The 115,343-nt window shown below is 54.6% G+C and carries 96 protein-coding genes and 1 pseudogene (2 of these 97 running past the window's edge); 52 read left to right on the forward strand and 45 right to left on the reverse strand.

The genetic code is table 11. The features are described 5' to 3' along the window. A protein-coding gene (adhP, locus tag ACUTQW_RS05250) for an alcohol dehydrogenase AdhP (protein WP_020439033.1) crosses the window boundary here: on the reverse strand, window positions 1-492 show its 5' portion. Its footprint begins 534 nt before the window's first position; only the first 492 of its 1,026 coding nucleotides appear in the window; it begins with the start codon at window positions 490-492; its stop codon lies off the left edge, out of view. 45 nt (window positions 493-537) lie between these two features. Further along, window positions 538-2,058, reverse strand: coding sequence for an acetaldehyde dehydrogenase ExaC (gene exaC / locus ACUTQW_RS05255; RefSeq protein WP_006325261.1), 1,521 nt, complete (start codon window positions 2,056-2,058; stop codon window positions 538-540). 276 nt (window positions 2,059-2,334) lie between these two features. Here exaC and ACUTQW_RS05260 point away from each other — a divergent pair, with 276 nt between their 5' ends. Continuing rightward, on the forward strand, window positions 2,335-4,140 hold the full coding sequence (locus ACUTQW_RS05260; RefSeq protein WP_006325265.1) for a sigma-54-dependent Fis family transcriptional regulator: 1,806 nt from the start codon (window positions 2,335-2,337) through the stop codon (window positions 4,138-4,140). A 30-nt stretch (window positions 4,141-4,170) separates the two neighbouring features. Here the strand turns inward: ACUTQW_RS05260 and ACUTQW_RS05265 are convergent, their stop codons facing one another. Further along, on the reverse strand, window positions 4,171-4,779 hold the full coding sequence (locus ACUTQW_RS05265) for a TetR/AcrR family transcriptional regulator (RefSeq protein ID WP_051170096.1): 609 nt from the start codon (window positions 4,777-4,779) through the stop codon (window positions 4,171-4,173). A gap of 58 nt (window positions 4,780-4,837) precedes the next feature. Here ACUTQW_RS05265 and ACUTQW_RS05270 point away from each other — a divergent pair, with 58 nt between their 5' ends. Continuing rightward, window positions 4,838-5,866, forward strand: a complete 1,029-nt coding sequence (locus ACUTQW_RS05270) for an MDR family NADP-dependent oxidoreductase (protein WP_020439037.1) — start codon at window positions 4,838-4,840, stop codon at window positions 5,864-5,866. 52 nt (window positions 5,867-5,918) lie between these two features. On the opposite strand, the gene ACUTQW_RS05275 is transcribed toward ACUTQW_RS05270, so the two are convergent. The 5 genes from ACUTQW_RS05275 to ACUTQW_RS05295 form a co-directional block, all read right to left on the reverse strand. Continuing rightward, complete coding sequence (locus ACUTQW_RS05275) at window positions 5,919-6,842, reverse strand: ABC transporter substrate-binding protein (protein WP_004944473.1); 924 nt, start codon at window positions 6,840-6,842, stop codon at window positions 5,919-5,921. A 129-nt stretch (window positions 6,843-6,971) separates the two neighbouring features. Next, window positions 6,972-9,071, reverse strand: a complete 2,100-nt coding sequence (locus tag ACUTQW_RS05280; RefSeq protein ID WP_020439038.1) for a putative bifunctional diguanylate cyclase/phosphodiesterase — start codon at window positions 9,069-9,071, stop codon at window positions 6,972-6,974. After that, complete coding sequence (locus ACUTQW_RS05285) at window positions 9,055-9,282, reverse strand: hypothetical protein (RefSeq protein WP_144080238.1); 228 nt, start codon at window positions 9,280-9,282, stop codon at window positions 9,055-9,057. Before ACUTQW_RS05285 ends, ACUTQW_RS05280 begins: the two co-directional genes overlap by 17 nt. 54 nt (window positions 9,283-9,336) lie before the next feature. Further along, entirely contained in the window at window positions 9,337-11,772 is a 2,436-nt protein-coding gene (locus ACUTQW_RS05290) for a glucose/quinate/shikimate family membrane-bound PQQ-dependent dehydrogenase (protein ID WP_006325288.1), read from the reverse strand. Between the two features lie 492 nt (window positions 11,773-12,264). Continuing rightward, complete coding sequence (locus tag ACUTQW_RS05295; protein ID WP_006325291.1) at window positions 12,265-13,164, reverse strand: AraC family transcriptional regulator; 900 nt, start codon at window positions 13,162-13,164, stop codon at window positions 12,265-12,267. Between the two features lie 161 nt (window positions 13,165-13,325). On the opposite strand from ACUTQW_RS05295, the gene ACUTQW_RS05300 reads away from it, so the two are divergent. Next, window positions 13,326-14,084 carry an SDR family NAD(P)-dependent oxidoreductase gene (locus tag ACUTQW_RS05300; RefSeq protein ID WP_006325292.1) on the forward strand — a complete coding sequence of 253 codons (759 nt, stop codon included), beginning with the start codon at window positions 13,326-13,328 and terminating at the stop codon, window positions 14,082-14,084. A 290-nt stretch (window positions 14,085-14,374) separates the two neighbouring features. Then, window positions 14,375-15,907, forward strand: coding sequence for an alpha/beta hydrolase (locus ACUTQW_RS05305; RefSeq protein ID WP_006325293.1), 1,533 nt, complete (start codon window positions 14,375-14,377; stop codon window positions 15,905-15,907). A 306-nt stretch (window positions 15,908-16,213) separates the two neighbouring features. On the opposite strand, the gene norR is transcribed toward ACUTQW_RS05305, so the two are convergent. Beyond that, window positions 16,214-17,734 (reverse strand): nitric oxide reductase transcriptional regulator NorR, encoded by a 1,521-nt coding sequence (norR, locus tag ACUTQW_RS05310; protein WP_037432896.1) that lies wholly within the window; start codon window positions 17,732-17,734, stop codon window positions 16,214-16,216. Window positions 17,735-17,896: 162 nt separating this feature from the next. Between norR and norV the strand changes: the two genes are divergently transcribed. Together norV and norW are read left to right on the forward strand one after the other, a co-directional pair. Next, a complete protein-coding gene (norV, locus tag ACUTQW_RS05315) occupies window positions 17,897-19,342 on the forward strand; it encodes an anaerobic nitric oxide reductase flavorubredoxin (protein WP_006325297.1) in 1,446 nt (481 codons plus the stop codon). Then, window positions 19,339-20,472 carry an NADH:flavorubredoxin reductase NorW gene (gene norW, locus ACUTQW_RS05320; protein WP_006325299.1) on the forward strand — a complete coding sequence of 378 codons (1,134 nt, stop codon included), beginning with the start codon at window positions 19,339-19,341 and terminating at the stop codon, window positions 20,470-20,472. The genes norV and norW overlap by 4 nt, the downstream gene beginning before the upstream one ends. 94 nt (window positions 20,473-20,566) lie before the next feature. Here norW and ACUTQW_RS05325 read toward each other — a convergent pair whose 3' ends face one another. Next, a complete protein-coding gene (locus tag ACUTQW_RS05325) occupies window positions 20,567-21,496 on the reverse strand; it encodes a LysR family transcriptional regulator (protein ID WP_006325301.1) in 930 nt (309 codons plus the stop codon). Between the two features lie 394 nt (window positions 21,497-21,890). On the opposite strand from ACUTQW_RS05325, the gene ACUTQW_RS05330 reads away from it, so the two are divergent. Both ACUTQW_RS05330 and ACUTQW_RS05335 read left to right on the forward strand, forming a co-directional pair. Next, window positions 21,891-22,607, forward strand: coding sequence for an AzlC family ABC transporter permease (locus ACUTQW_RS05330; protein ID WP_020439042.1), 717 nt, complete (start codon window positions 21,891-21,893; stop codon window positions 22,605-22,607). After that, window positions 22,604-22,900 carry an AzlD family protein gene (locus ACUTQW_RS05335; protein ID WP_037430946.1) on the forward strand — a complete coding sequence of 99 codons (297 nt, stop codon included), beginning with the start codon at window positions 22,604-22,606 and terminating at the stop codon, window positions 22,898-22,900. The genes ACUTQW_RS05330 and ACUTQW_RS05335 overlap by 4 nt, the downstream gene beginning before the upstream one ends. 101 nt (window positions 22,901-23,001) lie before the next feature. Here ACUTQW_RS05335 and ACUTQW_RS05340 read toward each other — a convergent pair whose 3' ends face one another. Together ACUTQW_RS05340 and ACUTQW_RS05345 are read right to left on the reverse strand one after the other, a co-directional pair. Further along, entirely contained in the window at window positions 23,002-24,474 is a 1,473-nt protein-coding gene (locus tag ACUTQW_RS05340; protein WP_004944506.1) for a pyridoxal phosphate-dependent decarboxylase family protein, read from the reverse strand. An 18-nt stretch (window positions 24,475-24,492) separates the two neighbouring features. After that, window positions 24,493-25,878 carry a diaminobutyrate--2-oxoglutarate transaminase gene (locus ACUTQW_RS05345; RefSeq protein WP_004944509.1) on the reverse strand — a complete coding sequence of 462 codons (1,386 nt, stop codon included), beginning with the start codon at window positions 25,876-25,878 and terminating at the stop codon, window positions 24,493-24,495. Between the two features lie 579 nt (window positions 25,879-26,457). Here ACUTQW_RS05345 and ACUTQW_RS05350 point away from each other — a divergent pair. The 4 genes from ACUTQW_RS05350 (at window position 26,458) to ACUTQW_RS05365 (ending at window position 29,193) form a co-directional block, all read left to right on the forward strand. After that, on the forward strand, window positions 26,458-28,107 hold the full coding sequence (locus ACUTQW_RS05350) for a hypothetical protein (RefSeq protein WP_231106890.1): 1,650 nt from the start codon (window positions 26,458-26,460) through the stop codon (window positions 28,105-28,107). Beyond that, complete coding sequence (locus ACUTQW_RS05355; RefSeq protein ID WP_004944514.1) at window positions 28,104-28,505, forward strand: hypothetical protein; 402 nt, start codon at window positions 28,104-28,106, stop codon at window positions 28,503-28,505. The genes ACUTQW_RS05350 and ACUTQW_RS05355 overlap by 4 nt, the downstream gene beginning before the upstream one ends. An 11-nt stretch (window positions 28,506-28,516) precedes the next feature. Beyond that, the gene (locus ACUTQW_RS05360) at window positions 28,517-28,921 is read left to right on the forward strand and encodes a fucose-binding lectin II (protein ID WP_006325317.1); all 405 of its coding nucleotides are present in this window, start codon (window positions 28,517-28,519) and stop codon (window positions 28,919-28,921) included. A gap of 104 nt (window positions 28,922-29,025) precedes the next feature. Then, window positions 29,026-29,193 (forward strand): hypothetical protein, encoded by a 168-nt coding sequence (locus tag ACUTQW_RS05365; RefSeq protein ID WP_006325319.1) that lies wholly within the window; start codon window positions 29,026-29,028, stop codon window positions 29,191-29,193. Window positions 29,194-29,379: 186 nt separating this feature from the next. On the opposite strand, the gene ACUTQW_RS05370 is transcribed toward ACUTQW_RS05365, so the two are convergent. Then, complete coding sequence (locus ACUTQW_RS05370) at window positions 29,380-29,646, reverse strand: hypothetical protein (protein WP_006325321.1); 267 nt, start codon at window positions 29,644-29,646, stop codon at window positions 29,380-29,382. A 375-nt stretch (window positions 29,647-30,021) separates the two neighbouring features. Between ACUTQW_RS05370 and ACUTQW_RS05375 the strand changes: the two genes are divergently transcribed. Further along, window positions 30,022-30,414, forward strand: coding sequence for a nuclear transport factor 2 family protein (locus tag ACUTQW_RS05375; protein WP_390900727.1), 393 nt, complete (start codon window positions 30,022-30,024; stop codon window positions 30,412-30,414). A 23-nt stretch (window positions 30,415-30,437) separates the two neighbouring features. On the opposite strand, the gene ACUTQW_RS05380 is transcribed toward ACUTQW_RS05375, so the two are convergent. Next, window positions 30,438-31,190, reverse strand: a complete 753-nt coding sequence (locus tag ACUTQW_RS05380) for a MipA/OmpV family protein (RefSeq protein ID WP_006325335.1) — start codon at window positions 31,188-31,190, stop codon at window positions 30,438-30,440. A 397-nt stretch (window positions 31,191-31,587) separates the two neighbouring features. Between ACUTQW_RS05380 and bamA the strand changes: the two genes are divergently transcribed. Together bamA and ACUTQW_RS05390 are read left to right on the forward strand one after the other, a co-directional pair. Next, window positions 31,588-34,005, forward strand: coding sequence for an outer membrane protein assembly factor BamA (bamA, locus tag ACUTQW_RS05385; protein WP_390900726.1), 2,418 nt, complete (start codon window positions 31,588-31,590; stop codon window positions 34,003-34,005). Window positions 34,006-34,328: 323 nt separating this feature from the next. After that, window positions 34,329-35,534, forward strand: a complete 1,206-nt coding sequence (locus ACUTQW_RS05390; RefSeq protein WP_004944527.1) for an aldose 1-epimerase family protein — start codon at window positions 34,329-34,331, stop codon at window positions 35,532-35,534. Window positions 35,535-35,609: 75 nt separating this feature from the next. Here the strand turns inward: ACUTQW_RS05390 and ACUTQW_RS05395 are convergent, their stop codons facing one another. Further along, window positions 35,610-36,563 carry a LacI family DNA-binding transcriptional regulator gene (locus ACUTQW_RS05395; protein WP_004944530.1) on the reverse strand — a complete coding sequence of 318 codons (954 nt, stop codon included), beginning with the start codon at window positions 36,561-36,563 and terminating at the stop codon, window positions 35,610-35,612. A 296-nt stretch (window positions 36,564-36,859) separates the two neighbouring features. On the opposite strand from ACUTQW_RS05395, the gene ACUTQW_RS05400 reads away from it, so the two are divergent. From ACUTQW_RS05400 to ACUTQW_RS05420, 5 genes are all read left to right on the forward strand, one after another. Continuing rightward, window positions 36,860-37,174 (forward strand): PTS sugar transporter subunit IIB, encoded by a 315-nt coding sequence (locus ACUTQW_RS05400; RefSeq protein ID WP_004944534.1) that lies wholly within the window; start codon window positions 36,860-36,862, stop codon window positions 37,172-37,174. Between the two features lie 12 nt (window positions 37,175-37,186). Next, window positions 37,187-38,515: a PTS cellobiose transporter subunit IIC gene (locus tag ACUTQW_RS05405; protein WP_006325348.1), complete on the forward strand. Its 1,329-nt coding sequence runs from the start codon at window positions 37,187-37,189 to the stop codon at window positions 38,513-38,515. A 21-nt stretch (window positions 38,516-38,536) separates the two neighbouring features. Beyond that, window positions 38,537-39,940 carry a glycoside hydrolase family 1 protein gene (locus tag ACUTQW_RS05410; protein ID WP_006325354.1) on the forward strand — a complete coding sequence of 468 codons (1,404 nt, stop codon included), beginning with the start codon at window positions 38,537-38,539 and terminating at the stop codon, window positions 39,938-39,940. Then, window positions 39,933-40,235 (forward strand): PTS lactose/cellobiose transporter subunit IIA, encoded by a 303-nt coding sequence (locus tag ACUTQW_RS05415; RefSeq protein WP_006325362.1) that lies wholly within the window; start codon window positions 39,933-39,935, stop codon window positions 40,233-40,235. The genes ACUTQW_RS05410 and ACUTQW_RS05415 overlap by 8 nt, the downstream gene beginning before the upstream one ends. Before the next feature lie 222 nt (window positions 40,236-40,457). Then, window positions 40,458-41,840, forward strand: a complete 1,383-nt coding sequence (locus tag ACUTQW_RS05420) for a carbohydrate porin (protein WP_006325364.1) — start codon at window positions 40,458-40,460, stop codon at window positions 41,838-41,840. A 49-nt stretch (window positions 41,841-41,889) separates the two neighbouring features. On the opposite strand, the gene ACUTQW_RS05425 is transcribed toward ACUTQW_RS05420, so the two are convergent. After that, window positions 41,890-42,480, reverse strand: a complete 591-nt coding sequence (locus ACUTQW_RS05425; protein ID WP_006325371.1) for a TetR/AcrR family transcriptional regulator — start codon at window positions 42,478-42,480, stop codon at window positions 41,890-41,892. 97 nt (window positions 42,481-42,577) lie between these two features. Here ACUTQW_RS05425 and ACUTQW_RS05430 point away from each other — a divergent pair, with 97 nt between their 5' ends. The 5 genes from ACUTQW_RS05430 to ACUTQW_RS05450 all read left to right on the forward strand — a co-directional run bounded on the left by ACUTQW_RS05430 (window position 42,578) and on the right by ACUTQW_RS05450 (window position 51,430). Then, the gene (locus ACUTQW_RS05430) at window positions 42,578-43,477 is read left to right on the forward strand and encodes an ABC transporter six-transmembrane domain-containing protein (protein WP_020439047.1); all 900 of its coding nucleotides are present in this window, start codon (window positions 42,578-42,580) and stop codon (window positions 43,475-43,477) included. An 81-nt stretch (window positions 43,478-43,558) separates the two neighbouring features. Then, entirely contained in the window at window positions 43,559-46,645 is a 3,087-nt protein-coding gene (locus tag ACUTQW_RS05435; protein ID WP_006325375.1) for a multidrug efflux RND transporter permease subunit, read from the forward strand. Window positions 46,646-46,792: 147 nt separating this feature from the next. Then, window positions 46,793-47,803: a substrate-binding domain-containing protein gene (locus ACUTQW_RS05440; RefSeq protein WP_020439048.1), complete on the forward strand. Its 1,011-nt coding sequence runs from the start codon at window positions 46,793-46,795 to the stop codon at window positions 47,801-47,803. Between the two features lie 153 nt (window positions 47,804-47,956). Beyond that, window positions 47,957-50,083: an alpha-galactosidase gene (locus ACUTQW_RS05445; protein ID WP_041417578.1), complete on the forward strand. Its 2,127-nt coding sequence runs from the start codon at window positions 47,957-47,959 to the stop codon at window positions 50,081-50,083. A gap of 87 nt (window positions 50,084-50,170) precedes the next feature. Beyond that, a complete protein-coding gene (locus ACUTQW_RS05450; RefSeq protein ID WP_037432909.1) occupies window positions 50,171-51,430 on the forward strand; it encodes an MFS transporter in 1,260 nt (419 codons plus the stop codon). Between the two features lie 86 nt (window positions 51,431-51,516). Here the strand turns inward: ACUTQW_RS05450 and ACUTQW_RS05455 are convergent, their stop codons facing one another. Together ACUTQW_RS05455 and aceE are read right to left on the reverse strand one after the other, a co-directional pair. Then, window positions 51,517-52,773, reverse strand: a complete 1,257-nt coding sequence (locus ACUTQW_RS05455; RefSeq protein WP_020439052.1) for a 2-oxo acid dehydrogenase subunit E2 — start codon at window positions 52,771-52,773, stop codon at window positions 51,517-51,519. 57 nt (window positions 52,774-52,830) lie between these two features. Further along, entirely contained in the window at window positions 52,831-55,485 is a 2,655-nt protein-coding gene (aceE, locus tag ACUTQW_RS05460) for a pyruvate dehydrogenase (acetyl-transferring), homodimeric type (protein ID WP_020439053.1), read from the reverse strand. A gap of 177 nt (window positions 55,486-55,662) precedes the next feature. Here aceE and ACUTQW_RS05465 point away from each other — a divergent pair, with 177 nt between their 5' ends. Continuing rightward, complete coding sequence (locus tag ACUTQW_RS05465; RefSeq protein ID WP_006325379.1) at window positions 55,663-56,109, forward strand: MarR family winged helix-turn-helix transcriptional regulator; 447 nt, start codon at window positions 55,663-55,665, stop codon at window positions 56,107-56,109. Here the strand turns inward: ACUTQW_RS05465 and ACUTQW_RS05470 are convergent. Continuing rightward, the gene (locus ACUTQW_RS05470) at window positions 56,033-57,193 is read right to left on the reverse strand and encodes an NAD(P)/FAD-dependent oxidoreductase (RefSeq protein WP_020439054.1); all 1,161 of its coding nucleotides are present in this window, start codon (window positions 57,191-57,193) and stop codon (window positions 56,033-56,035) included. The two genes, ACUTQW_RS05465 and ACUTQW_RS05470, sit on opposite strands and share 77 nt — an antisense overlap. 58 nt (window positions 57,194-57,251) lie before the next feature. Beyond that, the gene (locus tag ACUTQW_RS05475; RefSeq protein WP_004944553.1) at window positions 57,252-57,689 is read right to left on the reverse strand and encodes a winged helix-turn-helix transcriptional regulator; all 438 of its coding nucleotides are present in this window, start codon (window positions 57,687-57,689) and stop codon (window positions 57,252-57,254) included. A gap of 148 nt (window positions 57,690-57,837) precedes the next feature. Between ACUTQW_RS05475 and ACUTQW_RS05480 the strand changes: the two genes are divergently transcribed. From ACUTQW_RS05480 to ACUTQW_RS05490, 3 genes are read left to right on the forward strand one after another with little or no spacing between them, the layout of a single operon-like run. Further along, window positions 57,838-58,725: an SDR family NAD(P)-dependent oxidoreductase gene (locus ACUTQW_RS05480; protein ID WP_230554884.1), complete on the forward strand. Its 888-nt coding sequence runs from the start codon at window positions 57,838-57,840 to the stop codon at window positions 58,723-58,725. A 59-nt stretch (window positions 58,726-58,784) separates the two neighbouring features. Beyond that, on the forward strand, window positions 58,785-59,081 hold the full coding sequence (locus ACUTQW_RS05485; protein ID WP_004944558.1) for a YciI family protein: 297 nt from the start codon (window positions 58,785-58,787) through the stop codon (window positions 59,079-59,081). Window positions 59,082-59,101: 20 nt separating this feature from the next. After that, window positions 59,102-59,875: an SDR family NAD(P)-dependent oxidoreductase gene (locus tag ACUTQW_RS05490; RefSeq protein ID WP_006325381.1), complete on the forward strand. Its 774-nt coding sequence runs from the start codon at window positions 59,102-59,104 to the stop codon at window positions 59,873-59,875. A gap of 92 nt (window positions 59,876-59,967) precedes the next feature. Here ACUTQW_RS05490 and ACUTQW_RS05495 read toward each other — a convergent pair whose 3' ends face one another. Continuing rightward, a complete protein-coding gene (locus ACUTQW_RS05495) occupies window positions 59,968-60,390 on the reverse strand; it encodes a winged helix-turn-helix transcriptional regulator (protein WP_020439055.1) in 423 nt (140 codons plus the stop codon). 98 nt (window positions 60,391-60,488) lie between these two features. Here ACUTQW_RS05495 and ACUTQW_RS05500 point away from each other — a divergent pair, with 98 nt between their 5' ends. The 3 genes from ACUTQW_RS05500 (at window position 60,489) to ACUTQW_RS05510 (ending at window position 62,161) form a co-directional block, all read left to right on the forward strand. Next, window positions 60,489-61,340, forward strand: a complete 852-nt coding sequence (locus tag ACUTQW_RS05500; RefSeq protein ID WP_006325383.1) for an SDR family oxidoreductase — start codon at window positions 60,489-60,491, stop codon at window positions 61,338-61,340. Window positions 61,341-61,396: 56 nt separating this feature from the next. Next, the gene (locus ACUTQW_RS05505; protein WP_338009888.1) at window positions 61,397-61,573 is read left to right on the forward strand and encodes a nitroreductase family protein; all 177 of its coding nucleotides are present in this window, start codon (window positions 61,397-61,399) and stop codon (window positions 61,571-61,573) included. Between the two features lie 465 nt (window positions 61,574-62,038). After that, window positions 62,039-62,161 (forward strand): hypothetical protein, encoded by a 123-nt coding sequence (locus ACUTQW_RS05510; RefSeq protein WP_006325393.1) that lies wholly within the window; start codon window positions 62,039-62,041, stop codon window positions 62,159-62,161. Between the two features lie 351 nt (window positions 62,162-62,512). On the opposite strand, the gene ACUTQW_RS05515 is transcribed toward ACUTQW_RS05510, so the two are convergent. The 3 genes from ACUTQW_RS05515 to ACUTQW_RS05525 all read right to left on the reverse strand — a co-directional run bounded on the left by ACUTQW_RS05515 (window position 62,513) and on the right by ACUTQW_RS05525 (window position 65,391). Beyond that, window positions 62,513-63,121, reverse strand: a complete 609-nt coding sequence (locus ACUTQW_RS05515; protein ID WP_235196189.1) for a class I SAM-dependent DNA methyltransferase — start codon at window positions 63,119-63,121, stop codon at window positions 62,513-62,515. 182 nt (window positions 63,122-63,303) lie between these two features. Further along, window positions 63,304-64,257 carry a 2-hydroxyacid dehydrogenase gene (locus ACUTQW_RS05520; RefSeq protein ID WP_235196190.1) on the reverse strand — a complete coding sequence of 318 codons (954 nt, stop codon included), beginning with the start codon at window positions 64,255-64,257 and terminating at the stop codon, window positions 63,304-63,306. A 120-nt stretch (window positions 64,258-64,377) separates the two neighbouring features. Beyond that, the gene (locus tag ACUTQW_RS05525) at window positions 64,378-65,391 is read right to left on the reverse strand and encodes a LacI family DNA-binding transcriptional regulator (RefSeq protein ID WP_235196211.1); all 1,014 of its coding nucleotides are present in this window, start codon (window positions 65,389-65,391) and stop codon (window positions 64,378-64,380) included. A gap of 345 nt (window positions 65,392-65,736) precedes the next feature. Here ACUTQW_RS05525 and ACUTQW_RS05530 point away from each other — a divergent pair, with 345 nt between their 5' ends. From ACUTQW_RS05530 to ACUTQW_RS05540, 3 genes are all read left to right on the forward strand, one after another. Then, entirely contained in the window at window positions 65,737-66,660 is a 924-nt protein-coding gene (locus tag ACUTQW_RS05530) for a substrate-binding domain-containing protein (protein WP_064798828.1), read from the forward strand. Window positions 66,661-66,742: 82 nt separating this feature from the next. Then, window positions 66,743-67,921, forward strand: coding sequence for a Gfo/Idh/MocA family protein (locus ACUTQW_RS05535; RefSeq protein WP_006325413.1), 1,179 nt, complete (start codon window positions 66,743-66,745; stop codon window positions 67,919-67,921). A gap of 10 nt (window positions 67,922-67,931) precedes the next feature. After that, complete coding sequence (locus ACUTQW_RS05540) at window positions 67,932-68,873, forward strand: sugar phosphate isomerase/epimerase family protein (protein ID WP_006325414.1); 942 nt, start codon at window positions 67,932-67,934, stop codon at window positions 68,871-68,873. Window positions 68,874-68,998: 125 nt separating this feature from the next. On the opposite strand, the gene ACUTQW_RS05545 is transcribed toward ACUTQW_RS05540, so the two are convergent. Continuing rightward, window positions 68,999-69,895, reverse strand: coding sequence for a LysR family transcriptional regulator (locus ACUTQW_RS05545; RefSeq protein ID WP_235196191.1), 897 nt, complete (start codon window positions 69,893-69,895; stop codon window positions 68,999-69,001). Window positions 69,896-69,979: 84 nt separating this feature from the next. Between ACUTQW_RS05545 and ACUTQW_RS05550 the strand changes: the two genes are divergently transcribed. Next, the gene (locus tag ACUTQW_RS05550; protein ID WP_006325415.1) at window positions 69,980-70,765 is read left to right on the forward strand and encodes an NAD(P)H-dependent oxidoreductase; all 786 of its coding nucleotides are present in this window, start codon (window positions 69,980-69,982) and stop codon (window positions 70,763-70,765) included. A gap of 43 nt (window positions 70,766-70,808) precedes the next feature. On the opposite strand, the gene ACUTQW_RS05555 is transcribed toward ACUTQW_RS05550, so the two are convergent. Then, entirely contained in the window at window positions 70,809-71,363 is a 555-nt protein-coding gene (locus ACUTQW_RS05555) for an NAD(P)H-dependent oxidoreductase (RefSeq protein WP_037432925.1), read from the reverse strand. Between the two features lie 105 nt (window positions 71,364-71,468). Here ACUTQW_RS05555 and ACUTQW_RS05560 point away from each other — a divergent pair, with 105 nt between their 5' ends. Then, window positions 71,469-71,837, forward strand: coding sequence for a winged helix-turn-helix transcriptional regulator (locus tag ACUTQW_RS05560; RefSeq protein ID WP_004944639.1), 369 nt, complete (start codon window positions 71,469-71,471; stop codon window positions 71,835-71,837). Here the strand turns inward: ACUTQW_RS05560 and ACUTQW_RS05565 are convergent. From ACUTQW_RS05565 to ACUTQW_RS05580, 4 genes are all read right to left on the reverse strand, one after another. Further along, on the reverse strand, window positions 71,818-72,774 hold the full coding sequence (locus ACUTQW_RS05565; RefSeq protein WP_037433956.1) for a bifunctional helix-turn-helix transcriptional regulator/GNAT family N-acetyltransferase: 957 nt from the start codon (window positions 72,772-72,774) through the stop codon (window positions 71,818-71,820). The genes ACUTQW_RS05560 and ACUTQW_RS05565 overlap by 20 nt on opposite strands. A 71-nt stretch (window positions 72,775-72,845) precedes the next feature. Beyond that, window positions 72,846-74,036 carry an MFS transporter gene (locus ACUTQW_RS05570; protein ID WP_004944642.1) on the reverse strand — a complete coding sequence of 397 codons (1,191 nt, stop codon included), beginning with the start codon at window positions 74,034-74,036 and terminating at the stop codon, window positions 72,846-72,848. Window positions 74,037-74,128: 92 nt separating this feature from the next. Beyond that, the gene (locus ACUTQW_RS05575; RefSeq protein WP_020439062.1) at window positions 74,129-74,599 is read right to left on the reverse strand and encodes a cyclophilin-like fold protein; all 471 of its coding nucleotides are present in this window, start codon (window positions 74,597-74,599) and stop codon (window positions 74,129-74,131) included. Window positions 74,600-74,695: 96 nt separating this feature from the next. Further along, a complete protein-coding gene (locus ACUTQW_RS05580) occupies window positions 74,696-75,724 on the reverse strand; it encodes an alpha/beta hydrolase (RefSeq protein ID WP_235196192.1) in 1,029 nt (342 codons plus the stop codon). A gap of 306 nt (window positions 75,725-76,030) precedes the next feature. On the opposite strand from ACUTQW_RS05580, the gene ACUTQW_RS05585 reads away from it, so the two are divergent. Further along, window positions 76,031-76,927: a LysR family transcriptional regulator gene (locus ACUTQW_RS05585; RefSeq protein WP_006325422.1), complete on the forward strand. Its 897-nt coding sequence runs from the start codon at window positions 76,031-76,033 to the stop codon at window positions 76,925-76,927. Here ACUTQW_RS05585 and ACUTQW_RS05590 read toward each other — a convergent pair. From ACUTQW_RS05590 to ACUTQW_RS05600, 3 genes and pseudogenes are all read right to left on the reverse strand, one after another. Beyond that, a pseudogene (locus ACUTQW_RS05590) lies at window positions 76,902-77,006 on the reverse strand (MarR family transcriptional regulator); the annotation flags it as partial. The gene ACUTQW_RS05585 and the pseudogene ACUTQW_RS05590 overlap by 26 nt on opposite strands. Before the next feature lie 94 nt (window positions 77,007-77,100). Further along, entirely contained in the window at window positions 77,101-77,832 is a 732-nt protein-coding gene (locus ACUTQW_RS05595; RefSeq protein WP_037430967.1) for a hypothetical protein, read from the reverse strand. A 695-nt stretch (window positions 77,833-78,527) separates the two neighbouring features. Then, window positions 78,528-79,160 (reverse strand): helix-turn-helix transcriptional regulator, encoded by a 633-nt coding sequence (locus tag ACUTQW_RS05600; protein WP_037432930.1) that lies wholly within the window; start codon window positions 79,158-79,160, stop codon window positions 78,528-78,530. Between the two features lie 681 nt (window positions 79,161-79,841). Between ACUTQW_RS05600 and ACUTQW_RS05605 the strand changes: the two genes are divergently transcribed. Next, complete coding sequence (locus tag ACUTQW_RS05605; protein WP_006325427.1) at window positions 79,842-81,116, forward strand: Glu/Leu/Phe/Val family dehydrogenase; 1,275 nt, start codon at window positions 79,842-79,844, stop codon at window positions 81,114-81,116. A 190-nt stretch (window positions 81,117-81,306) separates the two neighbouring features. Here the strand turns inward: ACUTQW_RS05605 and ACUTQW_RS05610 are convergent, their stop codons facing one another. Beyond that, window positions 81,307-84,720 (reverse strand): hypothetical protein, encoded by a 3,414-nt coding sequence (locus ACUTQW_RS05610; RefSeq protein WP_004944652.1) that lies wholly within the window; start codon window positions 84,718-84,720, stop codon window positions 81,307-81,309. Between the two features lie 13 nt (window positions 84,721-84,733). After that, on the reverse strand, window positions 84,734-86,437 hold the full coding sequence (locus ACUTQW_RS05615; protein WP_235196194.1) for a hypothetical protein: 1,704 nt from the start codon (window positions 86,435-86,437) through the stop codon (window positions 84,734-84,736). A 731-nt stretch (window positions 86,438-87,168) separates the two neighbouring features. Here ACUTQW_RS05615 and ACUTQW_RS05620 point away from each other — a divergent pair. After that, window positions 87,169-87,738 (forward strand): DJ-1/PfpI family protein, encoded by a 570-nt coding sequence (locus ACUTQW_RS05620; protein WP_020439067.1) that lies wholly within the window; start codon window positions 87,169-87,171, stop codon window positions 87,736-87,738. Between the two features lie 329 nt (window positions 87,739-88,067). On the opposite strand, the gene ACUTQW_RS05625 is transcribed toward ACUTQW_RS05620, so the two are convergent. The 5 genes from ACUTQW_RS05625 to ACUTQW_RS05645 all read right to left on the reverse strand — a co-directional run bounded on the left by ACUTQW_RS05625 (window position 88,068) and on the right by ACUTQW_RS05645 (window position 96,040). After that, on the reverse strand, window positions 88,068-88,445 hold the full coding sequence (locus ACUTQW_RS05625) for a DUF1493 family protein (RefSeq protein ID WP_004944660.1): 378 nt from the start codon (window positions 88,443-88,445) through the stop codon (window positions 88,068-88,070). A gap of 181 nt (window positions 88,446-88,626) precedes the next feature. Further along, the gene (locus ACUTQW_RS05630) at window positions 88,627-90,081 is read right to left on the reverse strand and encodes an efflux transporter outer membrane subunit (RefSeq protein ID WP_006325430.1); all 1,455 of its coding nucleotides are present in this window, start codon (window positions 90,079-90,081) and stop codon (window positions 88,627-88,629) included. Between the two features lies 1 nt (window position 90,082). Further along, on the reverse strand, window positions 90,083-93,253 hold the full coding sequence (locus ACUTQW_RS05635) for an efflux RND transporter permease subunit (protein WP_006325431.1): 3,171 nt from the start codon (window positions 93,251-93,253) through the stop codon (window positions 90,083-90,085). Window positions 93,254-93,255: 2 nt separating this feature from the next. Then, window positions 93,256-94,410, reverse strand: a complete 1,155-nt coding sequence (locus tag ACUTQW_RS05640; protein WP_006325433.1) for an efflux RND transporter periplasmic adaptor subunit — start codon at window positions 94,408-94,410, stop codon at window positions 93,256-93,258. Window positions 94,411-94,525: 115 nt separating this feature from the next. Then, complete coding sequence (locus ACUTQW_RS05645; RefSeq protein WP_006325435.1) at window positions 94,526-96,040, reverse strand: MDR family MFS transporter; 1,515 nt, start codon at window positions 96,038-96,040, stop codon at window positions 94,526-94,528. Window positions 96,041-96,122: 82 nt separating this feature from the next. Between ACUTQW_RS05645 and ACUTQW_RS05650 the strand changes: the two genes are divergently transcribed. Beyond that, window positions 96,123-96,791 (forward strand): TetR/AcrR family transcriptional regulator, encoded by a 669-nt coding sequence (locus ACUTQW_RS05650; RefSeq protein WP_006325436.1) that lies wholly within the window; start codon window positions 96,123-96,125, stop codon window positions 96,789-96,791. A 154-nt stretch (window positions 96,792-96,945) separates the two neighbouring features. Then, entirely contained in the window at window positions 96,946-97,995 is a 1,050-nt protein-coding gene (locus ACUTQW_RS05655; RefSeq protein ID WP_004944676.1) for a type II asparaginase, read from the forward strand. 62 nt (window positions 97,996-98,057) lie between these two features. Here ACUTQW_RS05655 and ACUTQW_RS05660 read toward each other — a convergent pair whose 3' ends face one another. Further along, window positions 98,058-99,251 (reverse strand): benzoate/H(+) symporter BenE family transporter, encoded by a 1,194-nt coding sequence (locus ACUTQW_RS05660; RefSeq protein ID WP_445654816.1) that lies wholly within the window; start codon window positions 99,249-99,251, stop codon window positions 98,058-98,060. 298 nt (window positions 99,252-99,549) lie between these two features. Between ACUTQW_RS05660 and ACUTQW_RS05665 the strand changes: the two genes are divergently transcribed. After that, window positions 99,550-100,944 (forward strand): aminotransferase-like domain-containing protein, encoded by a 1,395-nt coding sequence (locus ACUTQW_RS05665; RefSeq protein ID WP_020439072.1) that lies wholly within the window; start codon window positions 99,550-99,552, stop codon window positions 100,942-100,944. Window positions 100,945-100,976: 32 nt separating this feature from the next. On the opposite strand, the gene ACUTQW_RS05670 is transcribed toward ACUTQW_RS05665, so the two are convergent. After that, window positions 100,977-101,546: a helix-turn-helix domain-containing protein gene (locus tag ACUTQW_RS05670; RefSeq protein ID WP_004944689.1), complete on the reverse strand. Its 570-nt coding sequence runs from the start codon at window positions 101,544-101,546 to the stop codon at window positions 100,977-100,979. A gap of 129 nt (window positions 101,547-101,675) precedes the next feature. On the opposite strand from ACUTQW_RS05670, the gene ACUTQW_RS05675 reads away from it, so the two are divergent. Continuing rightward, on the forward strand, window positions 101,676-102,581 hold the full coding sequence (locus ACUTQW_RS05675; protein WP_006325439.1) for a DMT family transporter: 906 nt from the start codon (window positions 101,676-101,678) through the stop codon (window positions 102,579-102,581). Between the two features lie 8 nt (window positions 102,582-102,589). Here ACUTQW_RS05675 and ACUTQW_RS05680 read toward each other — a convergent pair whose 3' ends face one another. Together ACUTQW_RS05680 and ACUTQW_RS05685 are read right to left on the reverse strand one after the other, a co-directional pair. Then, on the reverse strand, window positions 102,590-103,504 hold the full coding sequence (locus ACUTQW_RS05680; RefSeq protein ID WP_037430970.1) for a LysR family transcriptional regulator: 915 nt from the start codon (window positions 103,502-103,504) through the stop codon (window positions 102,590-102,592). A 72-nt stretch (window positions 103,505-103,576) separates the two neighbouring features. Beyond that, window positions 103,577-104,701: an ABC transporter substrate-binding protein gene (locus ACUTQW_RS05685; RefSeq protein WP_020439073.1), complete on the reverse strand. Its 1,125-nt coding sequence runs from the start codon at window positions 104,699-104,701 to the stop codon at window positions 103,577-103,579. A gap of 645 nt (window positions 104,702-105,346) precedes the next feature. On the opposite strand from ACUTQW_RS05685, the gene ACUTQW_RS05690 reads away from it, so the two are divergent. From ACUTQW_RS05690 to ACUTQW_RS05725, 8 genes are all read left to right on the forward strand, one after another. Beyond that, window positions 105,347-106,585 carry an SfnB family sulfur acquisition oxidoreductase gene (locus ACUTQW_RS05690; RefSeq protein ID WP_004944699.1) on the forward strand — a complete coding sequence of 413 codons (1,239 nt, stop codon included), beginning with the start codon at window positions 105,347-105,349 and terminating at the stop codon, window positions 106,583-106,585. 11 nt (window positions 106,586-106,596) lie between these two features. Continuing rightward, window positions 106,597-107,802, forward strand: a complete 1,206-nt coding sequence (locus tag ACUTQW_RS05695) for an SfnB family sulfur acquisition oxidoreductase (RefSeq protein ID WP_006325451.1) — start codon at window positions 106,597-106,599, stop codon at window positions 107,800-107,802. Further along, on the forward strand, window positions 107,802-109,247 hold the full coding sequence (locus tag ACUTQW_RS05700; RefSeq protein WP_445654817.1) for an LLM class flavin-dependent oxidoreductase: 1,446 nt from the start codon (window positions 107,802-107,804) through the stop codon (window positions 109,245-109,247). Before ACUTQW_RS05695 ends, ACUTQW_RS05700 begins: the two co-directional genes overlap by 1 nt. 32 nt (window positions 109,248-109,279) lie before the next feature. Continuing rightward, window positions 109,280-110,092 carry a MetQ/NlpA family ABC transporter substrate-binding protein gene (locus ACUTQW_RS05705; RefSeq protein WP_020439075.1) on the forward strand — a complete coding sequence of 271 codons (813 nt, stop codon included), beginning with the start codon at window positions 109,280-109,282 and terminating at the stop codon, window positions 110,090-110,092. A 3-nt stretch (window positions 110,093-110,095) separates the two neighbouring features. Beyond that, complete coding sequence (locus tag ACUTQW_RS05710; protein ID WP_020439076.1) at window positions 110,096-111,187, forward strand: methionine ABC transporter ATP-binding protein; 1,092 nt, start codon at window positions 110,096-110,098, stop codon at window positions 111,185-111,187. Next, window positions 111,171-111,824, forward strand: a complete 654-nt coding sequence (locus ACUTQW_RS05715) for a methionine ABC transporter permease (RefSeq protein WP_020453854.1) — start codon at window positions 111,171-111,173, stop codon at window positions 111,822-111,824. The genes ACUTQW_RS05710 and ACUTQW_RS05715 overlap by 17 nt, the downstream gene beginning before the upstream one ends. A 23-nt stretch (window positions 111,825-111,847) precedes the next feature. Next, complete coding sequence (locus tag ACUTQW_RS05720; RefSeq protein WP_062790669.1) at window positions 111,848-112,798, forward strand: sulfonate ABC transporter substrate-binding protein; 951 nt, start codon at window positions 111,848-111,850, stop codon at window positions 112,796-112,798. 339 nt (window positions 112,799-113,137) lie between these two features. Next, a complete protein-coding gene (locus tag ACUTQW_RS05725) occupies window positions 113,138-113,560 on the forward strand; it encodes an energy transducer TonB (RefSeq protein ID WP_020439079.1) in 423 nt (140 codons plus the stop codon). Between the two features lie 51 nt (window positions 113,561-113,611). On the opposite strand, the gene ACUTQW_RS05730 is transcribed toward ACUTQW_RS05725, so the two are convergent. Next, window positions 113,612-115,343, reverse strand: partial view of a family 2A encapsulin nanocompartment cargo protein cysteine desulfurase gene (locus ACUTQW_RS05730; RefSeq protein WP_020439080.1) — the 3' portion only. 98 nt of this gene lie beyond the right edge of the window; 1,732 of the gene's 1,830 nt are visible here — the last part of the coding sequence; its start codon lies off the right edge, out of view; it ends in the stop codon at window positions 113,612-113,614.

Raw genomic sequence — 115,343 nt, forward strand, 5'->3', positions numbered from 1 at the left:
ATTGGTCATTTTCAGACCCTTATAGACGGTGACGCCGGCGCAGAGGATCGGTGAGATAGACAGAAAATCGACGTTGTCGGGCAGAATACCCACGTAATTGGCATCGGCCAGGCAGTATTCGGCAAAGCTGCCGTTAACCGAATAGCCCGAGTTTTGCTGGGAATGGCACAGCGTTTCCCAACCGCCGAGACAGTGTTCACAGTGCCCGCAGGCAGAGTAAAGCCAGGGCACCCCTACGCGATCACCTTCTTTTACGTGGGTAACGCCGGCGCCCACCGCCACCACGTGACCGGAGCCTTCATGCCCAGGAATAAAAGGCGGGTTGGGTTTGATCGGCCAGTCGCCGTCGGCTGCGTGCAGGTCGGTATGGCACACCCCGGTGGCGGCAATTTTCACCAGGATTTTTCCGGGCGTGACCTCCGGGATCGGGACATCTTTAATCACCAACGGTTGTCCAAACGCAGTCACCACAGCAGCTTTCATCGTTTTCATTTTCAGACCTCGAGAAGTTGTAGGGTTGGAACAGGCAACATTCAGTTAAAACAGCCCTTGCGGTTTGGCGTCATAGCTCACCAACAGGTTTTTCACCTGCTGGTAATGCGACAGCGCCACTTTGTGCGTTTCACGGCCGACACCGGAGTTTTTATATCCCCCGAAGGCAGCGTGTGCCGGGTAGAGGTGATAGCAGTTGGTCCAGACGCGTCCGGCCTTGAGCGCGCGGCCCATGCGATAGGCGCGGTTGCTGTCACGGGTCCACAGGCCTGCGCCCAGCCCGAACTCGGTGTCGTTGGCCAGCGCCAGCGCTTCGGCTTCGTCTTTGAAGGTGGTGATGCCGATGACCGGCCCAAAGATCTCTTCACGGAAGAAGCGCATGCTGTTATTACCGGTGATGAGCGTTGGCTGGAGATAAAAACCTTGCTGCAACGTCTGTTCCTGGCTGGTGCGCTCGCCGCCGGCGATGATTTTCCCGCCTTCGTTTTTGGCGATTTCGATGTAAGAGAGGATCTTGTCGAACTGCTGTTGGGACGCCTGCGCGCCGATCATGGTGTCGGTGTCAAACGGGTCGCCCTGGCGAATAGTGGTGATGCGCGCCAGCACTTTCTCCATAAATTGCGGGTAGATTGACTCCTGGATCAGCGCGCGTGAAGGGCAGGTACAGACCTCACCCTGATTGAAGAAACCGAGGATCAGCCCCTCAACCGCCTTGTCGATAAACTCCGGTTCGGCCTGCATGATGTCTTCAAAGAAGATATTGGGCGATTTCCCGCCCAGCTCCACGGTGCTGGGAATGATATTCTCCGCCGCGCAGGCCAGGATATGCCTGCCCACCGGGGTTGAACCGGTAAAGGCGATTTTGTCGATGCGCTTGCTGGTCGCCAGCGCCTCGCCGGCCTCTTTGCCAAAGCCGTGAACCACGTTGAGCACGCCCGGCGGCAGCAGATCGCCAATCAACTCCAGAAGCACGCAAATGCTGAGCGGGGTCTGTTCTGCGGGTTTGAGCACCACGCAGTTACCGGCGGTCAGCGCCGGGGCCAGTTTCCAGGCCGCCATCAGCAGCGGGAAGTTCCACGGGATAATCTGCCCAACTACGCCCAGCGGCTCGTAAATATGATAGGCCAGGGTGTTTTGGTCAATCTCTGTAGCGGTGCCTTCCTGCGCGCGCAGGCAACCGGCGAAGTAGCGGAAATGATCGATCGCCAGCGGGATGTCCGCATTCAGCGTTTCGCGGATCGGCTTGCCGTTGTCCCAGCTTTCGGTCAGCGCCAGCATTTCCAATTGCGATTCCATGCGATCCGCGATGGCCAGCATCACGTTGGCGCGGTTTTGTGCACTGGTGTTTCCCCAGGCCTCAGCGGCGGCGTGCGCCGCATCCAGCGCCCGCTCAATATCCTGGGCGTCGGAGCGGGGGAACTCGGCGACAGTTTTCCCGGTTACCGGGGAGGTGTCGGTAAAGTAGTTACCGGAAACGGGTTCGACAAATTTGCCGCCAATGTAGTTGCCGTAGCGTTGTTTGAAAGAAACCAGCGAGCCAGGCAAACCGGGATGGACATATTTCATGTTAAACACCTCTCAAAGGAACACGGGCTGTAGGAGGGGTGCCAGGTTGTGGCACCGTGCCTAAACATAAGCATTGCCTATGCCACATTGTTCCATCTTGTCGGTGTTTGTTTTTTAACCTGTTTAATATCATTAAGTTAACAGCTATAAATATCTAGTGCCGGCAATAAAATCGGTGATTTATCATTCATTTCTATTATTTTTTGTGTCCCATGTCGCAACGCATGAGACACATTCATGATACAAAAATGCAACACTTTTGCGCGGGAGAAAGTCATGTTGCATAAAGAACGAACAGCCGTAACGGGGTTCGCCTCCGACCATGAAAGCAGGCCTCTCCCCAGCCCACTGTCAGAGTCCTGGCAGCGCAGCCAGCACTACGGGCTGAGCCGGGCCGACGACCACGTTCCTTTTGTTCGGCCCGCCGTGCTGAATGAAGTGCGCGGGCAAAACGGCTGGGTGGCGCAGCTGGCCCAGCCGCTGATCGCGCGTCTGGGTGGTGAAATCAACCGACAACCTTCCATCATTGTGGTGTCTGACGCCAGCGGGCTGGTGTTGGAGACCTGCGGCAATACTCATTTCTTGCGCAAAGCGTCGCGCATAGCGTTGGCACCGGGCAATCAGTGGGGGGAGCAAGAGCGCGGCACCAACGCGATCGGCACCGCGCTGGCGTTGGGAGGCTTGTGCGAGGTGAGCGGCGACGAGCATTTTCTTAATCAGAACGCGGGGCTTTATTGTTCCGCCGCACCGATTTTTCGGCCCGACGGGCAAATAGGCGGGGTGCTGGATATCTCAACGCCGGTGCAACGCCCGTACGGCGATGCCCGCTCACTGATTCTGCAGGCGGTGAGGCACATTGAACATCAATGGGTGAAGAGCACCGTCACGGATCAACACTGGACACTCAGCCTGCACAGCGATGCGCATACCCTCGGCACTGCGCACGAACTGATCCTGGTCTTCCGCGATGACGTTCTTACCGCCGCCAACCGGCTGGCGATGCAAGAATTTAACCTTTCACCGGCGTCCTTTGGGGCGCTGGATTTCGCCACGCTGTTCCCGGAGCTGTCGCGACAGACGCTGGATGCACCCTGTCAGACACGGGCGGCCAACCGTCGCCGTTATTACTCGCTGCTGGAGATGCCAGAGCGGCATTCGCATGTCGTCAGGCCCTTTGTTCAGCCTTTTGATCGGGACGGCGCAGACAAGCAGAAAGCGTTGCGGATCCTGAACGCCGGCCTCGCGTTGTGCATTACCGGGGAAACCGGCTGCGGCAAGGAGCACTTCAGCCGGCGGCTGTTCCAGGAAAGCAAATGGCGGGAGGGCAACTTCGTGGCGATCAACTGCGCGGCGCTGCCTGAAAACCTGATCGAATCCGAGCTGTTTGGTTATGCGCCCGGCGCCTTTACCGGCGCCAATCCCAAAGGCTACGCCGGCAAGATCAGGGAGGCCGACGGCGGGGTGCTGTTCCTGGATGAGATTGGCGATATGCCGCTGAGTCTGCAAACGCGGTTGCTGCGCGTACTGCAGGAAAAAACCGTCACGCCACTGGGCAGTCGCCATGCCTGTTCGGTAGATTTTACGCTGATCTGCGCTACCAACCGCAATCTGAACACCTTGGTGGCGGCGGGGGAATTCCGCGAGGATCTGCTGTACCGCATTCAGGAGTTCAGCCTGTGCATTTCACCGTTGCGGCAGCGGGCGCATGTCGATCGCTTCATTCTCAGCCTTTGGCATGAGCTGGGCGCCGATAAGCGCGGCATCAGGCTGGCGCCGGACGCGCTGGCCGCGTTGGCCCGCTATTCGTGGCCCGGCAATGTGCGGCAGCTGTTGAGTACGCTGAAGGTGCTGCTGGCGTTGGCGGATGACGACAACCTGATTGATCTTGAGGATCTGCCGGAGCAGTTCAACGCGTTGCCACCGCTTTGCGCGGAGGCCGACGCCGTTTCGCAAGCTGAGCCGGAGGTGTTCGCCGCCATCAGAAATGCCAACGGCAACATCAGCCAGGCGGCCAAGTCGCTGGGCGTATCGCGCAGCACGCTTTATCGCAAAATGGAGAAAAAACGCCTCAATGCAGATTGAATGAGCTTACACGAGAAAACCAAGGTGAAATTAGCCCTTCAAATAACAGGTCACCAACAAGATTAATTCACGTTTTAGGTCTGATGACGCTAATTGCCCACGCCGCGATGCATCATGCACGACGCCTTCAATTGCAGAAGCCAGCACTTGGCTGGCGACTCGTGCTCGTTCTGAACCCAACTGACTGGCAGTAAAGGTAGCGTAATACTCAGCATAGCGACGTTCAAAGTCATGATGTGCGTCACGCCCGGAGAGCGGCACTTCATCCAGCAAAACGCGGTGCAAACGCGGATTAATTAAATGCGCGGCGATTATGCCATCAATCATTCGTTCAACCGCCGCCATCAATGAGTCAGCCTGCGTAGCCTCGTTAGCGGTTTCAAAAACCAGCAATATCGACGCGAGGTGTTGTTTGCGTATCGCTTCTGCCAGAGCCAATTTATTGGGAAAATACTGGTAAAGCGAACCAATACTGACCCCGGCAATGCGAGCCACTTCATTGGTGTTAAATTTTGCCCATCCGTTTTCAGCCAATAAGCGAGTAGCAACATCCAGAATGATGCCGACCAAAAATCGTGAACGGCTTTGCTGCGGCATTTTACGCATGCTTCGTGCTGTATCTGGAACACGAGTATTCACGTGATGGCTCTCCGATTGATAATGCGAGTATTAACTCACATATCAACAGGGAAATAAAATGGTCTTTGCAATGCAGCACAACAGGAAAATCAATCTGCTTAAACGCTCTTCTGGCATGCCGGGGCCCGATAACTTTGAGATTATTGAGCATCCTGATATCGCCTGTGGCGAGAATGAGATATTGGTTCGCAATTGCTGGTTTCGGGTCTCAATATCTACCCGCCTGATGATGAGTGAAGAAGCCGAAAGTGTAAAAGGCATTCCGTTTCCACCCATCAACATTGGCGATACGCTGGCAGATGCGGCAATTGGCGAGATTGTGTCTGCGCCTGCTGCAAGTGGTTTGCAACCGGGCGAGTTCGTGCTTCATCCGTTTGGCTGGCGAGAATATACCGCTGTCGACATAGGTCTCTGCACTCGATTAGGCAACAAGCTGATTAATCCTGCCGCCTATCTGGGTCACGGCTGGACGGCATATGCGGCTTTGACGCGTGCGACGCAAGTTAAACCTGACGATGTGGTTTTTGTTTCGAGCGGAGCGGGCGCGATTGGCTCCATGGCGGGACAAATTGCCCGTAAGCTGGGTGCCAAACGAGTCATTGGCAGTACTGGAACGCCTGAAAAAGCTTCATGGATGAAGCGAAAATTGGGTTATGACGAGGTCATCATTCGCGGTGACGGCACTATCAGCGACCAATTGCACCGCTATGCGCCCGACGGCATTGACATATTTATTGATATTGTAGGCGGTGAGCAATTGGAAGCCGCGGTTTCTCACACTCGGGAAGGTGCGAGGATTGTCCTGCTTGGGGCGCTATCGGCCGAACTTGCAGATGCAAAGTCGACCAAATATGCTCCTGTGGAAATAGACGCTTTCGCTATTATCGTCAAGGGAATTACGATGCGCGGATACAGCGCTGACGAAAATCCGGAAGTATTTGCTGAATGGCTTTCCTGTCTATCGCAACCTTCATGGGCGGACATCGAATTTCCTGTGACCCGGTTTAAAGGACTGGAATCGGCACCGTTGGCACTGAAAGAGACGTGTTCCGGCAAGGCACGCGGTCTGGTACTCGTTGCGCTTTAAACAACATTTAAGGGCGCCGGCGGTAAGAACCGGCGCCTTGACAGCCGGAAGATTAATCCCCCAATCCCAGCGGATTGATTTCAGAATGTTCGATTTTTTCGTCGCTCTCCGCCCAGCGGTCCAACACTTTCAGGTAGCTGCCGTTGGCGATGGCACTGTTGAGCGAAGCCTGCACGGCATCAACCAGGCCGTTACCCTTTTTCAACGTCACGGCGATGTTGGCGCTGCGCGGCCAGCCGCCAGGCACTATGCCGACCAGCTTGGTTTTGCCGTTTAACTTGGCCTGATAGGCGCCGGCTACGTTCGGCCCGAAAGTCGCATCGGCCCGGCCGGATTGGATCGCCAGCGTCGAGGCCGCTTTATCGGTCACGTAGATCGGTTGGAGAGCGGGCAACCCTTTGGCCTGATTCTCTTTATCCCACGCCAGCAACACCGCCTCCTGATTGGTGCCGGAGTCGACGATGATCTTCTTGCCGGCGATATCCGGTGCGGATTTTATCGAGGTGATTTTACTGTCGGCCTTCACGTAGAAGCCCAGCGTATCCTGGCGATAAGTGGCAAAGTCGAATTTGGTTTTACGCTCATGGGTGACGGTGATGTTATAAATTGCCGCGTCGTATTTCCCTGAGGTCACCCCCAGCGGCCAGTCTTCCCAGGATGTCGGGACCAGTTTGAGTTTTAGCCCAAGCCCATCGGCGACCAACCGGGCAATATCCGACTCACTGCCAATCACCGTTTTATTGTCGCGGGCGTACAGCCCGAACGGTGGGCCGCTACCCAATATCGATACGGCGACGGTTAGCGTACCCGGCTCCACGAATTTAAATCCTGCCGGGATCTTGGCTACGGCCTCTGGGCTTTTAACCGTGTTTATCGGGGTTTCATTGGCGATCAGATCAATTCCCGGTGCGGCATTGGCGATGAAGGACATGCTCAGGAGTGCCGCCGCTGCGGTTAATTTAGCGCTATACATCATGATTATTACCTGCATTATTATGTTGTTGAGGCGGTCTGCTCACTATCCTCGAAGCCGCTAAATCTGTGAACGAACAAAATTAACTAACTAATTTTAGAAAAATCGGGTTGCAGTGAAATGATGTCCGCCTCAATCGTCGATTTCTTCGTTATAACGAACATTTTCCCGCAGCAGGTTGATCACCTTGGGTGCTTCAACGGCCTTGCTGAACAAAAAGCCCTGTCCGAAATAAAAACCGGCGTCGCACAACGTCTGGCGCTGTTGCTCGGTTTCAATCCCTTCGGCGATGATATCGATGGCCAATTTCTGCCCCAGAATGCCCATGCTTTCGACGATGCCCAATATGGCCGGCTCGTCGTTCATCCGGCGGATAAAATCGCAATCCAGTTTAATGCAGTCCAGCGGGTAGTTCATGATATGCGTAAAGGCCGAATGCCCGGTGCCAAAGTCGTCGAGCGCAATCCGAATGCCCATTTCCTTGAGCATTTGCAAGGCCCGCAACACATACTTCGAACCGTGTTTGTTGAACGCATGTTCGGTGACCTCCAGCTCGATAAGGTGGTGCGGGATGCGGAACATCAGCAATCGTTGCAGGAAGGTTTCGGCATAGTTGTCGCGTAAAAACTCGATAGGGGATGCGTTCAACGACACCGGCAAGACTTCTACCCCGGCATCGATCCAACGTGAGATGTCGGCAAAGACTTTCATCTGCATGGCTTCGCTGATTTTGCTCGCCAGCTCATAGTTACTGAAGGCTTCACTGACGGTATCCGGCAACTGCATACCGTTTACCGGACAATACCAGCGCAATAGCGCCTCAAAACCCACGATAGCGCCGTTGGCCAAATTGACTTTCGGTTGATAGCTGGGGCGAATGCGGTTATCACGCACAATCTGCCGTGCGTGGTTAAGCTGTGAGGCTCGCGCCTTTGCCTTCTCCATCATCTGCTGATTGAACATATAAATGCCGCCGCGGCCACCGTCTTTAAGTTCATACAGCGCGGTATCGGCGCACTTCATCAGTTCCGATGGGTCGCGGGCGTCCTGAGGATAAACGGCGCAACCTATGCTCATGCCGCAATGCAGCGCCTTACCGCCGTGGGTGATCGGCGATTCGAGCTGCAACAGAAAGTTATTGGCAATTTTGAAGATATCCTGCTCATCGTCCACGTCGCTGATGACCACCGCAAACTCATCGCCGCCGAGCCGGGAAACAAAAGAGTTAGGGTTCAGGTGCGCCGTGAGCCTTTTGGATAACACGCGCAACAGATGATCGCCTGCGGCATGCCCAAGGGTGTCGTTAACCAATTTAAAGTGGTCGAGATCCAACAGAATCAACCCGAGCAATTTATTGTTGCTCAGGGCGCGTTTCATTTCCTGTTTTAACTTTTTCTTGAATAACCGTCGGTTAGGCAGGCCGGTCAGTTCGTCATATTCACTGGCGATCAGCAAACGCTTCTCGGCTATTCTTTGCGAGGTCACATCGCGGGAAACGCACAATATATTTTGTATCCGGCCATTTTTATCGGTGACCGGGCTGAGGATATTATCCCAATGCTGCATCTTGCCATTTGGCGTGATGCTAAGGCCGGCGAATCTGGCATTGCGGCCATTCAACACTTTGCGCAGCGCTTTTCTGCCGCGCTTGCGTATTTCTACCGGCAGCAGCCCCAGCCACGACATGCCAAACTGTTTTTGGTTTTCATCCAGGCCAAGAGCAATGCAGCCGGCTTTGTTCATGTGCAGCAACGAACCGTCATTATTGATGATCTTGATGCAGTCGACGCTGGCATCGAGCATGTTTTGCTGCGCAGCCAAGGTCGCGGCGAGGATATGTTTTCCCAGCACTTGCTCGTGGATATCCACGCAGGTAAGAGACCAGCGCGGTTCTCCAGGCAGGGGATCTTTGGCGGCGTTGAACGACAGCAAAAACCAGCGGAACTCACCGCTGCAATGGCGCAGACGGCTTTCATTCACGAACGAGGCGGCGGTAGCCATTGCCTGCTGCCAAAGGCTGTGCACCGGCGCATAGTCAGCCGGGTGCAGGGCTTTCAGCCAGCCGCTATCCTCATTATCAAACGAGGCTCCGCCGGTATATTCGCGCCACCCTTTATTAAAGCGTCCGCCCAGGCTTTTACCCACGCCAATGAGATTCGGTAACCCGTCAAAAATTACATTAGCTATATCAACAGGATGATTGTCATCACTGCGATCAGGTAAAACGCTCATGTCTTGTTCCTTTATGAAAACCGCCTGAGATTCGCTCCAAAAGGAACTGTTTTAATAATATTCGTGCCTGCGGAAATATGCCAATAACCGGGCTTGGCGCGGTAAAAAGCCGATTGAAAGCATGAGATATAATGCCGGGTAAAACAGTAGGATTATTCTTGTAAAAGGAAGGGTGTTTTCTATGGATTAACGCTAATTTGCGATAATTCATAAAAAAATCCCCCATCATATGACGGGGGATTTTTGTTATTGCGAAGCTTGAACGTTACTTATCGAGCGCGTAAGCGATCACGTAGTCGCCACGGTCCGGTGATTGGCGTGCGCCGCCGGCGGAGATAAGAATGTACTGCTTACCGGTGGTCGGTGAGACGTAGCTCATCGGGGTGCCGCCGCTGCCGACCGGCAAACGCGCTTTCCACACTTCCTTACCGGTGGATGAATCAAATGCCCGCAGGTAGTAATCCTGGGTGCCGGCGATAAACACCAGGCCGCCCTGGGTTGCCAGCGTACCGCCCAGCGTTGGCATGCCTACCGGCATTGGGGCGCGCATTTTAATGCCGAATGGCCCGGTATCCTGCACGGTACCGGCCGGTACTTGCCACACCACTTTCTGGGTTTTCAGATCGATAGCGGACAGGGTGCCGAACGGCGGTTTCTGGCACGGAATGCCCAGCGGCGACATAAAGCGGTTCTTGTTGACGCCGTAAGGGGTGCCTTTTAACGGCACGGCGCCCATACCGGCGTTAACCGATTCGCCGCCGTTGCTGGCCGGCGCGTTGGGGTCGATTTTTTGCGGGATCATCTGCACCCACAGGCCCAAACGCATATCGTTGGCGAAGATGTAGTGGTTGTTCGGATCGGTAGACAATCCACCCCAGTTCATGCCGCCCAGCGAACCTGGGAAGCTGAGCGAGAGATCGGTGTCCGGCGCGGTGAACAGACCATCGTAACGCATCGATTTAAAGCTGATGCGGCACATCAACTGATCGAACGGCGTTGCGCCCCACATGTCGGATTCGGTCAACTTTTCAGCGCCAATCTGCGGCATGCCGACAGAGAAGGGCTGAGTCGCCGAATACTGCTCGCCCGGGATGTTACGGGTTTTCACCGGCAGTTCTTTCACTTCGGTCAGGGGTTTGCCGGTATGGCGATCCAGCACGAAGATCTGCCCGGTTTTGCCGCCGAATACCAGTGCAGGGCGGGTGGTGCCGTCCTTCATCGGGAAATCGATCAGGCTAGGTTGCATAGGGACATCGAAATCCCACAGATCGTTATGTACGGTCTGATAAACCCACTTTTCTTTACCGGTTGTCGCATCGAGCGCCAGGATGGACGCGCCGTATTTGTGGTCCAGAGCGTTGCGGTTAGCACCCCAGAGATCCACGGAAGAGCTGCCCATCGGCATGAATACGGTGTTCATCGCCGGATCGTAGGACATCGGTGCCCAGGAGTTCGGCGTACTGCGCACAAAGGTTTGGCCCGGCTTCAACGCCGCGTTCGGGTCTTGATTGCCCGGATCGAACGCCCAACGCATTTCACCGGTGATCACGTTAAAACCACGCAACACGCCGCCAGGCATGTCGGTTTGCACGTTATCGGCCACGCGGCCACCCACGACGACGGTGGTGCCCGCCAGCGTAGGGGCGGAGGTCAGCTGGTATTTCGGATCCGAGGCATCGCCCAGTCCGGCTTTCAGATCGACGATGCCGTTGTTGCCAAAGTGCTGGCAGAACTCGCCGTTATCGGCGTTGATCGCCACCAGGCGCGCATCGATGGTGTTCATCAGAATACGGCGCTGACAGCTGTCGCCGGCCGCAAGCTGAACCGGCGCCGCAGGCGTTGAACCAGGGACCGTCGGTTCCGGCAGGGGTTTGGTGGCGTCGAAGTAGGCCAGGCCGCGGCAGCGGTTCCAGACCTGCGATTGCGCGTTGATTTCACGCTTCCAGATCGCTTTCCCGCTGTCGGCTTCGACGGCGATGACGTTGTTGTGCGGCGTACACAGGAAGATGCGGTTGCCGATTTGCAGCGGCGTCTGTTGGTCTTCTGCGCCGTTGCCGCCAGGGCTGATCGGCGTATCGCCAGTATGGAAGGTCCAGGCGACTTTCAGATCTTTCACGTTATCGCGGGTGATCTGATCAAGCGCCACGAACCGGCTGCCGCCTGGGGTATTGCCGTAGTTGTCCCAGTCTTTTTGCTGTTTGGCTTTATCGACCGGGATCAACGGCAATTGCTGGCCGCTGAAAGCGACGGTGGGGTGCGGCTGGAACATCTGCACGAAGGCGCCGACCATACCCATAGCCAACACGGCGGAGAGCAGATAAGAGAGTTTAGCCAGCGGCGATTTCCCTTCCGGTTTACGCAGTGCAGGCCAGCTAAGGAAGGCCAGAATCATCAGGCCGGTTGGCACCATCAGCCGCGAAATCAAGGGCCAGAAATCAAAACCGGCGTCGGCCACTGACCAAATCAGCGTACCGATGAAAACCAGCAGGAACAGCGTGACTGCCGAGGATTTGCGACGGAAGAATTGGATGGCGGAAAGCAGGGTGACGATACCGGCAATCAGGAAGTAGGCGCTGCCGCCGAGCGAGACTAACTTTCCGCCGGCGATGGCGAAAAATAAGCCTACAACGGCAAGAATTACCCCTAATAAACAACACCATACTTTAAGCTTTATACCCGGTCGGGCAGTTGAATCAGACATGTTCAGGCGGTCTCCGAAAATAATGTGTCTTACTACTCGTTTCCCAAAGTGTAATCGTTGCGCCGCACTCTGCATGAAACAGGGCGCGTGGCAAAAAATTAAACAGTGAATGCGCCGAATTGTACCATTTGATTCGTTAGGCTGTTAAGGATATGTTGCTTTTGACACAAATTATTAATAGAAAACCGTGGCCGGAATTCAACCTGTCACTCCTGCTATTCTTTAATTAATTGCCTACCTAAACTATTAAATAGCTGCGCCTAAATAGTGCTACAGGTGAGGAGCATGCAGATCGCCGGCACGCCGTGAATCCGTCCATGGAGGCTCGTATCGCGCGCCCATGCGGCTAACCTGCATGCACCCCACCTGTCTCAGGCTTGGGGTGTAGCGATATTCAACGCAGTTATTTAGGCGCTTGCCCGTTTAATGAATGTTCCGAGTGTCTTTTGCGCAACAGGCGATCGGTGTTGAGCCAACTCCTGCAATTACCGTTTACGCCCTCGGTGAAGCATTGATGGCCTGCCGTATCTGGCGCACGTCGCGGATAGGCGATACCCCGAATTGCCTTAGATATTCGCGGCTAAACTGTGAAGCGCTTTCGTAACCGACGAGAAAGGCCACCTCGGACGCGCGATGCTCGCCGGCAAGCAAGAGCTGGCGGGCTTCCTGCAATCTAAGCTGTTTCTGATACTGGACAGGACTGAGACCCGTCATCGACAGAAAATGGCGATGCAGGCTGGCCCGGCTCATGCCGCTGACATCACACAACGCCTCGATGCGAAGCCGGGTATTGTAATTGTCTCTGATCCAGGCAACGGCCCGGCGGATGCTACCCAGTGCGCCATCAGGCTGAGCAATCTGACGCAGAAGTTGCCCCTGAGGCCCCTGCAAGAGACGATAAAGCAATTCCCGTTCGAGCAGGGGGCCAAGAATCGGGATATCGTCAGGCGTGTCGAGCAATGATAATAAGCGGAGCAAGGTGTCGCGGAGCGGAGCGGTCATCGGATTTATCGCGATGCCAATCCCTTTTTGTTCGCGCTCGCGAACCGGCGGCATGGTCGCCGCTAATTCCGCCAGTATGGCCGGGTCCAACACAAGCGAGAGCGCAACGTAGGGTTGCCCGTCTTCAGCGTCAAGAATTTGCCCGATCAAAGGCAGGTCAAGGGCGCTGATGAGATATTGTTCACTGTCGTAGCTCAGAAGATTGTCGTGGATCGCTACGCGCTTAGAGCCTTGCAGGATGAAGCAGATCATCGAGCGATACAGGCATGGCGCCTTGTCTGTAGAACCTTGCCCGACGCAGAGGTCTACACGCGGGATCCGTGTGGGGGTCAAGCCCGGTGGCGCATGGCGCAGGGCGATATCAAGATGCGGTGCAAGCTCATTTTTCATCCGTCGATTATACCCACCATCCTTCCCCCCGTAAAATGATTGAGACAATCAGGCAATAAACTGAGCTTATCAGGCGTAGGTTACACACCGGTCATTGCCTATCATGAGCAGGTCAAGCAGGCACCGCAAGGTGCGCCCAATTAACCTATACGAGACAGCCCATGACCAACCCAATTGCACTCATCACCGGCGCCAGCCGTGGCCTTGGCCGCAACATAGCTCTTCACCTCGCCAAGCGCGGCGTACACATTATCGGCACCTATCGCAGCGGCGCCGCAGAAGCCGAAATGTTGAAAAAGGAGATCGAAGCACAGGGTGGCAAGGCCGCGATGCTGCCGCTCGACATCACCGATACCGCCAGTTATCCGGCTTTTTCAAACGCCGTGACTGAAACGCTGAGGGCCGACTTCGGCCGCGAACGCTTCGACTTCCTCGTCAACAATGCCGGCAATGGACTCTTTTCAAACTTTGTTGACGCCACCGAGGAGCAATTTGCCTCTCTGGTCGCCACGCACCTTCGCGGGCCGATTTTTCTGACTCAGAAGCTGTTACCGCTCGTGGAAGACGGCGGACGGATCCTGAACGTTTCGTCCGGCTTCGTGCGCTTTACTTTGCCGGGGTACAGCGTTTATGCGGCGGTGAAGGCCGCAGTAGAGGTTCTGACCCGTTACATGGCCGTAGAACTTGGTGCGCGCCAAATTCGGGTGAATGCGATTGCCCCTGGTGCCATCGCTACCGATTTTGGCGGTGGTGCGGTGCGCGACAACAAGGATGTGAACGCCTGGGTTGCTCAGGGGATCGCGCTGGGTCGTGTCGGTTTACCGGACGACGTAGGCGGCGCGGTAGCCGCCATTCTGTCCGATGACATGGCATGGGCTAACGGGACGACCTTCGACATTTCGGGCGGGCAGTTGCTGTAATCACAGCCAGCCGCATTCATTCCATTCTGCCATTGAACATAGGGAGAATGCGGCCATTTGCGAATATCGCCACGAAGCGCAGGCTGGAGCCAGCCTGTATTCCAAAGCGCCCCCTCCCGCGCGCAACAACGCGCCTGGGGATGCGCAGGTTTTCTCTAAATCCGATTTATTAAACAAAGCCTCACTCTCTGTAAAAAAGCTTGGCGCAGATATATTCCGTTTTCCGATGGGTCTGTATAACTAAGGCCTGGACGATTTATAGCCTTAATTTTTTTCATCGAGGGGGAAGCGTGACGTTTCCGACAATAGCCTTTATTGCCGTCATTTTTTGCCCACCGGCGGTTTTTGCCAGCCAAACTCAGCCGATATCCTGGGTTTCCTGCAAAAACAGTTCGTTTAATCAATGGTTCGACGGGGGAGAGATCCCTGCGCGGCTGCAATGCGGCTATGTTGAAGCGCCTTTATCCTACGGCGGCAGTAGCCATGAAAAAGTCAAACTGGCAGTCACACGCTTGCCTGCGACCGGTGAGAAGTGGGGCAGCGTGCTGTCTATTCCCGGCGGGCCGGGGCTGCCTGGGATTCAGGTGCCTATCGAAACGGAAGAACTCAATGAAAGTTTCGATATTATCGGTTATGACCCACGAGGCGTCGGGCAATCCCGGCCAAAAATTACATGTTCCACTCAGCCGGACAACAATGCCGATAATGCGCTTAATACCGCAGAGGCCGAAAAAGTGGGCCGTACCTGGTTGGAAGGCTGTATTAATCGCACGACGCTCAATGTCCTGAAACACCTGGGTACGGATGAGGCGGTCAATGATGTGGACATTATCAGAGCCGCTTTGGGTGAAGATAAACTGAATGCTATCGCCTTTTCATACGGAACTCAGGTAGCGGCAATCTACGCAGAGCGTTTCCCGAAAAATATAAGGGCCCTGGTATTCGACGGCGTGATGGACATCTCGGACGATGCGTTCAGCAGCGATTACAAACAGGCATTGTCCTTCCAGCATTCATTCGAACGTTTTGCCGCCTATTGTGAAGAAGAGCAGCAGTGCCAATTAACTAAAGCCCATGCCACGGCGAACTATCACGCGTTGCTGGAAAAAGTAGATAACCTGGCGCTGAGGGATGAAAATGGCAATGATATAGGCTCGGACGCTATTATTAGTGCGACCCAAAAAACGCTTTATTCTTCAGAAAATTGGCCGGACCTGGCCAAATTGCTGCGCTCAATCGATAGCGACAAGTTTGATTACCAGGCTCTGGCCGTTTTGGATAAAACCGCTGATCAGGCTACGGAGGCAGAACAAAACGCACGCCCTAAAGCGGTAAATCCCTCCAAACCCCGTAACCAGGCAGACAGCAGGGCTGATGTGGGCGTGGCAAACGCCGCCGACGAAGAGGCCGATAATTTAACCCTGATCGGCTGCATAGATTCGGCCAATCCGGGTGAGAATCTTGAACAGAGCCGGCTCAAAGAGCAGAAGTTAGCGGATGCATCCCCTTTCAGTAACTATCCGGTAAAGACGCAGTCTCCACGCAATGTCTGCGACCTCTGGCCATTTAAAGGCACGATGCCGGCGCATACTCCCGTAGCGTCTGCCGAATTGCCGCCTTTGTTATTTGTTGCACAACTTTATGATCCCGCTACCCCTTATGAGGGGGCCAAACGGATGGCGACATTTTTTCACAGCCCTTTGATTACGGTGAATGGCGACGGGCATACGATTGCGCTTTCCAACGTCAATCAATGCGTAGACGATGAAGTGATTGATTATTTTATTTCCCCTGAAAAAGTAAGGGCCAATAAAAAGTGTTAGCCTTGATGGATAATTAATAGACCGGTGAGCGCCAATATATTGTGTCTTCGATATTTCTGGCGCTTTTATCTTTGTATTTTCGGTTTCTTTAGTTACATAAGGTTAGAAATCCGAATTCATTACGTTAATATTCCCGCTCCACTATGCAGTGCTTCGATTGATTGGGCGTCATCGTTTTAATGCACTGCATAGTGGGCACTATTAAAGCAAAATGAATCAAACCAATAAAATCCCTTTATTATAATGGTTACGCTGCGTAATTATCCCAACCAACACTCCTCGTGGGTCTCTTTGCCCTAAACCGTTTTAAGCCTTTATTCCCAACCTTTTGGCCAACCGGTGCAGGTTACCGCTGTCCAGTTTCAATTTACGCGCCGTCGCCGCCCAATTCATTTCGCTCTCGGCCAGCGTCTTTTGGATCACGCTGCGCTGAAAGTGCTGCGTCATGGCGGCAAGATCTTCCTGGCCCCTTGTTTCCGGCAGGGCGTAATTTTCCTCTGCCGGTAGGGGATCGGAGTTTAAGTTGAAATGCGTCGGCAACAATTCCAGCTCGCTGCTGTTTTGCGTGGCACGGGCCAAAATGGCCGCGCGATAAATCGCATGCTCCAGTTCGCGAATATTGCCTGGCCATACATAGCGTTCCAGCGCGAATAACGCCGATGCGCTGAGGGTCAATTGCGCCAAGCCCAGCTTGAGGCGGCAGCGTTCGCAGAAGAAACCGGCCAGCAGGGCGATATCGCTGACACGTTCGCGCAGCGGCGGTACAGTAATCGGGAATACGCTCAGGCGATGGTATAAATCTACGCGGAATTGGCCGTCGACCGCCGCTTGTTTCAGATTGCGATTGGTTGCCGCCAAAATGCGCACGTTGACGCGCTTGACACGGTCATCGCCAACCCGTTGCAGATCGCCGTATTGGATCACTCTCAGCAACTTGGCCTGCAGCGAGAGCGAAAGCTCACCAATCTCATCGAGGAACAGCGTGCCGTTATCGGCCAGCTCAAACTTGCCGATGCGGTGCTGGATGGCGCCGGTAAAGGCGCCTTTAACATGGCCGAACAGCTCGCTTTCCGCCACGTTCTCCGGCAACGCAGCGCAGTTGAGATACACCAGGGGGCTTGAGGCTCGCGCCGATCCCTGATGAATGGCGCGCGCCACCAGCTCTTTGCCGACACCGGTTTCGCCGGTAATCAACACGTTGAGATCGGAAGCGGCCACGATGCCGATTTCCTGTTTCAACTGCCGCATCAGTGGTGAAAGGCCGATGATTTCATCGCTTTCTCTCGGACTATTAACGCCGGGGGTCGCTGGCGATAACGCCTGTTTTTCCAGCATTTCCACCAGCAACGCATTGTTCAAGGCGCCCGCAGCCAACGCGCCGATCAACCTCAGCTCTTCATCACTGAAGCGGTCAAACTGCTGCGGGTTGAGGCTGTCGAAGGTCAGCGCACCGATTAAGTCCTGTTCGGCAAACAGCGGCAGCGCAATACAGGCGTGGACTTTCAGCCTATCGTGGCCGGGGATCAGGCCGTCGTATGGATCCGGCAAATCGCTGTCGGCAGGGAAGCGCACCACGTCACCGGCGCGGGCAATGGCTTCCAGACGTGGGTGCGCATTCAGCGCGAAACGGCGGCCCAGGACGTCCTGCGCCAGGCCATCAATGGCCAAAGGGCGAAACTGCTGCCCTTCGAAACGCAGCAAGGCGGACGCATCGCCGCGCAGCAGGTGGCGCAGGCTGTTGATCAGGCGCTGAAAGCGGTCACGCTGCGTCAGGCCATTTTGCAATTCTATGGCGATGGCGGCGAGGGATTGCATGGAGAGGGACATGATTGTCATTCCGACACTGAATAGTCATAAAGACAATGTTATACCTGTGTCGATATGACAGCAATTTTTATAAACCCATATAAAAACAATAAGATAAAATCTGGCATGCGGATTGCTCTTTACAGACATCGAAACGCAATCATCAACGCAAAGGTAATGAGCATGGCTATTCAGGTAAAAAACAATATTCAATGGGTCGGCCAACGTGACTGGGAAGTGCGTGACTTTCACGGTACCGAATACAAAACGCTGAAGGGCAGCAGCTATAACAGCTATCTGATCCGCGAAGAGAAAACCGTCCTGATCGACACGGTGGACCACAAATTCAGCCGTGAGTTTGTGCAGAACCTGGCGGCGGAGATCGATCTTGCCACGCTGGATTACATCATCATCAACCATGCCGAAGAAGACCATGCCGGTGCGCTGAGCGAATTGATGGCGCAGGTTCCCGGCACGCCCATTTACTGCACGGAAAACGGCATTGATTCCATCAATGGCCATCACCACCACCCCGAGTGGAATTTTCATGTGGTGCGTACCGGCGACAGCCTGGATATCGGTAACGGCAAACGGCTGATCTTCGTGGAAACCCCGATGCTGCACTGGCCGGACAGCATGATGACTTATATGACCGAGGATGCGGTGCTGTTCAGTAACGATGCCTTTGGTCAGCATTATTGCGACGAGCGCCTGTTCAACGATGAGGTGGATCAGAACGAGCTGTTTGAACAATGCCAGCGTTACTACGCCAATATCCTGACGCCGTTCAGTCGCCTGGTGACGCCGAAAATCAACGAGATCCTCGGTTTCAATTTACCGGTAGATATGATCGCCACCTCGCACGGCGTGGTGTGGCGCGATAACCCCACGCAAATTGTAGAGCGCTACCTGAAATGGGCGGCGGACTACCAGGAAGACCGCATCACCCTGTTTTACGACACCATGTCCAACAACACCCGGATGATGGCGGATGCGATTGCTCAAGGCATTAATGAGGTTGATCCGCAGGTGGCGGTGAAGATTTTTAACGTGGCGCGTCACGACAAGAATGAGATCCTGACCAACGTGTTTCGTTCCAAAGGGGTTCTGGTCGGCTCGTCGACCATGAACAACGTGATGATGCCGAAGGTTGCCGGCCTGCTCGAAGAGATCACCGGGTTGCGCTTTCGCAATAAGAAGGCCTCGGCGTTCGGCAGTTATGGCTGGAACGGCGGGGCGGTAGACCGTATTCAGACCCGCCTGATGGACTGCGGTTTTGAAACCACGCTGGCATTGAAGGCCAAATGGCGTCCGGACACCGATACTCTGGCGATCTGTCGCCAGCATGGCCGTGATATCGCTCGCCAGTGGGCGCTCAGCCCCTTGCCTGCGGCTATTGCGCCGCTCAATCCATCCCCACAGGTAACGGAGGACGTCTTGGTCGATGCCGGACTGGGGCCGCGCATGCAATGCAGCGTCTGTCTGTGGGTATACGATCCGCGTGAGGGCGAACCTATGCAGGACGTGGCTCCCGGCACCTGTTGGCAGGACGTACCTGGCGACTTTTTGTGTCCGGAATGCGCGATGGGCAAAGACGTCTTCGATGCGCTTGCGGTGGAGGCAAAATGAACCACGGCATCCTGATAATCGGCTCCGGGTTTGCCGCCCGTCAGCTGGTGAAAAATCTGCGTAAGCAAGACGGCAGCATACCCATTCGCCTGATCGCCGCAGACAGCTGCGATGAATACAACAAACCTGAGCTGAGCCACGTCATTAGCCAACAGCAGACGGCGGACGCGCTGACGCGGCAAACCTCAGGCAGTTTTGCCGAGCAGTTTCTGCTGACGTTGCATGCCAATACGCGGGTTACCGCCATCGATACGCGGCAGAAAACGGTTAGCAGCGGCGAGCAACATTGGCATTACGATAAGCTGGTTTTGGCCTTGGGCGCGTCGGCCATTGTGCCGCCGGTACCTGGTCATGAGCTGATGTTGACGCTCAACAGCCAGCAGGAATACCGCGCGGCGGAAAATACGCTGCGGCAGGCGCAACGGGTATTGATCCTCGGTGGCGGGCTGATTGGCAGCGAACTGGCGATGGACATGTGCCGGGCCGGTAAGCAAGTCACTTTGGTGGACAAAGCCTGTAGCCTGCTGTCGTCTCTGATGCCGGTTGAAGCCAGCAGCCGATTGCAGCATCGTTTACAGCACATGGGGGTTGAGTTGGCATTCAATCAGCAACTGGTGGCTCTGGCGCAGCGGGAAGCGGGCATTCTGGCTACGCTCGACAACGGGCGAAGCCTGCAAGTTGATGCAGTGATTGCTTCGGTTGGGCTGCGGCCGAACCTGGCTTTGGCGCAGCAGGCCGGTTTACGGAGCGATCGCGGTATTCAGGTTGACGCCACGCTGGAAACCTCGGCTACCGACGTTTACGCGCTGGGTGATTGTGCGGAGATAGAAGGTAAGCTGCTGCCGTTCCTCCAGCCTATCCAGTTCAGTGCCATGACCCTGGCGAAAAATCTGCTGGGTGCGGCAGAAACGGTCAGGTTGCCCGCCATGCTGGTCAAGGTGAAAACGCCTGATTTACCGCTGCATCTGGCGGGAGAGACTCAGCGCCAGGATCTGAAGTGGGTGATTACCGCCGAGCCGCAGGGCATGATCGCCAAAGGCTTTGATCGGCAAGCGCAATTGCGGGCTTTTATCGTCAGCGAAGACCACATGAAAGCGGCCTTTAGCCTGCTGAAAACCCTGAATGCCTGATCGGCTTATCGACGCCGGTTGCCTGGCGTCGAGTTTGGCGCACCAAAGCAGACGGGATGTAGTGACATTGTCACTAAATGAGCTGAGTTGCTCCTCACGCCGGTGCCTGCCGCCGGCAGACGCTCAACACCAATTGCCGCAGCCAACGGTGGGCCGGATCCACTTCGGAGCGCGGATGCCACATTTGCGAAACGGTAATGCTCTGGGTTTTTACCGGCAGTTCAAAAGCGAAAAGTGCGGCGACAACCCCGTTCCCACTAACGGTGGGTTGATTGATAAGAAAAGAGGCGGGCACCAGCGCCACCAGGTCAGACGCCTGAGCCACCGCCAGCGCGGCGGGAAAACTCGGCACCACGGCGGCGATGTTCCGCTCCAGCCCCAACTCCGCCAGCGCCTGGTCCACCGGCCCGGCTACCCGCCCGCTGCGCGAGGCGACAACGTGCCCGCAGGCAACATAGCGCTCAAGGGTAACGTCAGGCTGTAGCGCCAGCGGATGTCCCTTCCTTGCCACCCCCACGAACCTGTCCCTGAATAGCGCCTGCAGGCGAATTTCCGGCCCCATGGCACCCAACACACCGATCTCGAGATCAACCAGGCCTTCTCGCAAAGGCTTTGAGGTTTTCTCGGGTTTTGGCGCAAAGCGCAGGCGCACTAAAGGGGCCGCCGCCGCTGCCGCCGCGATAAGCGCAGGGCCAAAAGCTTCCACAAAGCCGTCGTTGGTGCGCAGGATAAAGGTACGTTCCAGCGTGGCCGGATCCAGCTCCGCTGAGGAAGGGCGAAGCACGGCGCGTGCCTCAAAAACGGTATTTTGCGTACGCTCGCGTATCTCTTCGGCATAAGGTGTCAGCACCATATTGCGCCCGGCGCGCACCAGTAAAGGATCGCCGGTTGCCGTGCGCAAGCGGCTGAGCGTGCGGCTCATGGCAGAGGCGCTTAACCCAAGACGCCGCGCCGCGCCGGCCACGCTGCCTTCGGCCAGTAACACGTCGAGGGCAATGAGCAGGTTGAGATCGGGATCAGTCATCATGCTTCGTATCCTGAACCAAAGAAAAAGGGAGAAGGCGTTCTGTGCAGGTTATCAATGCCAATGCTGCGTCTTCCGCCTTCTATTATATCCTACGCCAAGACCGCTTCCGTCTGTCGGATATACATTATTCGGCAGACAAATATTGCCGTTTGAGGTTATCGTATTGGCGGCCCAAAATGCTCAATTTTGTTTTTATATCAGTACCGTAAACGCGGGGGGCCGCAGCAACGCCGATCATCTTGGATACTGCGCCCCCTCCGACAGGGTTCAAGGCTCAGAGGCCAGCCGATGTTCACGAACTTGGTTGGCGTCGCGATTATGACGTAATTGTATCGCCTTAACGCCTTACCTTAAGGTGGGGAAACCGAAGGATATTTGAAGGCATTATGTGATGGATAATTATTCTCGCAGTAATTCGTTTACACAGGGAGTGAAAGATGGAATCCCCTTGCTGCTCGCCATTGCGCCTTACGCTCTGGTTTTAGGCGCTCAGGCATCAAAGGCCGGTCTTGCCACGCCAGAGCTTGGCCTGATGACTGCGCTGAACTTTGCCGGTGGCTCGGAGTTTGCGGCCATCCAGCTCTGGCAGGAACCGCTGCCGGTACTGACCATCATCTTGCTGACATTTTTGATCAACAGCAGGCATATCATTATGGGAGCGGCTCTGACGCCTTACCTCAAGCATCTTCCTCGTCGTAAAGTGCTGCCGGCACTCTTCCTGATGGCTGATGAGGGCTGGGCGGTGGCCTATTCTAAAACCCTGAAGAATGCCGCCATCATGCCGGCGGATAAGAGCCTCTCCATGCCTTACTTCCTCGGGGCTTGTTTCCCTTTTTATCCCGTTTGGGTGGGATTTTCGGTGCTGGGGTGCCTGGTTGGCCCAATATTGGGAAATGTAGAAGAGTATGGTTTCGCGATGGCTTTTCCCGCCACGTTTATTGTCCTTCTTCGGGGAATGTGGAAGGGATATCGGGCTGCCCGCCCCTGGTTGGTCAGCCTGGCGGTTGCCGCGGCGGTGTATCTTGTCATTCCGGGCCATGCCTACGTGCTTGCAGGAACGTTCAGCGGGTTATTGGCGGCATGGTTCTGGGGAGATAAAAATCAATGAGCTGGGCTGCCTGTTTAACCATCGCCGGGATGGCGTTAGTGACCTATCTGAGCCGGATACTGGGGTATCTTGTCTTGAGAAATCGCCACCTCAGCCCCCGCGCAAGAAGCGTCATGGAAAGTGCGCCCGGATGCGTAATGGTGTCAGCCATCTCACCTTACTTTGTGTCGTCCAATCCGGCAGAAATCATCGCCATGTTTATCGCGATAGGCTGCGCTATTCGGTTTTCGATGCTGCCGACGCTGATTATTTCCATAGCCTCACTGGGCATGCTGCAGATAGTGCTTAACTGATGGTCAGGTGTCTCGGGCCATCGTCGAGGGGAGATACCTTCTGCGAGCGCAATAAAAAAGCCGATAGCAGAATGCTATCGGCTTTTAACGGCAAACCGGGTTTAAGCGGTCGGCAATTGCTGTGCAGTGGTTTCCACCAGCGCCAGCAACACTTTAATGTCTTCCAGGCTGACGGTCGGGTTCAGTAACGTCATTTTCAGGCAGGTGACGCCATCAAACTCGGTAACGCCCACGTTGGCGCGGCCCGATTCCAGCAGAGCATCGCCAATCCGTTGGTTGAGCAATGCAATCGCCGCATCGCCGCTCGCCGCCAACTGTGGCGGGAGGTAACGGAACAGGACGCTGGCCAACTGCGGCTGCATAACCAGTTCCAGCGACGGTTGATCGCCGATGTAGTGCGCAACCTGCTGCGCCAGCGTAACGCCGTGATCGATGATCTCCGCGTACTGCTTTTGCCCCAGCGCTTCCAGACCCATCCACAGTTTCAACGCATCGAAACGGCGGGTGGTTTGCAGCGATTTGGACACCAGGTTCGGCACGCCTTGCGCTTCGTCGAACTCGGAGTTCAGGTAGGCCGCCTGATAGCGCATCAGCTCATAGTGACGGGCTTCTTTCAACAAGAAGGCGCCGCAACTGATGGTCTGGAAGAATTGCTTATGGAAGTCCAACGTAATGGAATCCACCAATTCAATGCCATCCAGATAATCGCGGTATTTCTCCGACAGCAACAATGCACCGCCCCAGGCTGCATCGACATGCACCCAGATCTGGTGTTTCGCCGCCAACTGCGCGATAGCGCGCAGGGGATCAATAGCGCCGGCATCCGTGGTGCCTGCGGTCGCTACAATCGCCAGGATCTGCTCGCCATTGGCTTCGGCCTGCGCCACTTTTTCGGCTAAATCGTTCAGGTCCATACGCGCGAACCGATCGGTTTTCACCAGCGTGACGGATTGATAACCCAGACCCAGCAACGCCATGTTCTTTTGCACCGAGAAGTGGGCGTTTTCAGAACATAAGACTTTAATCTTTTTCAGGTTGCCGACCAGGCCATCCTGCTGGATAGAGTGCCCCTGGCGCGCAAAGAAGGCATCGCGCGCCAACATCAGGCCCATCAGGTTGCTCTGGGTACCGCCGCTGGTGAACACCCCGGCATCGCCAGGCTGGTAACCCACCTGGGTGCGCAACCATTCGATCAATTTCATCTCGATGATGGTGGCGGATGGGCTTTGATCCCAGGAGTCCATGCTTTGGTTGGTGGCGTTAATCAAGACCTCAGCGGCCTGGCTGACCACCAGGCTTGGGCAATGTAAATGCGCCACGCACTGCGGGTGGTGAACCGACAGGCTGTCTTTTAAAAAGTACTCAATCGCGCGTTCAATCGCGGCCTGGTTGCCCAGGCCCTGTGGATTGAAATCGAGCGTAATGCGTTCACGCAGTTCGGCAACGGTTTTCCCCTGATACATCTCAGGTTGTTGCAGCCACTGCACAACGGCCTGGCTACTCTGTGCAATCGCTTGCTGGTATGCCTCGGTGCTTTGCGCCGAGGCCGCCAGAATCGGGTTTAACTTGGACATCGCGGTCATTCACTCCACTCAGACGGGTTTGACGCCGGCCGCTAACAGGGCTTGTTCAAATTTATCCAGGAAAATACCCAACTCATCGTTGGTGATCAGCAGGGAAGGCAGCAGGCGCAGTACGCAACCATTGCGGCCACCGCGCTCCAGAATCAGCCCGGCTTCAAAGCATTTTTTCTGCAGCAATGCGGATAATTGGCCATCGGCAGGGTAGCAACCCATATGATCTTGCGCTTCGCCAGGTTTGACGATCTCAATACCAATCATCAAGCCCAGGCCACGCACGTGACCTATCACCGGATAACGCTTTTGCAGTTCGGCCAGTTTGGCTTTCAGCCATTCGCCCTGGGCTGCCACTTTTTCGGCAATCTGGTTGTCTTTAAGGTGCTGCAGGGTGGTCAGGCCGGTAGCCATCGCCAATTGGTTGCCGCGGAAGGTACCGGTATGGTGGCCAGGCTCCCAGGCGTCAAACTGCTTCTTGATGGCCAGTACGGCCAATGGCAAACCGCCGCCTACGGCTTTGGACATCACGATGATGTCCGGCTCAATGCCTGCGTGCTCAAAGGCGAAGAATTTGCCCGTACGCGCAAAGCCGGCCTGAACTTCATCGATGATCAGCAAAATGCCGTGTTCCTGAGTGACTTTGCGAATGCGCTGCAACCACTCGGCCGGCGCCGGGTTAACGCCGCCTTCACCCTGAACGGCTTCCAGAATGACGGCCGCAGGTTTACGTACGCCGCTTTCGACGTCATTGATCAGGTTTTCGAAATAGTAGGTCAATGCCTTGACGCCAGCCTCGCCGCCAATGCCCAGCGGGCAGCGGTACAGGTGCGGGTAAGGCATAAACTGGACTTCCGGCATCATGCCGTTGATGGCTTCTTTCGGTGACAGGTTACCCGTTACCGCCAGCGCACCATGGGTCATGCCATGATAGCCGCCGGAGAAGCTGATCACGCCGGAGCGGCCAGTGTGTTTTTTTGCCAGTTTCAATGCGGCTTCAACGGCGTCTGCGCCGGAAGGGCCGGTGAACTGCAGGCAATACTCTTTACCCTGGCCGGGTAACAAGGAGAGCAGATATTCGGAGAAACGATCTTTCAACGGCGTTGTCAGATCGAGAGTATGTAACGGCAAGCCGCTGGTAATGACATCTTGGATGCTTTTCAGCATGTCAGGGTGGTTGTGCCCAAGCGCCAAGGTTCCGGCGCCAGCTAGGCAGTCAAGATACTGATTATTCTCAACGTCTGTGATCCACACGCCCTCTGCTTTGGCAATGGCCAGTGGCAATTTGCGCGGATAACTCCTGACATTCGATTCAAATTCGGCCTGTCTCGCCAAATAGGTTTCATTGTTTCCGTTTAATGAATTCGCAACTAAAGTGTCAATACGGACTTTATCCGTCATCATATCTCTCCTACAACCGGGGGTATCAAAACGCCCTGGTTGAATTAATTGAATTTAAAAGTAAACCCGGTAAAAAATCGCGTACAATATATGGCTTTTTAGCCTGGGACTCAATAGCTTATTTCCCTTTGATTTTACTGATTTTTTTTAGCTTCAATCAATATGTTGCTGTTTTTATGACCGTTCATGGCTCCCCCGGGGTTGCACCTGCCGGCTAAAATGTTTGCTGACAACATTTAGACACGTTTTTTGTGTGGCGATAGACTGACCGACGGGGGATGGCTCGTCCGCCAGGCCGCGCCAGTCGCGACCTTAAGCAGAGGCGGTACGTGAATCAATAAATATCGAATAATTGCGGCCGTATTTTATTATCATGGTGAGTATGTACTCGGATGAATACCTAATTTTTATTTGAGGATCTTTGCAGGGAATTACCCCTGATGCTATATTAAAAAAGATTCACGACCCCAATGTTTTATCGAGCATTCACATTTAAAGTCATTTCAATAAATATAAAGATCACGCTAATAGAGTTAAACATAAAAACATTAGCTTTCAGAGTGACTTTTATTTTTCTGCCGCATGCCGCCACGGAATAATTACGCCTTTTATTTTTCCTCGAAAAACAGGAGGCGCCGTTGTTTATTGTTTTTATGCGAGGCTTCTATGAACTTAATTTATCGGGCGTTATTCTACGCCTTTGCAGTGATGCTGTCCTTTTTTAGCAGCACTGCGGTTGTTGCGGGCCAGCTAATATTGAAAAACACCTCTTTATCGCCCATTACTTGCACGGTTGACGGCTGGACGGTCTCTTCAGGCAGCAGTTTCGATTGGTTCATTAAGGTGCAGCCGGGGCAGTCATTCTTTGTCGGACAGAACACCAGCAGGCCGAAAGACCCGGTAATTAATTGGGCAAAGTGCAATAACTTGCAAACCCGCGCGATGACCATAACGCCCAGCGGCCCCAATCAAACGCTGGTGCTGAACGGGCAACAAACGCAAGTATTGAACGTCTCGCTTTATCCTTTTCTTCCTACGCTGCCCACGGATAACTTCGAAAATTTGGTCGCCTATATTGTGCAGACTTATCAGTCGCAGCACCCGCAGGTGTTACTCAATGCAGTGCTGAATCCGCAGGTGAATATTTACAGTTTTACCGAGTTGCCGGTCCTGTTGGGTAATGATGGATTTGACGTGATAGAGCTTGATGTCCTTTATCTGGGTTTCCTGGCGGATAATCATCTGATCAACCCCGCCCAGATTACCGGCGAAGCGCCCTGGGCCGTGGCGCTGGCGGGGGCGACTTACCAAGGCCAGTTATGGGCGATCCCCAGTTGGCTCTGCATGGACTTTTTCTACGCGTTCGATCAGGCGATTCAGCAGCAGAAAACCTTGTCGAAAATGCTGAATTATTTGAATACCCGAACGTCGTCAGTCGCCAAAATGGCAGGCAGCTTTAATGGCAGTTGGGCTATTCCTTCTGATTATATCAACGCTTATGTGCAGACCTATGGTTACGGTGCGTTGCAACAGGCGATGCAAATGCCGCCTGATAACGGCGTTGTCCATCAATTGGTTTCACTGTCTGATACCTGCAGCTTTAACGGGGTCAACAAGTGCACCAATAACACCTACCATAACGCCCCGAATGGCGGTGCCGAGCAGGTGTTCGCCTCCGGGCAGGCCAGTACCGACATGGGCTTTTCCGAGCAGTCTTTCTACGTGAATCTCTATTCGTCGGCGCAAAAACCGCTGTATGTCGTGCCTACCCCTTGGGGAGAACACCCCCAACCGCTGTTATTTGAAGACGCTTTTGTTTCCAGCGCCGCGACGTGCAAGCCGGGCAGCCAATGTGCGGCCAATGCGCAAGCGTTCACCACGTTAATGACCGGGACGGCGATGAAAAATTATATCGTGCAGTCCAAAGATCTGCCCGCCGGTACGCCGTGGCGGACGTTGTTGGTGGCCACTCAGCAATTCTGGCAACAGTCGATCATTGCCAATAACAGTTATTACCAACAGTTATCGCCGATATTTATGACGGCAAAGGCGTTTCCTAACAACTTTACCCCGCAAAGCCAGGTTGCTATGGCCAATGGCATTTGCAATGCCCTAAAACAGCAGCAGCCTAATTTTGTTTGTAAAAGCAATAATAGCACCAGCTTGTTAGCCCCATCTCACGGCAGTTCCATCATCAACCCAGGCAGCACTGATAGCAGGAGAGGTTTATGAGTATTGGACCCGTTTCCGGTAATGGCATCACCATCACCTTACCCGTAGGCAAAACGCTATTTTGGACCGCCAATGTCCAGGCATCGTACTCACAATATGTTCTGGTTCGCGACTCGACGAATCAGGTGGTTATTGAGAGCAAAGGTGCATCGACAGGCGGGCATTCGCCGACCCAAATTGGCCAGGGCTCGTTTGTTACCGCAGGCAGCGGGGTTTATACCGTTTTCATTGGCTATAACAATGGCCAGTCCTGGTCCCAGGTTATGTGGGATGAAATCGCGTTAAATATCGGCAGCCAGATTTACTCCAGTTGTTTCAATTTCATTAGTGAAGACGGCGCGGATCAGGATTTCAATGATACCTGCCTGACACTGACCTGGTTTAACAGCATCGGTTGAGGAGCAAAGACATGGCAATTGGACCCGTAAATGGCAATGGTATTGCCATCAATATTCCCTCCGGAAAAATAGTTTTTTGGTCTGCTCTGGTTCAAAGCTCGGCAAACCAGTTTATTCAGCTGAAAGACAGCAGTTCAAACGTGGTCTTCACTACGCAGGGGGCCAGCTCCAGCGGCGGCACACCTACGCAGATAGGCGAGGGGTTCTTCCAGGCTGCGGATGCCTCCGGGTATTACACCATCTGGATCGGCACCAATAGCGGGCAACGCTATTCGCAGGTGATCTGGTCGCAGGATGTGATTACCAGCGGCGCAACGGTCTATTTTGGCAAATACATTTTTGCCAGCGAAGACTACACCGACAATGATTACAACGATTCATTGCTACAGCTGCAGTGGTTCCAGTTCGTGGGTTAAGCCCCCGACCAAAAGGCCGATCGAGCCGAGCGGGACAAAGCCGCTTGGCTCGAAAAGATCCTCGCACCAATAACAAATCTGACGACACATTGATGGAGGTAGTTATGAAGGCACTAGCAGGCAAAAATCAAATGTCTTATGGCGGAGATGGTGGGTCTTTCAACGCCGTCCAGGATACCGGCGGTCAACAGGTGGTGATCAAAAGCGGCAGCAAAATCGATTCCATACAAATTGGCAATAACAAATATGGCGGTGGGGCACCATCAGGCTGATTTCTTGTTCCTCCGGGAAATGGATGGGCTTGGAAAACATGTCGGAAACCATCGCCAGTACGCTCAATCGGCCGCTGGAGGCCTATACCTACCGTCGCCATTAGCATTGCTGAGGTAGTCAATGGCACAGTGACGCCTGTCAGTAGTTATCGGCCTGTGTAGAAGCTGCTTTGAAATGGCTGATTTTTAACTAAAAAAATAAATCAATGCGATAATAACCACGCAGGCAGAGCATATAAATACGTTACCAGAAAATTCACTTAATGAATTAAAAAAATCCTCATTATTTTCATTTAAATTATTAATGGCTTCTTTTTCATTTTCAGCTTCTACTTCGACATGATGCTTTCTGAACCCTTTACTCTTCATCTCTTTAATTAATGTATGTGTAATTGATTCTTTTTTAATTGCTTTTGAGTCATCATTTTTTATAAAAACAACATATTTACTCATAATTCCTCCATGAAAACACAAAGTTTTACGTCTGTGTTTTGAACCATTAATTAACGGTCATTCCGAACTCTCTTGGCCCAGTGCCATTCACCCAGAAACCACTAAACACCACTGAAGATACTATCCATATACGGCATGTGAAAAATGCTAAACTCAATTAAATTGCGAACTTCGTCACAAAATATAAAAACAAGTATTTCCACTGACTGAAAGTTTGGGATGAATTGGTTCTTTGGTAAATACGTCGAATTGGGGGGAAAAGAAGACAACGAGTCATCGGCAAAAAAAGTGACGATGTCACTACTGCGTCGAGTAAATGAACCTGAAGTACCCACAGGTGTGAGCAAAAAGGAGCGTGTTTTGACCGTTTCAACCATGATCCCAACGCTGGAGATGCAACTGCATCAGCCGGCGACGCGTAACAACAGCAAGATTGTCAGTGAATTGCTGCATGACGATTTTGAAGAGATAGGCCGCTCGGGGCGGCATTATGATAAGCGGCAAACCGTTGCGGCGCTGGAGCAAGAAATCGGTCGGCCAGTGATCCATGCCGAAGATTTCAAGCTGGCCATGATGACGGAGGGCGTGGCGTTGCTGACGTACAAAAGCTTTCAGCGTGATGCCGCAGGAAATATTACGAGGCTCACGTTGCGTTCGTCTGTCTGGGTGTTATCGGAGCATCAGACAGGCGAGCGTTGGCAGTTGCGTTTTCATCAGGGCACGCCGGCAACGGAGTCATTGCTCATTAAACACTCACGCCCCCAATAAAAAGAAATCAGGCACTATCCGCGTCAGAACGAGTAATTAACGCCAAACGAGAGCGAGCCGGTACTTGATTTATCCACCATCGGGCTGTCTTTAACGGTGTTTGGCAGCGATTCGTAGCGTGCAGAGACAAATGTATCCCAGCTTTTATTAATGTGGTAGTGCACGGCCAATTCCAGGTAAGGGGTAAAACTGTCGTCCGGGGTATAACTGGCCAGTCCGCTTCGGCGCGATTCGCCGGCGTTGATGCCATAGTAATATTTATTTTGGTTTTTGCTGTCCCACCTAACGCCGGCTGTCGGGGTGATTTCCCAGTCATTCAGGTGGATGGGGTACAGATAGGCCAGATCGCCCACCAGGCCGTTGCTATTGTTCAACACGTCTGCGGAAAGTGCCGTGCGAATGGCCCCCCAGGCGGCGCGATGGGTGTACTCAACGCCGGCCATGGCGGTCGAACGGCGCTTGTTCAGCCGCTTCATTTGCTCATCGTCACTGTCGCCGGGTTTGAAATGCAACGGCGAATAATAACCCATCACATCCACTTGATTCTGTTCGTCTTTCCACAGGTGATAGCCTCCTTTTAACCCGTGCAGATAAAAGTCTTCACCCTCATACCCAATGAGCGGCAGTGTGGTCAGGGTATTGTCCGTATCACGATAGGGGCTGATGCCGCCTCCCGCAGCCGCGCCAAGCGACCATTCACCGGCGAACGCGCCTGAGGCATAGAAAAGAGGAAGAATCAAAAGCACGCGGCATTTCATTACGGGATAAAGGCTCATAAGGTCTACCTGAATATCAATATCCACGGAGTGTGGTACCCAGGGAATCTATAGCAACCAAGGCATAAAAAACTTACATTTCCATTTTTTTTACGCGAGCTTGATTATTTTATTACAAAGGTTCATCCCTTACCGCCGCGGCCATTTTTCGGTTTTCATTCCCCAGGCGATTGGCGAAAGAGTTTAAGAGTGTCAGGTTTGTGAAAATAATGCGAAAGGCCGGGAACCTGCTTTGAATTATTTATAAGGCGAGCGGTCAGTGGGATATCTCTTTAAATGACAGTGCCGAGAATAATATGCCGATAAAAACGGATGTTCCGCATGGCCCCGGTAAAGGTTTTCCCACATTTATAAAGTTGACGCAGTATTTATGAACACTCGAGACACGCCAATCAAGATGAAGAAATCAATTGTTGCGATGCTATTCCTTAACAGCCTGTCGGCCTATGCCGCAGACGGGTTCCTGGTGAAAGATATCCACTTTGAAGGGCTCCAGCGCGTTGCGCCAGGCGCCGCTTTGCTGAGTATGCCGGTACGCGTTGGCGATACGCTGTCTGACGAAGATATCAGCAATACTATCCGCGCGTTGTTCACCACCGGGAACTTCGACGATGTGCAGGTTCTGCGTGACGATCATGTCCTGATTATTAAAGTCAAAGAGCGGCCGACGATTGCCGGTATCTCTTTCTCCGGCAACAAAACGGTGAAAGACGACATGCTAAAGCAAAACCTTGAGTCTTCTGGGGTGCGCGTGGGCGAGGCGCTGGATCGCACCACGCTGTCTTCTATCGAACAAGGTATGGAGGATTTTTACTACAGCGTGGGTAAATACAGCGCTCGCGTAAAAGCGGTGATCACGCCATTGCCGCGTAACCGCATCGATCTGAAGCTGGTGTTCACCGAAGGGGTGTCGGCCAAAATCCAGCAGATCAATGTGATCGGCAATCAGGCCTTTCGCACGGACGAACTGCTCGCCAATCTGCAACTGCGCGATGACGTGCCCTGGTGGAACCTGGCGAGCGATCGCAAGTACCAGAAACAGAAATTGGCCGGCGATCTTGAAACCTTGCGCAGTTTTTACCTCGACCGAGGTTACGCAAACTTCAAAATCGACTCAACCCAGGTGAGCCTGACCCCGGACAAAAAAGGGATTTACATCACCATCAACCTTAACGAAGGCAGTCAGTACCTGCTGTCTGGCGTGGTATTGAATGGCAATATGGCAGGGCACTTGCCGCAGATTGCGGCCTTGACGAATATCCAGCCGGGCGAATTGTACAACGGCGCAAAAATCACGCGCATGGAAAATGACATCAAACAGCTGCTGGGGCGTTACGGCTACGCTTTCCCGCTGGTAGGGATAGAGCCTGAAATCAATCAGAAAGCCAAGACGGTAAAACTGCACGTCAATGTCGATGCCGGCAAGCGTTACTCGGTGCGCAGGATCCGTTTTGAAGGCAACGGCACGTCGAAAGATTCCGTTTTGCGGCGCGAGATGCGGCAAATGGAGGGGGCGTGGTTAGGTAACGATCAGGTAGAACAGGGCAAGCAACGCCTGAATCGCACCGGCTTCTTCGAAACGGTGGAGACGGAGACCCAGCGAGTGCCGGGATCACCGGATCAGGTCGATATTGTCTATAAGGTTAAAGAGCGCAATACGGGGACCTTTAACTTTGGGCTCGGTTACGGCACGGATAGCGGGGCCAGTTTTCAAGTGGGCGTCAGCCAGGACAACTGGCTGGGCAGCGGGAATACCGTCGGTTTTAATGGCACCAAAAGCGACTCCCAGACCTATATCGAATTGTCGATGACTGACCCTTATTTCACGGTGGACGGCGTAAGTTTAGGCGGGAAGATCTCTTATAACGACTACGACGCGGAAGATGACGATCTCTCCGAATACACCATGAAAAGCCTGGGCATCGGCGGCAACCTTGGCTTCCCGATCGGCGAAAACAGTTCGCTTGGCCTTGGCCTCGACTATGCCAATACCCGCCTGAGCGGGATGGCGCCGCAGGTGGCCATGTGGCGCTACCTCAATTCGGTCAATGTAAACCCCGGCATCACCACGCAAGACAACGATAACGATGCCCGTTTCACGGCCAATGATTTCTTTACGAGCGTGGGGTGGAATTACAATACCCTTGACCGCGGTTTCTTCCCGACCGACGGGACCAGCGCCAGCCTGAACGCCAAGATTACCGTGCCGGGGTCGACCAACAGTTACTACAAGGTGACGTTCAGCGCCAATCAGTATCTGCCGTTGAGCAGCGATAATAAATGGATCGTGATGGGGCGCACCAAAGCCGGCTATGCCGATGGTTTCGGCGGCCATGAGGTGCCGTTCTACGATAACTTTAATGCCGGCGGTTCCAGTAGCGTACGGGGTTTTTCTTCCAACAGTATCGGCCCTAAAGCGGCTTATTATCATTGCAGCGGCTCGGAGAGTGCCTACAGCGACTGCCCGGTCGACAAATCCGATGATGCCGTGGGCGGTAACGCCATGGCTATTGCCAGTACCGAGTTGATATTCCCGACGCCGTTCATTAATGACCGCTATGCCAATTCATTGCGCACGTCGCTGTTTGTCGATGCTGGTACGGTCTGGGATACCCATTGGCAGAATACCTCGCAAACGCTCGCGGCAGGGATCCCGGACTACGGTGATCCGAGCAACGTCCGCGTTTCGGCCGGTATCGCATTGCAATGGCAATCGCCGCTGGGGCCGTTGTCCTTCTCCTATGCGTTCCCGATCAAAAAGTACGAAGGGGACAAGGCAGAGCAATTCCAGTTCAACATCGGTAAAACCTGGTAATCCCAAGGCAAAGCCTGCAAATTTCATGTGGGTTTTATTTTCTGGTAATGGATTGATAATGAATAATAAAAACCAACCAACGGATAAAGGATTTTTTTGCTGACACCTTACAGCAAACCCGTGCCTTTACCGTGCTAAACATCAATTAATTTCGTGATTGCTCATCATTTATTGCAGCGTAAAGGTGATTTTGTCCGCATTATTTTTCATTGTTATTCCGTTGTTATCGGAAAGGTGACTCAACTCTCTTTTTAATTGGCTGCCGAGATCTATTTTTTCATTGTTTTAGCTAAAACCTTTCAGCTAACGTTAAGGACAGCACCATGAAAAAGTTAATTACACTTTCGGCGGTTATCTCTTTGATTTCATGCGCAGTAAACGCGCAGACCATTGTATTGACCGACACGGAAAAAGGCATTGAACAGGGCAATTGGCAGACCGACAGCCAAAAGCTGAACATCACAGGGGCAGGCTTCAGCTTACAGCAACAGGTGCTGCACGGCGGAAAACAGGAAGGCTCCAAGGTGATCACCTTAAGCAGTGCCGGCCTGACGATTGCTCTGAGCCCGACACGCGGCATGAACATTCTGAATGTGAAGGGGTCCGACGTCCGGCTGGGCTGGGACTCACCGGTCACCGAGGTGGTCAACCCGGCTTATATCAATCTGGACAGCCGCAATGGGTTAGGATGGTTGGACGGGTTTAATGAAATGATGGTGCGCTGCGGCTTTGAATGGACCGGGCACCCTGGCGTCGACAACGGCACGCTTTACACGCTGCATGGCCGCGCCGGCAACACGCCGGCCTCCAAAGTGGTGATCGAGATCGCCGAAAAAGCCCCGTACGAAGTCCGCATTCGCGGGTTGCTGAAAGAAAATACCTTCAAGAAAAGCAACCTGGAAACCTGGACCGAACTGCGCTATATCCCCGGTACACAATCGTTTTCAATCCACGATCGCGTGACTAATCGCGCCGATTACCCACGGGATTACGAAATCATTTACCACAGCAACTTCGGCAAACCGTTACTGGAAGAAGGTGCGGTATTCAGCGCCCCGATCAAGCAAATTTCGCCTTTTAACGACTACGCCAAAGCCGGCCTGAAAGACTGGGCAACTTACCAGGGCCCGACCAAAGGTTTTGATGAAATGGTGTTCAACATCCTGCCTTATGCGGATGCGCAAGGCAAAACGCTCGCCATGCTGCACAACCGGCGCGGGGATCGCGGCGTGGCGATAGGTTTTGATACCCACCAACTGCCGCTGCTGACATTGTGGAAGAATACGGATACCGAACGCCAGGGGTACGTCACCGGCATCGAACCGGGGACCAACTATGCCTATCCGGTGAAAATCGAACGGGAACAAGGGCGTATCAAACAGCTGCAGCCTGGCCAAAGTACCGACTTCGAGCTGACCTATACCTTGCTGAAAGATGCTGAACAGGTGAAAGTGTACCAGGACAAGATCAAGACGCTGCAGGGGAGCAATCAGCCCAAACTGGTTGAGACGCCTATCGCAGTAGAGTAGTCGTCAGCAGGAACCGTACCGATCTCGGGCCAACTTTGTTGGCCCGTTTTGTTTTCTTGCGGCGCCGCTCATCGCTTAACGCTTGTGTCTGTCCGGGATAATCAAATCTCCGCGCAGCACGCAGGCGCCGAGCATATCCCGGGTTTTTTCCGTCAACCAACTGACGATACGCGCCGCCATGGCATCCATGGAATATTCGATGGACGGGATCGCCGGAATGCCCGGCAAATGCAGCGAACCGGCCAGGCTAAAGACCATGATGTCGTCCGGTACGGATTTATTGAACGCCTGTAGCTGGGTAATCACTCGCTGCGCCTCCTGCTCGTCCGCCACCAGCAGCGCGTTGAAATTGAGCGTGGTGGCGTTATTGAGCAGCACCTGTACCGCAACGGAAGAGGTGGTCGAATCCATAAACACCAGGTTGCGATTGAACGGCAAAAAGTTGTTTTCCAGCGCAAGCTTATAACCCAGCAACACCTGATCGGCACAGCCGCCGGCATCCGGCTGGATCAAGGCTATTTGGCGTCTGCCCTGGCTAATCAGATAATTGCAGGCGCTTTCGGCGGCGAAAGCGTGGTCGAACTGAATGCTGTTAGGCGTGTCGGCCTCAACGCAATCGACCAGGATCACGTTGTCATGCGGGATGTTGAGCGGGAAACGGGCGCCGATAATCAGCACGTCGTCGCACAACCCGCAGGTGAGTTCGTCCAGCGCGTTCATCACGCCCGCTTTGGTATTGGCGAAACGCAGCAGCAGATGCTTTTGATGCTGGCTGAGCTGTTTTTCCAGCGCATAAAGATAACCTGTGGTTTGGTTAATGTTCTCCTGCGCGCAGATAACCCCGATGCAGCCCGTCGATTGGCTAAGCAATGATTGCGCTATGACGTTGGGCCGGTAATTGAGCTCTTCCGCCGCCTGCAATACCGCGAGACGGCTGGCTTCCTTAACGCCGCGCGATCCACTCAACACCCGCGAGACTGTGGCTTTTGACACCCCAGCTAAACGTGATACATCGTTGATTGTTGACATCTTTATCTCCTGACAGACCAAGCTGCAGCCTGTAAAAACCCATCCGGTAATGGCTCACATTATCGCCGCCAGCAGTATAACCGTTTTCCTTTTTTCATGGAAACCGATTTTCCACACCATGTCAAAACACCTCAAAACAAGACAAAAATATGTGATGGCAATCCAATAAAAATCCCTTGTGGCGGCTAGATTATGATGAGTATCACACTTCCACTCTCACTCGATGGAAAACGGTTTCCGTATGATATCCAATCACTCCCGCATTCAGGTTATTTACCCGTTGAGGAAGGTTGTCGATGTACAAAATCATGCTGTGTTGTTCCGCTGGGATGTCTACCAGCCTGCTGGTCAGGAAAATGGTGGAGGCGGCGAATGAAAGGGGGTTGCCGGTCGAGATCGACGCCTATGGGGTAGCCGAGTTCGATACGCAGTTTCCACGCTATCAGGTGGTGCTGCTGGGGCCGCAGGTAAAATATATGCTTAAAACACTGTCAGAAAAGGCTGCCGTCCAAGGCATACCCGTTCAGCCCATTGATCCGATGGACTACGGCATGCAGCGCGGTGAGAAGGTACTGGACTATGCTCTGTCGCTGATCGCAGCGGCGCACTAAAAAGGTGTTCCTATGAGTTCGTTATATCAGTCAATGATTGCCGTCATCGAGCAATCCATCACCCCGTTGGCTGGCCGCCTGGGGCAGCAGAAATATGTCATCGCCATCCGCGATGGCTTTACCGCCGCGTTGCCGTTTATGATTATTGGCTCGTTCATGCTGGTCTTCATCTTTCCGCCGTTCTCCGCAGATACCACGAACAGTTTTGCGCGTGGCTGGCTGGATTTTTCGCAGACTTACCGTGCGCAACTGATGTTGCCGTTCAACCTGAGCATGGGAGTGATGACTTTCTTCATCTCCGTGGGGATTGGCGCCAGCCTCGGGCGGCAGTTTAATCTCGACCCCGTGATGTCCGGCTTGCTGGCATTTATGGCCTTTTTGCTGGTGGCGGCCCCTTATGCCGACGGCAAAATATCCACCCAGTATCTCTCCGGGCAGGGGATTTTCACCGCCCTGATCACCGCCATTTACTCAACCCGCGTTTACGCCTGGCTCAAGCAGAACAACGTCACTATTCGGTTGCCGAAAGAGGTGCCTACCGGGGTGGCGCGTTCGTTTGAGATCCTGATCCCGGTCCTGGTGGTGATTGGTACGCTGCATCCGCTGAATCTGTTTATCGAAGCGCAAACCGGCATGATCCTGCCGCAGGCGATTATGCATCTGCTGGAGCCGCTGGTGTCCGCCTCGGATTCGCTGCCTGCCATTTTGCTGTCGGTATTGCTGTGCCAGATTTTCTGGTTCGCCGGTATCCACGGTGCGCTGATCGTCACCGGCATCATGAACCCGTTCTGGATGGCGAACTTGTCGGTCAATCAGGCGGCGCTGGCGGCGGGGACGGCATTGCCACACGTTTATTTGCAAGGTTTCTGGGATCACTATTTGCTGATTGGCGGCGTCGGCTCGACCTTACCGCTGGCTTTCCTGCTGTTGCGCAGCCGCGTTGCGCACCTGCGCACCATCGGCAAAATGGGCGTGGTTCCGAGCTTCTTTAACATCAATGAACCGATCCTGTTTGGTGCGCCGATCATCATGAACCCGATGTTGTTCATTCCGTTCGTCTGCGTTCCCATGGTCAACGCCGTACTGGCCTATACCGCGACGCGTTTGGGATGGCTGGCGCAGGTGGTCTCGCTCACGCCGTGGACCACGCCGGCACCCATCGGCGCCTCCTGGGCGGCGAACTGGGCGTTCAGCCCGGTAGTGATGTGCGTTATCTGTATGGTGATGTCCGCCCTGATGTACTTGCCGTTCCTGCGTGCCTACGAGCGCTCTTTAATGAAAACCGAAGAGCAAAAAGCGCAGAGTGGTGCACCGCTGGCCGGAACTGTCAGCAGCAACTGATATTTAATGGAGAAGCGAACCATGAAATACACATTTCCCGAGCACTTTTGGTGGGGTAGTGCCAGCTCCGCATTGCAAACCGAAGGGGACAGCCTGCAGGGCGGTAAAAGCCCGACAATTTGGGACGCCTGGTACGCCAATCAACCCTGGCGCTTTCATCAGCAGGTGGGGCCGCAGGAGACGTCGACCTTTTACCGGAACTGGCGCCAGGATATCGCGCTGCTGAAACGGCTCAACCACAACAGTTTTCGTACCTCTTTGAGTTGGTCGCGGCTGATCCCGGACGGAACGGGCGAGGTGAATCCGCAAGCGGTGGCGTTTTATAACAACGTGATTGATGAGCTGCTGGCGCAGGGCATCAAGCCGTTTATTACGCTGTTCCACTTCGATATGCCGATGGCGATGCAGGAGAAGGGCGGCTGGGAAAACCGTGACGTGGTCACGGCCTTTAGCCGCTATGCGCAGGTCTGTTTTGAGTTGTTTGGCGACCGGGTGATGCATTGGTTCACCTTCAATGAGCCGATTGTGCCGGTCGAAGGCGGCTACCTGTATGATTTTCACTATCCCAACGTGGTCGACTTTAAACGGGCGGCGACGGTGGCATACCACACGATGCTGGCGCATGCGTCGGCGGTACGGGCGTTTCGGGCCGGGCTTTACGCCGGGGAGATCGGTATCGTGCTGAACCTGACGCCGTCTTACCCGCGTTCGCAAAATCCGGCGGATGTGAGTGCCGCGCACCATGCCGACTTGCTGTTTAACCGCAGTTTCCTCGATCCGGTGCTGCGTGGCGAATATCCGGCCGATCTGGTGGCATTGCTGAAAACCTGGGATCAGCTTCCGGTTTGCCAGCCCGGCGATCGGGCGCTGATCGCCGAAGGAAAGATTGACCTGCTCGGCGTCAACTATTACCAGCCGCGCCGCGTGAAATGCCGTGACAGCGCCGTAAATCCGCTGGCGCCCTTTATGCCTGAATGGTTATTCGAAAATTATGAAATGCCCGGCAGAAAAATGAACCCTTATCGCGGCTGGGAAATTTACGAACCGGGCATTTATGACATTCTGACCAATTTGCGCGTTAACTATGACAATCCGCGCTGTTTTATTTCCGAAAACGGCATGGGTGTGGAAAACGAACAACGCTTCATTGAAAACGGCCAAATCAACGATCGCTATCGTATCGAATTTGTCTCCGAACACCTTAAATGGCTACATAAAGGCATTAGCGAAGGCAGCAATTGCCTCGGCTATCACATGTGGACGTTTATTGATAATTGGTCATGGTGCAACGGATATAAAAATCGTTACGGTCTGGTGCAATTGGATTTGGCCAGCCAGCAACGTACCGTCAAGAAAAGCGGAGAGTGGTTTGCCGCTACCGCCGCAGACAATGGGTTTAACGAACAGGAGACAAATGATGATTGAATTGGAAGACGCGGTCATGGAGATTATCGTCAATGCCGGTCAGTCGCGCAGCCTGTGCTTTGAGGCGTTGCGCGCCGCGCGGGAAGGCAACATCGGCGAAGCCAAAGCGCTGTTGCAGCAGGCCGATGGCTTTTCGCGCCAGGCGCATCAGATGCAAACCAAACTGATCGAACAGGATGCCGGCGAAGCCCGGCAGCCAATGACCTTAATTATGGTACACGCGCAGGATCATTTAATGACGTCTTTACTGGCGCGCGAATTATCGGAAGAGATCATTCATCTTTACCAACGCTAATAACACATTGTTCATTCCAACAAGGGGGAATAATTACGAAAATTATTTAACTGTTCTGTACCCATGAAAATAATAAAGAATCAGCTTGTTTTGGTGATAGCACTGTTGTTTTTTAAAACCAGAACAGGATGGCTGTTATCTAAAAATAAACCAGCCCACACCCTATCATTAAAGCTGCCTGCAGGCGGCTTATAGGATCACGTGTGTACAATTGAGATAACCATGAAAATATATAATAAATTGCCAATAGCGCTGGCGGTAATGGCCGCGCTTTGCTCTGGATCCGTATTCGCTCAAGAATTTACGCAAGAACAAATCGATGCCATCGTGGCAAAAGCGGTAGATAAAGCCCTGGCGCAACGGCAGGCGAAAATAGATGCCGCCGTAAACAAAAAGGCCGATGTGATTACCGAACCGCAAAGCACCGCCCAGTCGCCGGATATGGCGATCCCGTTTGGCGTCAAATTTTCCGGTTACGCCCGCTATGGTGCGCAGTTCCAGGGCGGCGATCAGAAATTCGTCGGCGTTGACGGCTCCTACAACGGCGCGTCCGCGCTGGGCCGTTTGGGCAACGAAGGCAATGGCGGCGAATTCCAGCTCTCTAAAGCGTTCAAAGGCGATAACGGCGCAATCTGGGACATCAATGTGATGATCGACCATTGGGGCGATGAGGTGAACCTCAAGAAAGCCTACGCCGGCGTCACCAATATTCTGGCCTCCAATCCGAATGCCTATCTGTGGGCCGGCCGCGATTTTCACCAGCGTCCACAACAGGGCATCAACGACTATTTCTGGATGAATCACGATGGTCAGGGCGCCGGGGTGAAGAACTTTGATATCGGTGGCGTGCAGTTTGACGTCGCCGCCGTCGCTGCCGTGGAATCTTGCGATCCGAGAGTGGCGGAGGACGAAGCCAACCCGTCGCGTATCACTTGTACCGGTGGCTCAGGCACCGGCGATAAAGGCAACTACGCGCTGACCTCAAAAATTCACGGCATGAAGGTTGGCCCGTTGGATTTGGAACTTTACGCCAACTACGGCTTTGACTCGAAAGCCGTAGAAAGCGATGACCGCCTGAAGGCCTGGCAGGGCGGCGTGGTGCTGAGCCACACCGGCGACAAAGGCGTGAATAAGGTCATCGCCCGTTACTCCAACAATGCGGATAACAGCGTCTACAACAAAACGGACGAGTTGACGGCGGTCTACGCCAGCTTCGAGGGGAACTACAAGTTTACCCAGCAGGCGCAGGTGGAATACCTGCTCGCCTTCCATGATTACTCCAACGACGCCGACGGTGCTGATAATCGCCGCAACTACGGTGCGATTGTGCGGCCGATGTATTGGTGGAACGACGTGCATTCAACCTGGCTGGAGGCCGGTTACCAGCGGGTTGACTACGATCAGGGCGGCGATAACCACGGCTGGAAACTTACGCTGTCGCAGAATATTTCGATTGCGATGGGGCCGGAGTTCCGCCCTATGCTGCGCTTCTACGTCACCGGCGGTGAAGTGGATAACAAACATACCGCACGCGTGAATGGCACCGACGACGATACCCAACTGGATTCGTTCAACGTCGGCGCAATGTGGGAAGCCTGGTTCTGATAACAGACCCGCGGGGTGGCTGCCGAGGTAGCCACCCCCGTTGCCTTTTCTATTTGTTGTCGGTGAGCAACAAGTTTCGTTGAATGAAATCGTCAATGTCTTCTTCCGCTTGTTTCAACGCTTGCGCAGAAGGCAGGGTAAAAAGATGTTCACCGTAACCAAACAGCATGGCGTCCAGTTGCCGCGCTACGCGTTGCGGATCAACGTGGCGAAACGTTTTTTCCTCCATGCCTGATTCGATGATATGAGTCAGCACCTGATGCCACTCGGCTAAAAAAGACTGCATCAGATCCGAATAGGCTTCGTTATGTGTGGAGAGCAGCCATAAGGAACCATATAGCTTCCTGGTAGGGTCCGGCGTTTCGGATATCATGCCATCAATAAATTCTTGCAGTTTCTGAGCGGCGGGTAAGGGCGCAATGAGAGTGCGAAATTCTTCCAGTTCGCGGTGCATGAAGTTTGTTAAGGCTTCGAGGCACAGGGATTGCCAGTCTTTAAAATAGTGATAAATATGGCTGCGAGAGATGCCTACGTACTCGGTAAGCTCGCGCGTGGTGACTTTCTCAATGCCTTTTTCTATAAACAGTTCTACAACGCCATGCAGAATTTTGTCTCTCATCAGCTCAGACTTGCCTTTCATCTCTTTCCTCCCATTGACTTTGAGCAACCGCTCAAATAGCATGACTTTATGTTTTTGAGCAACCGCTCTAATTTTAATTTTAACAGAAACAACCACAATGAACAGTCAAAACATTACGGCACCGCCCGTGGCTGGCAGCGCGTCCAACACGTTGAAATCACTCGCAAGGCGCCACCGAAAAAAGTTGTTCTTTACCTTCCTGCTGGTGGTTGCGGAGAACGTCACGTATCTGCTGTATCCGATGCTGGCCGGCATTTCCATTAATGCCATTTTGTCGGGGCAGATGTTAAACGCGATGCTGTATGGCGTGATGATCTTATTCATGTGGTGCCTTGGCGCTGCACGCCGAAGCGTGGATACGCGCACCTTTGCCAGAATTTATGCCGCGTTGGCGGTATCTGTGGTCATGACGCAACGCAAAAACAGGCTCAACCCTTCAACCGTGGCCGCGCGCGTAGCCTTATCGAGAGAGTTCGTCGATTTCTTCGAGTTGCATTTGCCTACGCTCATCACGTCGCTGGTCGCCATGCTGGGGGCCGCGGTGATGTTGCTGGTCATTGAATTCTGGGCGGGTGTCGCTTGTCTGGTCATACTGACCTTTCTGGCCTGTTTCCTTTCCCGTTATGCCCATAAAAACGAAGCGCTGTACAACAAGCTTAATAACCGCCTTGAAAAAGAAGTGGATTTCGTTAATAAGGCCACCGTGCTTTCTCTGGAGAGGCATTATTCGACGCTTGCCACATTGCGCATACGGCTCTCCGATCGCGAAGCGTTGGGGTATTTGTCGATTGGTGCGCTTGTTGCCCTGTTGTTTAGCCTGACCATTGCATGGATGACTCAGTCGGCGGGGATCACTGCCGGCCATATTTACTCGGTAATGACGTATATGTGGATGTTTGCCACAAGCCTTGATGACGGCCCGCAGCTATTGGAAAAATACTCAGAACTTAAAGACATCGGTAAGCGGGTGAACACCGAGACCGGGGAGGGAGGTTAACGCTGTTCGGTTTGTTAGCTATGCATGAAGAATGTATGCCGGGCCTCTAAATCGTTTTTAAATCAATACGGGTATCATTAAATGTCCCAGTTCTTTATTGAACGGCCTGTTTTTGCCTGGGTGATAGCGCTATTCATTATTCTTGGCGGTATTTTGGCCATTCCCCAATTGCCGGTGGCCCAATATCCGGCCGTTGCACCGCCCAGCGTGTCGATAACCGCTACCTATCCCGGCGCTACGCCGGAGACAATGAACACTTCAGTGATCTCCCTTCTTGAGCGCGAAATATCGGGGGTCGATAACCTGCTTTATTTTGAGTCGTCCAGCGACACCTCGGGGATCGCGTCCATTACGGTGACGTTTAAGCCCGGCACGGACATCAAACTCGCCCAGGTGGATATTCAAAACCAAATAAACGTGGTTGAACCTCGCCTCCCGCAAGTGGTACGCCAAAATGGCGTAAACGTTGAGGCCGCGAACTCGGGCTTTCTGATGATGGTGGGGTTGAAGTCACCTTCCAGGCAATATCAGGAAGCCGATCTGAGCGACTATTTTGCCCGTAATGTCACCGATGAGCTGCGTCGGGTGCCTGGGGTCGGTAAAGTCCAGTTATTTGGGGCAGAGAAGGCCATGCGCATCTGGCTGGACCCCGTCAAAATGTTCACTTATAAGCTGTCGGTTAATGATGTGATCACCGCGCTGAGCCAACAAAACCTTTTTGTTTCGCCGGGCAGCATTGGCGATGAGCCTGCGGCAAGCGGGCAGCGGGTGACTTATCCGCTTACGGTGAAAGGACAACTCTCTTCTCTGGCGGAATTTCGCAATATTACGATTAAAGCGAACGGCAATGGCTCGCGCTTAACGCTGGCGGATGTCGCTCGAGTGGAGTCCGGTCTGCAAAGCTATGCATTTGCGATCCGTGAGAATGGCTTGCCCGCGACGGCGGCTGCGATCCAGCTTGCCCCAGGCGCGAACGCCATCAGTACGGCAGAAGGGATCCATGCGCGGCTTGCCGAACTCTCGGTAAACCTGCCGCAGGGGATGACGTTTTCTGTTCCTTTCGATACGGCGCCGTTTGTCAAACTGTCGATCGAGAAAGTCGTCCAGACCTTTATTGAAGCGATGGTGCTGGTCTTCCTGGTGATGCTGCTTTTTCTGCACAAAATACGTTGCACTCTTATCCCCGCCATTGTGGCGCCGGTGGCGTTGTTGGGCACCTTCACCATCATGCTGTTCAGCGGTTTTTCCATTAATGTCCTGACAATGTTCGGCATGGTACTGGCTATCGGCATTATTGTGGATGATGCGATCGTGGTCGTGGAGAATGTGGAACGCCTGATGGAAGAAAAGGCGTTGTCGCCGAAACAGGCTACACGCGAGGCAATGAAGGAGATTACCCCCGCAATTATCGGCATTACCCTGGTGTTGACTGCCGTATTTATCCCGATGGGGTTTGCCAGTGGCTCGGTCGGCGTCATTTACCGACAGTTTACGCTCTCGATGGCCGTGTCCATTCTGTTTTCAGCCTTTTTGGCCCTGACGCTGACGCCGGCCCTCTGCGCGTCCTTATTGAAACCGCACACCCAAAAAGCAGGCCCCGGCGGAAAATTTTCACGCGGATTCAATCGCTATTTTAACGCCTTAGCCGTTCGTTATCAGTCAGGACTGGGATATGTGTTGAAACGTACCGGGAGAACGATACTGCTTTATGTCGCGATTTGCGGCGCACTGCTGGTGGCCCTGCAAAATCTGCCTTCATCATTTTTGCCGGAGGAGGATCAGGGCTATTTCATGTCATCGATTCAACTTCCTTCAGATGCCACTATGGCACGGACGCGCGAAGTGGTGGAGCGCTTCGAAGCTACCATAGCGACGCGTCCGGTTGTCGCGAACAATATCTCGATCCTCGGTTTTGGCTTTTCGGGGTCGGGCCCCAATACGGCGCTGGCGTTTACCACGTTAAAAGACTGGCAGTATCGAAACGGCCAGACCGCTCAGGACGAAGCCGATTTTGTTCAGGCAGCCTTAAGCAGCATACCGGACGCCACCACCCTAAGCCTGTTGCCACCGGCCATTTCTGATATGGGGACCTCATCGGGGTTCACGCTGTACATTGAAGATCGTGCCGGAAAAGGTTATTCCGCGTTGAGGCAGGCGACGGAAAAACTTGTCGAACTCGCCAATCAAAGTTGGGTATTAATGGATGTTTACATTGATGGCTTAGCGGAGGGCATCAGTGTTTCACTGAATGTCGACAGGGAGAAAGCGGAAGCCTTCGGCGTTTCATTTGACGATATTAGCCAGGCGATCTCCGCCGCTTCGGGTTCTTATTATGTGAATGACTATACGGACAACGGCCGTGTTCAGCAGGTTATCGTCCAGGCCGACACCGCTTACCGAATGCAGTTAACGGATTTACTGAAGGTTTCCGTCAAAAACAAAACGGGCGAAATGGTGCCGCTTTCCGCTTTCGTTACTGCTGCCTGGGCTCAGACACCACGGCAATTAAACCGATATCAGGGGTATCCTGCGTTAAAGGTGACGGGCAGCGCTGCGCCTGGCGAGTCCAGCGGTGCCGCCATGGCGGAAATGGAGCGGTTGGCGAGCGAATTGCCCCAGGGGTTTAAAGCCGAATGGGCCGGCAGTTCATTGCAGGAAAAAGAATCCACCGCTCAGCTCCCCATGCTTATTTTGCTCTCTATCCTGGTCGTATTTATGGTGCTGGCCGCGCTTTATGAAAGCTGGTCAACGCCTTTGGCGGTGATGTTGGTCGTGCCATTGGGCCTGGCAGGGGCGGTATGTGCGGTCATCGTGGCGGACATGCCGAATGATGTCTTTTTTAGAGTGGGGATGATCACCATCATCGGGCTTTCTACCAAAAATGCCATTTTGATCGTCGAGTTCGCCCGGCAGTTGCGTGCTCAGGGTATGGATATCATTGCCGCGACATTGCTGGCGGCCAAACAACGGCTGCGGCCAATTATGATGACTTCACTGGCCTTTACGCTGGGCGTCGTACCGTTGATGCTCGCGACCGGCGCCAGCGACAAGACCCAGCACGCCATTGGCACAGGCGTCTTTGGCGGCATGATCAGCGGGACGTTGTTGGCGATATTCTTTGTGCCGGTGTTTTATATTTCCGTCATGCGTCTGTTTGAAAAAAAGTAAATGCGTATACCCTGCAGCGGAAATCGCCCGACGCAGGGTAACAATCACTGGGCGAGAGCCTTAGCCTTTGAAATTCCATTCAATTTTTTGATAACTGACAACATAATATTGTAAGATAAATGATTGAAAACAGGCAGGGCTATATCTATGTCTCTGAAAATAATAGCGAAAAATCTTGGGTTATCTATCACGGCCGTCAGTCGCGCACTCAATGGTCACAGCGATATTTCTGAAGAGACACGGAATATTATTAAAGCCGAAGCCGAGCGGATTGGTTATCAACCCAATACCAATGCGCAACGTCTGAAAAAGGGAAAAAGCGATGCTGTCGGCCTGGTTTATCCTTATGCATCCTCACTGAGTAATGACTTCTTTTTTGCAATGGTTAGCGCTATCGGCCATCAATTAGCCAAAAAAGAGGTCGATTTTCTTTTGATCACTGACGACCAGCAGGAAGAATGTCAGACCTTTCTTCGGTTGATCGAAGGCAGGCGCATTGATGCTCTCATTGTTGCGCATACGCTGGAGCAGGATCCCAGGCTGGCCTTGCTGCAGCAAAAAAAGGTGCCTTTTCTGGCCCTGGGTCGCAGTCAGTTACCCCAACCCTACGCCTGGTTCGATTTTGATAATCGGCTGGGCCTTGATATCGCGACAGAACATCTTATTACTCTGGGCCATCGCCGCATCTCGCTGTTAAGCGAAGACCGCCAGCAAGCCTTTATCATGCAGCGTCGTCAGGGTTACCGTGATGCACTGCTGCGGCACGCTTTGTCTTGTTCTCCGTATTTGAAAACTGCGGATGTGACGCGTCGGGCGGGTTATCGCGCGACGCTGGAGCTATTGGCTTTGCCAGAGCCACCCACGGCGATTATTACCGACGGCAGCGTACAGGGCGAAGGGGCCGTAGCCGCGCTGCGGGAGGTGGGGCGCTTGAGTGGGCCTGATGCCGTGGCGTTAATCGTTTATGACGGTTTGCCGGAAGATTGCCTGACCAGAGTTGATGCGACAGCCATTATCCAGGCCACGCGGGAAGAGGTGGGTAACCAGATTGCGCAAATGACCCTGGCGCTGATGGCTGGAGAGCCTGTTGAAAGGATCCAGATGTTGTGGCAACCCACGCTACGTCAAGGTACGACTACTTTTCCGCTCAAATCCTAAGGTACACGTAACCGTTCTTCCTGTCGTGTAGATACAGGCGCCTAAAAAACGCCGTTTTTCTCAATCCAAATCACACTTCTTAAACGTTTAAGTTGATCACTTAAACGTTTAAGTTCATCTATGGTTCCATCAATTACATGATGGAGCCTGACCATGAATTCAGAAATTGTTCGACTGAGCAGCACAGATACCGATTTGATCATCCGCTGCCACCCTTTTGCTGAAATCCTCTATTGGGGCCCAAAACTCGTCAGATTTTCGCCAGAAGACGTCGCTTCATTACAAAGGCCCGTAGCGAACGGCAAGCTTGACGTTGATCTCCCTTTGACCTTTGCGATGGAGTATGGACGCGGCCAATTTGGTTCGCCTGGGATTGAGGGGCATAGCGATGGATATCACGCGGCCCCCGTGTTTACGACGACCAAGGTGGATATCAATTCCGGTGCGGTGACGGTGACCAGTGAAGATGAGCTGGCGGCATTACAGTTGATCAGTGAACTGAGGCTTGACGCGCAAACGGGCGTATTGCAGATACGTCATACGCTGAAGAACCTTCATCATCGGCCATGGCAACTGCACCGTCTGGCGGTCACATTGCCCGTACCGGAGCATGCCGTTGAGGCGATGGCGTTTCATGGGCGTTGGTTAAGGGAGTTTCAGCCGCACCGTGTCAGGTTGGAACACGGCGGTTTTATACAAGAGAGCCGCCGGGGACGGAGTTCTCACGAGTACTTTCCCGCTTTCGTAGTCGGGGATGCAGGGTTTAGTGAGCAACGCGGTGCGGTATGGGGAGTGCATCTCGGCTGGAGCGGCAATCACCGTTTGCGGGCGGATGTGAAAACCGACGGTCGGCGAGTCGTGCAGGCCGAAGCGCTCTATCTGCCAGGAGAGATAAGCCTTGGCGAAGGGGAGTCATGTTCCACGCCATGGGTTTACGCCGCATTCTCTCAGGCGGGTTTAAACGGTATGAGCCAGGCTTATCATGCTTTCCTGCGTCAATCCCTGATCCGTTTTTCAGCGAAACAAACCAGGCCGGTACATCTCAATACCTGGGAAGGTATCTATTTCGATCATGATCCGGCTTACATTATGCAAATGGCAAGTAAAGCCGCAGAGATCGGTGTAGAGCGTTTCATTATCGATGATGGCTGGTTTCGCGGGCGCAACCACGATCAAGCCGGCTTGGGTGACTGGTATTTGGATGAACAAAAATATCCAGAGGGTTTAATGCCCATTATCGAGCATGTGAAATCATTAGGTATGTCTTTTGGCATTTGGGTTGAACCGGAAATGATCAACCCGGACTCGGACCTCTTCCGTCTGCATCCCGACTGGGTGTTGCAATTGCCGGGTTATCAGCAACCCACGGGGCGCTATCAGTATGTGCTGGATCTCAATCATCCCGACGTGTTTGATTATTTATTGGCACGGCTGAGTTGGCTGTTAAGCGAACATCCTGTCGAATACATCAAATGGGATATGAATCGCGAACTGGTCCAGCCGGGGCATCAGGGCAAACTGGCCGCAGATGCGCAAACCCACCAATTTTATCGGCTGCTTGATGAGCTTAACCGACGTTTTCCGCATGTCGAAATAGAGTCCTGCGCTTCTGGCGGTGGGCGTATCGATTACGGCGTGCTGGAACGAACTCAGCGTTTCTGGGTCTCCGACAATAACGACGCGCTTGAACGACAAGCTATTCAACGCGGCATGAGCTATTTCTTCCCTCCTGAAGTGATGGGGCAGCATATTGGCCACCGTCGCTGTCATGCAACGCAACGGCAACACTCTATCGGCTTCCGAGGCCTGACGGCACTGTTCGGGCATATGGGTATTGAGCTTGATCCGGTTCAGTCCGATGAGGAAGAGCTGCAGGGTTATCGTCATTATATTCAACTGCATAAAGCACTTCGGCCTTTATTGCATGGCGGAACCACATGGCGGGTGGATATGCCTGACGATACGATTCAGATTGGCGGTGTCGTCAGCCAGGACCAGACGTGTGCGGTATTTATGATGGCTCAGTTACAAATGTTGAATTATTCACTGGCAGGCAAGGTGCGTTTCCCAGGGTTACTGCCGGAAGCGCAATACGAGGTCAGTCTGCTGGATAGCCCGGAAATCAAAACCGTGCGCGAAGGCGGGGGGGCGATGCGTGAACTGCCATCCTGGCTGCGTCAGCCGATGGTGGTCTCCGGCGACTGGTTGATGCAAGCCGGCCTGGCGCTCCCTGTGTTGGCTCCGGAAAGTGCGTTACTGATAGGGCTTAAACAAGTCTGAATGTTCACTCATTGATGATACAGACGCTAAACGGCCGCTTTGACGGTCGTTTAGACCAGAACAATACCTTCATCGGACAAACACCTCATGAACATGAGCTCTTGCTATTACAGAAAAAACCGTAACTTCTGGATATTCGGCACATTCTTTTTCCTTTATTTTTTTATTATGGCGACCTGTTTTCCATTTCTACCTATCTGGTTGCATGAAGTCATTGGCTTAAATAAAACGGATACGGGAATCGTTTTTTCCAGCCTGTCGTTATTCGCTATAATATTCCAGCCTATCCTCGGGGTCTTATCCGACAAACTCGGCGTCAAAAAGCATCTGTTATGGGTGATAACGATATTGCTGTTGTTTTTTGCTCCGTTCTTTTTGTATGTATTTGCGCCATTGCTAAAGGTTAATATTATTCTTGGCGCTTTGCTGGGTGGGGTCTATATCGGTTTTGTCTTTAATTCCGGTGCTGGTGCCATTGAAGCTTATGTGGAAAGAATCAGCCGCCAGAGTGCGTTTGAATACGGTAAAGCCAGAATGTTTGGTTGTTTTGGTTGGGGAATTTGCGCATCTACGGCAGGGATATTATTCAGCATCAACCCCGACATCGTTTTCTGGATGGGGTCGGGTGCGGCCATCATCCTGGCTGTGCTGTTACTGATGGCGAAAACTGAAAACAGCAACACCGTTACCGTGATGAATGCACTCGGCGCTAACTCATCGCAGTTCAGCATGCACTTGGTCTTTGACCTGTTTAAACAACGTAAATTCTGGCTATTGGTCCTGTATGTCATTGGCGTAGCTTGCATCTACGATGTGTTCGACCAACAGTTCGCCAACTTTTTCAAATCGTTCTTTGCCACGCCGGAAGAAGGAAACCTGATCTTCGGTTTCGTCACTACCGGGGGGGAGGCCGCCAATGCGCTAATCATGTTCTTATCCCCATGGATTATTAACCGAATTGGCGCGAAAAATGCCTTGCTGGTGGCCGGCATGATTATGTCAATCCGCATTCTGGGTTCTTCCATTGCCGATTCTGTGGTGGAAGTCATTATCCTGAAAATGCTGCATGCGTTTGAAGTGCCATTTTTGTTGATCGGCGTATTTAAATATATATCCAATACTTTTGACACCAGACTGTCGGCCACTATTTACCTGGTCGGGTTTCAATTCTCCAAACAGTTGATGTCTATTTTCTTGTCGTCAATGGCCGGGAATTTATATGACCGCATTGGATTTAACCATACTTATATGATACTTGGCGGCATTGCGCTGGCGTTTACTTTCCTTTCGGCATTTACATTATCTGGAGAGCGGGCAGTCAAACCAGCCCAGAGTATAGCGAGTTAATCACGACATGAGTTGTTAGATCAGTCGCGTTTGTGCGGTTGCCGAAAACACCCTGCAGCGGAAATGGCCCGGTGCAGGGTAATGGCTCAGAGTAACAGACGGCGGATATCGGCCAACAGACCGGTCAGATAAACGCTAAAACGAGCGGCGAGGGCGCCGTCAATCACCCGGTGGTCGTAGCTCAGCGACAACGGCAACAGCAGACGGGGAATAAACTCCCGATCGTCCCACACCGGTTGCCAACACGCGGTCGAGATCCCCAGTATCGCGACCTCCGGCGCATTGATGATCGGGGTAAACGCCAACCCGCCAATGCCCCCCAGTGAGGACAACGTGAAGCAGCCGCCGCTCATCTCTGAGGCTATCAATACGCCTTCACGCGCCTTTTTGCTCAATGCGGCGATCTCGTGCGCCAACTGAGTCACGCTTTTTTCATCGACGTTGCGCACTACCGGCACCACCAATCCCTGTGGCGTTTCCACGGCAAAACCAATGTGCAGGTACTTCTTCATAATCAACTGCTCGCCGTCGATATCCAGCGAAGCATTGAACTGAGGAAACGTCCTTAACGCGACGGAGCTGGCTTTGAGCAGAAATGCCAGCAGGGTAATTTTCACGCCTTCCGGGCCGTTTTCACGGTTCAGCGTTGCCCGCAGCGCTTCCAACTCGGTAATATCGACGTGATCATGGTGCGTTACATGCGGGATCAACGCCCAGTTTCGGCTCAGGTTAGCGGCCGACATCGTTTGGATCCTCGTTAGCGGCTGGCGTTCGGTTTCACCGAACCGGCTGAAATCGACCTCAGGCCACGGCAGCAACACCGCTGCGCGTGTTGACGTGGCCTGAGGTTGAGCGGTCAGAACGGATCTGACATGTTGCATAACGTCATTGCGGGTAATTCGCCCCTGTCGGGCGCTGCCGGTTAACCGCTGCAGGCCCACTCCAAGCTCGCGAGCCAAACGGTACACCAGCGGACTGGCATAAGCTGCAGTACCCGAGCGGGCCGGCGCTGTCGGTTCGCTGATGGCAACGGGCATGGCCGGCACGGGTGAGGGCGCTGATACGGCAACTTTCACCGGCAGCGGCTCGTTTGGCGTATCCTCTTCGACCTCAATGGCGGCGATCGGGCTACCAGCCGACAACCTGTCATTCGGCTTGATCAGCAGCTCGGTGACGCGGCCACTGAAGGTGGCGGGGATCTCCAGCGTCGCCTTGTCGGATTCCAGGGTAATCAACCCCTGGTTCAGCGCAATGTAATCCCCCACGGCAACCAGTATCTCGACCAGCGGGATTGGCTGATCGTCGCCGATGTCCGGCACCACGGCATGTCTTATTTCTGGCATCTTGATTCCCTGTGATCCTAAGGTGGCAAATCTGTCACTCATCGTTATGAATAGGGATCAGACATAGGCCGGATCCGGCTTATCGCTGTCGATGCCATAGCGTTGCAGGGCCTGGCTGACCAGCGTCAGCGTGATTTTGCCCTCATCGGCCAAGGCTTTAAGCGCCGCCACTGCGATGAAATAGCGATCCACCTCGAAGCAGCGCCGCAGCGATTCTCGGGTGTCCGAGCGGCCAAAGCCGTCAGTACCCAGTGCCACGAAACGGCGATCCTGAACATAGGGGCGGATTTGGTCGGCGACGATTTTCATGTAATCCGTCGCGACCACCAATGGACCAACGTGGCCTTTCAGGCATTGAGCGACATAGCTGGTGCGACCCGGTTGTTCAGGATGCAGCAGGTTCCAACGCTCGGTTTTCATTCCCTCGCGGCGCAGTTCGGTCAGGCTGGTGGCGCTCCATATCTCGCTGGCGATGGAAAAGTCATCGGCCAGTAACCGGGCGGCGGCGATCACCTCACGCAAAATGGCGCCGCTGCCCATTAATTGCACCTGTGGCTGGTGGTCTGCCGGTGCGGATTGGAACAGATACATGCCTTGCAAGATCCCGGCTTCGGCGCCTGCCGGCATCTCAGGTTGCGGGTAATTTTCATTGAGCAAAGTGATGTAGTAATAAATATCCTGCTGTTCTGCATACATGCGTTGGAGGCCATTTTGCACAATGGTCGCCAGTTCATAGGGGAAGGTGGGATCGTAAGATATACAAGAGGGGATCACGGATGAGAGGACGTGACTGTGGCCGTCATCGTGCTGCAGACCTTCGCCCATCAGTGTCGTGCGGCCCGATGTGGCACCCAGCAGGAAACCGCGCGTGCGAGCATCGGCGGCGGCCCAAGCCAGATCGCCGACGCGCTGCAATCCGAACATGGAGTAAAAGATATAAAACGGAATGGTGGTCAGGCCATGGTTGCTGTACGCGGTGCCGGCGGCGATCCAAGAGGCGATGGCTCCGGATTCATTAATACCTTCCTGCAGGATTTGCCCCTCTTTCGCTTCTTTGTAGTAGCTGAGCTGGCCCGCATCCTGCGGAGTATACAGTTGGCCAAGGTAAGAGTGGATGCCAATCTGGCGGAACAGGCCTTCCATGCCAAAGGTGCGTGATTCATCCGGGACGATCGGTACTACTCGCTCACTCAACTGCGGATCTTTCAGCAGTGTGCTGAGGATGCGAACAAAGGCCATGGTAGTCGAAGCGCCGCGTTCGCCACTGTCTTTCAACAGGGCTGAAAATGCGCTCAACGGCGGGATCGGCAGCGTTTCTGCCGTGGTAATGCGCGCAGGCACATATCCGCCCATTTGGCTGCGACGGGCAGCGAAATAGCGCGCTTCCTCGCTGTCTGGCGCGGGTTTCAGGTAAGGCATTTCCTCCAGTTGAGCGTCGCTGACCGGCAGTGCGAAGCGATCGCGGAAGGCACGTACTGCGTCGGCGCTCATTTTTTTCAACTGGTGGTTAATGTTTTGGCCTTCTCCCGCTTCACCCATGCCAAATCCCTTAACGGTTTTAGCCAGGATCACTGTCGGTTGCCCACTGTGGCTGCTGGCTTGCGCATAAGCCGCGTAAACTTTTTCCGGATCGTGGCCACCGCGGGTCAGTGCCCAGATCTCTTCGTCCGTCATGTCTGCCACCAGTTGCAGCAATTGCGGGTATTTGCCGAAGAAGTGTTCACGCACGTAAGCACCGCTTTGCGATTTAAAGGTCTGATAATCGCCGTCGACGCATTCCATCATGCGCTGACGCAGCAGGCCGCTTTGGTCGCGTTCCAGCAACGCATCCCAGCCACCGCCCCACATCACTTTGATTACCTGCCAGCCGGCTGCGCGGAAGGTGGCTTCCAGCTCCTGGACAATCTTGCTGTTGCCGCGCACCGGGCCATCCAACCGCTGGAGGTTGCAGTTGACGACAAAGATCAGATTATCCAATTTCTCACGCCCGCCAAGTGCGATCGCGGCCAGAGATTCCGGTTGATCCATCTCGCCATCGCCCAGGAAGGCCCAGACTTTGCGACCCTGAGGGTTTTTTAACCCGCGATATTCCAGATAGCGCATAAAGCGTGCCTGGTAGGCGGCAGTGAGCGGCCCGAGCCCCATGGAAACCGTTGGAAATTGCCAGAAGTCAGGCATCAAACGGGGATGCGGGTAGGAGGACAGACCATCGCGATCGGCTTCCCGGCGGAAATTGTCCAACTGCGCTTCGCTGACGCGGCCTTCCAGATAGGCGCGGCCGTAAATGCCCGGCGCCGAATGGCCCTGAATGTAGATCATATCGCCATCGAAGCTGTCGGTGCGGCCGCGGAAGAAGTGATTAAACCCAACTTCATATAGCACGGCGGCGGAGGCATAAGTGGCAATGTGTCCTCCGACATTGGAATGTTTCCCGGCGCGCAATACCATGACCATCGCGTTCCAGCGCACATAGGCGCTCAATCGCTGTTCCAACTCGAGGTTGCCAGGGTAAACCGGCTGCCGTTCTCTGGAAATGCTGTTGAGGTAAGGGGTGGTGACCCGGCCATGCAAGTCGCCGTGCCGGATGACATCCTGATCGAGCAATTGATCGATCAGATAGTGGGTGCGCGTGCGGCCTTCGGCCGTATGAACGGCGTCCATTGCTGCCAGCCACTCGTTGGTTTCCTGCGAGTCGACATCAGGTGAGTTCATGACAATTCTCCAAGTGCGATTAGCCGGCTCGGTGAGCCGGGTTTGGGTTACCTGCGTCAATCCATCCCATGACTGAGCAAGACTTATTATCAATTGCAATTGCAACAATGGCGACGAGCATACTATCAGTGTAAAATACAATTGCAAATGCAATCGTATCTGGAAGGAAAATGCATCATGTCTTCAGGTGAACCCGATCTGTGGTTTTCTTATGTGCGATCTCATCGGCTGATGATCCGCGAAATTGAGCAGCGTTTGTCGCAGGCGGGGCTACCGCCATACGCCTGGTATGACACGCTGTGGGGACTGGAGAGCCACCCGCAAGGTTCACGCAGAATGCATGAGCTGGCGGATGTACTGGTGATCGAACGCTATAACCTGACCCGGTTGGTCGACCGGCTGGAAAAAGAGGGATTGGTGAGCCGCATTCGTTCGGCCGAGGACGGTCGGGCGGCGTTTGTGAGCATCACAGCGAAAGGGAAAGAGTTGCGCAAACGGATGTGGGCCATTTATCAGGCCACGGTGGCCGAGCTGTTCCTCAGGCAGTTTACTCCGGATCAACAGGCGGTATTTGCCACCGCGTTAGATAACGCTTCAGCGGCGGCGCGCCGCCTGCACGAATAGGGCTGTGCTTGGCTACATTGTGAACCGCTAAAGTGCCGCCTTGGCCAGAGAAAAAACGCGCCGGCCGATAGCTTTCAAGCATGTCCAGCGTCTTACCGGTGACCAACTCCTCACTTATCATTCTCCCCAAGGTGGCTGCGCAGGTCACTGCCGGATGCATCACCGCCACGTAAACGCCTGTTGCATCCCCCATGAATCCGATGACCGGGCATCCATCTTCCGGCACAGGCCGCAGCCCTACCGATTGGCTAAGCAATTGCGCCGACTCTGTGCCTTTTAAGGCGATTTTCATCGCCGCCAACGTGTCAGAGGCGATGTCATCGATTCCGCCTGTTGCCGGATAATCTTCGGCGGCTAAAATATCCCCGCTGCGGGTATGGCGGACTTCTATATCGTGGCCTGAAATCAGGGTATTAACTACGTGACCTGTCGCGCCGTACCGCAATAAAATGGCCGGCGAGGCCATGATCGGCAGCGGGGTACCAATGGCATCGAGCAGGGGCGATATGCCCGTTCCGCAAGCCAGGATGAGGCAATCCGCCTTCAATACGCCCTCTGGCGTCTCGATGCCGGTAATTTTGTTTCCCTCTCGGGTAAACCCGATTACCGCCGTCTGGGTTTTGAGCGTGGCCCCGAGGCTACAGGCTTTATCCAGCAGGACACGGGTGGCGTCTATAGGATCAACGGCCCCCTCTTGCTGTGCATAATAAGCCCGTTGCGGAGGGTTATTCAGCGCGGGTTCAAGCCGGGATATGCCCGGTTGCCGAAGCAAGCTATCGTCGGCCTGGCTCTCCAGTGAAAAATCGTCGTAACTGAGCGCCCCCGTCCAGTTAACCCAAAGTTCCGGGATCTCTTTTTCCAATCGATGCCAGTCCGCCACAGAGGCTCGGCGAAGCAATGCATCTGGCGCATCATCACTCACCGTAGTGTGTATCCAGCCAAAAGAGCTGCCGGTGGCCCCAGACGCCGGGTGGTTTTTATCGATAACGGTCACTTTTATTCCGCGGCTGGCCAGGTGATAGGCTATCGAAGCACCCATGATTCCCGCGCCTACAACAATCATGTGTTTTTCTGTGGCACACATGCCGAATCCCTCGTGTCACCGTTCGTTCAATAAAGAATTTTGCCAGCCTCGCAGGCTATCATTCCGGGAGCACCATCTGGATTGCGCGTGTGCCAATTTCTGCCCCGGTGACGGTATCAATCGCTATAGCGTTGATGTCAGTTCCCGCCTCGGCATCCAGCAGGCGGAGCAACTTGCCTTCGCCACGGTGCTTTCTCCCCCAGGCGCCAATCATGATAAGCACCGGCAGAAAGTCGCGGCCTGCCTCCGTCAAAATATACTCCTCGCGCAGCGGGCGCTCCGAATACTGCCGCTTCTCAAGCAGATTCTCTTCGGTCAACATCGCCAGCCGTTTGGTCAGCATGGTGGGGGCAATCCCCAGGCTTTTGCGGAACTGGTCGAAGCGCGTCATCCCGGAATTGGCATCACGCAGGATCAGCATCGTCCAGGCATCGGCAAGAAAAGCTACGCTGCGTGCGATGGGACAGATGTTTTCAGAATAGGAATTTGTGCTCATAATTTTCACCTCACTAACTACTGAAACGATACTATCACGCAGGCTTGCCTCAGCCGACTCCTTTTTAACTATCATTTTAGTATTGACTAACTACTAAAACGATACTAACTTAAAGCGGGTCATCACTGCGACCTGGCGGTGCCGGTACGTGCCAGCGGCACATTTATCCATCACTGATATCTCTATTGCCCTGCGGAATGTGAAACCACACCGCCTTTTGGAACAGATCACTATGAAAAAGACCGTCTTAATTACAGGTGCATCATCGGGGTTTGGGTTGATGCTCGCCAACAGCCTTCACCAGCAGGGCTTTACCGTTATCGGCACCAGCCGTGAACCCGAAAAATATGCGGCTAAAGTCCCGTTCAAGCTGCTGAAGTTGAATATTGACGACGACAGCTCAATTACTTCGTTTGTTTACGAATTATTCCAGTTCACTAAACAGTTGGATGTACTGGTCAATAATGCCGGTTATATGGTGACGGGCCTTGCCGAAGAAACGCCGATTGAGCTGGGCAGACAACAATTTGAAACCAACTTCTGGGGCACGGTGAAGCTGACCAATGCCTTGCTGCCTTATTTCAGAGCGCAAAAGCAGGGGCAAATCATTACGGTCAGTTCTATTGTTGGCCTGATCGGCCCACCAAACCTGTCTTATTACACGGCTTCCAAACACGCCGTTCAGGGCTATTTCAAATCTCTGCGCTTCGAGCTGGATCAATTCAATATCAAAGTCAGCATGGTCGAGCCGATGTGGTTTAAAACCAACCTGGCCCACAATGCCATTTCCGCAGAAGGCCGTGACATTGCCGACTACAGCACCTATCGCAAGCAGGCCATGGCCGCAACGCAGAAGGGCATTGATGAAGCCGAAGCGCCTGATGCGGTGATCAAAACCATTTCCGGCCTGATAACGGCGAAGAAACCGAAATTCAGCAATCCTGTGGGGAAAATGAGCAGAATAATCCTGTTCCTTCAGCACCACATGCCAAAAATCTTTGAAGGTGAAATTCTGAAAAGCGTGAAGTCTGCATAACAGAAATAATGTCTGCGACGTTTAAATGAAATTTAAATGACTTCAATGAGGGACTGACCATGAAATATTACCTGTGCAAATTTATACCGCCGCGAGCTAACTTCCTGACCACGATGTCTGCCGACGAACAAAAATGGATGCAGCAGCACGCTGACTTTTTGAACGAGCTGCTTGCCCAAGGCCTGATCGTGGCCCATGGCCCGGTGATTGATGAGAAGGGTGGCTATGGCGTCTCGCTCTACCAAATTACCGATGAACAGGATATCGCGGCCATTACAGCGGAAGACCCCATTGTGAAGAATGGGGTCGGCCACTACGAACATTACTCCATGCTACATTTGAAAGCCCGCGGCTAATACCCATCAGGAAAATAACGATGACAACTGCACTTATTACTGGCGCTTCAAGCGGCATTGGCGCTGTCTATGCGCGCCGCCTGGCCGCTCGTGGCCACGATCTGGTTCTTGTTGCACGCGCAACGGATCGTCTCAACGCATTAGCGGCTGAGTTGCGTGATGCGCACGGCGTTAACATTGAGGTGATTACGGCCGATCTGATTGATGGCGCCGAGCTTGAACCTGTTTTACAGCGGCTGCGAGCCGAGCCAGCGATTGATATTTTGGTGAATAACGCCGGGGCCGCCATGAACGGGGGATTCACGACGGCAGATCCGGCCGAGCTGTACCAGCTTCTGCGCCTTAATGTTCTTGCGCCAACCTTGCTTGCCTCCGCCGCCATTGCTGGAATGGTCGCACGCGGACAGGGTGCTATCGTTAATATCGCCTCCGTTTTGGCGCTTTTACCCGAATATGCACCGGGGATTTACGCCGCCACCAAATCCTATGTGTTGACGTTATCGCAAAGCCTGTCCGCCGAAGTGTCATCAAAAGGCGTCTACGTACAAGCTGTATTGCCGGCCGCCACGCGCACTGAAATTTACGAGCGGGCAGGTGGGGATATCAGCCAGGTGCCGGATGTGATGGAAGTCGAGGAGCTGGTGGATGCCGCATTGATCGGATTCGACCGCAAGGAGCTGGTGACCATCCCGCCGGTGCCGGAGGCCGCAACCTGGGAAGCCTTCGAACAGGCGCGTTGGGCACTGGCCAAAGGCTTCAGCAATTCTCAGCCGGCGAAACGTTATCGCCCGTGAGAGGGCGTTATCCCGTGACCAGACCTCGAAGGGCAAAGATTGCTCTTCGAGACCTGGAGCCGAAGGCTGAAAATTATCGGCCCCAAACCCTATCAGGCAACGGCATCAGGGCTATTGTGCGCCAGTGTTAGTGCCGCCAAATTGTTCTCGATCCAGTCCGCTAAATCCCGAACTTTGGCCGCAGCTTCTTTTCCAAGTGGCGTGAGCGTGTATTCTACGCGTAGCGGGACGATGTTGTAGTCATAGCGGTTAATCATGCCGTCTTTCTCTAATAACTGCAGAGTTTGAGCCAGCATTCGCTCGCTGACTCCTCCGATCCTGCGGCGAATTTCACTGAACCTCAGTGTCCCGGGCAGCAACGCGATCAGAATAAGTACCCCCCAGCGGCTGGTAAGATGGCTCAAGATTTCGCGTGAAGGACAGGCCGCGGCCATTACGTCGCCGCGCAACATTTTTTCGGATAAAGGTTCAACTACGGAGTTGGTCATGGGGCCTCTTTGGACAGGTGAAATCATGCATCACTTACCTTTTTGTACGTACTTACTATAAGTTAGTATCTGGTCTATAGTCGAGTCGTGATTAACCGCACAATCAAATTTCAAGGAGTTATGCCATGACTATTGCCATCACCGGCGCCACAGGTCAGTTAGGCCGTATCGTTATTGATAAGCTTAAACAGAAAGTGGCGGCCAGCGACATCGTTGCTTTGGTACGCACCCCGGAAAAGGCGCAATCGCTAGGGGTTAGCGTACGTGCTGCCGACTATGCGCAGCCTGACACGCTCGACGCTGCACTGGCCGGTATCGACAGCCTTTTGCTGATCTCTTCAAGTGAAGTCGGCCAACGCGTCGCCCAGCACGCCAATGTGATCGCCGCCGCGAAGAAAGCAGGCGTGAAACACATTGTCTACACAAGCCTGCTCCATGCAGACGTCTCGCCTTTGAACCTGGCCGGTGAACATCTTGCAACGGAGACCGCGATTAAGGCCTCCGGCCTTTCCTACACGATCATGCGCAACGGTTGGTACACCGAAAACTACACCGGTTCCGTTGGCGCAGCACTGGCCAATGGCGCTTTTATAGGAAGCGCCGGTGAAGGCCGGATTTCATCGGCCAGCCGTGAAGATTTCGCAGAAGCGGCAGTGGCGATTTTGAGCAGTGCCGGCCACGTGAATGTGACCTACGAATTGGCGGGCGACACTGCATGGACACTGAAAGATCTGGCAGACGAGGTATCCCGCCAGACGGGCAAGGACATCGCTTACCATAACCTTCCTGAAGCCGAGTATGCGGCGGCACTGCATAGCTTTGGCCTGCCGGCAGGGCTCGCCGATGCGATCGCATCTTGGGATGTGGGCGCTTCGCAGGGTGCGCTATTCGATGCAGGTGGTACATTATCCAGGCTTATCGGCCGCCCGACGACCCCGCTGGCAACCAGCGTTGAACAGGCTCTGAAGGCGAGCTGATTTTTCGGAACTAGCCTGGCATGGCGAGCCGTTGCCTCTTGAACAAGGGCCCGCGCATGCCAGGCTGGTACCAGGATCAGCCCCCGGCGCCAAATGATTTGATCCTTCAGCGCGATGAAGCTGTGCGCTCTGCATCACTCGCAGCAATGACGTTGATGCTGGCTGCACAGGGAATGGGGCTGGGTTCGTGCCCAATGGTTGGATTTAACCCGCAGGAGCCAGGGGGCCAATAAGAGCATTTAGTGACAATGTCACTAAATTATGTTAAATAGCAGGCTAGATAACCAAGTGAATGACGCGGATGATATTCTGGTATTTCACCTGAACACGTTGAAATCGCCCTTGAGGCTTTTGGCATACTTTATGGGGAGAAGCTGGCCAAAAGCCGTCAGAATTCTGCGAGCTACGGCGAAAAACCCAGGGCATTAAAGAATGCCAATAGTTACAGTGAGGAAGTGCCGAGGTATCGGCTGATTTAGGGGGAATTAACGGTGCGTTTTGGCGAAATCTGCAAGGTTATGGCAGCCAGTTAATTTCAGATTTCACGTAGCGCGATCAAAAAAGAAGGGCCTTTTGACCGATTCCACCGGTTTCATGCCCGTGCTTCAATCACTGGAGGCCCAGCTCCATCTGCAGGCGACGCGTAACAATGCAAATATCGTTGACGAATTACTGCATGACGATTTTGAAGAAACCAGTTGCTTGGACAACACTATGACAAAAACGGTAAACAGTTGCCGCGCTGGAAAATGGAAACTGACCATCCGCATATTTTCACCGAAGGGTTCAATCTGGCGATGATTGCCGAAGGCGTCGCATAAAAGTTTTCAATGTGATGCAGGTGGCAAGGTTGTTCGTCGTACAGAGCGTTCGTCGATTGTTGCTATTGTCGCCAGAAAACGGTGGTCGTTGGCAGATGCGTTTTCACCAGGGCACGGCGATCGATGATTGAGAACGGAATGTTTAAACTGAGACATAGGCAATGATGTGCCTAAGCAAATTCTGCGAAAGAAGCTGGCAGAGACTGAAGGTGAGGAGAGTTAGAGTCTAAAGGGATAGCCCGGTGCGTATCCATTAATGTAATTTAACATAATATACATTATGCGCACCTAGGTAAGGATACGTAGATTCTGAGGTTTTGGCCTTCGTCATGACCTTACCCGCATCTCGCCTCAGATCGTGCTTTGCGCTAGCCATACTGTTCTTCCTCCGCATTCAGGATCTTCGAAAACCATCTTCACAACGCGAAAGCCATTTTCATGCAGCAACTTCCGATACTCTGCCGGCGCCAGGCTCGAATGATACAATGCCTCGCCTTCAAATGTGCCAATCGCTTCGCCATCACTTGTGCCACTGGTAAACATCAATGCTGCTTTGCTGCCAGCATGCTTGCGGAAAACGTTGAACATCTGACGTTGGTCATTACGAGTAAGATGAAAAAAACTGTCCCAGGCAATCAGCCCGCCAAAGGTTTCATCCAGTGCCAATTCTCGCATATCTGCCACTCGCCACTGCTGATGCGGAAATGTCTTCAAGCATGAGTCGATCATTGATCCTGAGCTATCAATCCCCAGTACGCCAAAACCTTGTCGAATGAAATATTCGGCGATCGGCGTTCCATTACCGCAACCGATATCCAGAAGCCTTGTATTTGTCGGTACCAAATTCAGAAATCTGTCCAACCAGGGGCGTTCAAACAGATCGGTTGTCCGCAACCTTTTCCAGGCTTCGGCATGCTGTTCGTATAGAGTGATGATCTTCGCGGCCGCAGAATGTGTCATTTGCCCTCTTCTTTTTGATCGCGCTACGTGAAATCTGATAAAAGTTGGCATACTTGGGCTTACAGAATGCGTCAATAATTAGTATTCAACACGTCACCTTTTGCTCTTTCAGCCATTTTTGGCCTGCAGATTTCACCAAAATACGTCGTTTAGATGCCGCAAATTAACACGCATGGCCCTCATTAAGTGACATTGTCACCCAGAGTCACCTGCGTAAGCAACGGTTCTGCCAGGAAATGTGCCGACAGATTATCAATAACCAGCTGAACCGTTGCGGCGATGGCCTCGGGAGAGCGCCCGGCGATATGCGGCGTTAAAATAACGTTGGTCAACCGCGCAAGTTCCGGCGGTACGGCTGGTTCGCCCTCTACCACATCAAGAGCCGCACCGGCGATGCGTTGACGTTGCAGGGCGTTGATAAGCGCCGGGGTATCCACCACGCTACCGCGCGCAATGTTGATCAAAAAGCCGTTTGGGCCCAGAGCGTCAAGCACCTCCGCGTTAACAATGTGGCTGGTTTGCCTGCCGCCAGGGGTTGCGATCACCATAAAATCGGCCCATTCGGCCAGGGCAACCGGGCTTGCACAATAGTGATAAGGCGTGCCGTTACGCGGCTGGCGGTTGTGGTAAGCCACGGGCATCTCAAAACCCTTGGCCCCGCGCTGGGCAATCTGCATGCCGATATTACCGAGGCCGAGGATCCCCAGTTTTTTGCCGAAAACCATCGGGCGCGGTTGCCGTGCTTGCTTCCATTCCCCCCGGCGAACGGCTGCATCGGCCTGCGGGATCCCGCGGGCAATCGCCATCAGCAACGTTAACGCGTGGTCGGCAACCGAGGCATCATTGGTGCCAGGGCCATGCGTCACGACAATACCCCGCGCCTGTGCGGCCGTAAGGTCGATATTTTCGTAGCCCGCACCGAGTGCGCAGATGATTTCAAGCGCCGGCAGCGCGGATATCTCGTTTGCGCTGAGCCCAATGGAACCGTTGGTCAGTACCGCCTGTACATCGACCCTTGGCTTTTGCGCCGTCCATGCCGCTACAGAGCTGGCGGCATGGACGCTAAAACCAGCCTGTTCGAGGCAGGCATGATGTTCGTGCGCAAGTTCAACCAGTATCAGAAGATGGCGTTTCATAGAAAATGTTCCGGCGGCAAGAAAGGCTATCGTCAGAATACCGCGACGGTGCCCGGACCTTAAGCCGGAAAGTGCTGATTACGAATCTGCGCCTCGGTTCGCTGTGTTGAATGGCCACCCTTAGCTTGGCGTAAGCACTTTTTTCAGGTGTGACGCCCTTATGCGCAATTCTCCCTGACGCCACTCGCCTTCTGGCATGGCGCGTTCATCGATAAGGCGATTCAGCGCTTCCGCGATAAGACGATCAAGCCGCTGGCTGTAACTGGTCAACGCCCAGCCTGGCGCACAGGCCTCGTCGATATCGTCAAAACCCACTACGGCGATTGCGGTTAACGGATCTTGCCTTAAGGCTTCGAGAGCGCCCAACGCGAGGACATCGTTTTCGCAAAATAGCGCATCGACCTGTTCGTTAATTGGGGTTGAATGCATGTAATCGATCATCAGCTGAAAACTGCACTGCCGATCATAATGTCCGGCGGTTAATACCTGATCCAGGTGCAGACCCGCAGCCACCAGCGTGTCTCGGTATCCTTCCATTCGCAGCAAATGGCTGCTGAGGGTGTCAGGTCCTTTCATATAGCCAAATCGCTGATGCCCTTGAGCGATCAACAGGTTGGCGATCTCTCTACCAGCCTGATAACCGTCAATGTTAACAATATCAATGTGTTTCCCTTCGGTGTTGCGGCACACTTGCACCAGGGGGATCTGATGCAAGTCTTTCGCGATCGCAGACCATTCTTCCGTCAGCGATGTGCCCAGAAACAAGATGCCATCTACCTGCAACTGGTCGGCCATGGACATTGCCGCCCGGTAGTTCTCCCCGGCGGTAATGTTAAGCAAAAGTGCCATATACCCCCGTGCTTGCAGTTGTTTCGTCACCACATCGAGCATCATCATCGAATGCGGGTTTTTCAACTCATCAATTGCCACCCCAATAATGTGGGTCTTTTTTTGAGACAAACTGCGCGCCAGGAGATTGGGCCGATAGCCCAGTTCTGTGGCCGCAGCCAATACGCTTTCACGCGCCTGCTCCGAAATGGAAGCGCCGGGGATGAAAGCGCGCGATACCGTCCATTTCGATACCCCCGCCTTTTGGGCAACGTCGCTGGCGGTGGCTTTATGGCGTTTTATCATTGTTTTTGTCATATACCTGTGTCCGAAGGTTGAAAGGTGCATCCTGCATTTGAGCATGGCTTTCTCGATTGTTTTTATTTTTGCACCCGATTGCAATTGCTATTTGCAATCGGGTGCAAAAAGTAACAGTTTTGTGACAAACCGCGCCCTTTCCGCTTTTGCTCTATTGACCAAATGTTGACTCTGTATGAAATTTAACTCGCCGTTCAGGATGGTTCTAAGATATTCGCAGCTTTTTTTTACCCCTGATTGCACCCGGGTGCAGGGGTGGTGAAAAAACAGAACGCGACTGCGCCATTCACTGTGCTTTGCCATAACAACAACCTTCCCTTACAGGATACTACGATGAAAAAAACAAGACTGCTGTTGATGTTATTGAGCTCGATGTTGGCGTGTACCGCTCAAGCAAAAACCAACCAGGTCGGCGTAGCTCTGGCTAATTTCGATTTAAATTTTATTTCGATATTACGGACTCAAATGGCCCAGGAGCTGGAAGCGCAGAAACTGAAAGGACAATTTTCTGATGCCAAAGGTGATGTGGCTTTACAGGTACAGCAAGTCGACGACCTAATCAATCAAGGAGTCGACGCCATCATTCTCAACCCTGTAGATACGCAAGGCGTTAAGTCGATGATCGTCGCCGCCAGACGCGCCAATATTCCCTTGATATTTGTAAACCGTAAACCGGAAGTGAAGCTGGAAGGCGCAACGGCTTACGTGGGTTCGGATGCGGCATTAAGCGGCACCCTCCAGATGGAAACGCTGGCGAAAAAAATGAACTACCGAGGTAATGTGGCAATACTCATGGGCGCCCTATCCAACGAAGAAACACGCGAGAGAACCCGGGCTGCGGAAGCTGTCATCGCCAAATACAAGGAAATGAAAGTGGTGGAAAAGCAAACGGCAAAATGGCAGCGCAACGAGGCTGTTGATGTGGTGTCCGGTTGGTTATTAAACGGCCTGCCTATTGACGCTATTGCCGCCAATAACGATGAAATGGCCATTGGCGCAATCATGGCGCTAAAGCAGGCCAAAAAGACCGGTGTTCTGGTTGCCGGTATTGATGGTACGCCCGACGGCCTGCAATTCATCAAGAATGGTGAAATGGCCGTCACCATTTTCCAGGATGCCAAAGCCCAGGCGACAGGTGCGGTAAAAGTGACAAAGGCTATGTTGGATCACGAAAAAACAGAGGCGTATAACTGGGTGCCTTACGAGATCGTCACCAAAGAAAATTTCCAAAAATTCGCACAGATTAGTCAGAAATAACTCCCGCACCAAAAGCATCAAACGTCCGTTTTTTTAACCTGCACTGCACCCGGGTGCAATAATGATAATTCAAGGAATCAATATGTTAAACGGTGAAAAAAGTATTACCCGCCCCCTGCGTTGGGCCATGATCGGCGGTGGCCGCCTCAGCCAGGTCGGTTACAAGCATCGTTCAGGCGCTCTACGCGATAACACCGCCTATCAACTTGTTGCCTGCGCCTTTGACATTGACGCGGCACGCGGGCGTGATTTTGGCGTCAATCTGGGTGTGCCTTCCGAACGCTGTTATGACAACTACCAGCAACTGCTGACAGAAGAAGCCAAAAGAATCGATGGTATTGAGGTAGTGACCATCGCAACGCCCAATGGAACCCATTATGAAATTACCCGGGCGGCACTGAATGCCGGCATCCACGTTATCTGTGAAAAACCCTTGTTCTTCACCACTGCGGAGGCGAAAGAAATCAAAGCGTTGGCGGAAGAAAAAGGGCTCATCGTCGGGGTTACCTACGGGTTCTCCGGCCACCCTTTGCTGATGCAGATGCGGGCAATGATCGCCAAAGGCGACATTGGCGACGTGCGCATGGTTGAGCTGCAGTACACCCATGGTTTCAGCGCGAACGAAAGTGCGGACAAGTTCAGCGACGCGCAGAAATGGCGTATTGACCCCAAAATTGCCGGCCCATCCTTTGTGCTGGGCGATATTTCCACCCACACCTTTTACATTTCGCAGTTGGTTTTGCCCGAGATGAAAATCAAGTCCCTGTTATGTGATCGGCAGAGTTTCATCCCCTCCCGCGCCCCTCTTGAAGATAATGCCATGGTGCTTATGCATTATGAAAACGGAGCCGTCGGCCGCATGTGGGCATCGTCTATCAATGCGGGCTCAATGGACAGCCAAAGCATTCGCATCGTGGGGTCGCTGGCCAGCCTGGAATGGAGCGATTACAACCCCGGCGAATTGAAATACGAGGTCCAGGGGCAACCCAACCAAACGCTGCATCATGGCATGCCGTATCTGGATGAAAGCGCGCTGGCTGATGAAAGGCTCGGCGCTCTTCATACCGAGGGGCTGGCAGAATCCTGGGCCAACATCTACCTCAAATTCGCTATCGCCATCAGCGCCAGCCAGCGTGGCGACCGGCAAACGCTGGATTCGCTGATCTATCCGGACATCAACGCCGGGCTGGAAGGCGTGCGTTGGATTGAAAACTGTGTTCGTTCTGCCGATAACGGCGCCACCTGGGTTAACTACGAATAAGGAAATAACCATGAGACTTTCATTCTGTACCGACAGCCTTGGCCATCTGCCCTTTGAGCAAATGCTGGACAGGTTGCTGGAGTTGGGTGTGCACGGTGTCGAGATGACCACCGGGGGATGGTCTTCCGCCCCGCATATGCAGACCGACGAACTGTTGGCCAACCCTGCCAAACGCCAGTATCTGCTCCAGGCATTGGCCAGTCGCGGCATGGAGATTGCTGCACTTAATGTTTCCGGCAATCCCCTAGACCCTGGCGAACTGGGGCAGCGTCATAAAAGCGACACCGATAAAGCGCTGGAACTTGCCGGCCTGCTGGGCGTAAAAAAGATCGTTATGATGAGCGGTCTGCCGCCGGCGAGTCCTCATGATACGATCCCGAATTGGATCACTTATACCGTCAGTTGGCCACCTACGCTGAAAAACTGCCTGGATTACCAATGGAATGAGGTGGCTATCCCCTATTGGCAAGGGCTTGTACGCCGGGCCAAGGAAAGCGGTGTCGAACGATTTGCTTTGGAGAACTTCAGCTCAATGCTGGTTTGGAACCCAGAAACGCTGTTCCGGCTACGTGATGCCGTCGGCCCGATGGTGGGTCTGAACCTCGACCCCAGTCACCTGATCTGGATGGGGGCGGATCCCATCGCGGCGGCGCGTGCCCTCGGCCCTGCCATCCATCACGTACATGGTAAGGATGTCAGGCTGGAACGAGGACTGGTTGATGTTAACGGGCTACTGGAAACCAAGCCGGTGGAAGATGTTGCCAACCGGGCCTGGAACTACGTAGCCGTCGGTTGTGGGCAGGATCTGCAATGGTGGAAAGAGTTCTTCTCCGTCGTGCGCATGATGGGTTACAACGACTGGGTATCGCTTGAAATGGAAGATTTAACCATGTCGGTGGACGCGGGCGTAACCTCGTCCATTCTTGCCCTGCAACAAACTATCAGCAAATAAACATCATGCTTGATAAAGAGCAGTGGCGGCATATCTGTTTGCTTTATGTAGCCACTGCTATTTTTTGATATCAACGCGCTATTGATATTCAAAGTTGGATTTACCCAGAAGCCGGCTGGCATCCGCTAGCTCACTGCCGCGACGATATGCTCACGCAGCCATTGATGCGCCGGATCGCGGTGCGACCGTTCATGCCACAGCATCGCCATCTCGAATCCGGGGACCTCGATAGGTGCTTCAACCACCTGTAGCGCCCTGTTATTGCGCACCAGCCGCCAAGGCAGCATGGCCACCAGATCGGAGCTGGCCAGAACAGACATGATGAACAAGAAATGAGGAACCGAGAGCACCACCCGGCGCTGCAGGCCAGCCTCCGACAATACGCTGTCCGTATTGCCGAAAAATCCCCCGCCGTCCGGCGATACCACCACGTGCTCCAGCCGGCAGAACTGTTCCAACGTAGGGGTTACCGCCAGTTGAGGATGACCGGTGCGGCCTGCCAGGACGTAACGTTCGCTAAACAGGGGGCGCCGCCGCAGATTCTCTGGCGCCCCTTCATGAGTATGAAAAGCAAGATCAATTTCCCCTTGCTCCGCCTGCCGGGCGAGGCGAGCGGGCACGGCTTCAAACACCGCCAACCGGGTGCCCGGAGCCACAGAACGCAGGCCAATCAAGGCGGGCAAGACGATGGTCGACTCACCATAGTCTGAGGCGGCCACTCGCCAGGTATTGCCGGCGCTGGCGGGATCAAAAGGGCTCGCGGGCGCCACGGCTTGCTCCAGCGCCTCAAGCGCCTGCCGCAAAGGCTCGCGTAACGCCTCGGCACGCGCGGTCGGCCGCATGCCTCGTGGCCCCGGCAGCAACAGAGGGTCGCCAAAAATCTCTCTCAGCTTGGCGAGATGCACGCTAACCGAGGGCTGCGAGAAATTAAGGCGTTGCGCCGCTCGCGTCACATTATGTTCGGCGAGCAAGGCATCCAGCGTCACCAGCAAATTGAGATCCAGCCGTCTGAGATTAGTCATGGTAATACCTGGAATATTAGAAATTCATTTCTACTATACCTGACAAAAACCTACCCTGCTTTTATCTTGCAACGGAGGTCTACCATGAATGTTCTTCTGGTCTACGCACACCCAGAACCGCAATCGCTGAACGGTTCGCTGAGGGATTTTTCAATCAAGCGGTTGGAGGATGCCGGGCATACCGTCCAGGTATCCGATCTTTACGCCATGCAGTGGAAAGCCGTGCTGGACGCGGATGACAGCACAGCAACACAAACGGGCGAGCGGTTCGATCCTGTACGCGACTCCCAACGTGCATTTGCCGATGGGCTGCAAAGCAAAGACATTGAACTCGAACAGCAAAAGCTGCTGTGGGCCGATGCGGTGATCCTGCAATTCCCGCTGTGGTGGTTCTCGATGCCGGCGATCCTCAAAGGCTGGGTTGAGCGGGTTTACGCCTACGGTTTCGCCTATGGCGTGGGGGAACACTCCGATACCCACTGGGGCGATCGTTATGGTGAAGGCACGCTGGCCGGCAAGCGCGCCATGCTGATGGTCACCGCCGGCGGTTGGGAAACGCATTACGGCCCGCGGGGTATCAACGGACCTATGGATGATATTTTATTCCCGATCCAGCATGGGATTTTGCATTACCCCGGTTTTGACGTACTGCCGCCGTTCGTGATCTACCGAACCGACAAGATAGACCCGGCGCGATTTGCCACGGCCTGTGAGGTACTCGGGCAACGTTTGGACAGCCTGTGGGATACCCCGCCTATTCCGTTCCGGCGGCAAAATGCCGGGGAATACCATATTCCCGAGCTGTCCCTGAAAGAGCATATCGCGCCAGGCCGCTCGGGGTTCACCGTGCATAGCAGCGATAATCAATAACTCTACCGCGCGCGCCATTTAATACGGCGCGCGCGGCACAGGGCTAGTTCAGATTGGCGATAAAGGCTCGATACTCTGACGCGCTGCGTTCAATATCATGATGATTTAAGGGTTCAACTTCGGCGTCCGGGGTATTTTCCTTGCCGTAGAATGCATGGAATGAGCCGTATTTTGCCCGCACATAGTTAACCGTGATTTCAAAAGGCCGCAAAATTTCATCCAGTGAGTACTTATATCTGCCCTCCTGCGAGTACCCCTTCGCGCTGATCCCCGCCGTGACGGCCAGTGCCACCTTGCGATCTTTCATCTTATAACCGCTGCTTGAACCATAGGCCCAGCCATAGGTCAGTACATCATCCAGCCACTTCTTCAGGAGCGGCGGCGAACTGAACCAGAATACCGGAAACTGCAGAACGATTTTTTCATGTTGTTCAATCAGTTGTTGCTCTTTTTCGACATCGAACCGCCAGTCTGGATAGGCTTTATATAATTCATGAATGGTATAAAGATCGGGATATTTCCTCAGCTCGGTCAGCCAGGCTTTATTTATCATCGAATTTTCGATATCAGGATGAGCGACCACCACCAGCGTTTTCATTCAGACTTCCCCTTTCAATGAGTTCACCGGGGCATCATATGCTATGCTTTATTAATGTAAAATACGCACACTGACTACATATACTAACCTTTAGGAAAGTATCAAATGAACGTTGAAGATATCTGCAGCCCAACGGGCATCGACCTCGAACAGACCGGATATGGCTATACGCTGTCGGTGATCAGCGGGAAATACAAAATGATTATTATGTACTGGTTGGCGCAATATAAACCGGTATTACGCTTCAACGAATTGCAGCGCTGCATCGGCACCATTTCTTATAAAACGCTAAGCTCGACGTTAAAAGAGCTGGAAAGAGACGGCATCGTCATCAGAAAGGAATATCCGCAGATCCCGCCCAAGGTCGAATACAGCCTCTCGGAGCGTGGCCGCACGCTGATCCCGGTCATAGATATGATGTGTGCCTGGGGGGAAACTCACCGCGCTGAAGCGCTCAGCCCTGCGGACGAATAAATAATTGTTCGGTCATCGGTTGGCCCCACTGTTCACCCTGCTGCTCTTCTGCAAGGACAAAACCGACGCTTTCATACAGATGCCGGGCCGCATCCAGCCCTTTGAACGTCCACAGGTGCGTTTCACGGAATCCGCGTTCGTCGCAAAAGGCCACCGCCCGGTTCAGCAATTTCCGGCCCACGCCGCTGCCGCGCAGGCTGTCATCGATGATAAAGGCGCGCAGATGGGCGCGATTATCGCCCAGTGACTCGCCGTCGATGGAAACCGAACCGACAATTCGGCCGTCGCTGAGCGCAGACCAGGTCTCGTTCAGCGGATGAGACAGGCGCCCGGCGAGATCGGCCAACGCCACCCCTACCGTAGATTCAAAAAATGCGCCGAACCCAACCGTCCGCGAATAATACTGCATATGCATTTCCAGCGTTCTGGCGACAAAACCGGGGCGGTAACCACTGGCAATCTCTGCCTCAGGTACCGGCAACGCCCCGTCACCGACCCGGTGTGCGCGCAATGCGGCAGCATAGGTTTGCAGACCGGCGGCAATGCCGGCGCCGGCCGCCGCCGGCAGAGTGTCCAGCGCATTCAGCACCTGCCGTTCGGCAAAGCGATTAATCCCCGCCAAGGTTTGCCGCCCTTGTTCCGTCAGCCGCAGAATTTTCTCCCGCGCGTCGCGCTCGCTGGGTTGCGTAACCAGTTCCCCCGCCTTGATTAACTTGTTCAGCATGCGGCTGACGCTGGATTTTTCCAGATTGAGCACCGTACACAGCTGCGCGGCGGTATCAACCTGCCGATCGCCGATTTCGATCAACGCATGCACGGCGGAAGGCGGCAAATCTGTCCCTGCCAGAGTGCTGCCCATAAAACCCAGCTCGCGCACCAGATGGCGTGACGCATCCCTGATAGGCTGCAAATAAAGACGGCTCTCGGCGGTGGGCATCATAACGGCCTCTCCAATAAAGTTGTATAATACAACCATATCAGAGAGAACCGAAAATTCAAGAGTACGAATCAAAACCCCTGCTCTGGCCGTTGCAGGCGGCGTCCGCTTCCTATCACTCCCGCCGCCAGCATCAGTAAAACTGCGCCGCCGATCAACGGCGCGGCCACGCCGATGGCATCCAGCAAATGCCCGCCGACAGCCCCGCCCAGCATGATGGCTAACTGAATGGATGCCACCATCAGGCCGCCGCCGCTTTCCGGTTCGTCATTAATCTCTCTGGCAAGCCAGGTAGACCAGCACACCGGAATGGCCGCGTTCAGCATGCCCCATCCGACCATCATCAGCGCAACGCCCGTAAAGACATGGCCCGCGCCGACCATGCCGAGGGTCACCACCGCCAGGCCGACCGGCAACCAAACCAGCAGCCGATACAGGTGATTGCGCTGCAGCATGGCGCTGGCGAAATGCGTGCCTGCGAAACCGGCAGCCCCCAGGCCCAACAACAGCAAGGAGAGTTTGTTTGAGTCAACGCCGGTCGTGCCTTCCAGAAAAGGACGGAAATAGGTAAATGCGGCAAAGGCACCGGCAAAGGTCAGCATGACCGCGAGCATACCTATGGCGACATAGCGGCGTTTGAGCAAACCGAACAGGCGTGTGAGCGGAATGCTGGCCTGTGGCGGCATCGACGGCAGGCTTTTCGCCTGCCAGACGAGGTTGATCAAAACCAGAGGAACCAGGCTAGCAAACACCCAGCGCCATCCGAAGTGCCCCCCCATATAAGCGCCAATCGGCGCTGCAAACGCGGTGGCGACCGCATTACCCATGTAAATGGCGCCGAGCGCGTTGGGGACCCGGTGCGCAGGAACCAGGCGGATCACCGTGGCGGTAGCCAACGACCAGAAACCGCCCACGGCCAAACCCAGCAGTGCGCGGGCGACCATTAGCAAGGAAAAGCTGGGTGCCAGAGCGATCAGAATGAGTGACAACAGCATAAGCACCGTCATGCTCATCAGTACATAGCGGCGATCAAAGCGGCCTGCTATCGGCCCGATAAACAGGCTGGCCAACACGGCGAACAAACCTGAGATGGAAATTGCCTGCCCGGCCATGCCCTGCGTAGCATGCAGATCGCCGGCGATAGGCGTCAGCAAGCTGACCGGCATAAACTCTGAGGCGATCAGTAGCGCAACGCACAGCGCCATGGAGCCGACGGCACTCGCCAGAGAACCTCCTGGTGAGGATCGGGTTGAGGTGGTCATGGGTTACTCCGAAATGAAAAATATCCCCGCTAAACATCAGGGTATATTATGGGCGATGAAGATGAATGAACTCAGTCAAATACACATCAGATTCAATTCCCGAGAGAGATTGTGACGCGCACGATCCCCGGTCGGTTAAGGGCCTCAAGGCCTGAAGTGATTTTGCCAATTTTGATAACCCCTGCGGCTTCAGGTCCTGGGCCTTGGTAAAAAGCAATGTTCCCCCACGGGGCATAATAAGCAATATCCCCGGTGGCGCCGGCATCAGACCTGGGGGCCGCGTCTTGCGAAAGGCGATGTGGCAGTGCACCGCTGATTTTCTCCGCCTCACCGTAGTCTTTCAGCGTTAAGGTGAGTGGCAGCAGCTTGACGAAGCTCCGCGCCGTCGGATTATCCTCAAGCGTTGCCGTCAGAGAGGTGGAACCTATGGCTAGCCGAATATCATGCATTTTTACCTGCCTGGTAGCATTGGAACTGTCCTGGGCCGCTTGTAATGTGCCGACTGTCGACAGCATAAAGAGCAGTGCCGCATATTGGCTAACTCGCATAGAAGTCTTTTCCATGGCCTGTCCTTTTATAGTCGACGTTTTCTCCACGCGGTTAAGCTCAGGTTACAGGCCGCGCGGACTAACGCGGCCTGGGTTGCGGAGACGAAACGCTTACTTCAGATTGCTGTGGAAGAAGGAAGCCAGCTTGGCGAACGGGATCAGGTCGGTACGGTCGTACAGATCCACATGGCCGGCACCCGGCACTATGACCAGTTCTTTCGGTTGACCGGCCAGTTTATAGGCCTCTTCGCTGAACTCACGCGAGTGGGCTTCAGAGCCCGTGATGAACAGCATCGGACGAGGAGAGATCGTCTCAATGTCGTTGAACGGATAGAAGTTCAGGAACTTGACGATACTGGTCAGCGTCGGGTGGGTCGTCAGCGCCGGTGACGAACCTTTAGGGGTGAATTCACCGCGCGGCGTGCGGTAGTAGTCATAGAACTCACGTTGAATAGCCGGCGTGTCCGCTGTCAATTCATGCACAGTACCACTGACGTATTCGTTTTTTCCGCCCGCGAACTCCACATCACGCTGTTCGGATGCGGCGGCGATCATCTGCTTTCTCTGCTCCAGCGTTTGCGAATGTTTCAGTCCATTGCGCACTGCCGCGCCCATATCATACATACTGACCGTCGCAACGGCTTTGATGCGCGAGTCGATTTTCGCGGCACTGATGACGAAGCTGCCGCTTCCGCAGATGCCCAGTACGCCAATCTGCTCTTTATCAACCCAAGGTTGGGTTCTCAGGTAGTCAACCGCTGCGCTGAACGCTTCCGCATAGAGGTCTGGCGCGACGACGTTACGGGGTTGCCCCTCGCTTTCCCCCCAGAAAGACTGATCGATAGCCAGGGTGACAAAACCTTGCTCAGCGAGTTTCTGCGCATAAAGGTTCGAGCTCTGCTCTTTCACCGCCCCCATTGGATGCCCGATGACTATCGCGGGATAGTGGGTACCCTGCTTCCGATTTTTGGGCATGTAAAGGTTCCCTACAACCTTCATTTTGAATTGATTGTTAAAGGTGACCTTTTGCGTCGTTACCTTATCGCTCCGGTAAAAGTTATTTGCGCCGTTAGACATATCGGCTGCCATAGAAGTGAATGAACTGACCAGCAGGGCCAGGGATAACGCTATTTTCTTCATCGGATTACTCTCGGTTGAAATAGTGAAGTCAATTTCTTCGGTATTGGTATCAGTAAATCGGGGAATCAAAAATCAAACCTGAACGGGGGGCATTTATGTAAACGCCTGACTTCAAGTTTTATTTAAAGGGCCTGTCGACGCAGTCAATATAACAACAACGATTAGAACAATTAATGCCAAAAATCTTTACGCTTTTGTGAGAAAAATTCATCAATGGTTTTCCCTCAGCCTGCATTTGGGTAAGATGATACGCACCCAGGCACCCGTTCAATCAACACCTGAATCCAGTCCCAGAGGAGAAGCAAAATGGATGATCTTAAAGCCTTTCTGTGCATTGCCAGATTGCGGAGCTTTACCAAAGCGGCGGCAGAGATTGGCGTCACCCCTTCAGCTCTGAGCCACACGATCAAAACGCTGGAGGAAAAACTGGGGTATCGGTTGCTGACCCGAACCACCCGCAGCGTGGCCCCCACCGAAGAAGGCGAAATGCTTATGCGTAGCCTGGGGCCCTTATTCGAGCAGATAAACGATGAGCTGGAAAAGTTGGGGGCGATGAGGGACACACCGAGCGGGACGATTCGCTTGACCGGTGCCGATGATTCCGTTCAATACCTGATTCGGCCGGTGTTGGCAGATTTTCTAAAAAAATATCCTGAGATTAATATTGAAATCGGTATCGATTACGGCTTTACCAATATCGTCCAGGAGCGCTTTGATGCGGGTATACGTCTGGGAGAGTCTATTGACAAGGACATGGTGGCGGTAAGGATCAGCCGCGACTGGCGATTATGCGTTGTGGCGACGCCCGCTTATTTCCAGCAATATTCCGCCCCGCAAACCCCTAACGATCTTATCCGGCATAACTGCATTAATATCCGTCATTCAACCACCAGCGGCGTTTATGCCTGGGAATTTGAAAAAGGCAAACGTCAGTTCAGCGTAAAAGTTAAGGGACAATTCACGGCAAACAGCACCCTGCATCAGTTAGACGCCGTGCTGGCGGGCATCGGCATTGCTTACCTACCCGATTACCTGGTCGCCCCTTATCTGCAAAACGGGCAACTGACAGAAATCCTCGCTGAATGGTGCCCGTATTTTCAGGGGTATCATCTTTATTATCCTCACCGTCGCCACGGTTCGCCGGCCTTTATGGCCCTGGTTGACATCCTGAAGGAAAATGCACGGAGGACGGTGGCAAGTTAGTCCCCGCCAAAGTGCTGCCCATAAAACCCGGCTCACGCACCAGATGGCGCGAGGCATCCCTGATAGGCCGCAAATACAGACGGCTTTAGGCGGCGGCGTCATAATGGTTGTACAGTGCAACCATATTCCACGGGCGATTGTTAGTGGGGTGTTCATCAGTATTGTCGGTGCCTTTATTTTTTCGGTTTCTTTCTTGTTAAGAATCTAAATGCATACCTAAATATGATGAGGAATGTTATCTTTCCGATCACGACAAGCCCATCACCGTTTATGTAGCCTGGATTTTTACTTAGGAAAAAATCTACATGTTTGTTTTTTGGTGGGAGTGCTTTTTCAATGACATATCCATCTTTACTTTTGTGAATAAACACGCCCTCTCTCTCTATGATATCCCTGTCTATCCCAGAGAGGGTTTTTCGATACCATTCAATCCCTGCTGCATTACCATCATAACCATAACTAGGCCAAAATTCATTCTTGGAAAATTTCATAGCGAGAGAGTAGGAGGCAGGGTTTATCATGTAATACATTGCATATGATTTTTGCGTGTATATTCTTTTTTCAGAAAACAAGTAAGTCAATATATGCCTCACTATCCCTGTTTTCCCTCTTATATGCTTTTTCAAGGCTGTTTGACATCTTAATATATTAATTCCCTGACCACTTAGATTATAAGACTGCAAACAAAGGTAACCAGCGACCTCTTTCTTTTGGTCAAAAAACAGGATGCACCTACGTCTGTAAGCCGTATGATTAAAAAACTTGTAAATGGTTTCATCATCTGATAGTTGCCTATTAAATAGTCCTTCCCTAACGTAACTTATTCCTTTTAAAAGCTCCTCATCTGGTGACATCCCTATGGGAATGTCAAACGATTCATACTCTACTCTACCGGTTGATTTCATGTTAACCTCATAACACTGTGCAATGGCATTAAAAATTATTGTTATAGCGTGATATTTCCCACTAATTTTATGAAGGCCACAGATAATGTTAATTGAGTGACCTAAAATTCGCCCTAACCCTGTTTAAAGAATCTGCATATTTTTGGGGAATACCGAAACCAATAACATAACTGTTATTAGAAAAGCATGCATTGCTTGTCATGGATAAAGCAATGATTAGTCTGATCAACATTCTTGTCATATATAAACCAGACTTTAATAAAGGCGATGAAAACTATAATTCAAAAAAACAAAAATACCATATTTTTTATTTTTCCGGCTCTTAGATCACAAGATTATGAGAAAATCAAATCCATTAATGTAGGGTTAGGACAAAAACGGCATCGTACTCGTGTAGAGAACAGAACATCAGTTATTCCTAGAAACGTTCCTGGCTGGGAAGTAGCGAATAGTGTAGCGCTAAGAAGAGTTGGATATTTTTGTGCCAGTTTAGGTCGATACGGACTACCTAATCGCCGCGATCATGGAGCAGGTCATGAACCACGGCAACATAATGACGATCAAAGTGGCCTGCTATCGGGGCGATAAACACGCTGGCCAACACCGCGAACAAAGCCGAAATCACTGGCAACAGGCTGACAGGCATAGACTCCGCAAGACCCTTTAGCCGTGCCGTTGGCCGCTCTGAAATGGGCTTAGGCGGCGCCCTCGCCTTTTTTTAGCTCTTTCAGGTATTTGTAGACCGTCGCGCGCCCAAGGGATAACACGTTGGCGATATAATCGGCGGCGCTTTTGGCCTTGAATGCGCCTTCATTATAGAGATCGATCACCAATCGCTTTTTTTGCTCACGGCTCAATGATGCCAGCGAGGTGTTCTGAAGGCGGAGCCACTCATGCAGGAAGGTATTGATCTTTTCTTGCCAGTCATCCTTGAACAGCTGCTGCGGCTGTGGCTGCAAACGCGTCACCGACAAGAACATGTCCAGCGCGTTTCTGGCGTCCTCAAAGATGCTGGTGCTCAGGTTAATGCACAGCAGATAGCTCGGATTGCCCTGTTCATCGCGCGCGGGAATGCTCACCGAGCGCATTTTTTTGCCATCCCAGTTGAGCTTCTCGTAAGGGCCGGTGACCGGCGCGCCGCTGTTGATATCAAAATCGTCCAGGCCGGCATCGTCACCCGGTTTGCGTTTCGACAGATTATTGGCGAGGTAGGCGACTTTGTTGGTCGACAGATCGTGTATCACTACTTCCACATTAGGGAAAAACAGGGCTGCGATACCGTCGGCGACCGACTGCAATAATTCAAGTTGAGGCGTGGGTTTCAGCACTGGGCTGTTTCTCCGTAACGATAAGCATGATGATAATGGCCGATTCTCATCATCTGGACAGCCGCTTAGCATACCTTACTTGCCGTGTAATGCCGAGCGGGAGAGCGGCCGCCTTCCCTTGGTTCACCGCTGCGGTAATGGCACATGTTGAGCCTGAAGCGGCAATATGCCACCAGCCATTTTGTTAACGGAAAGTGAATATCGCCACAGGTCATAAAACGACGGTACGGACTGTGCTGTAGCCCACATTTTGCGTGAACAGTCCGTTAACGGCGTAAGATTTTCGATATATCAGCCAGTTGAAGCTGGTTTCGTTTAAGAAAAACACAATATCAGGCCGTTTTAACAGGGATTCCCCGCCGTCGTCAGGAAACGGCATTGTCAACATGGTGGTTAAATAAAATGAAACTTTTTGATCACATTCAAGCTTCTGACAAATAGATAAAGGCAAAATTTATGCGTTTTTTGTGCATAAAGCATGAATACCCCACGTAACCTCCCGACAAAAGTAATTAACTATTCATTTTTACCCGTCAAAACCCATTGGAAACCGGCCTGCAGCCCGATCAGGGGGGGCTAACAACCGGCAGGTTTAATGGTAAATTTAGCGTCGCAAAAGTGTTATGCACTTAGTAATCCACGGTTAAACAAAATAAATACCTAGATAAAAAAAGGTTGGTTATGGAAAAGCTATCCTACGCTTCAGAAAGCAGCACAACGGCCTGGTCCACCTACTTGCAACAAATCGACCGCGTTGCACCTTACCTCGGTGACCTGTCTCGTTGGGTTGATACCCTCCGTCATCCCAAGCGTGCGCTGATTGTCGATATCCCCCTGCAGATGGACGACGGTTCTATCCGCCACTTCGAAGGTTTCCGCGTTCAGCACAACCTGTCGCGCGGCCCGGGTAAAGGCGGCATCCGTTACCATCCGGATGTTGATCTCGATGAAGTCATGGCGTTGTCAGCATGGATGACCATCAAATGTGCGGCGGTCAACCTGCCTTACGGCGGTGCCAAAGGCGGTATCCGCGTCGATCCTTTCAAACTGTCTGAAGGCGAGCTGGAGCGACTGACCCGCCGCTACACCAGCGAAATCGGTTTTATCATCGGGCCGCAGAAAGATATCCCTGCGCCGGACGTCGGCACCAACTCGAAAGTCATGGCCTGGATGATGGACACCTACTCCATGAACCACGGCACCACTATCACCGGCGTGGTCACCGGCAAACCTATTCACCTTGGCGGTTCTCTGGGCCGTGAAAAAGCCACCGGTCGCGGCGTGTTCGTCACCGGCAGCGAAGTGGCCAAGCGTCTTGGCGTTGAAATTGAAGGCGCTAAAGTCGCGGTACAGGGCTTTGGTAACGTAGGCAGCGAAGCCGCTCGCCTGTTCGTTGGCGTCGGTGCCCGCGTAGTGGTGATTCAGGACCACTCGGCCACCCTGTTCAACCCGGACGGCATCGATCTGGCCGCGCTGACCGAATGGCAGACCAAGAACAAGCAAATCGCGGGCTTCCCTGGCGCCAAAGAGATCGAAAGCGAAGCCTTCTGGTCGGTTGACATGGATATCCTGATCCCAGCGGCGCTGGAAGGCCAGATCACCCGCCAGCGCGCAGAAATCCTGAGCGCCAAGCTGGTGCTGGAAGGCGCTAACGGCCCAACCTATCCGGATGCGGACGACGTGCTGCGTTCACGCAACATTACCGTAGTGCCTGACGTTATCTGTAACGCCGGCGGCGTGACCGTCAGTTACTTCGAATGGGTGCAGGATATGGCCAGCTACTTCTGGAGCGAGAGCGAAATCAACGAGCGTATGGACAAGATCATGACCGACGCTATGGTTCACGTCTGGAACAAGGCCGAAGAGAAAACGTGCAGCCTGCGCACAGCGGCTTATATCGTCGCCTGTGAGCGTATCCTGACCGCACGTAAAGAGCGTGGCATTTACCCTGGTTAATACGTTGTACTGCCCGGCCTGCTTTGCGGGCCGGGATATTTCCCTTCTCCCTCTGCCTTAAACCTTTCCAGTGCCGATCTTCGCTTCGGGCGAACAGCGTTTCTTCTTCACAGATTCATTCGCGCCCAGCACACGCCACCGACGACGCCAGCGCAACCGGGCAAAGCCGATTGCGCTGCGCCAGTTCGGTTCAATGTGAGGATTCGTTGATGCCACCGGCGATCACCGACATGCCGCCGTACCCGACCATCAGCGCGTATTGAATCACGCTTTCGATCAGTTTGGCCCGAGGATCCTTGGTCACGGCGATAGGAAACTCGAGTATGCCGCCGAAATTAAAGGCAAAGTTTGCGATAGACTCCGGGATCAATGATTGATAGCTGGTATTCCATTTGTCATGGTTTTCAACAATATTCATGATAACCGGCACGTTCCAGACCAGATTGATCACCGACTCCACGCCGGCAGATATCGTAGTGGCCAGATGCCCCGTTGGCAGCGTCGCAAGCGGGATGTTAACGAATCCTTTGACAATACTTATCCCGGTCAGCGTATTGTTCATTTGCTGCCACCAAGTGGCGGTCTGCGCATTGATCAGCGTCGCCAGATTGGGGGAAACATAAGACACATTGGCAATCGCACCCACCAGAGCCAACGTTTTTGGCCAACTCCCCGCGAAACTGCCATCGCCTTCCTCAGCGACGCGTTGCAGTGAAAGGACCACCACCAGCCCTACGCTGCCTGCTAATGCAAAGAAAGCGGAGACCAGCCCAAACACTTTCAGACGCGCACCATCCAGGACCGGCGTTTCACCCGCGCGATATCGGTTGGCACCTGGCAGCGAAGAGGACGCCAGCGTGAAGAACTGTTGGCGAACCTGCTCAAAATCTTCGGCCTCCAGTAATCCTTGAGTGAATGCATCCCCTTGCGGAAAGGGAGTGGCGCCAAGGGTGATTTTACAGACCAGGGTGGCCGGGATGGCGGCGATAAAACAAAACAGATCGAGGAAGGAAAGTTCGTCGCCGGTCAATTCTTTGTAGAGCCAGGAAATCACCGGGATATCAAGAGGCTCGTCCAGTAAGCTCAGAAAACCCTCGGCCAGTTGAACAAACACATCGATAGCAGCAAGCAGAATGTTCTCTGTGGTTTGCAGTAGGGTATCAACAATAATCGCGGTGAATTTCTGAATGATCTGAGTCACCGACAACGTATCGAACTGGCCGATAATATCCGTTTGGATCGCGTTATAGGCACCCACTAACGTGGCCTCTTCGCTGTCCAGCAAGTTAAGCAGGTCCTGAAAAATCGCCTGGTCCACCGAAGGGGGGCTGAATGTCGAACTCGCGCTCGACATATTGCCTTGATAATGGTGTATACCGAGCTGAGCCGGCGCGCTGTTTTGCCCATTCAACGGCGGATTTAAGGCACTGGTGCCTGCCGGCGTTTGGTCAAACCCCGGAATGTCCGCCCATCTATTGATATCATTTTGCAACGCGAGAAAAACCGCAGACACTTCCGTCTTGAGGCCACTCAAGCTGTTCACGCTCTGCTTCACCCATTGGGTAAACACGTTTTTCATCACGCGATGGGTGACAAGGATATCTTTGAATTCGAACAGGAACTCCAGGAACTGGATCAAATCCGTAATCGCCGTTTTGATGGCGTTAAAGACCCAAACCGCAGCCTCAACCACTTTTTCAGCGGCGTCCAGTACCGCCGCGTAGACCTTCCCGGCAATCCTGGCAATGAAGTTCCACGTTTTGCTTGCGGCATCCTCAATGATTTGAATAACGGCTTCCACACCCGACGCCAACCAACTGAAAAGGTCACCGATGTCGACCCACAGGGCATCTATCCCATCAACGCTCAATGCGGACGATGCGGGCGACATTTGCGCCAATGCCGTTTTCTGCAAGGCGGCAGCGCCCAACGTGCCGTAAACCTCGCCTAACTGACTATTTGATGTGGCAACGCTTTGCAGCTCCGCATTGGAGACACCGGCACCGATCAAGGGGCTGGACGAGCCGTCAGCATGGGTAATGGTGGCCTGCTTCAGGCTGTCGACGCTATTAAGTTGCGCAATTTTCCGCATCGGTTTGTCCATCGGGTCCACCAACGTGGCTGGCCCATTGGCGGGCAATACGCTCAATCGGGTCCCGGTCAGGCCGTTTATCCATTCGATTACGGTTATGCTGCCAAACTCATCGGTATTTATCTGAATGCCGGCGGCATCAACAATATAATACAAATGATTGATATAGACGCCGACTCTGGATCCGGCGCTGATGGATACCCTTTCCCCTGCCAGCGGTTGGTTATTCTCATCGCTGACCTGGATCCGGGTGGTATAGGAACTGTACTTTTGGGTATCTTTACTGTCCGGCGAAGGCAGCGTAATACTCTGTGACGTCCACAGCGTATTGTCGGTCGATTTCACCCATTTATTCAACAGATTGCCCGCTACCGTAAAGAAGGTATTGCCGTCGTCCACCCGGTTCAGATAAGGCGAGAACTGATCGACCGCCGTGACGATCGGCAATGGATAGCTCCATGCTGAAGGCGATGCCAGCTCTTGGCCCAATGGGCAACGAAGGTAAAAAATCTCGTCGTTGCCATTCAATCCCCAGACAACGGACATATTGTTGGATTGCGCAGCGTACATTTTTCTCACGCCGTTAAATAGGCTGCTTTGCGCCAGTAAAACGCCAATGGCGCCATCCGTCTGATTATCACTCGCAAAGCAGTAAAGCCCACCGTTGCTGCAAACATACAGATCGCTGGACATATTGGGTTTACGGCAAGAGGCAATGCTGTCGGCGATCAGGTTGCCGGGGAGCAATAAACGGGCCGAAAGCGCCGGTATATCGGGGTTGAATACATTGTACAGCGGCTGGAAAATCAACTGCGGGTTGCCGTCGACCTGTCCGGCAGTATACAGCCCATCGATTGTCGGCTGGTGAGGGCTACCGGACAAATACTGGCGCCCCAAACAGCTACTGTAGCTGCCGGCCTCCAAATCTATCGACACATCGTGCGGCATCCAGGCGGGCGTACCCTGGGTGTTGATGTAATAGCGGGAAATCAGATGTTCAGCGCTGCTGGGATCCCTTAATATATCGACAACGATATATTGTTTGTTGTTAAGGGTCTCGCTCAGATAAACGCCGGCAATGGTGATGTTCTTTGCCGGGTTATCGAACGGATACTGAACCCACACCGGTTTTTTTAACCAATCGGTATCGGCATTGGAATTGCCCAGGTTCAGAAACAAATGATCGTTTACGCCGTCATTAAGCACCATCGCCAGGCCAACAGTGCCATCAACCACGCTTTGCCCTGCATCAAACATTTTACAAACAATGTTACTCTGCCCGGGAAAACTCTGCGCAATCTGCCCGGCGCTGATATTGTGTTTTTCCCAACCGGTATCATGTTTTATCGACTCTTCGGTGGCGTAAAACGCGCCGTCCGAACCCACTGAAAACAACAGCGAGTTGCCACTGCGGGTTTGGAGAGCTTCAAACTGCTTCTCCGGCGACATCAGTAACGTCTGTTTGTAATTTTTCATCAACTCTACCGAGACTTCTACTTTTGGCGTAGTCATATTATTTACCTTCTTAGAATTTAGCCGGCTTAATCGACTTGGCTGTCAGCCCGGGTTGAACATAAGAAATATGTGAAACCAGGTCCTGATTGTTAGAGAAAACTACGTCTTTGAAGGTAAATGTTTTGCCTCCAGGGAAAACGAAACGTTGGGCGACGTTTAACGGCATGCTGTGAAACCCCGTCTGAGAAAAATCGCTGGCCCAGTCGGCAATATCGCCCACCAGATCATTAAGGCCGGTAAAGATTTCAATAAACCAGTTGGTGCTTGGCGTAGCATCGGAATTATCAACAGGTACTGAAATCAGACTGGCGGATAAATGCCCTTCCTGGTCGATAGCCAATGTATAGGTGTCCGTAATGGTCTTGTTTATTGCGTTCCAGCTCTCCGAGGACTGCAGGGATCGAATATAGACCGAAACGACAAATTTTTGCTCGACGACAATGGTATTGCCGGTAAAGGTAACGGTGGCGTTGTACGTCGTACCCAATGTCATCTCGCCCATGTCGCCGCCCAGCCCTGCTTCATCATTGTCTGAGGAGCTGTAGGAATAGGTTAAAATAGTATTCCCCGTTGCCGGAATATTCACGGTCGGCGTTTGATAAGGAGTCATTGACCAACTGTAATTGATCGTCGTATCAAGAAAGCCGGAAAGCCAAACTCTCACCCAGGCTTTATAACAGTTTGCTGATACGTAATTGGATAGCTGACTTTTAAAATAATCAGCGAAGGTATTTCTGTTTATTGCAATAACGCCGTCAAAACTGGACTCTTCAGCAGGTTCGATCCAGTTCCAGGAGAAAGGCACCGCAGGTGGAAGGCTGTTACCATTGACTTCACACAGGTAATTAAGCGTATTTAAATCATTAGTGCTGGTACTGATCGGTGTATAGGGGCTGACCTCAAGTTCCATTTTAGTCAACTTGAGGGTCGACGGATTGTTGTCGGGCGTGTTCTGTACGATAGAGTAATTCAACACGGGTTGGGCATTGGCTTTCATTGCCGTGAAATAGGCCCCTAAAAACACTTCGGACAATACCGTGTAGGCCGGTGTGCCTGGTGTAACGCCACTGATGGTTGGCGTTGACTCCAGCGCTGCGTTATCTAAATCAAAAAACAGCTGCTGTACGCTGAAAGCATCCGGCCCCAGATTGTTAAGCTGTTCCTGAACGTCCGGCGGCAGATCGGCATTATCCGTAATTTGTTTTAATGAAACGATGGAGGTAAAAAGCCAGGGCGAATCGGTAGGCTGTGTGGCGCTGAAAAAACTGGTCAGGCCATGTCGGCCAAAGTTGCAGGTCACGACCGTAAACTGCGCGCAAATCAGATTGAAAATGACCGACTGGCTGGTGGGTTGCAACGTAACGATATCGGGAATGGCATTAGGCTCTATGTCGGCAGGGATGCCTATAGCAGCCTCGAAGGCAAAATAGAAATTGCTGTTATTAATATTTTCTATTTCAGGTGTCATGGGGTCGCCCTGATTCCAACTTGGCACGGTTAGCGGATCGGTCCCCTGAGTTTGCTGCAAGAGTTCATCTCGGGATATCGCTACCGGTTGGCCTTGATCATCTTGATTCCAATACATCCTTACCGTGGGAAAAACGGAATTATATAAATACTCTTTCATCGTTCCGTTAATACTGGCCTGAGAAGTGGCCACGACGAAGTCATAACCATAGTGAGAGTCTGATAAATTAGATTGATTTGCACTCATGATAAACGCCTCCTCGTTGCCTACCGAGTAAGCAACGATATCGTTAAGTTATATTTAGCTGCGAAATAAAACTCCTGAGTTTAAAATTATCTAAAAAACACCCAAATCTGTATTAAATACCTGCAAGCACGAATAAACGAGCCAATATCATTGCTGATATTTAGCATGACTCTTCCTGGTGGTATCATACACAGATAAATTGACAATATTTATCTACGGGGTGTTCTATGAACCCGTTACGCATCGATAAATATGGCTTGGCATACTCATACCCGCTAATACATGCACGTAATATACATTGTTAGCAGGTTAATAATAATGTATTGCAATGGCTGGACGTTGTTTTTACACGGACGTACCGCGAAAAATTAACACGCCACAAACCTATTCCCAGCAGAAACTTTAATATAGGATACCAGTAGGCATATGCAAGCAACCTGAAGGATATAACTATCCTGTATTAAGAATAACCATACTAACAATATGATTATGCTGTTAGATTTAATTTATTTATCTTATTGAAAAAATTATTTCATCAAAAATGCCTTAATCAATACCCGTAAAGTTGTTTTCATGGTGCGAGTAAAATATTACCTGTCACTACGGGGCGTTCTCCAGGCGTATCGACAGGGTATCGAAGAAAAGACAAGTCGCTGTCTTGATTCTGGTTCGCGTACCCTGCCCGCATAAGCTATATGTTAGGGATCCTTTCCCCTCCGGAGAACTTCCTCATGAGCAAGAAAAAGATCCTGATGCTGGTCGGCGACTATGCCGAAGATTACGAAACCATGGTGCCTTTTCAGGCATTGCAGATGATTGGTCACCAGGTGGATGCCGTCTGCCCCGATAAGGCCAAAGGCGACTACATCATGACGGCGATCCATGATTTTGACGGTGCGCAGACCTACAGTGAAAAACCCGGCCACCGCTTTATCCTGAATGCCGATTTTGCCGCCGCGCGGGAGGAGGATTATGACGCCCTGCTGATCCCCGGCGGCAGAGCGCCCGAGTACCTGCGCCTCAACCCGCAGGTGATCAAGTTGGTGCAGGCGTTTGACGCCGCACGCAAACCGATAGCCGCCGTGTGCCACGGCCCGCAACTGCTGGCCGCCGCCAATGTGTTGAAAGGCCGCACCTGCAGCGCCTACCCGGCCTGCGCCCCTGAAGTGCAGTTAGCCGGCGGGCATTATGCGGATATTGGTATCGATCAGGCCCACGTCGACGGCAATCTGGTGACCGCCCCAGCCTGGCCGGCGCATCCGCAGTGGCTGGCGAAATTTGCCGAGGTGTTGGAACAATAAACCCGTCGCAAAAAAGGCCCGCAATCGGACATGCGGGCCAACAGCACAGCACAAGGCATCTATTCTGATGCTGCCTCTATACCCGTCGTCTTTCAAGCTGCAGCGTTGTTACCTGCACGCGTTCACCCCAGTCACTTACCGGAGTAAGCTCCTGCGGATGAACGAGCTGGGTGCCTGGCAGTGATGTACAGGGATGTACGAATGCCGCGAGCACATGGATGTGCTAGAGCGGCCAACTTGAAAGCCATAGGGTATTCATAAGAAGTTCTCTTTTCCGCTGGCGTTAATTTAGCGTCAGGAAACAGAAAATAATCCGTACCTGTTTCGCATCATTTTAATTGTTCAATCAGAAAATGGATATCATAAAGCCAGCGCTTGGCCCGGGCGGAACGTACCAGCATGTAAACATACAGCGGCCGGATCCTGTCCATTTCCAGATCCCAGTCATTCACGCGGCGAGGCGACGCGGAGAATAATATCCCCGACTTTGCTTCTTGCCGAAAATACAGATCGTGATTGTAACTGCTGTTGTCTATGTTGAAGGTGTCGAAGTAGCCGCGCATCAGCGTCTCGGCCATCGGCAAGGTCAGGTTAAGCTCTTTGTTTATCTCGGTATTCAGAGTGACGGCGATGCCCTTTTTAAGAAATCCGGGCGTGTTATATCTGTCGATAACGGAAATCACTTGTTGCTGAATATCACTGTCCATTTCAACCTCAATATATTTGGCCGCGGGAAAGAAGCGATATTTCTCTGACCTTTCTTATTGTATCGAGTTCTGCGGGTCGGGGTTATTTTCCTTTTCTTTACATTTCTCTCACCGGATAAATATAAAAAATGCAGGGTGATAACATCCCCCTGCGTAATAGGTTTTTTGATTGCGAGTAAAGTTAACGGGTCAGGGTCGTGCTATTGGCGACCACGCTATCCCCCTGCTTCTCTGCCGTAATGCCGCCCCCCAGAACCTTATACAGCGTAATCAGGTTCTGGTACTCGGTTTGCTGCGCGCTGATCAACGATTGGCGAGCGGTGTACAGCGTCCGCTGCGCGTCCAGCATGTTCAGGTAGGTATCCACGCCGTGCCGATAACGCAGTTCAGCCAGGCGGTAATATTCCCGCGAGGCAGCCACGTAGCCGGTTTGCGCCGCCAGTTGCTCCCCAATGGTGCCTTTGCGCGCCAGCGCATCGGCCGTTTCCTGGAATGCCGTCTGCACCGCTTTCTCATAGGTGGCGACGTACAGATCCTTTTGCGCCTTGGTGTAGTTGAGCTGCGAGGTGTTATAGCCGCCGGTGAAAATCGGCAGACTGATGCTTGGCGCAAAGGACCAGACGCCGGCACCCTTGCTGAACAGGGACGACAGCTCCCCGCTGCCCACGCCGCCGCTGGCGGTCAGGCTGATCGACGGGAAGAACGCCGCGCGCGCGGAGCCGATGCTGGCATTGGCCGACTTAAGATTATGCTCGGCTTCCAGGACGTCCGGCCGGTTCAGCAGCACTTGCGACGACACATTGGCCGGCATGTCTTTCATGATGCCGGACAGCGCCTCGATCCCGTTCGGCAACAGGCTTTCGGGCACGCTTTGCCCCACCACCAGATCCAGCGCGTTTTTTGCCTGCGCGGCGCTGGTGGTATAGCTGGCGACGTCCGAACGCGCCTGCTGATAAACCGTGTCCGCCGAAGCCACATCCACCATCGACAAAATGCCGTTTTGCTGGTTTTTACGCGTCACCTCCAGCGACAGCCTGGCGCTTTCCATCGTGTCTTTGGCGGCCGCCAACAGGCTGCGTTCCGCCGCCACGTTCACCCAGTCGGTGACGATATCGGCGATCAGCGTCAGGCGCGTACTTTTTGCCGCCTCGGACTCCGCCAGATAGGTCTCGAATTTTGCGCGCGACAGGCTGCGGTTTTTACCGAACAGATCCAACTCAAACGAACTGGTGCCGGCGCTGGCTTCGTAGCTCTGGCTGATCGCGGTCGCATTGCCGTTGCCGGTCAAAGAGCGTGAACGCGTGCCGTCCACCCCTGCGTTGATGGTTGGGAACAGTTCGGAACGTTGTTCGCCGTATAACGCTCGCGCCGACTCAATGTTGGCGATCGCTTCACGCAGATCACGGCTGCTGCTCAGCCCCATCGCCACCACCTGCCGCAGCCGGGCATCCACCACATAATCGCGCCACGGGATATCCGGATAGCTCAGCGAAAGCTTACCGCTCGGCGTGGCATAGGCGGCACCTTGCGGCAGATTTTCCGGCACCGGCGCCTGCGGCCGCTGGTAGTCCGGATCCAGTGAAATACAGCCTGCCAGTAACAGGGGGAATGTCAGAGTTATCAAACGTTGCAGCACATTATTCTCCTGCCTGTGGCGTGGTGCTTTCTACCTGTTTGGCGGCGACCGGTTTACGTGCAAATACCCGGCGTACCAAAACGTAGAACAAAGGAACAAAGAAGATCGCCAATAGCGTCGCGGTAAGGGTGCCGCCGATAATCCCGGTGCCAATGGCTATGCGGCTGTTGGCGCCGGCACCGGTGGAGATTGCCAGCGGCAACACCCCGGCGGTAAATGCCAGCGACGTCATCAGAATCGGCCGCAAGCGCATACGGGATGCTTCGACCGCCGAGGCGATCAGCGTTTCTCCGTGCTGGTACTTCTCTTCGGCAAACTCCACGATCAGAATGGCGTTCTTGGCCGACAGGCCAATAATGGTCAACAGCGCCACCTGGAAGTAGATATCGTTTTCCAGACCGCGCAGCGTGACCGCCAACAGCGAACCCACCACGCCCATCGGCACCACCATCATGACCGCGAACGGGATAGACCAGCTCTCGTACAACGCCGCCAGGCACAGGAACACCACCAAGAGCGCGATGGCATACAAGGATCCCGCCTGGCCGCTGGTCAGGCGCTCCTGATAAGACAGTCCGCTCCAGGAGTAGCTGCTGCCCGCGGAGAACTTCGCCGCCAGTTTTTCCATTTCATCCATCGCGGTGCCGGAGCTGGTGCCCGGAGCGCCTTCGCCGGTGATTTCGAACGACGAAAGCCCGTTATAACGCGACAGGTTTTCCGGCCCGTAGATCCAGTGCGATGAGGCAAAGGCCGAAAACGGCGTCATGCTGGTCGTGGTCGTGCCTGAACTGGTGCTGGTTGAGCTGCCGCGCACAAACCACTTATCCAGATCCTCCGGTTTTGAACGGAACTCCACATCCCCCTGCATATAGACCTTCTTCACCCGGTTACGGTCGATAAAGTCGTTAACATAGGTGCTGCCGAAAGAACTGGTGAGGGTGCTGCTGACGTCGCCGGCGCTCAGGCCCAACGCTTGCAGCTTGTCATTATCGATATCCACCTGCAGCTGCGGGGTGTCCGGCAAGGTGTTGGCGCGCACGGCGATCAGGCCCGAATTTTTGCCGGCGGCGGCAATAATCTGGTCACGCATCGCTTGCAACTCCGCACGGGTCGTTGCGCCTTTGGCCTGCAACTCGAAGGTGAACCCGTTGGACTGGCCAAAGCCGTCGATCGACGGCGGGCTCATCGAAAACACCTGAGCATCGCGAATGCCGGCGAAGTGCCCCATGGCGCGTTTGGCAATCGCGTCGGCGGTGTTCTCGCTGCCGCTGCGCAGGCTCCAGTCCTTGAGGCTGACGAAGGCCATGCCGGCGTTCTGGCCGCTGCCGCTAAAACCAAAGCCGTTGATGGTAAAAATGCTGTTGACGTTGGCCTTCTCATTGTTGAGGAAGTAATCCTTCACCTCGTCGCTGACCACCGAGGTACGAGCGTCGGTAGCGCCGGCCGGCAGCGTATATTGCACCATCACCATCCCCTGATCTTCGTTAGGCAGGAAGCCGGTCGGCAGGCGCATATACATGACGGCGGCCGCGATCAGCAACAGACCATACATCAGCAGATAACGCATTGGGCGGTGGACCACCCTGCCGACCTTGTCGGCATACTTCGCCTGCAGCCGGTCATAACCCCGGTTGAATTTGCCCAGCAGGCCTTTGTCGGTCAGTTCCTCATGCGCGGGTTTCAGCAACGTGGCGCACAGTGCCGGTGCCAGCGTCAGCGCCATGATCACCGAAAGCGCCATGGAAGAGACGATAGTGACGGAGAATTGGCGATAGATAACCCCGGTGGATCCGCCGAAGAACGCCATCGGCAGGAACACCGCAGACAGCACCATCGCAATGCCCACCAACGCGCCGGTGATCTCTTTCATCGACTTTTCCGTCGCTTCGCGCGGCGGCAGTTTTTCTTCGCGCATCACGCGCTCGACGTTCTCTACCACCACGATGGCGTCATCCACCAACAGCCCGATGGCCAGTACCATGCCAAACAGCGTCAGGGTGTTGATCGAATAACCGAACACCGCCAGCACGCCAAAGGTGCCGAGCAGCACCACCGGCACGGTAATGGTCGGGATCAGCGTCGTACGCAGGTTCTGCAGGAAGATGAACATCACGATCACCACCAGCACCACCGCTTCGAACAGCGTCTTCACCACTTCTTCAATCGAGATATTGATAAAGTCGGTGCTGTCTTTCGGGTAGGCGACCTTGTAGCCGTCAGGCATGGATGACTGGTATTCCCCCACCTTGGCCTTGACCAGCTTGGCGGTGTTGAGCGCATTGGCCCCTGCGGCCAGCTTGACCGCGATACCCGCCGCAGGGTGACCGTTCAGGCGTGCGCTGGAAGAGTAATCCTCGTTGCCCAGCTCAACCCGCGCCACATCGCCCAGGCGAACCAGGGCCCCGCTGCTGTCGCTTTTCAGGATGATATTGCGAAATTGCTCCGGCGTTTGCAGCCGCGATTGCGCCTTGACCGTGGCGGTCAGTTGCTGATCGGCGACGGCCGGCAGATCGCCGACCTTACCCGCAGAAACCTGGGTGTTCTGCGCCTCAATCGCCGTCTCCACATCGGACGGCATCAGCGAATAAGACGCCAGTTTGGTCGGGTTCAGCCAAATGCGCATGGCGTATTCCGAGCCGAACACCTGCACGTCGCCCACGCCGTTAATGCGCGACAGCGGGTCTTGCAGGTTACTGACCAGATAGTCGGCGATGTCTGCCATCGTCGCTTTATCGGTCTCATCGTACAGACCGACGATCAGCAAAAAGCTGCTCTGCGATTTCTTGACCGTTACCCCTTGCGAGGTGACCTCGGACGGCAAGCGGCTTTCCGCCTGCTGCACCTTGTTTTGCACCTGTACCTGGGCGATGTCCGGATCGGTACCCTGATCGAAGGTGACGTTGATGCTCACCGAACCGTCGGAACTGCTGGTCGACGAGAAATACAGCAGGCCGTCCAGGCCGGTGAGCTGCTGCTCAATGACCTGCGTCACGCTGTTTTCCAGGGTTTCCGCATCGGCGCCCGGATAGGTAGCCGAAATGGCGATCTGCGGTGGAGAGACGTCCGGGTATTGCGAAATGGGCAGCGAATTGATCGACATCAGGCCACACAGCATGATGATGATCGCGATCACCCAGGCAAACACCGGCCGCCGAATAAAGAACTGCGCCATAATTACTGCTCCCCACCGTTAGCCGTGCCGGTCGCCGTCTGTTTCGGCACTTCGACCGCGTTGACTTCGACGCCGGCGGCCACCTTATTGGTGCCTTCGACGATCAGACGATCGCCGTCGTTCAGCCCTTTGCTGACCAACCAGTTGCTGCCGATCACCCGTTCGGTGGTGACCGTGCGCTGCTCGACCTTGTTTTGCGCATTCACCACCAACGCAGTGGCTTCACCTTTGGCATTGCGGGTGATGCCCTGCTGCGGTGCCAGAATGCCTTTCGGATCGACGCCGTTATCGACTCTGGCGTGAACGTACATGCCCGGCAGCAATTCATGCTCCGGGTTAGGGAATACGGCGCGCAGCGTAACTGAGCCGGTAGACTCATCCACCGACACTTCCGTCAGTTCCAGTTTGCCGTCATGCGCATAAGGCGTGCCGTCTTCAAGCTTGATGGCGACCGGTGTGACATCGTCACGTTTTAAGGACGCCTGCAGTTTGCGCAACCTGAGCAGTTGGCTGCTGGACTGCGTGAGATCGACATAGATGGGGTCCAGCGCGCGGATAGTGGCCAGCGCATCGGTCTGGCTGGCGGTAACCAGCGCACCCGGCGTCACCGAGGAAATACCGATACGGCCGGAAATAGGCGCGCGCACCTGGGTATAAGCGAGATTGATTTTGGTGGTTTCCAGCGCCGCCTGATACTGGTCGACAGCGGCGACCGCCTCCAGATAGGTCGCCATCGCATCGTCCGCATCCTGTTTGGAGACGCCATTCTCTTTCACCAGCGCGGCGTAGCGTTGCGCCTTCAGACGGCTGGATTTCACCGTCGCCTGTGCACTTTTCAACTGTGCGGCAGCCTGGTTATAACTGGCCTGATAGGTGGCGGGATCGATTTGATACAGTACCTGGCCGGCTTTTACCTCGGCCCCTTCGGTAAACAGGCGCTGTTTGATCATGCCGTCAACCTGCGGACGAACGTCCGAGGTCATGGTGGCGTTCACCCTGCCGCTCAAATCGCTGCTCAGCGTGACCGGTTGGCCGTGCAGCGTCGCGACCCCCACCTCCGGCGTGCCGCCCGCCCCCATCGGGGCTCCGCCGGGTTTGCCATCACAGGCGGTCAGCAATAACGCCAGGCCGACAAGAAAAATCTTTTTGCTCTGCATCGAGTATCTATCCTATTGAGAACGTTTATTCTCAATATATAGATTCTGATCTTTTTAGTCTGACAGGGTTACGTAAGGATTCGGTAAAAGTCCTTCGCAAAGCATGAGAGACGCCCTATTTTTGCCGCAGCGGCACGTCTTTCAGCAACCAGGTCAGCGCAAAGGCCAGCACCATGACCCAGGCGGCAATCTGGTACACCGAGTGGATCGCCCCGCCGAAAGCCTGCAGATAGTCTTGCTGCAAGGCCGCCGGCAAATGGTGTACCGCCGCCGCGCCCAGAGAACGCGGCAGTTGCGTGCCCTCCGGCAACAACGCGGCCAGGCGGCTGTGCAGCACGTTGGTAAAAATAGCGCCAAACACCGCCACGCCTATCGAACCGCCAATCGAACGGAACAACGTAGCGCTGGAGGTAGCGACCCCCATATGCTGCGGCTCCACGCTGTTTTGCGCCGCCAGAATCATCACCTGCATCACCATGCCCAATCCCAGCCCCAACAGGCTGATATAGAGATACAACCGGTGCACCGGCGTCGAATTTGTCAGCGTGCCGAGCAGGATCATGCCCGCCAACGCGCACAGGGTGCCGATAATCGGGAAGATACGGTATTTGCCCCTTTTGCTGATCAGCCTGCCGCTGACGATCGAGCTGATCATAATGCCGCCCATCAGTGGCAGCAGCTGCATCCCGGCCTGCGAAGGCGTCGAGTCTTTCACCACCTGCAAATACAGCGGCAGGAAGGTCACCGAACCAAACAGCGACATGCCGATGATAAAACCGATCAGGCTGCACAAGACAAAGGTGCGATTACGAAACAGCCCCAGCGGAATGATCGGCTCGCTCGCCAGCCGCTCTTCGTAGATAAACCCGCCCAGCGACACCAATCCGAAGGCCAGAATGCACCACAGCTGGCCATCCGACCAGGCCATGACCGTGCCGCCCTGGCTGGTAAAGAGGATGATGCAGGTCAGCGCCGAGGCGAGATAAGCCGCCCCCAAATAGTCGATTTCGTGTTTAACCCGGTTGACCCGCGACTGGAACACTGCGCCTATCACCAACAGGGCGAAAACCCCCAGCGGCAGGTTGATATAGAAGATCCATCGCCAGGAGAAATGCTGCACCAGCAGCCCGCCGATCAGCGGCCCGACCACCGTCGCCAGGCCAAATACCCCACCGAACAACCCCTGATAGCGTCCGCGATCGGCCGGTGGGATCACGTCGCCCACCACCGCCATGGTCACCACCAATAAACCGCCGCCGCCCAGTCCTTGCAACGCGCGCATCAGGATCAATTGCGTCATGTTCTGTGCCAGTCCGCACAGCACCGAACCGAGCAAAAACACCACGATGGCGATTTGCAGCACGACCTTGCGGCCGAACAGATCGCCAAACTTGCCATACAGCGGCACCACAATGGTCGATGCCAGCAGATAGGCCGTCACGACCCAAGACAAATTCTCCAACCCGCCGAACTCGCCGACGATGGTCGGCAACGCGGTCGAGACGATGGTCTGATCGAGCGCCGCCAGCAGCATCACCAGCAGCAGCGCGGAGAACAGCAAACGGATCGAGGGCGCCTGTTCAGACGCCCTGCCGCTATCTTCGTGGCCTGCGGTGTTATCAATGCCCATTCGAGTGAGTCCGCTTGTAATTAATTAACTGAGTAATTAATATATGAGTTATTCTTTTCTCCGGTCAATGGATCTCGCCGCGATGACAGCACAAAACGTTAAAAAAACCGCCTCTCCACGCCGCCCTGGTAGGCCCAGCGGCGCGGCCAACGGGGCAGAGAAACGGGAGCACTTGCTCGACACGGCGCTGAACTTGTTCGCCCGCCAGGGCATTGCCGATACTTCGCTGAACGCCATTGCCCGCGAGGCCGGCGTTACCCCGGCGATGCTGCACTACTACTTTCACAACCGTGAACAACTGCTCGATGTGCTGATAGACGAACGTTTCCTGCCGGTGAGAATCGCCGCCGGCGACGTTTTCGACGCCAACGAGGACGATCCGGTGGCGGCTTTCACTGAGTTGGCGCAGCGGTTTATCGATATTTCCATCGCGCATCCGTGGTTCGCCCCGCTGTGGTTACGAGAAGTGATGAGCGACAGCGGCGTATTGAAACAGCGAATGGACGAGCGCTTCGGCGACAAGCAACGCAAAACGGCGATGCAGTCCATCGTTCGTTGGCAGGCGGAAGGCAAGCTGCATGCCGATCTGGAGCCCTCTCTGCTGATTGTCACCCTGTTTGGCATGACGCTGCTGCCGTTGGCCACGGCGTCAAAATGGCAGCGCGATAACTCCCTCAACCCACTGTGTGCCGACGATATTGCCCGTCACGCCATTACGCTGCTCACCCACGGCCTGGGGCCGCAACGCTGAAGAGAGATCCATTCTGGTGCGGGCCGCTCCCGCACCGGGTGCAATACCCACCTTGATCCGCTCGCTTTCCCGCTATTTGCGCCCGTCGCTTAACTGGCACCCTTTTTGCTTTGGCTACTCCGCCTAATTTGGCTTTTTAATCAGGGGTAGCGCTATGTTTCAAATAATTAGAGTGGCATTTGTTTTATTGACCTTAGGTTGCGCCAACGCGGCGACCGCGGCCGGGGAGTTACCGCACATCGTTATTTTGGCCACTGGCGGCACCATCGCCGGCTCGGCAGCCTCCAATACCCAAACCACCGGCTACAAAGCCGGGGCGCTTGGGGTGGATACCTTGATCGCCGCGGTACCGGAAATGCAGAAAATCGCCCGGGTGGACGGCGAGCAGATTGCCAATATCGGCAGCGAAAACATGACCAGCGAGATCCTGCTCAAACTGTCAAAACGCGTCAACGAACTGCTGGCGCGCGATGACGTCGCCGGCGTAGTGATCACCCACGGCACCGACACGCTGGATGAATCGCCCTATTTCCTTAACCTGACGGTAAAAAGTAACAAACCGGTAGTGTTCACTGCCGCCATGCGCCCGGCGACGGCCATCAGCGCCGACGGCCCGATGAACCTGCTGGATGCGGTGACCGTCGCCGCCGATAAACAGGCAGCCGGCCGCGGCGTCATGGTGGTGCTGAACGATCGTATTGGTTCCGCCCGTTTCAGCACCAAAACCAACGCCACCACGCTGGACACCTTCAAAGCGCCGGAGGAAGGTTATTTGGGGGTGATTGTCGGCGGTAAACCTTACTTTGAAACCCGGGTGGATAAAATTCACACCACTCGCTCGGTCTTTGACGTGCGCAATGTCAGCGCGCTGCCGAAGGTCGACATTATTTACGGTTATCAGGACGATCCTGAATACATGTATGACGCAGCCATTCAGCACAAGGTAGACGGGATTGTTTATGCCGGCACCGGTGCCGGGTCGGTTTCAGTGCGTAGCTCGGCCGGGATCAAAAAAGCGGAAAAAGCCGGCGTGCTGGTCGTTCGCGCCAGCCGCACCGGCAGCGGTATTGTTTCTGAAGATGCGGGCCAGCCCGGCCTGGTTTCCGACTCGCTCAACCCGGCTAAATCACGCATTCTGTTGATGCTGGCGCTGACCAAAACCCATAATCCGCAGGTGATTCAGGACTATTTCCACACCTATTAATCTGCGCCCTTCCCTCAGAGCCGGGCGGCTCTGAGGGGATCTCTTTCATCCTCAATCGCGTTCTATCTGGCCAACAACGGACGGCGGCCAGAAAGCACAGTCAGGGAGAAGTGCGCGGCCAACCCGAAGATCAACCCCCAGAATACCGACGCCATGCCTAAAAAGTTCATGCCGGACGCCGTGACCAGGAAAGTGATTAACGCCGCTTCCCGCTGCTTCTCGTCGGCCATTGCGCCGGTCAACCCGGTGCTGATGGCGCCAAACAGCGCCAGCCCGGCCAGCGAGATAATCAGTTCTTTGGGTAATGCAGTAAACACCGAGGCCAGCGTCGCGCCGAAAATCCCCATCACAATGTAGAAAATCCCGCAGGCCACGCCGGCGATGTAGCGTTTGCTTTTCTCGCGGTGCGCCTCTTCGCTGGTGCAAATCGCTGCGGTAATGGCCGCCAGATTTACCCCGTGCGAGCCAAACGGCGCCAGCAACACTGAGGCAATCGCGGTCATCGAGACGATCGGCCGAGCCGGTGTGGCGTAACCGGAGGAGCGCAACACCGCCATGCCGGGCACATACTGACCGGTCAGCGTCACCAGCGTAAGCGGCAGTGCGATATTAATGATGGCGTGCCAGCTCCAGGCCGGGGTAATCAGAACCGGGTGGGCTACGCTGACGACGATATCCCCGCCGTTCAACATGCCGCTCATTCCCGCCACTGCGCCGCCGATCACCAACACGGCGACAATGGCATAGCGTGGCAACAGGCGTTTAAACAACAGGTAGGTCACGAACATGGCCATGACCAGCGCCGGTTGCAACTGAATGGACACAAACATCTCGGCGCCAAAGTGGAATAAAATCCCGGCCAGCATGGCGGCGGCGATCGACCGGGGTAATTTACCGATCAGTTTATCGAAGGCGCCGGACAGACCAATGACGGCGATAATGAGCGAAGAAACGATATAAGCCCCCACCGCCTCGTTGATCTTCACCCCTGGCAATAACCCGACCAGCAATGCCGCGCCGGGCGTAGACCAGGCGGTGATCACCGGCACCCGCAGATGCCAACTCAAAATCAGCCCGGTGATGCCGCTGCCGATGGAGATGGCCCAAATCCAGGAGGAGATCACCTCCGTGGGCAAGTGCGCCGCACTGGCGGCCTGAAACACGATGATCAACGGGCCGGCGTAAGACACTATCACCGCGATGGCGCCCGCCACTACCGCCGAAAGAGAAAAATCCTGTCGCAATCTGTCCATCATTACCCCTATCAATGCACATCGATTAAATCGATGTAATATGCCAGAAAAGAAAAACCCCGATAAATTAACTTAAAAACAACAAGTTGGAGATGCATAAACAAACAATATTTCGAAAATAACATCGATTGAATCGAGTTAATTTAAGTCGATTGTATCTGTGTAATTCTTTCTGTGTTAATACTTATTACATCAATTTAATGGCTGGCTTATACTGTAATCGTCTTATCCCCACCCTGCGGCCAGCAATGCCAAAGCAGAAAGCCCGTGGGGATAGCCATTCAAAGCATACAGAGGGTCTATGTGGACACCGCGCTTCAGTGAGAAAAATGCCCCGGTGTATTTGCTGATTGCAGATGCGCTGCAAAATGACATCAACAACGGCGTGCTGCCTGCCGGTTCACGTTTGCCTACATTGAAAGAGCTGGCGCAGACGCTGGCCGTTACGCCGGGCACCGTTAATCGCGCTTATGAAGAAGCTGCGCGGCGCGGGCTGGTTCAGGGCGAAGTGGGCCGCGGGACCTTTGTGCTGGCTGCGCCTGAAAGGGCCATGGAAAGCGCGCGCCTGCCCCACTTTAGCCCTTCATCTTCCGCCCAGCGGGATCATATCGATCTGTCGGTGATCAAACCGGAGGTGCAGGCCCAGGAACAAGGGATCCGCACCGCACTCGAGCATCTGGTCGCCAGCCCGGAGCTGGGGCTGGCGCTCGACTATTCGCCGGAAGGCGGCCATCCGGCGCATCGCGACGCCGGCGCCAGTTGGCTGCGGCGTTTTTTGCCCGATGTGCATTGGCAGCAAGTGGTGTTGACCGCCGGCGCTCAGCACGGTTTGCTGGTCGCCATCAACGCATTGACGGTGCACCAGGACCTTATCCTGTGCGAAGCGCTGTGTTATCCGGGCATTATCTCGCTGGTTCATGGCAATGGACGGCGGTTGCGCGGGGTCGAAATGGATAGCGAGGGCATAGTGCCAGACTCGCTGAGAGCACTGTGCCGCCAGGAAAAACCGGCGATGCTGATCTGCGTGGCGAGCTGCCAAAACCCCACCACGGTGGTGATGTCGAACGCCAGACGGGCCGAAATCGCGCAGATTGCCCGCGAGTTCGACTTTTACATTCTCGATGACGACATTTACGGTTTTCTTACCGCAGAGCCGGTCGAGGCGCTGTCTTCGTTTGCTCCTGAACGCTCGGTGTACCTGACCAGCCTGTCGAAAAGCATCTCACCGGCGTTGCGCATCGGTTATCTGCATGCGCCGGCGGAAACCCTGTCGCGGTTGACGTCGATGGTGCGAACCAGCATCTGGATGCCTTCCCCGCTTATCGCGCAGTTGGCCAGCAATATCGTGACTTCCGGCATTGGGGCTGAAATGCTGCAAACCCAGAAGCAAGAAGCGGCGGCGCGCCAGGCCATCGCCGCAGAGGTTTTCCACGGGCTGGAGGTCGCTTCGCAACCCTACGGTTACCACATTTGGGTCACTCTGCCCGAGCCCTGGACCAGCGATGAGTTCGCCAATCTGGCGCGCGCTCAGGGGGTGAATATTTCCAGCGGCACGCAATTCTTGGCCGAACGCAGCGGCCACACGCGTGCCGTACGCATCGTGCTGATGTCGCCAACCAGCCGCAGCGAATTGAAATTTGCCCTGACCAAGCTGCGCAGCATGATCGAATCCGCAGAACCCCGCCTGTATTACTGAGGCCCTGGCCCGGCGCGCTTTACCGCGCCGGGTTAGCCTTGTTCAATCAGCATCACCGCCGTGGTATCCGCCTCCAGGGCTTCAAAAATATGCTCCCGATCGGCGGAGTAACTGATGTAATCCCCCGCACTCAACTCCACCGGCTGCTCCGTCGGCCCGATTCGCGCCCTGCCGCTGCTGATAATCACGTGCTCAATGGTGCCCGGCATATGCGGGCGTGAAACCCGCGTCTCGCCCGGCTGAACGCGCAAACGGTAAATATCGCGCTGTGCTCCCGGCGGGCAGGTTGCCAGCAACGTAGCGGCATAGTTGGCCTGTTCGGAAACCGTGGTGACCCCTTCGTTGGCGCGGATCACCTGTACGTGCTGACGCGGTTGAGAGATTAACCGGCTGACCGGCACGTCGAGGGCCATCGCCAGCGACCACAAGGTTTCCAGGCTTGGGTTGCCGCTGCCGGTTTCCAATTGCGAAAGCGTCGATTTTGCGATGCCGGCGCGGCGCGCCAGTTCGGTGACCGATAGCCCCAACCGCTCGCGTTCGCGGCGAATGGCGGCCGAAAGCAGGCCGATGGGCGTGCCGGTATTGCTGGAGTTATCGCTCATTGTTCACCATATCATCCATTTGTTCGACTTGACGAACAGGCATGCGCTGTTCATCATAATGTTCAGTTGTTCATTTTAATGGTGTTCGTCGACGGCGGCAAGCACGGCACTCAATCAGGGAGAAGGCAAATGAAGGTAAACACCCGCGGCGTAGTACAGATGACCCTGGCGATGGTGATCTCCGGCACCGTCGGCTGGCCGGTGATCGCGCTAGGGCAACCGCCAACGACGGTCGTTTTCTGGCGTTGCGCGTTTGGCGCGCTGGCGATGTTGATCGCCTGTGCCCTGCTTGGCCTGTTGAAGAAAGGCATGCTGACCCGACGTCAGGCCGCCGTGGCGGTATTGGGCGGCATGGCGCTGGTGCTGAACTGGACGCTGTTGTTTGGCGCTTATGCCCATGCCTCTATCGCCGTAGCCACGGTCACCTATCACGTCCAACCTTTTATGCTGGTCGGGCTGGGCGTACTGTTCTTTGGCGAAAAGCTGACGGCAAATAAGCTGGCTTGGCTGCTGCTGGCCTTCGGCGGCATGTTGCTGATCATTACCGGCCGCCCAGGCGCTGAGGGTTCGGGGTCGGATTACGTTATCGGCGTGCTGTTGGCATTGGGCGCGGCGTTTATGTATGCGGTGGCGGCGGCGATCGTCAAAGGGCTAAAAACCGTGCCGCCGCATTTGATCGTATTGATCCAGCTCAGCGTCGGGGTGGTGGTGCTGGCGCCGTTCGCCGGCCTGGCCCACCTGCCCTCAACGGCCAATGCCTGGTTGCTGCTGGCGACCATCGGCCTGGTGCATACCGGGCTGATGTCTTCGCTGCTGTATGGCGCGATCCAGAAAATCCCCACCAGCCTGGTCGGCGCGTTGTCGTTCATCTACCCGCTGGTGGCGATCATCGTCGATTGGGCGGTCTTCGGGCACCGCCTCAGCCTGATGCAGCTCTTGGGCGCAGCCGCCATCCTGATTGCCGCTGCGGGCATGAACTTTGGCTGGCGGGTGATGCGCGCGGGTAAAACCGCCCACGCGGCGGAGGGGCAGTAAGCGGCGGGTTATTTTTTCAAGGCGTGCAGGCTGGCGAGCACCTTCTGCAACGCCCTGCTCAGTGGCTTATCCTGGCGCAGTACGATGCCCAAAGTGCGCTCAAGCGCGGGCGTAAGAGCGTCTCCCCGGGTACCGGACAGTGCCATGCGCGGCACAATGCTGTACCCAAGCCCGGCGGCAACCATCTCTTTGATCGCCTCTATGCTGCCCAGTTCCATTACCGGCGCGGGTTTAACCCCCGCGTCAAGGAACCAGCCATCAATCAAACGGCGGGTGCTGCTGCCGGATTCAAAAGCCACCCACGGGAGCGCACCCAGAGTTTGCGGGGTGAACGTGGCAGGCAAATCGGGGGAATCGGCCGGGAAAATGACGGCAAACTCGTCTTGCAGCAGCGGCGTCAACTGCAAGCTGCGGCCATTGGCCGGAAAGGTCACCAATGCGATGTCGATGCGGTTTTCTTCCACCGCTTTCACCATGTCATCGGTGTTGCCGGTGCGCACCCCGACGTTCAACAAGGGATAAGCCTGTTTCAACTCCCGCAGCAGCGTCGGCAGCAAATGGATACAGGCGGTGGCGCCTGTGCCCAGAGTCACGGTGCCGGCAATCTCCTGCGCGTGGCCGGCCATGTCGCTCAGCGCATGATCCACCGCCGCATTGATGTGACTTATGTGTTCCAGCAGCGCCTCACCGGCGGACGTCGGCCGCACGCGCCTGGCGACCCGCTCCAGCAGCCGAACGTGCAGCCGCTGTTCCAACTGCCGGATTTGCAAGCTGACCGCAGGCTGGGTCAGCCCAAGCACTTCCCCTGCGGCGGAAAAACTCCCTTGCCTGACCACCAAAGCAAAAGTCTGAAGCTGGTCCAAATTAAGCTTGCCCACCACGCAATACCCCTTATGCAAAATGCCGATGCCGGTCCCCCACATGAGGAACCGGCATCGCTGAGTGTATCCTTGCGGGCGGCCTTTGTAATCAGGACAAACCCGGAGCGAATGGCGTTATTGCGCCGGTAATGAAACCCAGTAGCCTGGCTGGTAAGGCAGCGGCAGGAACTTCTCGTGGAATTCTCTGAAGGTGCGATCCGGATCCAAATCGCGGAAGAGATCCGGGTGCAGCCATTTGGCCATTACCTGAATGGCGACAAACTGATACGGGCTGTCATAGAACTGATGCCAAATGGCGTGCGCATTGCCGTTATGGGCCACCGGCAGCGTGCGGAATGCCGGGCGCTCCATCAAACGTTGCAGCCGTTTCTGCGCCTGTTGGCTATCGGCCCCCGGACCAACGCCCACCCATTGCCCGATGGTATTGTAATTTTTCCAGTTGGCGCCGGTGACAATCGCCACCTCAGGCTTGCTGGCGATGATTTGCTCAGGGTTCAGCGTGCCGAAAGTACCGGGGATCAGATCCTTGGCGATATTCTTTCCGCCGGCCACTTCCACCATGCGGCCAAAATTCTCATCGCCAAACGACATGCAGCACTCTTCGCTGTAACCGCCGGCGCGGTCGATCATCACCGACGGACGGTGACCGGTGAAGTTCGCCAGGCGTGAGGTGACGCGGGCAATTTCACGCTGACGGAACTGAACAATGTCTTCGGCACGCTGTTGCTTGCCGAGCAACTGCCCCATAATGCGAATGCTTTTATCCGCATTTTCAAAAGGTTTCTCGCGAAAATCGATAAACACTACCGGTACGCCCACCGCTTTCAGTTTTTCGATCAACTGGCCTTCATCGGTAGCGGCCTTTGACTCCAGGTTCATCAGCACCAAATCGGGTTTCAGCGTCAGCGCCTGCTCAACGTTGAAGGTGCCGTCTTTAGCGCCGCCAAAGGTCGGTAATTTTTTGATTTCCGGGTAACGGGCTTCATAAGCCCTATAACCGTCATAATCTGCCTTGGGGAAGTCATCGCGCCAGCCCACCACCCGCTTGAAAGGGGCGTCGGTATCAAAGGCCGCCAGCAGATAAATCTGACGCCCTTCGCCCAAAATGATGCGTTTCACTTCGCCGGGAATTTCAACCTTCCGCCCGCTCACGTCCGTGATCACCGTGGACTGAGCCCCAGCGCAAAACATCATTCCCAGGCCGAGTAAACCGATGGCGGCGCGCAATTTTCGTAACATATTTCTTTCCCCACTAAAGATAATGATTATCGTTATCAAATTATTGGGCGTTAATATGTCTCAATTTGTTGCCTCATGAAAGCGATTGTTACGGCTCGGACCAAAGGTCAGAGCAGTTCGCCTTCGGCCTTCCGACCCGGCCATCTGGACAGCCCTTCATGGATAACAGGTTTTCCTTTCTCGTTAGCAGAAAGCCTGACGGCGGTGAACCTATTATCCCGAAAACCTCAAAAGCTAAGCGAAATAACGTATTCGACCCGTTTTAAAATAGCTGTTACCTCTATTAAGCAGACACGGAGGAGGAATTAACGATGACGCGTTATGTGTGGAATAACCGGCTGAAACAGCGCATCCGTTTCAGCTACTGGAATGAGCTGTGCGTCACTGGCTGCGCGGGTAGAGCCCTCTTGCCCGCGGGTATTCGTTATCGGTGCGGGAAAATCATCCCCCGCCTATCGCAAAGCTAATTAATCGCTAAGCAATGGACTATTTATAATAAGCCTTTGCTTTACACCGCAACCTGCAAATTATTATTATCACTTCGTACCCCACCCGTTGTAACAACTTAAATTTTAATTATATTTCATCGCGCTACGCCCGCGGCGGCGCGCTATTTACTGCCGTCTCCGTATTGAGGACATCGTTATGGTTGTTTCTGTTTTGCCTGCGCCGGATGCGGCCAATTTCCCTCCCGCAGAAGAATGGACCCACAGGATTGTCGACGACCAACAGGCGCTGGATGCAGCGCGACAAGTCGCCGTGGCCGCCGCGCCTGAAGCCCAACTGCGTGACCGCCAGCGGCGCTATCCGTTGCAACAGTTGGCGCTGTTTACCCAGTCTGGCCTCGGTGGCATTTCCATTCCGCGCGAATACGGCGGACCGGAACTGTCCTTTACCACGCTGGCGGAGGTGTTTCGCCTGATTTCCGCCGTCGATCCGGCGCTGGGGCAAATTCCGCAAAACCATTTCGGCCTGATTCAGTTAATTCGTGATGCCGGCAGCGAAGAACAAAAACGGCGTATTTTCGCGGCGGTGCTGGCCGGTCAACGCATCGGGAACGGTGGCCCGGAGAAAAACAGCAAGCACACGTTGGATATGCAGAGCCGCTTACGGCAAACCGCAGACGGCCTGCGCTTTACCGGCGACAAATTTTACTCCACCGGCGCGCTGTTCGCCCATATCGTCGCCGCCAAGGCACTCGACGATCGGCAGCAGCCGGTACTGGCATTGATCCCCCACCCGGCGGCAGGTCTGGAGATCGTCGACGACTGGTCCGGCATGGGGCAGCGCACTACCGCCAGCGGCACGGTGCGCCTGCGCGAGGTTCTGGTCGATCCGGCCAATGTGATCCCGCTGCTGCCGCTGGCAGAAAAACCGACGATTCAGGGCGCCGTTTCCCAACTGATTCAGGCCGCCATCGATGCCGGCATTGCGCAGGGCGCGCTGGATGAGGCCACCCAGTTTATTCGCGAGCGTTCCCGCCCCTGGATCGACGCAGGCGTCGAACGCAACGCGGACGATCCCTACATTCTGGCCGACGTCGGCCGGCTCAGCATGGAGTTGAGCGCGGCGAACGCCCTGTTGCGCCGTGCGGCGCGGACGCTCGATGAGGTTGACCGCTGGCCGGTAACCGCCGAAAGCGCCGCAGCGGCGTCGATCGCGGTCGCCGAAGCCAAGGTGTTGACCACGGAAGTGGCGCTGTTGGCCAGCGAAAAGCTGTTCGAATGGTCCGGCAGCCGCGCCACGCTGGCGGAGCACGGCCTCGATCGCCACTGGCGCAACGCACGCACCCACACGTTGCACGATCCGGTGCGCTGGAAATACCACGCCATTGGCGAGTACTACCTCAACGGCCGCTTTCCGGCGCGCCATTCGTGGATTTAAAGGAGCAGAACATGACCACTCAGGTAGCCCCTCAACGCGTGGCGCAACGCATTACCAGCCCCGAACAGGCGCTGGAGACCGCACACCGGCTGGCGGAGCAATTCAGCCCGACCGCCGCCGAGCGTGACAGCCAACGGCGATTGCCGGTAGCCGAACTGGCAGACCTGTTCGCCTCTGGGCTCGGCGCGATTACCGTGCCGCAAGAATTTGGCGGCCCGGGGTTGTCGAATCGCGTGCTGGCGCAGGTCATCGCTATTCTCAGCCAGGGCGATGCGTCGATCGGCCAGGTGCCGCAAAACCACTATTACGCGCTGGAAGTGCTGCGGGTGAACGGTTCGCCGCAGCAGCAACGGCGGCTGTACCAGGAAGCGCTGGCCGGCGTGCATTTCGGCAATGCGCTGGCGGAGTTTGCCAGCAAGGCCGCCCACCACCGCAGCACCTCGCTGGCCAGGCATGAAGGCCAATGGCAGCTGTCGGGCCAAAAGTTTTACGCTACCGGCGCGTTGTACGCCGGGCGCATCCCGACCGCAGCGCGGGGTGAAGACGGTAAAGAACAGTTGGTGTTTTTGCCGCGCAATACGCCTGGCCTGAGCATCACCGACGACTGGTCCGGCTTTGGCCAGCGCACCACCGGCAGCGGCAGCGTGACGCTGGAACAGTGCCCGGTGGATGAAGAGGATATCGTGCCCTTCCAGACGGCGTTTGAACGGCCGACGCCGGTTGGCCCGCTGGCGCAAATCATGCACGCCGCCATCGACCAGGGCATCGCCAAAGCCGCGTGGCAGGACATGCTGCAATTTGTTCGCAGCCGTTCGCGCCCGTGGATTGATGCCGGTGTCGAACACGCCAGCGAAGACCCGCTGACGCTGGACCGCATCGGCAAAATTTCCGCCCGCATTCAGGCCGGTGACGCCCTGCTGGCGGTAGCCGGTGAAGCCATCGATGTCGCTCAGCGCCACAGCGATGCCCTGTCGGTCGCACAAGCCTCGATCGAGGTCGCCACGGCGCGCGCCTGGACCACCGAGGTCGCGCTGGCCGCCGGCAATCTGCTGTTTGAGCTGGCCGGTAGCCGTGCCACGCTGCAGGAATATAACCTCGATCGCCACTGGCGCAACGCCCGAACCCACACCTTGCACGATCCGGTGCGCTGGAAATACCCGGCGATCGGCAATTACGTGCTGAACGGGGTGCTGCCGCCGCGCCGGGGGACTCTGTAATGAGCGTCATCGCCAAAGAAGTTCTGCTGAACGCCTTCAACATGAACTGCGTCGGCCACATTCATCACGGCATGTGGACCCATCCGCAGGATCGCTCCACCGAGTTCAACCAGCTCGGCTACTGGACCGAGCTGGCGCAGTTGCTGGAGCGTGGGCTGTTCGACGGGCTGTTTATCGCCGATATCCTCGGCGTTTACGATGTCTATCAGCAAAACATCGCCCTGACCGCCCGCGAGTCGATACAGCTGCCGGTTAACGATCCGCTGTTGCTGGTGTCGGCGATGGCCGGAGTGACCCAACATCTGGGCTTCGGCATCACCGCCAACCTGAGTTACGAAGCGCCCTATCCCTTTGCCCGTCGCTTGTCGACGCTGGACCATCTGACCCAGGGCCGCATCGGCTGGAATATCGTCACCGGCTATCTGGACAGCGCCGCGCGTGCGATGGGGTTGAACGAACAGATCGGGCACGATCGCCGTTACGATCAGGCCGATGAGTTTCTCGACGTGGCCTATCAGTTATGGGAAGGCAGTTGGGAAGGGCACGATCGCCGTTACGATCAGGCCGATGAGTTTCTCGACGTGGCCTATCAGTTATGGGAAGGCAGTTGGGAAGATGACGCCGTGTTGGCCGACCGCCAACGGCGGATTTACGCCGATGCGCACAAGATCCACAAGGTTACCCACCGCGGCGAGTTTTATCAGGTGGAGGGCTATCACCTGTCTTCGCCTTCGCCGCAGCGTACCCCGCTGCTGTTCCAGGCCGGCAGCTCGGCGCGCGGTATTCAGTTCGCCGCCCGCCACGCGGAGTGCACCTTCGTTAACCACGCTACCCCGGCGGTAATGAAAGCGCAGGTGGACAAGCTGCGTAGCGCAGCGGTGGCGGCCGGCCGTCAGCGACAGGATTTGAAAGTGTTTATGGGGGTCGGCGTTATCGTTGCGCCAACCGCCGCCGAGGCGCAGGACAAATACCGTGAATATCTGCGTTACGCCAGCCCCGAAGCCGGTCTGGCGCATTTTTCCAGTTCGACCGGTATCGATCTTTCACGCTTTGGTCTGGACGACCCGATCCAGGCCGGGCCGACGCAGGCCATTGAGTCGGTAACCCAAACCTACAGCGGCTGGACCCGCCGCCAATTGCTGGAACAGCACGCCATGGGCGGGCGTTATCCGCTGGTGGTGGGCGATCCGCAACAGGTGGCGGATGCGTTGCTGCAATGGGTGGATCAGGCCGATATCGACGGGTTTAACCTGACGCGCATCGTTAACCCAGGCAGCTACCGCGATTTTATCGATCTGGTGGTGCCGGAGTTGCAAGCCCGTGGCCGCTACAAAACCGCCTACCGTGCCGGCAGCCTGCGGCAAAAGCTGTTTCGACAGCAGGATCGCTTGCCGCAAAGCCATCCGGCGGCCGGCTGGCGTCTGGGTGCGCCGTTACCCGTTTGAACCCTTATTTTTTCTTTTGAAGGAACAACCCTATGACAATACCCTCTCGGACAAAAACACTGCTGTTTTCGGCGTTGCTGGCACTCTCAAGCGCGGCGGCTGCGGCCAATGATTACAGCGGTGCGCTGAAAGTCGGCACCACCGCCGCCTTCGCCCCGCCGCTGGAGGTGGCGGCGGAAGAGGCTCGCAAACAGGGGCTGAAGGTCGACATCATCGAATTCAGCGACTGGACCGCGCCGAACGTCAGCCTGGAAAACGGCGATATCGACGTCAACCTGTTCCAGCACCTGCCGTTCCTGCACAACGCCAATAAAGAAGGCAATTTCCACCTGGTGGCCTATGCCCCGGCGATCATCAATAACGTCGGGCTGTACTCCAAAAAATACCAAAGCATCGCCGATCTGCCGGAGGGTGCCAAAGTGGCGATCGCCAACGACGTGATTAACGGTGGCCGCGGTCTGTTGCTGTTGCAAAAAGCCGGGCTGATTAAGCTCAAACCGGGATCCGGCCTGCAGGCCACCCAGGCAGACATCGTCAGTAACCCTAAACACATCAAAATTATCGAAGTGGAAGCGGTGCAACTGGCACGCACGCTGGAGGAAGTTGACCTGGCGCAGGGCTATCCGCACTATCTGCGGCTGTCCGGCACCGTCGATCCCAACAGCGCCCTGCTGTTCGACGGTCTGGAAAACCCGGAGTACGTGATCCAGTTCGTGGTCCGAGATGGCCATCAGGATGACCCGCGCCTGCGCAAGTTTGTCGACGTTTACCAGCATTCACCGGTCGTGCGCGCCAAACTCGACAGTTTCTACGGCAAGCTGTATCAGCCGGGCTGGAGCCAGTAGTTTATGTCCAGCCTGATTTTGCCTAACCCAGGCGCCCTGGTCGCCGAAGAGGTGGTGCGCCGCCATGATGACACCCACCTGCGCTTTACCCGGCTCAGCAAGCGTTACCCCGGCCAACTGACCGAGGCGCTGAAGGAGATCTCCCTGGACATTCGCCGTGGGGAGATCTTCGGCATTATCGGCCGCAGCGGCGCCGGCAAGTCGTCCCTGATCCGCACCATTAACCGGCTGGAACGCCCCAGCGGCGGTAGCGTGGAGGTCGATGGCGTCGATATCGGCCAATTGGATGAAGATCAACTGGTGGCTTATCGGCGGCGCACCGGCATGATTTTTCAGCACTTCAATCTGCTGTCGGCCAAAACCGTCCGGCAGAATATCGAGTTGCCGCTGCGGGTGGCGGGCGTGTCGGTCGCCGAGCGGCGCGACAGAGTGGACGCATTGCTGGAGCTGGTCGGGCTGAGCGACTACCCGGACGCCTATCCGGCGCAGCTTTCCGGCGGGCAGAAACAGCGGGTCGGCATCGCCAGGGCGCTGGTGCATAACCCCGAATTGCTGTTGTGCGATGAAGCTACCTCCGCGCTCGATCCGGAAACCACCCGCGCCATTCTGGCGTTGTTACAGCGCATCAACCGTGAGTTCAACATCACCATAGTGCTGATTACCCATGAAATGGAGGTGATCCATGATATCTGCCACCGGGTGGCGGTGCTGGAACGGGGGGAGATTATCGAATGCGGCCCGGTGTGGCAGGTGTACGGCAACCCGCAGCAGGAAACGACCCGTATCCTGCTGACCCCCTCACACGATCGCTTGCCGGAGGAATGGGTTGGGCGGATCGCCGCCACGCCCCCCACGCCGGATGCACCGCAATTGATCCGGCTACGCTACCGCGGCCAAGGTGCATCGCTGGAGCTAAACCACGTGCTGGCGGCTTTTCAGGGCAGCGTGACGCTGGTGGAAAGCGCCATTGAGCATATTCAGGGGCGCGCCATCGGTTATCTGTTGTTAACCGTGACGCCGTCACCGAATAATCGAACCATTCCGCAGACGCTGGCCGACAGCGTGGAGGTCCTGGGCTATGTCACTGTTGCTTGAACGGCTGTGGGCCGGATTTCTCGATACGTTGCTGATGGTGGGCGTTTCGTCCCTGTTGGCGTTGATTCTGGGATTGCCGCTGGCGATCCTGTTGGTGGTCAGCGAACGCGGTGGATTGTATGAGCAGGTTGGCGTTCAGCGGGTGCTCGGCTGGCTGGTGAATCTGTTCCGCTCGATCCCCTTTCTGATCCTGATGGTGGCGCTGATCCCCTTCACCCGCATGATTGTCGGCACCTCTTACGGCGTATGGGCCGCCGTGGTGCCGCTGACCATCGCCGCCATGCCGTTTTTCGCGCGTATCGCCGAAGTCAGCCTGCGAGAGGTGGATCACGGCCTGGTGGAAGCGGCGCAGGCAATGGGCTGCCGCCGTGGGCATATCATTCGCCATGTGCTGCTGCCGGAAGCCATGCCCGGTATTGTCAGCGGCTTTACCATCACCCTGGTGACCATGATTAACGCCTCTGCGATGGCCGGAGCCATAGGCGCAGGCGGCCTGGGTGACCTGGCTTACCGTTATGGTTACCAGCGTTTCGACACCCAGGTGATGCTCACCGTCATCGTGGTGTTGGTGGCGCTGGTGACCCTGCTGCAATTTTTTGGCGATCGGCTTTCCCGCCGGTTAAACCACCGTCATTAACCTTTACTGACTGGATATGTGTAATGAAAAAACTGAAAGCCTCGCTGATCGCCGCTTCGCTGCTGTTGGGTGCATTTGCCCTGCCGACCGTTGCGGCGCAGGAAAAACCGCAGCAAATCACCATCGGTTACCAGAAAGCCAATATCTTCGCCCTGTTGAAATATCGCGGTACGCTGGAACAAACCCTGACGCCGCAGGGCATCAAGGTGCGCTGGATTGAGTTTCCCGCCGGGCCGCAAATGCTCGAAGGGCTGAACGTCGGCAGCATTGATCTGGCGGCTACCGGCGATGCGCCACCGGCTTTTGCCCAGGCTGCCAAAGCCGATTTGATCTATCTGGGGCATTCGCCGGCCAGCCCGAAAACCGAAGCCATAGTGGTGCCGCAGGATTCGCCGATCAAAACCGTTGCCGACCTCAAAGGCAAACGCGTTGCGCTGAACAAAGGCTCCGACGTCAACTACCTGTTGGTCAGCGCGCTTGAGCAGGCCGGGCTGAGCTACAAAGACGTGACACCGGTGTATTTGCCGCCGAGTGACGCCCGCGCCGCCTTCCAGCGCGGCAGCGTAGACGCCTGGGTGATTTGGGACCCTTACTACGCCGAGGTGGAAACCCACGCCAACGCCCGTCTGCTGAAGGATGCCGAAGGTCTGGTGCCGCATTACACCTTCTATCTCGCCAGCCGCCACTTTGCCGAAACCTACCCGGACAGCGCAAAATTGGTGATCGACCAGCTAAGTGAACTGAGCGCCTGGGCCAATGCCCATCAGGACGACGCGGCGAAGATCCTGGCGCAAAGCACCGGGTTGGAGCAGGCCATTTGGGCCAGAGCCCTCGCCCGCATGCCGTTCGGCAGCCAACGCATGACGCCGGCGGTATTTGCCGAACAGCAGCAATTAGCCGACAAGTTCACCGCGATTGGCCTGCTGCCGGTCAAGGTGGACGTCAGCGCCGCACGCTGGTCTGAGGATAAGTAACTTGCTGAATATATTTGCATTAATTCAGCAAAGCAAAGCGATATTCGGCATTTAACCTGCGGGGATATTTTTATTATTATCGGGATATGTCTCTGGGAGCATTTTCTTTCAGGGCCTGTCTACCGGAGTTTTTGTCCTTGTTTCGTTCGTCGCGAACTTTATTTTGGCCGCACTTTTGTGCGGCTTTTCTTTTTGTGGTTAAAAACACGCTAAACGTGCAATTTTCCACGTTATTCAGGCTCCCCCCTCTATAATGTTTCCAGTGAAAAAATATGCCCCCTAAATGGTGGAATGGGAGTTAAATAGCTCCCTGACGGAAACCTGAGCAGGAACCATGACATGACACGTTTTATCCTTATGCCGCTTGCCACTGTTATTCTGGCAGGTTGTACGCCAATGAAACCCTCAGGATGTGAAAAAACCAGCGCCGTGGGTGATTGTATTTATGCAAGGGGTGCCGAAAACACCACGTCGAAGGTTGTTCAGCCGCCCAATTTGGGCTGTGACGGGCAAGTTTTTTACGAACGTCCGTTTTATCCCGCTGCCGCAATGGCGAAAAAGATTGACGGTAAAATAACAGGTACGTTTGACGTTGATGATAGAGGTAAAGCAAAGAATATCGAACTAACGGGAAATCCAGAATTCTATTATGAAGCGAAAAGCGCTATTGCTCGTAGCTGCTGGAAACCCGGTAGCTTGCATGAAAAAGTCTCGTTTACCTTCAACGTTACCGGTGATGCAACTCTGGGGGCCGGGGGATAAAAAAAACCGGCGCAGAGTGTTCTGCGCCGGCCGGGTTATCACGTCTCGTTGTTAGCGCCCTTTCGCCAGCTTGTGCAAGGTTGCCGCCAACAGATCCACTTCCTCGTAGGTATTGTAAAACGCCAGCGATGGCCGCACCGTCGCCTCAACGCCAAAGCGCCTCAGGATCGGTTGGGCGCAGTGATGGCCGGAACGCACCGCAATGCCTTCACGGTTAAGCGCGTTGCCCACTTCTTCGGTACGGTAGCCGCTCAGCACAAACGACAGCACGCTGGCCTTATTGGCTGCGGTGCCAATCAGGCGCAGGCCGGGAATGCGGATCAACTGCTCGGTGGCGTACTCCAGCAATTCATGCTCATAACGGTTGATATTATCGAGCCCCAGGCGTTCGACATAGTCCAGCGCCGCCCCCAACCCCACCGCGTCTGCGATGTTGCCGGTGCCGGCTTCAAACCTGGCCGGTGCCGGCTGGTACAGCGTTTTCTCAAAGGTGACATCGGCAATCATATTGCCGCCACCCTGCCACGGCGGCAGGGTTTCCAGCAGCTCCGCCTTGCCGTACACCGCGCCGATGCCGGTTGGGCCAAACACCTTGTGGCCGGAGAACACGTAAAAGTCCGCGTCCAGCGCCTGCACGTTAACCTTCAGGTGCGATACCGCCTGTGCGCCGTCTACCAACACCCGCGCTCCGGCCTGATGAGCCAGCGCAATCACCTGCTCGACCGGCGTCACCGTGCCCAGCGCATTGGATACCTGGGTGATCGACACCAAACGGGTACGCGGCGACAAGAGCTTGCGGTATTCATCCAGCAGAATCTGCCCGCTGTCATCCACCGGGATCACCCGAATTTTAGCCCCCACGCTGGCGGCAAGCTGCTGCCAGGGCACGATGTTGGCGTGGTGTTCCAACTGGGAAACCACGATTTCATCGCCTTCGCCGATGTGTTGCCGGCCAAAGGTGTTGGCAATCAGGTTAATGGCTTCCGTTGCGCCTCGGGTAAAGATAATTTCCGCCGGTGATTTGGCCCCCAGAAAACGAGCAACGCTGTTTCTGGCCCCTTCATAAGCATCCGTTGCCCTGGCGGCCAGCTCATGCGCCGCACGGTGGATATTCGAGTTTTCATGGGCGTAGAAATACGCCAGTCGATCGATAACCACTTGCGGTTTATGGGTGGTGGCGGCGTTATCCAGCCACACCAGGGGTTTGCCGTTAACCCGTTCGGAAAGAATGGGAAAGTCGCGGCGTACGGCATGCACATCAAAACTGCTGCGCGGCCGTTGCTGCGGTGCGGCTTCTCGCCGTGGTTGCCCCTGTTCCAGGAAATAATACTGCCCGCTGGTCGCCTCTTGCGCTACGCCGCTAACCGGTGCCGCGACGGCAGGAAACAGCGATCCGATAACCGACTCCAGCCCGCCGTTGACCGCCCCGGCGAAGGGTTGGTCACTAAGATGGGCCTGACCGGTGAGCGCCTGTTCCGCCAGGCCGTCCAGCCCGGTATCCTGCGGCAAGCGTTTTTGCCGGGCCTGATTTTCGCTCAGAAAATAGAACCCCGCCGTCGCCGCCGGATCCCGTGGCTGAGGCAGTGTCGGCGGAGCCAAAAAGGCTTGCCGCTCTGCGCCCTGCTGCCAGCCGGACAACCTTTGCGCCTCCAGGCCGTCGGTGGCCAGCGCCGGTTCTAGAGCCGGCGTAAAGGTCTGCGGCAACACCGTCGTGGCGCGCTCGCCGCCTGCGGCCGGTTGCAGCCCTGCACCAGCTTCACGTCCAGGCAAGGCACTGAAGATC

The organism is Serratia sp. TSA_7 (assembly GCF_052692135.1).

Coding starts and splice junctions, on each gene's coding strand:
- exaC (WP_006325261.1), bottom strand. CDS start 2,058: ATGAAATATGTCCATCCCGGTTTGCCTGGCTCGCTGGTTTCTTTCAAA.
- ACUTQW_RS05260 (WP_006325265.1), top strand. CDS start 2,335: ATGTTGCATAAAGAACGAACAGCCGTAACGGGGTTCGCCTCCGACCAT.
- ACUTQW_RS05270 (WP_020439037.1), top strand. CDS start 4,838: ATGGTCTTTGCAATGCAGCACAACAGGAAAATCAATCTGCTTAAACGC.
- ACUTQW_RS05275 (WP_004944473.1), bottom strand. CDS start 6,842: ATGATGTATAGCGCTAAATTAACCGCAGCGGCGGCACTCCTGAGCATG.
- ACUTQW_RS05280 (WP_020439038.1), bottom strand. CDS start 9,071: ATGAGCGTTTTACCTGATCGCAGTGATGACAATCATCCTGTTGATATA.
- ACUTQW_RS05285 (WP_144080238.1), bottom strand. CDS start 9,282: ATGAATTATCGCAAATTAGCGTTAATCCATAGAAAACACCCTTCCTTT.
- ACUTQW_RS05290 (WP_006325288.1), bottom strand. CDS start 11,772: ATGTCTGATTCAACTGCCCGACCGGGTATAAAGCTTAAAGTATGGTGT.
- ACUTQW_RS05295 (WP_006325291.1), bottom strand. CDS start 13,164: ATGAAAAATGAGCTTGCACCGCATCTTGATATCGCCCTGCGCCATGCG.
- ACUTQW_RS05300 (WP_006325292.1), top strand. CDS start 13,326: ATGACCAACCCAATTGCACTCATCACCGGCGCCAGCCGTGGCCTTGGC.
- norR (WP_037432896.1), bottom strand. CDS start 17,734: ATGTCCCTCTCCATGCAATCCCTCGCCGCCATCGCCATAGAATTGCAA.
- norV (WP_006325297.1), top strand. CDS start 17,897: ATGGCTATTCAGGTAAAAAACAATATTCAATGGGTCGGCCAACGTGAC.
- norW (WP_006325299.1), top strand. CDS start 19,339: ATGAACCACGGCATCCTGATAATCGGCTCCGGGTTTGCCGCCCGTCAG.
- ACUTQW_RS05325 (WP_006325301.1), bottom strand. CDS start 21,496: ATGACTGATCCCGATCTCAACCTGCTCATTGCCCTCGACGTGTTACTG.
- ACUTQW_RS05330 (WP_020439042.1), top strand. CDS start 21,891: ATGGATAATTATTCTCGCAGTAATTCGTTTACACAGGGAGTGAAAGAT.
- ACUTQW_RS05335 (WP_037430946.1), top strand. CDS start 22,604: ATGAGCTGGGCTGCCTGTTTAACCATCGCCGGGATGGCGTTAGTGACC.
- ACUTQW_RS05340 (WP_004944506.1), bottom strand. CDS start 24,474: ATGTCCAAGTTAAACCCGATTCTGGCGGCCTCGGCGCAAAGCACCGAG.
- ACUTQW_RS05345 (WP_004944509.1), bottom strand. CDS start 25,878: ATGATGACGGATAAAGTCCGTATTGACACTTTAGTTGCGAATTCATTA.
- ACUTQW_RS05350 (WP_231106890.1), top strand. CDS start 26,458: ATGCCGCCACGGAATAATTACGCCTTTTATTTTTCCTCGAAAAACAGG.
- ACUTQW_RS05355 (WP_004944514.1), top strand. CDS start 28,104: ATGAGTATTGGACCCGTTTCCGGTAATGGCATCACCATCACCTTACCC.
- ACUTQW_RS05360 (WP_006325317.1), top strand. CDS start 28,517: ATGGCAATTGGACCCGTAAATGGCAATGGTATTGCCATCAATATTCCC.
- ACUTQW_RS05365 (WP_006325319.1), top strand. CDS start 29,026: ATGAAGGCACTAGCAGGCAAAAATCAAATGTCTTATGGCGGAGATGGT.
- ACUTQW_RS05370 (WP_006325321.1), bottom strand. CDS start 29,646: ATGAGTAAATATGTTGTTTTTATAAAAAATGATGACTCAAAAGCAATT.
- ACUTQW_RS05375 (WP_390900727.1), top strand. CDS start 30,022: ATGATCCCAACGCTGGAGATGCAACTGCATCAGCCGGCGACGCGTAAC.
- ACUTQW_RS05380 (WP_006325335.1), bottom strand. CDS start 31,190: ATGAGCCTTTATCCCGTAATGAAATGCCGCGTGCTTTTGATTCTTCCT.
- bamA (WP_390900726.1), top strand. CDS start 31,588: ATGAAGAAATCAATTGTTGCGATGCTATTCCTTAACAGCCTGTCGGCC.
- ACUTQW_RS05390 (WP_004944527.1), top strand. CDS start 34,329: ATGAAAAAGTTAATTACACTTTCGGCGGTTATCTCTTTGATTTCATGC.
- ACUTQW_RS05395 (WP_004944530.1), bottom strand. CDS start 36,563: ATGTCAACAATCAACGATGTATCACGTTTAGCTGGGGTGTCAAAAGCC.
- ACUTQW_RS05400 (WP_004944534.1), top strand. CDS start 36,860: ATGTACAAAATCATGCTGTGTTGTTCCGCTGGGATGTCTACCAGCCTG.
- ACUTQW_RS05405 (WP_006325348.1), top strand. CDS start 37,187: ATGAGTTCGTTATATCAGTCAATGATTGCCGTCATCGAGCAATCCATC.
- ACUTQW_RS05410 (WP_006325354.1), top strand. CDS start 38,537: ATGAAATACACATTTCCCGAGCACTTTTGGTGGGGTAGTGCCAGCTCC.
- ACUTQW_RS05415 (WP_006325362.1), top strand. CDS start 39,933: ATGATTGAATTGGAAGACGCGGTCATGGAGATTATCGTCAATGCCGGT.
- ACUTQW_RS05420 (WP_006325364.1), top strand. CDS start 40,458: ATGAAAATATATAATAAATTGCCAATAGCGCTGGCGGTAATGGCCGCG.
- ACUTQW_RS05425 (WP_006325371.1), bottom strand. CDS start 42,480: ATGAAAGGCAAGTCTGAGCTGATGAGAGACAAAATTCTGCATGGCGTT.
- ACUTQW_RS05430 (WP_020439047.1), top strand. CDS start 42,578: ATGAACAGTCAAAACATTACGGCACCGCCCGTGGCTGGCAGCGCGTCC.
- ACUTQW_RS05435 (WP_006325375.1), top strand. CDS start 43,559: ATGTCCCAGTTCTTTATTGAACGGCCTGTTTTTGCCTGGGTGATAGCG.
- ACUTQW_RS05440 (WP_020439048.1), top strand. CDS start 46,793: ATGTCTCTGAAAATAATAGCGAAAAATCTTGGGTTATCTATCACGGCC.
- ACUTQW_RS05445 (WP_041417578.1), top strand. CDS start 47,957: ATGAATTCAGAAATTGTTCGACTGAGCAGCACAGATACCGATTTGATC.
- ACUTQW_RS05450 (WP_037432909.1), top strand. CDS start 50,171: ATGAACATGAGCTCTTGCTATTACAGAAAAAACCGTAACTTCTGGATA.
- ACUTQW_RS05455 (WP_020439052.1), bottom strand. CDS start 52,773: ATGCCAGAAATAAGACATGCCGTGGTGCCGGACATCGGCGACGATCAG.
- aceE (WP_020439053.1), bottom strand. CDS start 55,485: ATGAACTCACCTGATGTCGACTCGCAGGAAACCAACGAGTGGCTGGCA.
- ACUTQW_RS05465 (WP_006325379.1), top strand. CDS start 55,663: ATGTCTTCAGGTGAACCCGATCTGTGGTTTTCTTATGTGCGATCTCAT.
- ACUTQW_RS05470 (WP_020439054.1), bottom strand. CDS start 57,193: ATGTGTGCCACAGAAAAACACATGATTGTTGTAGGCGCGGGAATCATG.
- ACUTQW_RS05475 (WP_004944553.1), bottom strand. CDS start 57,689: ATGAGCACAAATTCCTATTCTGAAAACATCTGTCCCATCGCACGCAGC.
- ACUTQW_RS05485 (WP_004944558.1), top strand. CDS start 58,785: ATGAAATATTACCTGTGCAAATTTATACCGCCGCGAGCTAACTTCCTG.
- ACUTQW_RS05490 (WP_006325381.1), top strand. CDS start 59,102: ATGACAACTGCACTTATTACTGGCGCTTCAAGCGGCATTGGCGCTGTC.
- ACUTQW_RS05495 (WP_020439055.1), bottom strand. CDS start 60,390: ATGATTTCACCTGTCCAAAGAGGCCCCATGACCAACTCCGTAGTTGAA.
- ACUTQW_RS05500 (WP_006325383.1), top strand. CDS start 60,489: ATGACTATTGCCATCACCGGCGCCACAGGTCAGTTAGGCCGTATCGTT.
- ACUTQW_RS05505 (WP_338009888.1), top strand. CDS start 61,397: ATGCCAGGCTGGTACCAGGATCAGCCCCCGGCGCCAAATGATTTGATC.
- ACUTQW_RS05515 (WP_235196189.1), bottom strand. CDS start 63,121: ATGACACATTCTGCGGCCGCGAAGATCATCACTCTATACGAACAGCAT.
- ACUTQW_RS05520 (WP_235196190.1), bottom strand. CDS start 64,257: ATGAAACGCCATCTTCTGATACTGGTTGAACTTGCGCACGAACATCAT.
- ACUTQW_RS05525 (WP_235196211.1), bottom strand. CDS start 65,391: ATGATAAAACGCCATAAAGCCACCGCCAGCGACGTTGCCCAAAAGGCG.
- ACUTQW_RS05530 (WP_064798828.1), top strand. CDS start 65,737: ATGAAAAAAACAAGACTGCTGTTGATGTTATTGAGCTCGATGTTGGCG.
- ACUTQW_RS05535 (WP_006325413.1), top strand. CDS start 66,743: ATGTTAAACGGTGAAAAAAGTATTACCCGCCCCCTGCGTTGGGCCATG.
- ACUTQW_RS05540 (WP_006325414.1), top strand. CDS start 67,932: ATGAGACTTTCATTCTGTACCGACAGCCTTGGCCATCTGCCCTTTGAG.
- ACUTQW_RS05545 (WP_235196191.1), bottom strand. CDS start 69,895: ATGACTAATCTCAGACGGCTGGATCTCAATTTGCTGGTGACGCTGGAT.
- ACUTQW_RS05550 (WP_006325415.1), top strand. CDS start 69,980: ATGAATGTTCTTCTGGTCTACGCACACCCAGAACCGCAATCGCTGAAC.
- ACUTQW_RS05555 (WP_037432925.1), bottom strand. CDS start 71,363: ATGAAAACGCTGGTGGTGGTCGCTCATCCTGATATCGAAAATTCGATG.
- ACUTQW_RS05560 (WP_004944639.1), top strand. CDS start 71,469: ATGAACGTTGAAGATATCTGCAGCCCAACGGGCATCGACCTCGAACAG.
- ACUTQW_RS05565 (WP_037433956.1), bottom strand. CDS start 72,774: ATGCCCACCGCCGAGAGCCGTCTTTATTTGCAGCCTATCAGGGATGCG.
- ACUTQW_RS05570 (WP_004944642.1), bottom strand. CDS start 74,036: ATGACCACCTCAACCCGATCCTCACCAGGAGGTTCTCTGGCGAGTGCC.
- ACUTQW_RS05575 (WP_020439062.1), bottom strand. CDS start 74,599: ATGGAAAAGACTTCTATGCGAGTTAGCCAATATGCGGCACTGCTCTTT.
- ACUTQW_RS05580 (WP_235196192.1), bottom strand. CDS start 75,724: ATGAAGAAAATAGCGTTATCCCTGGCCCTGCTGGTCAGTTCATTCACT.
- ACUTQW_RS05585 (WP_006325422.1), top strand. CDS start 76,031: ATGGATGATCTTAAAGCCTTTCTGTGCATTGCCAGATTGCGGAGCTTT.
- ACUTQW_RS05595 (WP_037430967.1), bottom strand. CDS start 77,832: ATGAAATCAACCGGTAGAGTAGAGTATGAATCGTTTGACATTCCCATA.
- ACUTQW_RS05605 (WP_006325427.1), top strand. CDS start 79,842: ATGGAAAAGCTATCCTACGCTTCAGAAAGCAGCACAACGGCCTGGTCC.
- ACUTQW_RS05610 (WP_004944652.1), bottom strand. CDS start 84,720: ATGACTACGCCAAAAGTAGAAGTCTCGGTAGAGTTGATGAAAAATTAC.
- ACUTQW_RS05615 (WP_235196194.1), bottom strand. CDS start 86,437: ATGAGTGCAAATCAATCTAATTTATCAGACTCTCACTATGGTTATGAC.
- ACUTQW_RS05620 (WP_020439067.1), top strand. CDS start 87,169: ATGAGCAAGAAAAAGATCCTGATGCTGGTCGGCGACTATGCCGAAGAT.
- ACUTQW_RS05625 (WP_004944660.1), bottom strand. CDS start 88,445: ATGGACAGTGATATTCAGCAACAAGTGATTTCCGTTATCGACAGATAT.
- ACUTQW_RS05635 (WP_006325431.1), bottom strand. CDS start 93,253: ATGGCGCAGTTCTTTATTCGGCGGCCGGTGTTTGCCTGGGTGATCGCG.
- ACUTQW_RS05640 (WP_006325433.1), bottom strand. CDS start 94,410: ATGCAGAGCAAAAAGATTTTTCTTGTCGGCCTGGCGTTATTGCTGACC.
- ACUTQW_RS05645 (WP_006325435.1), bottom strand. CDS start 96,040: ATGGGCATTGATAACACCGCAGGCCACGAAGATAGCGGCAGGGCGTCT.
- ACUTQW_RS05650 (WP_006325436.1), top strand. CDS start 96,123: ATGACAGCACAAAACGTTAAAAAAACCGCCTCTCCACGCCGCCCTGGT.
- ACUTQW_RS05655 (WP_004944676.1), top strand. CDS start 96,946: ATGTTTCAAATAATTAGAGTGGCATTTGTTTTATTGACCTTAGGTTGC.
- ACUTQW_RS05660 (WP_445654816.1), bottom strand. CDS start 99,251: ATGATGGACAGATTGCGACAGGATTTTTCTCTTTCGGCGGTAGTGGCG.
- ACUTQW_RS05665 (WP_020439072.1), top strand. CDS start 99,550: ATGTGGACACCGCGCTTCAGTGAGAAAAATGCCCCGGTGTATTTGCTG.
- ACUTQW_RS05670 (WP_004944689.1), bottom strand. CDS start 101,546: ATGAGCGATAACTCCAGCAATACCGGCACGCCCATCGGCCTGCTTTCG.
- ACUTQW_RS05675 (WP_006325439.1), top strand. CDS start 101,676: ATGAAGGTAAACACCCGCGGCGTAGTACAGATGACCCTGGCGATGGTG.
- ACUTQW_RS05680 (WP_037430970.1), bottom strand. CDS start 103,504: ATGTGGGGGACCGGCATCGGCATTTTGCATAAGGGGTATTGCGTGGTG.
- ACUTQW_RS05685 (WP_020439073.1), bottom strand. CDS start 104,701: ATGTTACGAAAATTGCGCGCCGCCATCGGTTTACTCGGCCTGGGAATG.
- ACUTQW_RS05690 (WP_004944699.1), top strand. CDS start 105,347: ATGGTTGTTTCTGTTTTGCCTGCGCCGGATGCGGCCAATTTCCCTCCC.
- ACUTQW_RS05695 (WP_006325451.1), top strand. CDS start 106,597: ATGACCACTCAGGTAGCCCCTCAACGCGTGGCGCAACGCATTACCAGC.
- ACUTQW_RS05700 (WP_445654817.1), top strand. CDS start 107,802: ATGAGCGTCATCGCCAAAGAAGTTCTGCTGAACGCCTTCAACATGAAC.
- ACUTQW_RS05705 (WP_020439075.1), top strand. CDS start 109,280: ATGACAATACCCTCTCGGACAAAAACACTGCTGTTTTCGGCGTTGCTG.
- ACUTQW_RS05710 (WP_020439076.1), top strand. CDS start 110,096: ATGTCCAGCCTGATTTTGCCTAACCCAGGCGCCCTGGTCGCCGAAGAG.
- ACUTQW_RS05715 (WP_020453854.1), top strand. CDS start 111,171: ATGTCACTGTTGCTTGAACGGCTGTGGGCCGGATTTCTCGATACGTTG.
- ACUTQW_RS05720 (WP_062790669.1), top strand. CDS start 111,848: ATGAAAAAACTGAAAGCCTCGCTGATCGCCGCTTCGCTGCTGTTGGGT.
- ACUTQW_RS05725 (WP_020439079.1), top strand. CDS start 113,138: ATGACACGTTTTATCCTTATGCCGCTTGCCACTGTTATTCTGGCAGGT.